The sequence below is a fragment of the Candidatus Eremiobacteraceae bacterium genome (assembly GCA_035314825.1).
GTDB lineage: Bacteria > Vulcanimicrobiota > Vulcanimicrobiia > Eremiobacterales > Eremiobacteraceae > JAFAHD01.
In genome coordinates this window covers 1-96,517 of record DATFYX010000011.1, presented here as the reverse complement: position 1 = coordinate 96,517, position 96,517 = coordinate 1, and the positions used below count along the sequence as shown (strand labels likewise).

General features: G+C 64.7%; 104 protein-coding genes. 65 read left to right on the top strand and 39 right to left on the bottom strand.

Going from position 1 to position 96,517, the window contains the following annotated elements; genetic code table 11:
- The 6 genes from VKF82_02995 to VKF82_02970 form a co-directional block, all read left to right on the top strand.
- Positions 1 to 1,015, top strand: a 1,015-nt coding sequence (locus VKF82_02995; GenBank protein ID HME81024.1) for a hypothetical protein, incomplete at its 5' end; no start/stop codon positions are given.
- Between the two features lie 45 nt (positions 1,016 to 1,060).
- A complete protein-coding gene (locus VKF82_02990) occupies positions 1,061 to 1,522 on the top strand; it encodes an NBR1-Ig-like domain-containing protein (GenBank protein ID HME81023.1) in 462 nt (153 codons plus the stop codon).
- 39 nt (positions 1,523 to 1,561) lie between these two features.
- Positions 1,562 to 2,452, top strand: coding sequence for an NAD(P)-dependent oxidoreductase (locus tag VKF82_02985; GenBank protein ID HME81022.1), 891 nt, complete (start codon positions 1,562 to 1,564; stop codon positions 2,450 to 2,452).
- Positions 2,453 to 3,493 (top strand): alcohol dehydrogenase catalytic domain-containing protein, encoded by a 1,041-nt coding sequence (locus VKF82_02980; protein HME81021.1) that lies wholly within the window; start codon positions 2,453 to 2,455, stop codon positions 3,491 to 3,493.
- Between the two features lie 3 nt (positions 3,494 to 3,496).
- Positions 3,497 to 4,054, top strand: a complete 558-nt coding sequence (locus VKF82_02975) for a DUF4760 domain-containing protein (GenBank protein ID HME81020.1) — start codon at positions 3,497 to 3,499, stop codon at positions 4,052 to 4,054.
- 74 nt (positions 4,055 to 4,128) lie between these two features.
- On the top strand, positions 4,129 to 4,671 hold the full coding sequence (locus tag VKF82_02970; GenBank protein ID HME81019.1) for a Uma2 family endonuclease: 543 nt from the start codon (positions 4,129 to 4,131) through the stop codon (positions 4,669 to 4,671).
- On the opposite strand, the gene VKF82_02965 is transcribed toward VKF82_02970, so the two are convergent.
- A complete protein-coding gene (locus VKF82_02965; GenBank protein HME81018.1) occupies positions 4,622 to 5,065 on the bottom strand; it encodes an AraC family transcriptional regulator in 444 nt (147 codons plus the stop codon). The genes VKF82_02970 and VKF82_02965 overlap by 50 nt on opposite strands.
- Before the next feature lie 71 nt (positions 5,066 to 5,136).
- On the opposite strand from VKF82_02965, the gene VKF82_02960 reads away from it, so the two are divergent.
- Positions 5,137 to 6,042 (top strand): Dyp-type peroxidase, encoded by a 906-nt coding sequence (locus VKF82_02960; protein ID HME81017.1) that lies wholly within the window; start codon positions 5,137 to 5,139, stop codon positions 6,040 to 6,042.
- On the opposite strand, the gene VKF82_02955 is transcribed toward VKF82_02960, so the two are convergent.
- The gene (locus VKF82_02955) at positions 6,035 to 6,859 is read right to left on the bottom strand and encodes a M48 family metalloprotease (GenBank protein HME81016.1); all 825 of its coding nucleotides are present in this window, start codon (positions 6,857 to 6,859) and stop codon (positions 6,035 to 6,037) included. The two genes, VKF82_02960 and VKF82_02955, sit on opposite strands and share 8 nt — an antisense overlap.
- Before the next feature lie 153 nt (positions 6,860 to 7,012).
- Between VKF82_02955 and VKF82_02950 the strand changes: the two genes are divergently transcribed.
- From VKF82_02950 to VKF82_02930, 5 genes are all read left to right on the top strand, one after another.
- Positions 7,013 to 7,378 (top strand): hypothetical protein, encoded by a 366-nt coding sequence (locus VKF82_02950; GenBank protein ID HME81015.1) that lies wholly within the window; start codon positions 7,013 to 7,015, stop codon positions 7,376 to 7,378.
- Positions 7,379 to 7,387: 9 nt separating this feature from the next.
- Positions 7,388 to 7,942 (top strand): hypothetical protein, encoded by a 555-nt coding sequence (locus VKF82_02945; protein ID HME81014.1) that lies wholly within the window; start codon positions 7,388 to 7,390, stop codon positions 7,940 to 7,942.
- Positions 7,943 to 7,956: 14 nt separating this feature from the next.
- Entirely contained in the window at positions 7,957 to 8,529 is a 573-nt protein-coding gene (locus VKF82_02940; protein HME81013.1) for an HdeD family acid-resistance protein, read from the top strand.
- A gap of 97 nt (positions 8,530 to 8,626) precedes the next feature.
- Complete coding sequence (locus tag VKF82_02935; protein ID HME81012.1) at positions 8,627 to 9,283, top strand: hypothetical protein; 657 nt, start codon at positions 8,627 to 8,629, stop codon at positions 9,281 to 9,283.
- 20 nt (positions 9,284 to 9,303) lie between these two features.
- Positions 9,304 to 9,585 carry a DUF6582 domain-containing protein gene (locus tag VKF82_02930; GenBank protein ID HME81011.1) on the top strand — a complete coding sequence of 94 codons (282 nt, stop codon included), beginning with the start codon at positions 9,304 to 9,306 and terminating at the stop codon, positions 9,583 to 9,585.
- Positions 9,586 to 9,588: 3 nt separating this feature from the next.
- Here the strand turns inward: VKF82_02930 and VKF82_02925 are convergent, their stop codons facing one another.
- Positions 9,589 to 10,320, bottom strand: a complete 732-nt coding sequence (locus VKF82_02925) for a hypothetical protein (GenBank protein ID HME81010.1) — start codon at positions 10,318 to 10,320, stop codon at positions 9,589 to 9,591.
- A gap of 113 nt (positions 10,321 to 10,433) precedes the next feature.
- Here VKF82_02925 and VKF82_02920 point away from each other — a divergent pair, with 113 nt between their 5' ends.
- Genes VKF82_02920 through VKF82_02905 form a run of 4 tightly spaced genes read left to right on the top strand, consistent with a single transcriptional unit; the run spans position 10,434 to position 13,478 of the window.
- Positions 10,434 to 11,519, top strand: coding sequence for a zinc-binding dehydrogenase (locus VKF82_02920; protein ID HME81009.1), 1,086 nt, complete (start codon positions 10,434 to 10,436; stop codon positions 11,517 to 11,519).
- Positions 11,516 to 11,971, top strand: a complete 456-nt coding sequence (locus tag VKF82_02915) for a cupin domain-containing protein (protein ID HME81008.1) — start codon at positions 11,516 to 11,518, stop codon at positions 11,969 to 11,971. Before VKF82_02920 ends, VKF82_02915 begins: the two co-directional genes overlap by 4 nt.
- Positions 11,972 to 11,974: 3 nt before the next feature.
- A complete protein-coding gene (locus tag VKF82_02910) occupies positions 11,975 to 12,988 on the top strand; it encodes a methionine synthase (protein HME81007.1) in 1,014 nt (337 codons plus the stop codon).
- Between the two features lie 28 nt (positions 12,989 to 13,016).
- Complete coding sequence (locus VKF82_02905) at positions 13,017 to 13,478, top strand: hypothetical protein (protein HME81006.1); 462 nt, start codon at positions 13,017 to 13,019, stop codon at positions 13,476 to 13,478.
- A gap of 5 nt (positions 13,479 to 13,483) precedes the next feature.
- On the opposite strand, the gene VKF82_02900 is transcribed toward VKF82_02905, so the two are convergent.
- Both VKF82_02900 and VKF82_02895 read right to left on the bottom strand, forming a co-directional pair.
- The gene (locus VKF82_02900) at positions 13,484 to 16,618 is read right to left on the bottom strand and encodes an ATP-dependent DNA helicase (GenBank protein ID HME81005.1); all 3,135 of its coding nucleotides are present in this window, start codon (positions 16,616 to 16,618) and stop codon (positions 13,484 to 13,486) included.
- Complete coding sequence (locus tag VKF82_02895) at positions 16,615 to 19,674, bottom strand: UvrD-helicase domain-containing protein (GenBank protein ID HME81004.1); 3,060 nt, start codon at positions 19,672 to 19,674, stop codon at positions 16,615 to 16,617. Before VKF82_02895 ends, VKF82_02900 begins: the two co-directional genes overlap by 4 nt.
- Positions 19,675 to 19,712: 38 nt before the next feature.
- Here VKF82_02895 and VKF82_02890 point away from each other — a divergent pair, with 38 nt between their 5' ends.
- Together VKF82_02890 and VKF82_02885 are read left to right on the top strand one after the other, a co-directional pair.
- Complete coding sequence (locus VKF82_02890) at positions 19,713 to 20,573, top strand: hypothetical protein (protein ID HME81003.1); 861 nt, start codon at positions 19,713 to 19,715, stop codon at positions 20,571 to 20,573.
- 116 nt (positions 20,574 to 20,689) lie between these two features.
- Positions 20,690 to 21,415: a hypothetical protein gene (locus VKF82_02885; protein ID HME81002.1), complete on the top strand. Its 726-nt coding sequence runs from the start codon at positions 20,690 to 20,692 to the stop codon at positions 21,413 to 21,415.
- 87 nt (positions 21,416 to 21,502) lie between these two features.
- Here VKF82_02885 and VKF82_02880 read toward each other — a convergent pair whose 3' ends face one another.
- The 4 genes from VKF82_02880 to VKF82_02865 form a co-directional block, all read right to left on the bottom strand.
- Entirely contained in the window at positions 21,503 to 21,961 is a 459-nt protein-coding gene (locus VKF82_02880) for a phage tail protein (protein HME81001.1), read from the bottom strand.
- 5 nt (positions 21,962 to 21,966) lie between these two features.
- Positions 21,967 to 22,512 (bottom strand): hypothetical protein, encoded by a 546-nt coding sequence (locus tag VKF82_02875; protein ID HME81000.1) that lies wholly within the window; start codon positions 22,510 to 22,512, stop codon positions 21,967 to 21,969.
- 49 nt (positions 22,513 to 22,561) lie between these two features.
- Positions 22,562 to 23,236, bottom strand: a complete 675-nt coding sequence (locus tag VKF82_02870; GenBank protein HME80999.1) for a response regulator transcription factor — start codon at positions 23,234 to 23,236, stop codon at positions 22,562 to 22,564.
- Between the two features lie 113 nt (positions 23,237 to 23,349).
- Positions 23,350 to 23,541 (bottom strand): hypothetical protein, encoded by a 192-nt coding sequence (locus VKF82_02865; protein HME80998.1) that lies wholly within the window; start codon positions 23,539 to 23,541, stop codon positions 23,350 to 23,352.
- Between the two features lie 163 nt (positions 23,542 to 23,704).
- Here VKF82_02865 and VKF82_02860 point away from each other — a divergent pair, with 163 nt between their 5' ends.
- Complete coding sequence (locus tag VKF82_02860; protein HME80997.1) at positions 23,705 to 24,295, top strand: DUF4760 domain-containing protein; 591 nt, start codon at positions 23,705 to 23,707, stop codon at positions 24,293 to 24,295.
- Positions 24,296 to 24,426: 131 nt separating this feature from the next.
- Positions 24,427 to 24,741 carry a hypothetical protein gene (locus tag VKF82_02855; GenBank protein ID HME80996.1) on the top strand — a complete coding sequence of 105 codons (315 nt, stop codon included), beginning with the start codon at positions 24,427 to 24,429 and terminating at the stop codon, positions 24,739 to 24,741.
- A gap of 20 nt (positions 24,742 to 24,761) precedes the next feature.
- Here VKF82_02855 and VKF82_02850 read toward each other — a convergent pair whose 3' ends face one another.
- Positions 24,762 to 25,490, bottom strand: a complete 729-nt coding sequence (locus tag VKF82_02850; protein ID HME80995.1) for a hypothetical protein — start codon at positions 25,488 to 25,490, stop codon at positions 24,762 to 24,764.
- A gap of 155 nt (positions 25,491 to 25,645) precedes the next feature.
- On the opposite strand from VKF82_02850, the gene VKF82_02845 reads away from it, so the two are divergent.
- From VKF82_02845 to VKF82_02835, 3 genes are all read left to right on the top strand, one after another.
- Positions 25,646 to 27,571, top strand: coding sequence for a fibronectin type III domain-containing protein (locus tag VKF82_02845; GenBank protein ID HME80994.1), 1,926 nt, complete (start codon positions 25,646 to 25,648; stop codon positions 27,569 to 27,571).
- Positions 27,572 to 27,628: 57 nt separating this feature from the next.
- Positions 27,629 to 28,645, top strand: a complete 1,017-nt coding sequence (locus VKF82_02840; GenBank protein ID HME80993.1) for a DUF2249 domain-containing protein — start codon at positions 27,629 to 27,631, stop codon at positions 28,643 to 28,645.
- Between the two features lie 107 nt (positions 28,646 to 28,752).
- Positions 28,753 to 28,983, top strand: a complete 231-nt coding sequence (locus VKF82_02835) for a hypothetical protein (protein HME80992.1) — start codon at positions 28,753 to 28,755, stop codon at positions 28,981 to 28,983.
- Here the strand turns inward: VKF82_02835 and VKF82_02830 are convergent.
- Both VKF82_02830 and VKF82_02825 read right to left on the bottom strand, forming a co-directional pair.
- Positions 28,973 to 29,707 carry a rhomboid family intramembrane serine protease gene (locus VKF82_02830; protein ID HME80991.1) on the bottom strand — a complete coding sequence of 245 codons (735 nt, stop codon included), beginning with the start codon at positions 29,705 to 29,707 and terminating at the stop codon, positions 28,973 to 28,975. The genes VKF82_02835 and VKF82_02830 overlap by 11 nt on opposite strands.
- A gap of 4 nt (positions 29,708 to 29,711) precedes the next feature.
- A complete protein-coding gene (locus VKF82_02825) occupies positions 29,712 to 30,854 on the bottom strand; it encodes a M20/M25/M40 family metallo-hydrolase (GenBank protein ID HME80990.1) in 1,143 nt (380 codons plus the stop codon).
- 50 nt (positions 30,855 to 30,904) lie between these two features.
- Here VKF82_02825 and VKF82_02820 point away from each other — a divergent pair, with 50 nt between their 5' ends.
- On the top strand, positions 30,905 to 31,906 hold the full coding sequence (locus VKF82_02820; protein ID HME80989.1) for an alpha/beta hydrolase-fold protein: 1,002 nt from the start codon (positions 30,905 to 30,907) through the stop codon (positions 31,904 to 31,906).
- Positions 31,907 to 31,961: 55 nt separating this feature from the next.
- Positions 31,962 to 32,282, top strand: coding sequence for a hypothetical protein (locus VKF82_02815; GenBank protein HME80988.1), 321 nt, complete (start codon positions 31,962 to 31,964; stop codon positions 32,280 to 32,282).
- Here the strand turns inward: VKF82_02815 and VKF82_02810 are convergent.
- The 3 genes from VKF82_02810 to VKF82_02800 all read right to left on the bottom strand — a co-directional run bounded on the left by VKF82_02810 (position 32,279) and on the right by VKF82_02800 (position 35,537).
- Complete coding sequence (locus tag VKF82_02810; protein ID HME80987.1) at positions 32,279 to 32,956, bottom strand: hypothetical protein; 678 nt, start codon at positions 32,954 to 32,956, stop codon at positions 32,279 to 32,281. The genes VKF82_02815 and VKF82_02810 overlap by 4 nt on opposite strands.
- Positions 32,957 to 32,980: 24 nt before the next feature.
- Positions 32,981 to 33,697 carry a hypothetical protein gene (locus VKF82_02805; GenBank protein ID HME80986.1) on the bottom strand — a complete coding sequence of 239 codons (717 nt, stop codon included), beginning with the start codon at positions 33,695 to 33,697 and terminating at the stop codon, positions 32,981 to 32,983.
- Positions 33,698 to 33,764: 67 nt separating this feature from the next.
- A complete protein-coding gene (locus tag VKF82_02800; protein HME80985.1) occupies positions 33,765 to 35,537 on the bottom strand; it encodes a DUF885 domain-containing protein in 1,773 nt (590 codons plus the stop codon).
- Here VKF82_02800 and VKF82_02795 point away from each other — a divergent pair.
- From VKF82_02795 to VKF82_02780, 4 genes are all read left to right on the top strand, one after another.
- A complete protein-coding gene (locus VKF82_02795) occupies positions 35,518 to 36,066 on the top strand; it encodes an HhH-GPD-type base excision DNA repair protein (GenBank protein HME80984.1) in 549 nt (182 codons plus the stop codon). The genes VKF82_02800 and VKF82_02795 overlap by 20 nt on opposite strands.
- A gap of 141 nt (positions 36,067 to 36,207) precedes the next feature.
- A complete protein-coding gene (locus VKF82_02790) occupies positions 36,208 to 36,720 on the top strand; it encodes a hypothetical protein (protein ID HME80983.1) in 513 nt (170 codons plus the stop codon).
- Between the two features lie 22 nt (positions 36,721 to 36,742).
- Positions 36,743 to 37,288 (top strand): type VI secretion system tube protein Hcp, encoded by a 546-nt coding sequence (locus VKF82_02785; protein ID HME80982.1) that lies wholly within the window; start codon positions 36,743 to 36,745, stop codon positions 37,286 to 37,288.
- 503 nt (positions 37,289 to 37,791) lie between these two features.
- Complete coding sequence (locus VKF82_02780; GenBank protein ID HME80981.1) at positions 37,792 to 38,139, top strand: hypothetical protein; 348 nt, start codon at positions 37,792 to 37,794, stop codon at positions 38,137 to 38,139.
- Between the two features lie 111 nt (positions 38,140 to 38,250).
- Here VKF82_02780 and VKF82_02775 read toward each other — a convergent pair whose 3' ends face one another.
- Positions 38,251 to 39,345: a hypothetical protein gene (locus VKF82_02775; GenBank protein ID HME80980.1), complete on the bottom strand. Its 1,095-nt coding sequence runs from the start codon at positions 39,343 to 39,345 to the stop codon at positions 38,251 to 38,253.
- 309 nt (positions 39,346 to 39,654) lie between these two features.
- Here VKF82_02775 and VKF82_02770 point away from each other — a divergent pair, with 309 nt between their 5' ends.
- The 3 genes from VKF82_02770 to VKF82_02760 are packed head-to-tail and all read left to right on the top strand — an operon-like array spanning position 39,655 to position 42,230.
- Entirely contained in the window at positions 39,655 to 40,680 is a 1,026-nt protein-coding gene (locus VKF82_02770) for a PQQ-dependent sugar dehydrogenase (protein HME80979.1), read from the top strand.
- The gene (locus VKF82_02765) at positions 40,673 to 41,797 is read left to right on the top strand and encodes a PQQ-dependent sugar dehydrogenase (protein HME80978.1); all 1,125 of its coding nucleotides are present in this window, start codon (positions 40,673 to 40,675) and stop codon (positions 41,795 to 41,797) included. The genes VKF82_02770 and VKF82_02765 overlap by 8 nt, the downstream gene beginning before the upstream one ends.
- Before the next feature lie 7 nt (positions 41,798 to 41,804).
- Positions 41,805 to 42,230: a DUF5069 domain-containing protein gene (locus VKF82_02760; GenBank protein ID HME80977.1), complete on the top strand. Its 426-nt coding sequence runs from the start codon at positions 41,805 to 41,807 to the stop codon at positions 42,228 to 42,230.
- A 2-nt stretch (positions 42,231 to 42,232) separates the two neighbouring features.
- Here VKF82_02760 and VKF82_02755 read toward each other — a convergent pair whose 3' ends face one another.
- The 3 genes from VKF82_02755 to VKF82_02745 all read right to left on the bottom strand — a co-directional run bounded on the left by VKF82_02755 (position 42,233) and on the right by VKF82_02745 (position 45,493).
- Positions 42,233 to 42,592 (bottom strand): hypothetical protein, encoded by a 360-nt coding sequence (locus VKF82_02755; GenBank protein HME80976.1) that lies wholly within the window; start codon positions 42,590 to 42,592, stop codon positions 42,233 to 42,235.
- 134 nt (positions 42,593 to 42,726) lie between these two features.
- Positions 42,727 to 43,953, bottom strand: coding sequence for a DUF1501 domain-containing protein (locus tag VKF82_02750; protein ID HME80975.1), 1,227 nt, complete (start codon positions 43,951 to 43,953; stop codon positions 42,727 to 42,729).
- A 10-nt stretch (positions 43,954 to 43,963) separates the two neighbouring features.
- Positions 43,964 to 45,493: a DUF1800 domain-containing protein gene (locus VKF82_02745; protein HME80974.1), complete on the bottom strand. Its 1,530-nt coding sequence runs from the start codon at positions 45,491 to 45,493 to the stop codon at positions 43,964 to 43,966.
- 119 nt (positions 45,494 to 45,612) lie between these two features.
- Here VKF82_02745 and VKF82_02740 point away from each other — a divergent pair, with 119 nt between their 5' ends.
- Positions 45,613 to 47,400 (top strand): DUF885 domain-containing protein, encoded by a 1,788-nt coding sequence (locus tag VKF82_02740; GenBank protein HME80973.1) that lies wholly within the window; start codon positions 45,613 to 45,615, stop codon positions 47,398 to 47,400.
- On the opposite strand, the gene VKF82_02735 is transcribed toward VKF82_02740, so the two are convergent.
- The 3 genes from VKF82_02735 to VKF82_02725 form a co-directional block, all read right to left on the bottom strand.
- A complete protein-coding gene (locus VKF82_02735; GenBank protein HME80972.1) occupies positions 47,401 to 50,577 on the bottom strand; it encodes an efflux RND transporter permease subunit in 3,177 nt (1,058 codons plus the stop codon).
- Positions 50,577 to 51,863, bottom strand: coding sequence for an efflux RND transporter periplasmic adaptor subunit (locus VKF82_02730; protein HME80971.1), 1,287 nt, complete (start codon positions 51,861 to 51,863; stop codon positions 50,577 to 50,579). The genes VKF82_02735 and VKF82_02730 overlap by 1 nt, the downstream gene beginning before the upstream one ends.
- A gap of 63 nt (positions 51,864 to 51,926) precedes the next feature.
- Positions 51,927 to 53,504 carry an NAD(P)/FAD-dependent oxidoreductase gene (locus tag VKF82_02725; protein ID HME80970.1) on the bottom strand — a complete coding sequence of 526 codons (1,578 nt, stop codon included), beginning with the start codon at positions 53,502 to 53,504 and terminating at the stop codon, positions 51,927 to 51,929.
- A 75-nt stretch (positions 53,505 to 53,579) separates the two neighbouring features.
- Here VKF82_02725 and VKF82_02720 point away from each other — a divergent pair, with 75 nt between their 5' ends.
- Entirely contained in the window at positions 53,580 to 53,930 is a 351-nt protein-coding gene (locus VKF82_02720; protein ID HME80969.1) for a DUF1232 domain-containing protein, read from the top strand.
- A gap of 130 nt (positions 53,931 to 54,060) precedes the next feature.
- On the opposite strand, the gene VKF82_02715 is transcribed toward VKF82_02720, so the two are convergent.
- Positions 54,061 to 54,675: a hypothetical protein gene (locus VKF82_02715; protein ID HME80968.1), complete on the bottom strand. Its 615-nt coding sequence runs from the start codon at positions 54,673 to 54,675 to the stop codon at positions 54,061 to 54,063.
- Between the two features lie 175 nt (positions 54,676 to 54,850).
- Positions 54,851 to 56,641 carry a DUF255 domain-containing protein gene (locus VKF82_02710; GenBank protein HME80967.1) on the bottom strand — a complete coding sequence of 597 codons (1,791 nt, stop codon included), beginning with the start codon at positions 56,639 to 56,641 and terminating at the stop codon, positions 54,851 to 54,853.
- 89 nt (positions 56,642 to 56,730) lie between these two features.
- Between VKF82_02710 and pxpB the strand changes: the two genes are divergently transcribed.
- The 15 genes from pxpB (at position 56,731) to VKF82_02635 (ending at position 69,787) form a co-directional block, all read left to right on the top strand.
- Positions 56,731 to 57,408 (top strand): 5-oxoprolinase subunit PxpB, encoded by a 678-nt coding sequence (gene pxpB, locus VKF82_02705; GenBank protein HME80966.1) that lies wholly within the window; start codon positions 56,731 to 56,733, stop codon positions 57,406 to 57,408.
- Entirely contained in the window at positions 57,405 to 58,403 is a 999-nt protein-coding gene (locus VKF82_02700; protein ID HME80965.1) for a biotin-dependent carboxyltransferase family protein, read from the top strand. Before pxpB ends, VKF82_02700 begins: the two co-directional genes overlap by 4 nt.
- Before the next feature lie 8 nt (positions 58,404 to 58,411).
- Positions 58,412 to 59,134 (top strand): 5-oxoprolinase subunit PxpA, encoded by a 723-nt coding sequence (locus tag VKF82_02695; GenBank protein ID HME80964.1) that lies wholly within the window; start codon positions 58,412 to 58,414, stop codon positions 59,132 to 59,134.
- Positions 59,131 to 59,622, top strand: coding sequence for a hypothetical protein (locus VKF82_02690; GenBank protein HME80963.1), 492 nt, complete (start codon positions 59,131 to 59,133; stop codon positions 59,620 to 59,622). Before VKF82_02695 ends, VKF82_02690 begins: the two co-directional genes overlap by 4 nt.
- A complete protein-coding gene (locus tag VKF82_02685; protein HME80962.1) occupies positions 59,619 to 60,095 on the top strand; it encodes an isoprenylcysteine carboxylmethyltransferase family protein in 477 nt (158 codons plus the stop codon). Before VKF82_02690 ends, VKF82_02685 begins: the two co-directional genes overlap by 4 nt.
- 18 nt (positions 60,096 to 60,113) lie before the next feature.
- On the top strand, positions 60,114 to 60,701 hold the full coding sequence (locus tag VKF82_02680) for a hypothetical protein (protein ID HME80961.1): 588 nt from the start codon (positions 60,114 to 60,116) through the stop codon (positions 60,699 to 60,701).
- Positions 60,702 to 60,825: 124 nt separating this feature from the next.
- On the top strand, positions 60,826 to 62,175 hold the full coding sequence (gene nusA / locus VKF82_02675; GenBank protein HME80960.1) for a transcription termination factor NusA: 1,350 nt from the start codon (positions 60,826 to 60,828) through the stop codon (positions 62,173 to 62,175).
- A gap of 290 nt (positions 62,176 to 62,465) precedes the next feature.
- A complete protein-coding gene (gene infB / locus VKF82_02670) occupies positions 62,466 to 65,039 on the top strand; it encodes a translation initiation factor IF-2 (protein HME80959.1) in 2,574 nt (857 codons plus the stop codon).
- Positions 65,039 to 65,572 carry a hypothetical protein gene (locus VKF82_02665; protein HME80958.1) on the top strand — a complete coding sequence of 178 codons (534 nt, stop codon included), beginning with the start codon at positions 65,039 to 65,041 and terminating at the stop codon, positions 65,570 to 65,572. The genes infB and VKF82_02665 overlap by 1 nt, the downstream gene beginning before the upstream one ends.
- A 111-nt stretch (positions 65,573 to 65,683) precedes the next feature.
- Positions 65,684 to 66,064: a 30S ribosome-binding factor RbfA gene (rbfA, locus tag VKF82_02660; GenBank protein HME80957.1), complete on the top strand. Its 381-nt coding sequence runs from the start codon at positions 65,684 to 65,686 to the stop codon at positions 66,062 to 66,064.
- The gene (locus tag VKF82_02655) at positions 66,036 to 67,043 is read left to right on the top strand and encodes a bifunctional oligoribonuclease/PAP phosphatase NrnA (GenBank protein HME80956.1); all 1,008 of its coding nucleotides are present in this window, start codon (positions 66,036 to 66,038) and stop codon (positions 67,041 to 67,043) included. Before rbfA ends, VKF82_02655 begins: the two co-directional genes overlap by 29 nt.
- A gap of 1 nt (position 67,044) precedes the next feature.
- Positions 67,045 to 67,929, top strand: coding sequence for a tRNA pseudouridine(55) synthase TruB (gene truB, locus VKF82_02650; GenBank protein HME80955.1), 885 nt, complete (start codon positions 67,045 to 67,047; stop codon positions 67,927 to 67,929).
- 16 nt (positions 67,930 to 67,945) lie between these two features.
- Complete coding sequence (locus VKF82_02645) at positions 67,946 to 68,374, top strand: hypothetical protein (GenBank protein HME80954.1); 429 nt, start codon at positions 67,946 to 67,948, stop codon at positions 68,372 to 68,374.
- A 30-nt stretch (positions 68,375 to 68,404) separates the two neighbouring features.
- The gene (gene ribF, locus VKF82_02640) at positions 68,405 to 69,316 is read left to right on the top strand and encodes a riboflavin biosynthesis protein RibF (GenBank protein ID HME80953.1); all 912 of its coding nucleotides are present in this window, start codon (positions 68,405 to 68,407) and stop codon (positions 69,314 to 69,316) included.
- A gap of 39 nt (positions 69,317 to 69,355) precedes the next feature.
- Positions 69,356 to 69,787: a hypothetical protein gene (locus VKF82_02635; protein HME80952.1), complete on the top strand. Its 432-nt coding sequence runs from the start codon at positions 69,356 to 69,358 to the stop codon at positions 69,785 to 69,787.
- Between the two features lie 19 nt (positions 69,788 to 69,806).
- Here the strand turns inward: VKF82_02635 and VKF82_02630 are convergent, their stop codons facing one another.
- Complete coding sequence (locus VKF82_02630; GenBank protein ID HME80951.1) at positions 69,807 to 70,478, bottom strand: isoprenylcysteine carboxylmethyltransferase family protein; 672 nt, start codon at positions 70,476 to 70,478, stop codon at positions 69,807 to 69,809.
- Positions 70,475 to 72,415, bottom strand: a complete 1,941-nt coding sequence (locus VKF82_02625; GenBank protein ID HME80950.1) for a S9 family peptidase — start codon at positions 72,413 to 72,415, stop codon at positions 70,475 to 70,477. The genes VKF82_02630 and VKF82_02625 overlap by 4 nt, the downstream gene beginning before the upstream one ends.
- Before the next feature lie 54 nt (positions 72,416 to 72,469).
- Here VKF82_02625 and VKF82_02620 point away from each other — a divergent pair, with 54 nt between their 5' ends.
- Positions 72,470 to 73,063 carry a pyridoxamine 5'-phosphate oxidase family protein gene (locus tag VKF82_02620; protein ID HME80949.1) on the top strand — a complete coding sequence of 198 codons (594 nt, stop codon included), beginning with the start codon at positions 72,470 to 72,472 and terminating at the stop codon, positions 73,061 to 73,063.
- Positions 73,064 to 73,071: 8 nt separating this feature from the next.
- On the opposite strand, the gene VKF82_02615 is transcribed toward VKF82_02620, so the two are convergent.
- Genes VKF82_02615 through VKF82_02605 form a run of 3 tightly spaced genes read right to left on the bottom strand, consistent with a single transcriptional unit; the run spans position 73,072 to position 74,933 of the window.
- Complete coding sequence (locus tag VKF82_02615) at positions 73,072 to 73,734, bottom strand: hypothetical protein (GenBank protein HME80948.1); 663 nt, start codon at positions 73,732 to 73,734, stop codon at positions 73,072 to 73,074.
- Positions 73,731 to 74,090, bottom strand: a complete 360-nt coding sequence (locus VKF82_02610) for a DUF1622 domain-containing protein (GenBank protein HME80947.1) — start codon at positions 74,088 to 74,090, stop codon at positions 73,731 to 73,733. Before VKF82_02610 ends, VKF82_02615 begins: the two co-directional genes overlap by 4 nt.
- 36 nt (positions 74,091 to 74,126) lie before the next feature.
- Entirely contained in the window at positions 74,127 to 74,933 is an 807-nt protein-coding gene (locus tag VKF82_02605; protein ID HME80946.1) for a hypothetical protein, read from the bottom strand.
- A gap of 160 nt (positions 74,934 to 75,093) precedes the next feature.
- On the opposite strand from VKF82_02605, the gene VKF82_02600 reads away from it, so the two are divergent.
- From VKF82_02600 to VKF82_02580, 5 genes are read left to right on the top strand one after another with little or no spacing between them, the layout of a single operon-like run.
- Positions 75,094 to 75,612, top strand: coding sequence for an OsmC family protein (locus tag VKF82_02600; protein HME80945.1), 519 nt, complete (start codon positions 75,094 to 75,096; stop codon positions 75,610 to 75,612).
- 10 nt (positions 75,613 to 75,622) lie between these two features.
- A complete protein-coding gene (locus tag VKF82_02595; GenBank protein HME80944.1) occupies positions 75,623 to 75,895 on the top strand; it encodes a DUF4242 domain-containing protein in 273 nt (90 codons plus the stop codon).
- A 6-nt stretch (positions 75,896 to 75,901) separates the two neighbouring features.
- The gene (locus VKF82_02590) at positions 75,902 to 77,860 is read left to right on the top strand and encodes an adenylate/guanylate cyclase domain-containing protein (protein ID HME80943.1); all 1,959 of its coding nucleotides are present in this window, start codon (positions 75,902 to 75,904) and stop codon (positions 77,858 to 77,860) included.
- A gap of 25 nt (positions 77,861 to 77,885) precedes the next feature.
- Positions 77,886 to 78,872 carry an aldo/keto reductase gene (locus VKF82_02585; protein HME80942.1) on the top strand — a complete coding sequence of 329 codons (987 nt, stop codon included), beginning with the start codon at positions 77,886 to 77,888 and terminating at the stop codon, positions 78,870 to 78,872.
- Between the two features lie 41 nt (positions 78,873 to 78,913).
- Positions 78,914 to 79,288, top strand: a complete 375-nt coding sequence (locus tag VKF82_02580; protein ID HME80941.1) for a DUF202 domain-containing protein — start codon at positions 78,914 to 78,916, stop codon at positions 79,286 to 79,288.
- A gap of 22 nt (positions 79,289 to 79,310) precedes the next feature.
- On the opposite strand, the gene VKF82_02575 is transcribed toward VKF82_02580, so the two are convergent.
- Positions 79,311 to 80,120 (bottom strand): hypothetical protein, encoded by an 810-nt coding sequence (locus VKF82_02575; GenBank protein HME80940.1) that lies wholly within the window; start codon positions 80,118 to 80,120, stop codon positions 79,311 to 79,313.
- 84 nt (positions 80,121 to 80,204) lie between these two features.
- Here VKF82_02575 and VKF82_02570 point away from each other — a divergent pair, with 84 nt between their 5' ends.
- The 3 genes from VKF82_02570 to VKF82_02560 all read left to right on the top strand — a co-directional run bounded on the left by VKF82_02570 (position 80,205) and on the right by VKF82_02560 (position 81,680).
- On the top strand, positions 80,205 to 80,414 hold the full coding sequence (locus tag VKF82_02570; protein ID HME80939.1) for a hypothetical protein: 210 nt from the start codon (positions 80,205 to 80,207) through the stop codon (positions 80,412 to 80,414).
- A gap of 96 nt (positions 80,415 to 80,510) precedes the next feature.
- Positions 80,511 to 80,891, top strand: a complete 381-nt coding sequence (locus VKF82_02565; protein ID HME80938.1) for a phage baseplate assembly protein V — start codon at positions 80,511 to 80,513, stop codon at positions 80,889 to 80,891.
- Between the two features lie 3 nt (positions 80,892 to 80,894).
- On the top strand, positions 80,895 to 81,680 hold the full coding sequence (locus VKF82_02560) for a M23 family metallopeptidase (protein HME80937.1): 786 nt from the start codon (positions 80,895 to 80,897) through the stop codon (positions 81,678 to 81,680).
- A gap of 2 nt (positions 81,681 to 81,682) precedes the next feature.
- Here the strand turns inward: VKF82_02560 and VKF82_02555 are convergent, their stop codons facing one another.
- Genes VKF82_02555 through VKF82_02545 form a run of 3 tightly spaced genes read right to left on the bottom strand, consistent with a single transcriptional unit; the run spans position 81,683 to position 83,660 of the window.
- A complete protein-coding gene (locus VKF82_02555; GenBank protein ID HME80936.1) occupies positions 81,683 to 82,057 on the bottom strand; it encodes a DoxX family protein in 375 nt (124 codons plus the stop codon).
- A gap of 8 nt (positions 82,058 to 82,065) precedes the next feature.
- Positions 82,066 to 83,100 (bottom strand): patatin-like phospholipase family protein, encoded by a 1,035-nt coding sequence (locus tag VKF82_02550; GenBank protein ID HME80935.1) that lies wholly within the window; start codon positions 83,098 to 83,100, stop codon positions 82,066 to 82,068.
- Between the two features lie 26 nt (positions 83,101 to 83,126).
- Entirely contained in the window at positions 83,127 to 83,660 is a 534-nt protein-coding gene (locus VKF82_02545; GenBank protein HME80934.1) for a cytochrome c, read from the bottom strand.
- Positions 83,661 to 83,781: 121 nt separating this feature from the next.
- Here VKF82_02545 and VKF82_02540 point away from each other — a divergent pair, with 121 nt between their 5' ends.
- Complete coding sequence (locus VKF82_02540) at positions 83,782 to 84,462, top strand: isoprenylcysteine carboxylmethyltransferase family protein (GenBank protein ID HME80933.1); 681 nt, start codon at positions 83,782 to 83,784, stop codon at positions 84,460 to 84,462.
- A gap of 13 nt (positions 84,463 to 84,475) precedes the next feature.
- Here the strand turns inward: VKF82_02540 and VKF82_02535 are convergent, their stop codons facing one another.
- From VKF82_02535 to VKF82_02525, 3 genes are read right to left on the bottom strand one after another with little or no spacing between them, the layout of a single operon-like run.
- On the bottom strand, positions 84,476 to 85,300 hold the full coding sequence (locus VKF82_02535) for a methyltransferase domain-containing protein (protein HME80932.1): 825 nt from the start codon (positions 85,298 to 85,300) through the stop codon (positions 84,476 to 84,478).
- Positions 85,301 to 85,304: 4 nt separating this feature from the next.
- A complete protein-coding gene (locus VKF82_02530) occupies positions 85,305 to 85,943 on the bottom strand; it encodes a dienelactone hydrolase family protein (GenBank protein HME80931.1) in 639 nt (212 codons plus the stop codon).
- A 56-nt stretch (positions 85,944 to 85,999) separates the two neighbouring features.
- Positions 86,000 to 87,622, bottom strand: a complete 1,623-nt coding sequence (locus tag VKF82_02525; protein ID HME80930.1) for a hypothetical protein — start codon at positions 87,620 to 87,622, stop codon at positions 86,000 to 86,002.
- A 139-nt stretch (positions 87,623 to 87,761) separates the two neighbouring features.
- Here VKF82_02525 and VKF82_02520 point away from each other — a divergent pair, with 139 nt between their 5' ends.
- Together VKF82_02520 and VKF82_02515 are read left to right on the top strand one after the other, a co-directional pair.
- Entirely contained in the window at positions 87,762 to 88,370 is a 609-nt protein-coding gene (locus VKF82_02520) for a DUF1345 domain-containing protein (GenBank protein HME80929.1), read from the top strand.
- Positions 88,371 to 88,398: 28 nt separating this feature from the next.
- Entirely contained in the window at positions 88,399 to 89,337 is a 939-nt protein-coding gene (locus VKF82_02515; GenBank protein HME80928.1) for a hypothetical protein, read from the top strand.
- 9 nt (positions 89,338 to 89,346) lie between these two features.
- Here VKF82_02515 and VKF82_02510 read toward each other — a convergent pair whose 3' ends face one another.
- Positions 89,347 to 90,027: a hypothetical protein gene (locus tag VKF82_02510; GenBank protein HME80927.1), complete on the bottom strand. Its 681-nt coding sequence runs from the start codon at positions 90,025 to 90,027 to the stop codon at positions 89,347 to 89,349.
- Between the two features lie 4 nt (positions 90,028 to 90,031).
- On the bottom strand, positions 90,032 to 90,619 hold the full coding sequence (locus VKF82_02505) for an NPCBM/NEW2 domain-containing protein (protein HME80926.1): 588 nt from the start codon (positions 90,617 to 90,619) through the stop codon (positions 90,032 to 90,034).
- Between the two features lie 354 nt (positions 90,620 to 90,973).
- On the opposite strand from VKF82_02505, the gene VKF82_02500 reads away from it, so the two are divergent.
- The 3 genes from VKF82_02500 to VKF82_02490 all read left to right on the top strand — a co-directional run bounded on the left by VKF82_02500 (position 90,974) and on the right by VKF82_02490 (position 92,991).
- Positions 90,974 to 91,357 carry a hypothetical protein gene (locus VKF82_02500; protein HME80925.1) on the top strand — a complete coding sequence of 128 codons (384 nt, stop codon included), beginning with the start codon at positions 90,974 to 90,976 and terminating at the stop codon, positions 91,355 to 91,357.
- Between the two features lie 325 nt (positions 91,358 to 91,682).
- The gene (locus tag VKF82_02495) at positions 91,683 to 92,096 is read left to right on the top strand and encodes a hypothetical protein (protein ID HME80924.1); all 414 of its coding nucleotides are present in this window, start codon (positions 91,683 to 91,685) and stop codon (positions 92,094 to 92,096) included.
- 658 nt (positions 92,097 to 92,754) lie between these two features.
- Positions 92,755 to 92,991: a DUF1059 domain-containing protein gene (locus VKF82_02490; protein HME80923.1), complete on the top strand. Its 237-nt coding sequence runs from the start codon at positions 92,755 to 92,757 to the stop codon at positions 92,989 to 92,991.
- A gap of 166 nt (positions 92,992 to 93,157) precedes the next feature.
- Here the strand turns inward: VKF82_02490 and VKF82_02485 are convergent, their stop codons facing one another.
- The gene (locus VKF82_02485) at positions 93,158 to 93,874 is read right to left on the bottom strand and encodes a DUF899 domain-containing protein (GenBank protein ID HME80922.1); all 717 of its coding nucleotides are present in this window, start codon (positions 93,872 to 93,874) and stop codon (positions 93,158 to 93,160) included.
- 256 nt (positions 93,875 to 94,130) lie between these two features.
- On the opposite strand from VKF82_02485, the gene VKF82_02480 reads away from it, so the two are divergent.
- The coding region (locus VKF82_02480) for an adenylate/guanylate cyclase domain-containing protein (protein HME80921.1) at positions 94,131 to 96,517 on the top strand (2,387 nt) is incomplete at its 3' end.

Below are 96,517 nucleotides of genomic sequence, written 5' to 3'. Positions count from 1 at the left end.
GATGACGACCGGATGCACAGCAGGCTGTGGCGCAGGAGCCTCGAGCGCAAACCCGCAGCCGAATGCGTCGCTTGCTCCGATCGTATCGTCCGCGCAGATCTGGTTCCACCCGTTGCCGCCGTCCGCCACGAACTATCCCGGGCCATTGCCCAACCACGGGTCGACGGATTTTCCACAGCTGTTCCAGCCAAACGCGCCGTGGGCCAACGTCGAATCGCACACCAAGGTGTTGGGGATCTACGTCTATTGGGTCCTCACCGCGAGCCAGTCAGACCTGCAACAGACCATCGCATTCGTCAACGCCCACCATATGGGGATCGAGCTCGAAGCGCCGGCGCTCCAGGCGACGGCAGCGTGCGGCGAGGGGGTCGAAGGCTTCGTGGGGGGCGGCCAGACGGTCCAGGCCGTCACGCTCTCGTACCTCCAGCGCCTCCAGGCGGTCGGCGCGAACGTGCAATACATCAAGGTCGACGAGCCATATTTCTTCGGCAGCGTCGCTACCGAGCCGGGCACGTGCCAGTGGCCGGTCTCGCAAGTGGCCTCCGAAGTCAGCGCTTACGTGCATCTCGTGCACACGATATTTCCGAACGCCGCCGTCGGGGACGTCGAACCGGTCACCGCGGGCTTTTACTCGCCCGATGTCGTGACCGCCCTCGGACAATGGCATAGCACGTACAGCACGATCAACGGTGCGCCGTTCCCCTTCTACATCGCGGACCTGGACTTCAACAACCCGACGTGGCAGACGCTCGCGAAATCGCTGGAGACCCAGACCAAACAGGCCGGCATGAAATTCGGCATCATCTACATCGGAGATTATCAGGACACGTCGGATGCGCAGTGGGCGGGCAAGGTCGTGGCGCGATTTGAGGCCTACCAGGGCCAGGACGGCGGGCAGCCGGATTTCGTGCTCTTCCAATCCTGGGAGCCGCACCCGCTATTTTGCCTGCCGGAAAGCGATCCGAACACGTTCACCGGCGCCGTCAACGCCTACGTCAGGGCGACCGGAATGTGACGGCCGTCCGGCCTAAGGCGCGGTGCCTATGGGCATCTAGGGGACATGGGCTCACCACAGGCAGCGCCGCAGCCGCGCTCGGTCCGCTGGCTTCAAACGTCGCTCGTCATCGCCGTCATGGCATTCGCAGGCATCACCGCTCGCGCCGGTACGGGCGGCCCGGACGCGCAGTTCGTGAAGCAAAGCGTGCCTCCGATCGCCGCCAACGGCGTGCCGATCGCCGTCGTGGTGGAATTTTCGAACACAGGCGACATCCCGTGGGATCGTGATGTCGCTCTTGTCTGCGAGCAGGGAGATTCGTGCCCCTGGACTCCCAAGTCCGTTCCGCTGCAAAGCAAGAGCAGCACGAACGCCCTGGTGATCCAACCAGGTCAGACCTTCTCTCGGGTCTTCACCGTGATCACGCCTGCTAAGGCCGGTATCTACGCGTTCTCCTGGCACCTGACCATTGACGGTGTGCCGTTCGGCCAAGCATCTCCGCCGATCCAGATACGCGTGGTGCAATAGCGCCAGGAGCTTGCCCAGCACGCGGCCCATTCTAGCCGCATGAAGAACATCGGACTGGTCGGCGCCGGCGCGATGGGCGAGCCGATGGGCGCCTCGCTGCTCCGCGCGGGCTTTAGCCTGCGCGTGTGCCCGCACCGCTCGCGCGAACGCGTCGAGCGGCTTATCAAAGCAGGCGCTATCGAGGAGAAGGACCCCGCCGACGTCGCTGCCGGCAGTGAGCTCGTCATCACCATGGTGCCCGACAGCCCGCAGGTGGAAGAGGCGCTCTTCGGCGAGCGCGGCGTCGTCGCCGGGATGGAGCGCGGCGGTTATGTGATCGACATGTCGACCATCTCGCCCGTCGCGTCGCGCCGATTCCACGAGCGTTTGCGCGAGCGCAGCATCCGCATGCTCGACGCGCCCGTATCGGGCGGGCCGACGCGCGCCGCAACCGGTGAGCTCACGATCATGGCGGGCGGCGACGAGCAGACCTTCAAAGCGTGCGAGCCGGTGCTGCGCGCGCTGGGCAACCCGACGCTGGTCGGACCGGCGGGCATGGGCGAGACATTCAAACTCGTCAACCAGATCATCATCTCGGTCGTCATGCTGGCCGACGTCGAGGCGCTCGTCTTCGCCAAGAAGTCCGGTGCCGATATCGACCTCTTGCGCCAAGTGATCGGCACCGCGACCGGCTCGAACTACATACTTGACAAATGGCTGCCCAACACGTGGTTCAAGGGCAGCCATGAAGGCGGCTTCGCGCTCGACCTGCTGCGCAAGGATCTCAACGCCGCGCTCGATGCAGCAAAGCAGATGCAGGTGCCGATGATCGCTTCCGCGCTGGCCAGCCAGCTCTACCTGCAAGCCTCGGCCGAAGGCAACGGCAAGCTCGACTACAGCGTCGTGTCCGAATCGTACGAACGCGCCGCTGGGGTGCGCGTCGTCAAGTAGATGCGACAAGCGCAGCTCACCGCGCCCAAGACGTTGGAGTGGCGCGAAGCGCCAAGCCCGCAGCCCGGTCCGGGCGAGCTGCTGGTGCGCGTGCGTGCCGCGCTGACCTGCGGCACGGATCTGAAGACGTATAGGCGCGGACATCCGAAACTGCGATTCGGTCCGTTCGGCCACGAGGCCTCAGGCGACGTGATCGCCGTCGGCCGCGACGTCAAAGAGTTCAAGCCGGGCGACGCCATCATGTGGGTGCAGACGGCGCCGTGCGGCGAGTGCGATGCATGCCGCAACGGGTCGGAGAACCTGTGCGAGCATCTTCTCGATGACATCGCGCTCGGCGCGTACGCGGACTATATCGTATTGCCGCGCAAGATCGTGCGCCGCAACGTCTTCAAGAAGCCGATCGGGCTCAGCTACATCGAGGCGGCGTTCTTGGAACCGCTGTCCTGCATCGTCCACGGCTGGAACGTGTTGCGCCGCGCCAACGCGCAGCGTCCCGTGCCGCACAGCGTCGCCATCATCGGCGCGGGCACGATCGGCTTGCTGCACTTGCTGTATGCCAAGCACGCCGGCATCCGCGCAACGGTCATCGCGCGCAGTCCCCAACGGCTTGAACTGGCGCGCTCGCTCGGCGCACACGAGACGCTCGACGCGAGCAAACAGGAAAGCGAGCTCGCCCAGGCGCGTTTCGCTGCCGTGATCGAATGCGCCGGCACGGTGGAGACCTGGCGCCAGGCGCTGGCGCTCACCCGGCCGGGAGGGCGCACGTTGTTCTTCTCGGGCTTACCGTCGGGCACCGAAGTGCCGCTGGACGCGACGCGCATCCATTATGAAGAGCTGACCTGTCTGGGCACGTTCCACTTCACGCCTGACGACGTGCGCGAGGCGCGCGATCTCTTGATCGCCGGACGGATACCGGTGCGCCCACTGGTGTCCGCCATCGTGCCGCTCTCGAATCTCTCGGACATCTTCGAACGACTCGACCGGCGCCAGGGATACAAGTACGCGCTGATCCCCGAGCCCGCCGCCGCGGAATGGGTGTAGCGGGTGGAGATCTGGAGTCTCGTAGCCTCGCTCGGAACGTTTCTCGTGATCGCGGCGACCGCCATCGCCGCCATCGTGCAGTTGCGTCACATGCGCGGCAGCAACCAGATCACGGTGTTCTCCAAACTCGAAGAGATGTGGGACGACAAGGAGTTCAGGACGCAGCGCAGGCTCGTCGCGGACGAGCTCGACCAGCGCTTACGCGATCCACAATTTCGCAAGGAGTTGGAGGCCGACGCGTCTCCGGATGAGTTCGTTCGCGCCGTCATCGACGTCGCGAACTTCTTCGAAGGCATGGCGATCTACGCCAAGACAGGCCTCGCGGATACCGATATCGTGTGCGACTTCTGGTCCGCGATCATCGTCGGCAGCTGGCATCGGCTGGCGCCGGCGATCGCTATCATGCGCCGCACGGCTGGGCCGCTGGCGTACGAGAATTTCCAGTACTTGGCGGTGGTCGCACAGCGCTACATGGACACGCATCCGCACGGCACGGTGCCGCCCGAAGGCCGCGCACCGGTGCCTGACGTCTGGCTCGCCGAAGACCACCCCAAAATGTAGTCCCGCGCTCTTGAGCGCGGGTGCATGCTTGACCGCATCGGACTAGCACGTGATATAATTCGCGTGCGATCAACATGCCGCGAGAAATCACGTTGCCGGAGGCCAAGCCGGCGCTCGAATGGGTCAACGGCCGGGTTCTCCAAAAGGTGAGCCCGAAGCGTCAACACGCGATCGCGCAGGGACGCTTCTACACCGCGCTCGACGAGTGGGCATCAAAGGGCGGCCTCGGAATCGTGGGCACGGAATGGCGTTTCCGGGTGCAGCCGCCCGGCGAACAGCGCCGCCCGCTCGTGCCGGACGTCGCCTACCTTTCGTATGCGCGGCTGCCTTTCGAAACGCAACAGGTCACCGATGAGCCTAAGGTCGCGCCCGACGCCGTTGTAGAAGTGCTTTCCCCCCGCGACCGCCGCGCCGACGTCGAGGAGAAGACGCGGGTGTATCTCGCGGCCGGCACTGAGGTGATATTCCTCGTCGATCCGAAGCGCAAGCTCGCGCGGGTTCGCGACCGACACGAAGAGCGCACTGTCAAGGAAGACGGCGTCATCACCCACGACTCGCTTTCGGGCTTCAAACTCGAAGCGCGCCGCCTTTTCTCAGTTCCGCCTCCTGCGGCTTAGCCCAGACGCTCTTTTCAGCGGACGGAAATAAGATCGCGAGAGTCGCAGGAGCAGCCGGCGCAATCCGGGTAGCACGGCGATACGTCGAAGGCGTGACGCCGACGAGCCGGGCGAATATCTCGCTGAAGTGGCTTTGGCTTGAAAACCCGAGTTGCGCCGCGACCGAGGCGATGGTCTGACTAGTCGCCGCGAGCAGTTCCTTGGCTCGCTCGATGCGCCGCATCGTGATGTACTGGTATGGCGCCATGCCATATTCGCTCTTGAAGATATGCGAGAAATGCGTGACGCTCAGTCCGACCAAGCACGCCAGATCGGTCAGGCAGATGTCGCGATCCAAGCCTTGCTCGACGTAGTCGAGCACGGTGTCAAAGCGGGAGAACTCATCATCCGTCATGTGTGCGAGTCCCACAGCAGCTTAGTTGTCCAAAGGATGAGCAGCACTTCCCCTCCCGCGGCGGGACGGCATTGACAAGCGTCCCGCAGATGGGCATCTTCTCGCTGGGCGATCCGTCGCACAGCTTTACGGAGTTCGCGCTGGTTCACGGCGCGCGCGCGAGCGACGCAGTCGCGGCCATCGCCGGGTTGCACGACCCGCGCAAGACGACCGAAGGCGTCAATCTGGTCGCAGGGTTTCGCCCCGAGCTGTGGCGGGCAGCCGCGCCGGTGGACGCTCCGGCGGATGCGGCTTCATTCGAGCGCGCGCTGGTCGGCCGGGACGGCTATACGATGCCGGCCACGCAGGCGGACGTGTTCATCTGGGTCGCCGGCGCTGCATACGACAACGTGTTCGACGTCGCCGGGAGCATCGTCGAGCGCGTGAGATCCGTGGCAACGCCGATACGGGAATTGACCGGCTGGACCTACCAGCATAACCGCGATCTCACCGGTTTCCAGGACGGCACCGAGAACCCGACGCTCGAGGACGCCCCCGGCGTCGCGCTCATCGACGACGGCCTGCCGGGCGCCGGCGGCAGCATCTTGCTCTTCCAGCAATGGAAGCACAACGCCGGCGCGTGGCACGCGCTTGCCACCGAAGCCCAAGAGCGGGTCATCGGGCGCACCAAGCCCGACAGCATCGAACTGGACAAGGCCCACATGCCGGCGGACTCGCACGTCACGCGCACGACGCTCGAAGAAGAAGGCGAAGAGCTCAAGATCTTCCGCCGCAATACGCCGTACGGCGGCGTCGCGGATCATGGGACCGTCTTCGTCGGCTTTTCCAAACAGCAGTATCGCCTGCAACGGATGCTCGAGCGTATGGCCGGCATCCCTGACGGAGTGCGCGATGCGCTCACGCGCTTTTCGACCCCGCTCACCGGCGCGTATTACTTCGTTCCGGCGCTCTCGAGCCTGGTCCGCTTCGTTACCTGACGAACTGCTCGGCTTCGTCCTTGGGCAGTTTGAGCTTCGTCGCGGAGGTCGGGTCGGAGTTGAAGTTGGCGAACGTGCCGGGTTCCTGTTTGAAATGCTGTTCGAGCGCGTTCACCCGATCGGTGTTGTCCGGATGGTCGGAGAGCACTTCGGGCGGCGATTTCATGTTGGAGTTCTGGAAGTCTTGGAACAGCCATACCAATCCCCAGGGGTCGTAGCCGGCGGCCGCACACGTGTCCGAACCGGTGATATCGGCGGCTTCTTCGACGCCGCGCGAATAGTGCAGCTCATCGAGTGCGCCGATCGCCGATGCGGCCAGCGCCGTGCGCCAATTGGGCACCAGAATGGTGGCCGCCACTTCGCGGATGCGGATCTGCTGGTTGCGCTGCATCTGCTTGATCGAATCGTGATGCAGCAGGTGCGAGGTCTCGTGGCACAGCGTTCCCTCGAGCTCCTCCTTGTTCTTCACGAAATAGAACAGCGAATCGACGACGTACACGTTGCCGCCGGGCGTCGCGAACGCGTTCGGCTGCGAGTCATGCACGATATAGAAGTGTATCGGATAAGGATAGCCGGGCTGGACGACGCGCGTGATCGCCTTGGCCATCGGCGCGAGCGTGTCATACAACGGCGATGATTTGACGATCTCGCGCTGCGACTTGAGCTGGTCCCAGACCTGTTGACCCATCTGCGTCTCTTCGTCGCCGGAAGATGCCGGCGCGACCGACGGCGAGCCTTCGGGTGCGGGCGCAGGAGCGCCGCACGAGGCAAGCGCCAGCACCAGCAAGACGGATGCAAAACGGATTCCGTGTTTCATGCTCACGACGACACCAACCTCAGGGCGCGAACGGCTATACGAATCCTGTCGTATCAGGCACTGAACAGGACCGGGCGCTGGCCTTCGCAGCAGAAACGGTATAGCCCTGCGCGGCACGCGCTTGCTACGCTTGCGTTACGGAGGTACTGTCCCATGACGACTCATCAGAAGCTCAATCTCGACTACCTGCGCGGGGAAGCGCGAGGCATCCACAAGGGCATCGTCCTGGCGCTCAAAGTGCAGGGCGGCGAACGTCAAAAACTCTTTGAAAAAGCCGTGGCGAACGCGCAACAGCTCCGCGCGAACGTCGAAGAAGCCGCGGCCGCGCACGAGGCCAAACGCAAGGAGCACCTCAAGAAGGCATCCGTGCAACTTGCGGCGCTCATCGCGCTGCGGGGAGCAAACCTCAAGGACAAGACCAAGCAGATCCGCGACGCGGCGAACGGCGCGCTCGAACACATCACCGAAGCGATCGCCTTGGCGCGCAAACACGCCGCCAAGCCGGCGTCCAAGAAGTAGGAGGGCGACATGCGAGACGTGATAGCCGTCGTGTTCGACAAGCACGACGACGCGTACACCGGCCTGCACGACCTGTGGCGGATGGATGAGGAGGGCGAAGTGACGGTCCATAAGGCCGGGGTCGCCCTACGCAACTCGTACGGCGACGTCGTCGTCGAGACGTCGGACGGCGATCCGCCGCTTGGAACCGCGATCGGCCTCGCTGCGGGCGCGCTGCTTGGGATGCTCGCCGGACCAGCCGGCGCGGCGGTCGGCGCAGCCGGCGGTGCGGCGATCGGCGCCGCGACCGGCGGGCTGGTGGGACTGGGCGTCGACGCCTCCAAAGCCGACACCGCGGACCAGGCAGTCCAGGAGACGGGCACGGTGCTGCGCAAGGGCCAACACGCGGTGATGGCCGACGTCGACGAAGAGACGTATGCGCCGATCGACGCGCGCATGAAGCTCATCGGCGGCAAGGTCTATCGGCGCGATAAGGCCGAGGTCGCCGCCGACAAATGGAACGAACTGGATCCGTACTTGATCCCGTACGACTACGACCCGGTCGTGGCAGCGGACGCGGTCTAAGAAAAGGAGCAATTATGTTACAAACGATCACAGGCTATTGGTGGCTATTCTTGTTGCGCGGACTGGCGGCGATCGTCGTCGGCGTCATCGCATTCATTCAGCCGGGCGCGACGCTGATGGCGCTCGTCATCGTGCTTGGCGCCTATTCATTTGTGGTAGGCGTGCTGGCGCTGACCGCGGGGGCGACCGGCGTCGGAGGCGATCGCTGGTGGGCGCTGCTGCTTGAGGGCATCCTCGGCATCGTCGTCGCGTTTCTCATATGGTTCTGGCCGGTCACCAGCACGATGGCCTTCGTCTACTTCGTGGCCGCATGGTTCATCGTGATGGGAATCGTGCAGATCGCCGGCGGCATACGGCTGCGCGATATCATCGACAACGAGTGGCTGTACATCCTGGGCGGAATCATCTCGATCGCGTTCGGGGTGTGGGTGTTCCGCACGCCCGTGCAGGGCACCGAAGCGACGGGCTATCTGTTCGGCTTCTACTTCCTGCTCTACGGCATCGTGCAGGTCGTCCTCGCCTTCAAGCTGCGCTCGTTAGTGGGCTCGGTGCAGAAAGCCGTCAAGTCCGCAACCTCCAGTACATAGCATACCAAACATCCACATGTAGTAGCGCGTTTTCCAAAACGCGCTACTACGTTTTAGCGACAGGCCAAGCCGTCGCGTGGCCAGAAACGCTTCGCCCGTGACGACGCAGACGATTCCCGAAGGGCGGACAGAGCCGCGCTGGCCCGCGATTCTCGCGGTTCTCGTGGTGTTCGCTTTAGCGAACTTGCTGCCAAGCCATTACCAATTCGGGCCGAAATGGTTCACGTGGGGTGCGGTGATCCTCATCTTGGCGGTGATGGTCGTGGTGACCATCATGCCCAGGAGCGTTCTCTGGCATCGCATCGAGCGGGCGGTCGTGCTGACGTTCGGCGTGATCATCTGCGGCATGAATATCGCCGCCGTGCTCAGGCTCGTCGGCGACATGATCTCCCACAAGCACAATTACAGCAGCGTCATGTTGCTCGAGTCGGCGACCGTGATCTGGACCGTGAACATCCTGCTCTTTGCCCTGCTGTATTGGGAACTCGACCGTGCCGGTCCCGAAGCGCGCGCAGCGGGCGAGGCGGGCAGCCCGGATTTCCGTTTCCCGGAATCAGAAGAGGCGGCACCTGGCTGGCAGCCCCACTTCGGCGACTATCTGTTTCTCGCGTTCGCGACGTCGACATCGTTCATGGCGCCCGACTACTCGCGGCCTGCAAGCCGCCGCGCGAAGGGGCTGCTGATGCTGCAGTCCGGAATCTCGCTCACCACGCTGTTTCTCATCGCATCCCGCGCGATCGCCACGCTATCGTAAACCGGAAAGAGGTCATGGTCATGAACACCACGTGGGAACCACATGAGAAGCACGGGCGGCTCACAGAGCAAAGCGACTTGCCCGACAACGTTTTCGCGTTCCCGAAACAGCGCAAAGAGCCGTTGACCGACGCGGCGCACGTGCGCGACGCCATGGCGCGCATGGATCAAGTAGAAGGCGTCTCAGACGCCGACCGCGATCTCGCGTTCGCCAACATCCAAAAGGCTGCCGAGTACTACGGCATCAAGCTGAAAGAATCGTCGTGGCGTGACGTCGGGATTCACCCGCGTGAACATTCGTAGGAGCTAGGTCCGATCGACCGGACCGAAGGTGCGCACCGTTTCGTAGAGCTCGTTGGGGTCGCCCGTTTGGCCGATAGGCCCGATGGCCTCAAGAGCCGCCGCGGATCCGCGGAAGGCGGCCAAATCTTCTTTGTGTTCCCAGCGATGCATGACATAGCTGTGCATCCCATCATCTGCGCCGAGCACCGCCGCGCCGACGAATCCGGCTGGCCGCGTCCGTTCGATGAGGTTCAGCGCTTCCGCGGCCTTCGCGCCGGACAGCTCGAGTTTCTCGAGAGCTAACAGCGTGTGCGAGCCGGGGGTGATCGTCGCATCACCGGTCGTCGCGATGACACGGCACAGCGACAGATCGCGCTTTTCCACGGCTTCGCGATGTTCGCGCTCGAGATGATGCGCATCCCACGCATGCTGTAGTTTGGCGTAGTCGCCATGTCCGCTCAACCACACGAGTGTCGCGACGCGGCGCTCGTGTCGCGAGACGAAGACGGCAGCTGCCTGCACGGTGACCTCTTTGCCCAGCAGCTCGACGAGCGTCTCGCTCGCCGCAACGGCAGAGGGCGCCCGATCGGCGCGCACATGGACGAGGTCGACCGCCGTCCACTGCGTGGGCCCGGCGACGACGGGGACAGAAGGTCCGCCCGAGCGGTGGTCGACCGGCGTGTGCGCGCGCGTCTTGCGGCTTCCGGCTGAGGAGAAGAGCTCTGAGTGCGCATGCTTCTTATGATGATCGCTCATAACCGCAACTGCTTCAATCAAGGGAATCCGACACCCTAGGAGATTAAGGCCGTCCCAGCGCGCGCACGCTAGGTGGAATCGAGCAGGGCGAGCTCGAAGCCACGAACCTCCAAATGCTGCCGACATCCACCAAAGCTGCCGTCTACGAACGCGGCGGCGGGATCGCCCTGCGCGACGTCGATCTCGCACCTCCTGCCAAAGGCGAGCTGCTGGTGCGCGTCACCGCGTGCGGCATCTGTCCGGGCGAGGTGATGGGCTGGTACAACGATCGCAAGGCGCCGTTCGTGCTCGGCCACGAGCCGGTGGCGGTCATCGAAGCATGCGGCGCAGGCGCCGCGCCGCACACCAACGGCACAGCATCGAAGAAGAACGGCGCCCAGCCGTTCAAGCCCGGCGAGCGCGTCTTCGTCCACCACCACGCGCCGTGCATGACCTGTCGGCGCTGCAAACGCAAGGATTACGTGCAGTGCGAGACCTGGCGCAACACGAGGCTTCGCCCCGGCGCGATGGCGCAATACGCGCTTGTCCCCGCCGAAAGCGTGCGCGCCGACGTCCTGCGCATTCCCGACTCGCTCGACGACGATCTGGCCACCATGGTCGAACCGCTCGCCACGGTCGTCAAGTCGGTGCGCCGCTCGCGCATGCGCGCCGGCGACCGGGTGCTGGTCATCGGGCTGGGCGTCATGGGCATGCTGCACGTCGCGCTCGCGCGCTTCCGCGGCGCCGAACTGATCATGGGTGCCGATCGCGTTGACTCGCGCCTCGAAGCCGCGCGCCAGCACGGCGCGCACCACGCGTTCGACGTCAAGCAAGCGCCGCTGCACGAGCAAGTCGCGGCGGCGACCGACGGCGAGGGTGCGGACATCGTCATCGTCGGACCCGGTTCGGTCGAAGCGATGCAGTCGGCCGCGCAGTGCGTCGCCCCCGGCGGGACCATCGTGCTCTTCACGCCGACGCAAGCGACCGAATACTGGCCTCTGCCCGTGCACGATTTCTATTTCAAGGACGTCAGCGTCGTCGCAAGCTACTCAGCCGGGCCCGACGACACGCGCGAGGCGTTGACGCTGCTGACCGACGGCCTGCCCGTGCGCTCGCTCGTCACGCACCGCTTTGGTCTCGATTCCATCGCCGAGGCGTACAAGCTCGTCGCGGCCGGCCAAGACGCGCTCAAAGTCATCGTCTATCCGGGGCGGCCGTGAAGCACGCATTTCGAAAAGGCGACTTCTCGTGGGAAGGCGTGTCGATCGCAGGCTATAAGGCGAGCGGCGAACGCGACGGTGAAGGGTTCCGCGGCGTCACGCGCCACGTCATCTCAGGCACCGAAGGCGAACCCTCGCAATTCCAGGTCCGTTATTTCGAAGTCGAACCTGGCGGCCACACGCGCCTCGAGCGCCACGAACACATCCACTCGGTGACCGTGATCCGCGGACGGGGCTACGCGGTGGTCGGCGACGAGGTCCACACGCTCGACAACCTCGACCACGTCTACGTCGCGCCGATGACGCTGCATCAGTTCGTCAATGCGGGCGACACGCCGTTCGGCTTCTTGTGCATCGTCGACGCGCGGCGCGATCGCGCGCAGCCCGCCACGGCGGACGATTTCGCGCATCTGGAGGCCAACGCCGCCACCGCCGGCAAGGCGCGCGTCTAAGACGTGGAGATCCGTTCGACCATCGCCGGCAGCCTGCCCAAGCCGCACTGGCTCGCCGAATCTGAAAAGCTCTGGCCCAACTGGCGGCTCGACGGAGCGGAGCTGGCCGAGGCCAAACGCGACGCGACCCGCATCGCGCTGTTCGAACAGGACCGCGCCGGAATCACCTACGTCACCGACGGCGAGCAATCGCGCCAGCACTTCGTGCACGGCTTTCTTGCGCATATCGAGGGGGTCGATTTCGCCAAGATGGAGCGGCGCGCCATCCGCGCCGGCCGCTACCTGGCCGATCTTCCGACCGTCACGGGACCGGTGCGTCGCGCGGGTCCGGTGCATCTTGACGAGGCGACGTTCGCGCGCCGCCATACGCGGCGCAGACTCAAGGTCACCCTGCCGGGACCGATGACGATCGTCGACACCGTCTACGATGCGCACTACCGCGACCGGCAGGCGCTGGCGATGGCGTTTGCCGAGCTCATCCGCGAGGAGATCGAGAGCCTGGAGTCGGTCGGGGTGTACGAGGTGCAGCTTGACGAGCCGGCGCTGAATGCGTACTTAGACGAGGCGCAACTCTGGGGCATGGAGGCGATCGACGCCGCGGTCCGCGACGCGCAGTGCCGCACCGCCGTGCATGTATGCTACGGCTACGGCATCGCGGCCAATATCGAATGGAAGCAGTCGCTCGGATCGACGTGGGATCAGTACGAGCAGCTGCTGCCGCTGCTTTGCAAGACCAAGATCGATGAGATATCGATCGAGCTTGCGGGTTCGCACGTGCCGCCCCGTGTGCTCGCGTCGGTGAGCGGCAAGGACATCGCGGTCGGCGTCATCGACGTCGCGACCGATCGCGTTGAGACGCCCGAAGACGTCGTCGCCACCATCAACGTGGCGCGCGGCTATCTGCCGGACGAGCGCATCATCGCCTCGACCAATTGCGGCATGGCGCCGATGCGCCGCGACATCGCATACGCGAAGCTGCAGGCGCTGGGCGCGGGCGTCGCCCTTGCCAACTCCTAACCACCCCCCGCGCCCATGGAGCGGTCGAATGTATTCGACCGCCGCTCTCGTCCTGGCGCTACTTGGCTACCCGCCGACCACCACGTCCGGCGTGCTGCCCGATCTCGCCATCGGCTTCAATCCGCCGGAAGGTCCGGGTTATGTGGTCGCTTCCAGCTGCGTGCCCGGCGAACCGCTCGTCAAATTCTTGCTCGTCGTGACCAACGTCGGCAGCCTCAACAGCCAGCCGATCGATGAGAGCACGGCCGTGACGGTCGTCGACGAAGACGACCCGTCGTGGTCGACCGGCGCGCCGCTCGGCGCCATCGCCGCCGGCCACAACCAGGCGCTGCTGCTCACCCTGCCCGCGAGGGCCGGCATCAGCGGCGAACACGACTTCAAGATCTCGGTGAACATGAGACCGTGGTTCGACGAATACTCGTTCGCCAACAACACCACGGAGCTCCACGTGCGGATCCCGCGCGGGCTGTGTCCTACGGTGAGCCGCTGACGGCCTCAATGGTATGCATCGCACGGCGCCGCGCGATACGCGCACGTGAAGCACCAGCGGCCGGGCTTGGCTTCGGTGCTCCCGGCGCGCAGCCCGGCCGCGACGGTCTCGATGCGCGCGCGCACCGCGTCGGCGGACGGCACGTCGAGCGCTTCGAGCGCGAACGCGCCATCGCTGAACCTGCCCACGACGCACGCCGCGTCCTCGATCCTGTAAGCGCGCCGCGCCGCCTCGCGATAGATGCCGAGCTGCAGTGCGTATTCAGATATTGCCGTCTCGCCGGTCTTGTAGTCGAGCACCGCTTGGCGGCCCGTCGGATCGCGCGCGATCAGGTCGATATAACCCTCGATCACCGCGTCGCCGAACTGCATGACGAACGGCGCCTCCGCACGCTCGATGCGCCACGCCGCGAGCGTGGTGGTCGCCAGGCGCGCGTCGTCGATCGCCCGCTGGAAATCGCGTACCGCGATGCTCAGCCCGAGCTCCGACGCCGCATCGGTCACGTACGATTCCGGCGTGCCGATGGAGCCTCCCGCGAGGCGCGCGCGTGCCCAGCGTTCCAGCGCGCGATGGACCAGCCGGCCGCGATCGGACGCCAGCAGCGTGCCCTCTTCGCGGCCGTCTACGGCGATCACCTCAAGCAGCGAATCGTCCGACGGCATGTGGCCGACGCGCCGCAGATCCGGCAGATGCAGGATGGCCGCATAGGTGACGCTACGCGGGCAGCGCTCGTACGCGTGCAGCGTCGAGAACGAGAGGCGCGGCAGCGCATTGCCCGCCACCGCGGCGAATGGAGCGGCCGGATTTATTCGACCGTGCGCTCGGGAAACGGCTGGAGCGGTCGAGTTTACTCGACCGAGCTGGACGCCGTCCTCCGTCCCCGGCTCGTCGACCGGCCATCCGCGCGCCTGCACCCACGATTCGACCTCAGCGACGAATCCGTGCGGCTTGCCCAAAGGAGAGGACTTGCTATACTTGCTGCCGCCAAACACGTGGAGCTCGTCGCGGGCGCGCGTAAGCGCGACGTAGAAAAGCCGGCGCTCCTCCGCATCGCGCGCGCTCTCCCCTAACTCATCCTTGTGCGGCGCAATGCCCTCGTCATCCGGCTGCAGCTTAGCGGCGACCGCGTGGAACGTCTTCACGCCGTTTGCGCCTTCGGTGCTGACGAGCGCGCCCGTCTCCGAATCGAGCCAGATCATCGGCGTCTGCGTATTTTGAGGCCACACGTCGATGACGAACACGATCGGCCACTCAAGACCCTTGGCTGCGTGGATAGTCATGATTGAGACCGCGTCGGTCGCCGGCGGGTCGGCTTCGCGGTCGTCGAAATCGATGCGCGTCAGTTCGTGGATGTAGCGCACGAAATCGCGGGCTTGCGCTTCTCGATTGCGATCGACGAAGGCCGAGGCGAGCCGCGCGAGCTTGCGCAGATTGGCTACGGCTTGATCATCGCCAGCCCGTTCGTAGGCGTCCACGACGCCCGTCAGCTCGAAGATCTTCGGGAATGCTATGCGCAGCGACGCCGCCGCGTAGGGCTCGACCGCATCCACGAGCTCGCGCAGGCGCGAAAGCCGCCGCCGGCTGTCGTCGTCCAGCGCGTCAGGGAGCGGCTCCACCAGCGCGCGGCGCGAGAAAGCCGTAGTATCGCGTTCGAGATCGTGCGCCAGCGTGGTCATCGCCGCATCGGAAAGACCGCACGAGGACGACTCGCACAGCCGTGCCACGGCCTGTCCATCGAGCGGATCCGCCAAGACGGTCAGCCAGGCAAGCGCGTCCCTGACCTCGTTAGTCTCGTAGAACCCCGCGCCGCCGAGCAGGCGGAACGGGATGTGGTGCGCGACGAGTTCGGCGGTGAACGGCTGGATCTGCGTCTTGTTGCGCGTGAGGATGGCGATGTCGTCCGGCTTGACGCCGCCGCGCGCCAACATCGCGGCGATCCGCCGCGCGACGGCCGTCGCCTGGGCGCGCCGGTTCGCGTCCGCGTTTGGCCGGGGCATTTTGTCGGTGGCCCAGCGGCTGGCAACGTGGACGTTCGGACGACCCGCCGCGCCCCGGTGCGCTCGCAACGGCGCCTCATCGGGGGTTTGTCGCGCGATCACAGCGTGGGCGAGGTCGAGGATCTCTTGTTGAGAGCGCCTGTTCTCCGATAGCGCGTAGCGCCGGCTGCCTTCGATGCCGGCGAACTTCGTGATATTCTCGGGCGTCGCGCCGATGAAACTGAAAATGCTCTGGCGAGGATCGCCGACCACCGTCACCCGTTCGAGGCCATCGCCGAAGAGCGTCTTCAGGAAGCGCCACTGCGCGTCGTTGGTGTCCTGGAACTCGTCGACGATGCAGTGCAAGAAGCGCCCGCGCAGCTCATCGCGCAGCCTCGGCTCGTCTGCGATGCCGCGCCGCGCCAACCGCAGCAGGTCCGCGTACGTCAGCGCAAAGCGGCGTTGCAGCCGTTCGTCGTAACGCCGCACGATCGCCCCGACCGCGCGAACGCGCGCGCGCGCCTCCTCCGACTCACGCACCAGATCATCATCTGTCGTACTGGCCTCGACCGTTTTTGAGACCGCTCCCCCTTTGGTGCGTTTGCGGATCGAACGATAGGGGATCTCCGCGATCAAGTCGGCCTCGCGCAACGCGCGTCGCTCGAACCCCTCGATGTCGAAGTCGCGCTCCTTGAGCCACTGCGCGATGGCGAACAGCCCGGCACGGAGCTCGTCGCGGCGCGCTGAGCGCAAGGGCAGCGCAGCGGCATCCACATTGTCGCCGTAGATGACGTCGTCCATCGCCTCGCGGAATTCGAGCCGCGCATCGACGTCTTCGATCACCGTGCTGTCGGGCGACACGCCAAGATCGTAGGCGTGCTCCATCAACACGCTCGACGCGAAGGCGTGGAACGTCGAGCAGTGCGGCGGCTCGACCGCCGGGCCAAGCCGCTCCAGTGTGCGTCGCCGCAGCTCGGCCGCCGCCTTGCGCGCGAACGTCAGTAAGAGGATGTTCTTGGCCGCGCACAGCCCGTGTTCGTGCAGATATGCCACGCGGTTGACGATCGTGTGCGTCTTGCCGGTGCCCGCGCCCGCGTCGACGATCGCCGGCGCGTCGAGCGGATGCTCGAGCACGCGCTGCTGCTCGCGAGAGACCTGGCTCACGACGCCACGTTCCCCGGACCCGGGCAGGTCTGCGTGTAGCCGCAAAAGCGGCACGTGCTCGGGTCGCGCGCGGTCGCGAATTCCCAGAGCCGGCCATCGGCGCACGCCGCGGCCGCGCCCACGGCGAGCTCGCGCTGCGCGGCACTCACCTCGGCGTCAGTGAGGAAGGCGTTCTGGTCGCCTGCAAGGGGCACATCGACGATCCGAATCGTGTCGGTCACAAGCCCTTCGCCATCGCCCTCGCCGCGGAAGTAGATGAACTCGACCAACGAGACCTGCGCCTGATACAGGCGTTGCGCCCCAGGGATATACAGCAGCAGTTGCAGATTGAGCCCATCGGGCGCGTCGCCTGCGACTTGTTCGCCGGCCCAGATCTTTGCGAGCGACTGGCGCACGGCTAACGCAAGGCGGCCGATGATTCTCCCGCTCTTGTAGTCGCGGATCGCGAGCGTGCCGTCGGCCAGACGATCGATGCGATCGGCCTGGCCGGTGAACCGAACGCCGTCGATGCTCGCTTCGAGGCGCTGCTCGCAGGCCAGCACCTCGAACGGAGCCGAAGCGGACTGGCGAGCCAGCAGGCGCACATAGTCAGCGACGTATTGGCGAGCGATGGCAAGCTGATAGCGCATGAATCCGGAATCCAGCGCAATGCCGGCCTCGGCGGCGATGTCGCGCGCCGACGTCTCTGCCAGCTGTAGCAGAATCGCTCGCCAATGATGGGAGCGAGCTTCAAGATCCTCGCTTGAGTCGAAGACGCGCTCGTGCGCGTGGAAGGCCGCGAGGCTGCGGTGAAGCAGCCGTCCGAGCAGCGTACCCTCCTCATCGCTGTCCGATGACAAGCGCAGCACCTCCTGATAGAAGAAGCGCCGCGGGCAGGTCAAGAAGGTTCCGACCCCGGTCGGTGAGAGGTGGTCAAGCACGTGCTTGATCTTCGTGGCGGTGGACTTTTCAAAGCCGCCGTCGCTTGTCGCGCCATGCTCGCGAAGAGCGCGACCTTCGATCCGCTCGGCCGCACCCTGCGCGATCGCGTGTGCGAACGGCGAAAGCGGCAGTTCGATGTCGTCGGCGTCGGCTTCCGCCGCGGTGACCAGCACGTTCGTCCGCGCGCGCGTCAGCGCGACGTACCACAACGAGCACTCTTCCTGGTACGCTTCCTCGGGAGATGACACGGACGTCGGCGCCGTGGCGTGAAGCGCGCGCAGCGATGCGGCCGAGAGCAGCGCATGGCCGCGCGCGCGCTGCGGCAACACGCCGTCGACCGCTTGCGGCACGATGACCTCGTCGAACTCAAGTCCCTTAGCCGCGTGGATCGACATGACGCGTACGCCCGCACTGTCGACCGGCGGCGTCTGCGTCGGGTCCGACAGCAGCCCGGCGATCTCTTCGATGCTCTCGACGAACTGCATCGGAGGGATGCAGCCGTCGCGCAGTGCGAACGACATCATCTGCATGTCGCGCGCCGCGTCGACCAACGACCCCAAACGCGCAGGTGAAGATCGGGCATCCCAACCGGGCGGCGGCATCTCGCCCGTCCGTACCGGCCACAGCAGGTCGAACTCGCGCGCGATGGTCGCGACGAGCGTCGCAGCATCAGCGTCTTTGGCGCGCGCGGCGCCCTCGACGGCGCGCCAATGCCGCAAGAAATCCTCGAACGTCACGCGCCCCGCAGGCGGATTGTTGCGCAGCGCGACAAACGCGTTCTTCACGTGCGCTCGCCGCGCCGCGTCGAAGGCGAGGCGCACGGTCACGGCCCGGAAACCGATGAGCGGGTTGGTCAGCAAGCGCGTCCACTGGTCGAAATCGTCCAGATGCTGGCTCACGCGGATCGCGCTCAGCACCGCCGCGATGACCGGATCTTCCAAAAAGCCTGCCGATGGGCGCGCCGCCACGGGGATGCCGCGCGCATCGAGCTGGCCGACGATGAGGCTTTGGTACGGCTCGCTGACGCGCAGCAGCACCGCGATCTCGTTCGGCGGCGTGCCCGCGCGCATGCGGCGTTCGATCTCGTCGCACACCAGCGTCATCTCATCATCCGGCATCGGCGCGCGAAGCAGCGTCACGCTGCCGGGTCGCGACTCGTCCTCGGCGCGCGTCAGCGACTCAGGCTTCAGACCCGGCGTCGCGTTCGCGACATCCAAGATTGCCTGCGCGGAGCGCCGGTTGAGCGACAGCTTCAGCTCCTCGCAGGCGAACGTGGCGCGCACCGTCTCGATGTTGCTCGGCGTGGCGCCCCGAAACCGATAGATCGACTGGTTGAAGTCGCCGACGAAACAGATCTCCGGTACGGGCGAGCGCTGGTCGCGCGTCGGCCCCGCCAAGATCTCGAGCAGGCGCAGCTGCAGCGCGTCGCTGTCTTGGAACTCGTCGACCAGGATATGGCGAAAGCCGCCGCGCGCGCGCAGCCACGCCGACGCCGGGCTGTCCGGCAGCGCCAGCGCGTCGAGCGCGTCTTTGACGAGATCGCGAAAATCCGAAAGCCCCAAGCGCGTGCGCTCGGCATCCAATTCGCGGTACAACGCCGCGATGTCGATCAAGCGGCCGTCGCGGCGCGCGATCGACTCGACATCAGATGGCGTCAGCCCCTGGCCTTTGAGCTGCGCGATGAGGTTGAGCGCGTCAGAAGCGAAGGCAGGACTCTCGCGCACCTCGGCGTCGAACGAACGCAGCGGTACCCGGCCGGCGACGCGCTTCCATAAGAGCCGCTCTTTGATCGGCGTGAGCAGGTTGCGCTCGCGAAAGCGCGGCCCGTCTCCATCGAGCAAGCGAGCGCAGAAGCTGTGAAACGTACGCACGAACAGCTCGCTGACGGCCAGCTCCTCGCCCGTGCGCTCGCGCAGGCGCTGCACGATGCGCTCGAGCATCTGCGCGGCGGCGCGGCGCGAGAACGTCAGCACCAGGATGTCGCCGGGGTCGACGCCGTCGTCCACGACGAGCGCGGCGAAGCGGCGGGCAAGCGTCTCGGTCTTGCCCGTGCCCGGGCCGGCGAACACCAGCGCATGGCTGCCGCGGTGCCGGATGACGGCCAGCTGCTCGGAGGTCGGTTCGAAACGCTGCATGCGCTCCTATCATTTGCGTCGAAAGCGAACATATCATCGTGAGACGATACATCGCATCCGCCTGCCTGTCCGCACTGGTCCTCGCGGCCGCCGCGCTGGCCCTTGCCGCTCCCTCGCCGGCGCCATCCGCGTCGCCGACGCCGGTCGAAATAGAAGAGCTGTCGGCGGATCAGATCATGATCAACGCCGAGAAAGCGACCCGCGCCCACCTTCACCCGCCGTTCATCACCTATCAGATGCATGAGATCTTCGACCATCACTGGCAGCGCGAACAGGACGACTATCGCGTGTGGTACCGCGCCGACGGCAAGGGCCTCATGCAGAACATCAGCCAGGACCGGGCCGGGCGCGCCGAGACGTACTTCGGCTATCCGTTCCCATCTGCGCCCGACGCGGACATCCTTCTCTATGCGACGCCCGACCCGCAGCTCACGCCTCCCCCCACGAGCACGCCGGGGCCGCTCGCGTCGGGTGCGACCGCGCCGCCGGTGCTCAGCGTGCAGCCGGTGGTCGGCGATCGCTACTATTCGGTCAAGCTCGTCGCGATCGAAGTGTATGATGGAAAGCCGGTCTTCCATCTGGGCATGCACGCGCTGCGCGATGAGCGCGCCCACCCGTGGAAAGATCTTTGGGTCGACACTACGACTTTTGACGTATGGCGCGGCCACTTGCACGCCTCGGGTTCCAAGGGACCGGGCAATGGAACGCTTGACGGCTACGTCGAGTTCCAAAAGGTCGGCGACTATTGGCTGATCGCGCACGCTGTGGGCGACGGCGAGGTCCACGTCGGCCCCTTCGGGGACAGCGGACACTACGAATACACGTTCTCGGATTACGGGTTCCCGGCTAGCGTTCCGGACTGGTATTTCGACGCCAAAGCGTTCAAGCATCACCACTAATGCGACATACGAAGAGCAGGTAAGGGCTGGGAAAACCCAGGGAGAACGCCGCTTTCAGCGAAGCCGAGTATCCTAAGGTACGTCTTACACCCCATGGAAATTAAGGAGACCAACTAGTGAAACGTTTCGCACTTTCAACATTTATGGTGCTGGCGATTGCCGCGCTTTCGACTGCCGCAGCGCTCGCAGCGCCCCCGAATATATCCGGCCAATGGACCGTCGAGCAGACCGGTAAGAACGGCAGCTCGACCGCCACGATCACCCTGACCCAATCGGGCAACACGGTCGTCGGCACGAACGCCGCCAACGGCGGTGCGTTCAACGGCATGTTCGTATCCGATGAGAAGTTGAACGTCAAGTGGAAGATCGCCACCGGTCCGAATTCCGGCGCGGGTTGGGCCACGGTCTACGTTACTCCCAACGGTCACAGCTTCAACGGCTCGTGGGGCTACAACGGCGCCAAAGAGAATGGCAGTTTCGTCGGCAACAAGATCCTGCCGCCGGTCAAGATCACCTCGGCCGGTACGTGGAATATGACCGTCGCGACCGGTCCCAGCCTGTTCCAGGGCCCGATGACCTGCACGGAGTCTGGCGTGACGTCCATCTGCCAGGTCAGCGGCCTCACGCTCAACGGCAAGTGGCGCACGGAAGATAAGAATAAGGTCCGCTACACCTGGACGAGCAAGTCACAGACCGGCTGGTTCTCGTTCTGGTTCAACAATGACGGTCAGAGCTTCAATGGCGTCTGGGGCTATGGCCCAGCCTTGATGGCTAACCAGAATCCGTCGCCGACGATCGGCCGCGTCGTCGGACAGCGCCAGGGACCGCCAGCCCGCCAATAAGGGCGAACGCGTTCAAGAGCGCGCACCACAGATGGAGCGGTCGAGTTCACTCGACCGCTCTTCTCTTTTGACTTCGAGCGGTCAAATTTATTCGACCGGCCAGACGACTTGCGTATCCCGCTCCCAGCCCTCGTTCTCAAGCTTGATATGCTCGATCGCAACCGCGTTAGCGTCCGCATCAAGATCGGGCAGAGCCTGGAATTCAGACACCCAACAGCGATAGATCTTATAGGAGAGCACTCGCTGCCCTGACTCGTTGAAAAGATCCAAGATGATGTCTTTGCGAAAACCGCCAGCGGCCGCGCCGCCTGGGCCATTCACCAGATTCGCCCATTGTTCGAACGCGGTGTCGCTCGTGATGCCGCGCTCGAGGGTGATCGGCTCGTACTTGGTCCGGCCAGGCAGTTCGCGCGTCACGCCTTGGTCGCCGCCTTCCCTGTGCCCGACGACCTCGGTCATGCGGAGCAGCGCGCTCACCTTGCTCACGCCGGCGACGTACCGTCCATCCCACATCACGCGGAACTTGAAGTTCTCAAGTGGGTCCATGGTGTTCACTCCGCTTCGCGGCACGACGCCGTATCGTGCGGTTGACCGGTTCGGTCATCGAACTGCTTGGTCCAGCAACGGCCGAGCAGCGAACAATAGCAGATCGACATGTTGACGCGGGATGCAGCGGCGAGCAAGAGCTGCGTCGCTTGGGCACCTTCGACTTGGACCAGCGTGACGTGCTCGTTTGCCGGGACGACGGTGCCGGTCTCAAGCGAGGACACCGTCGAACGCGTCTCGTGATCCTTATGCGATCGTGTCGCCTCCGCGACGATTGGATCCACGATCGTGTTGAGCGACGGAACGCGCTTGCCGTCCAGCGTGATACCGACGGAACGGATCAGCGCAGGCCCGATGCCGTCATTTCGAAGCTCGACGACGAGATGGGATGTGTCGCGCGTCACCGCAAATGATAGATACGGCCACACGGTGGCGGAGAATTGCGCGGAGATGACATGCGTCTGATAGACGACTGCGGCTGACGTGAGGGCGCTGATGAGCAGCGCGCTGACCGCGATGATCGTGTCGTAGCGGATAGCCTTGTCCAGCATATCAGCAGGTTAGCGCTGGCCGGGGCGGCTCCCTAGCCGGGCCGCCCGATCACGGTTTGTCGATCGTATATCCGACGCCGCGCACGGTCCGTATCGGCGCGCCGCCACCCGCCGCATCGAGCTTACGTCGCAGCATCTTGACGTAGACCTCGAGGATGTTGCTGTTGCCCTCGTGCTCGGCGCCCCACAGCCGGTCCAAGATGGCGCCTTTGGCCAGCACGATGCCCGCGTTCTCCGTCAGGTAGAGCAGCAGCCGGTGCTCGGTCTTGGTCAGCCGGATGACGTGGCCGCGAAGCGCGGCTTGGGGGCGCAGCACGTCGATCGAGAGATCGCCGACCGTGACCACGCGCGGCCGCAGCTGCAAGATCGGCCGGCGCAGCAACGCGTGCACGCGCGCGAGCAACTCGGGGAACGCGAACGGCTTGGGCAAGTAGTCGTCGGCCCCGCTGTTGAGTCCGGCCACGCGATCGCCGGCGGCGTCGCGCGCGGTCAGCATGAGGATCGGCGTGGTGACGCCTTGCTTGCGCGCTTCGCTGCAGACGGAGAAGCCGTCGCGCTCGGGCAGCAGCACGTCGAGGATTGCCAGCTGATAGTCGTTACCGCACAGCTCGTGCAAACCGGCGTCGCCGTCGAGAGCCGTCGTCACCGAGAACTTCTGAGCCTCCAGGGCGCGTCGCAACGAATCTGAGAGACTGGGGTCGTCTTCCACGAGTAAGAGTCGCATGGTGACCACCACGATATCTTCGTTGAAGCTGAAAATCGCGCACCGCGCGGACTCGCGTTGCGCCGCTTTTCAGTCGTGCTTCGCCGTGATCGCCGTGTTTCGCCGTGCCCGTGTTAGCTGTTTGGTTCGACGTCTTCGAGCTCGCCGTCCTCGAAGGCGAATGACCCGTTCGGGAACTTGACCAGAAATGGCATGTAGGGGCTGTTGCTCATGCTCTCGAGGATGCCGATCGCGCCCGGCTCGACTTTGCCGCCTGACCCCAGATCGATCCCTTTGAGGACGCGTACCGGCTTGCCGAGTTCCATGAGGCAGAAGGGTTCGCCCCGACAGGCCCCCCAACCCCTAGCTCACGCACGCCCCTGGAGCGGTCAAATGTATTCGACCGTCCATCGACGGCGATATGGAGCGGCCCACGCAAGCGTTCTTGGAGCGGTCGAATTTATTCGACCGCGCATGGGGGTACCGGATTTGTCGCTAGAGCTCCTCAGCACGTTGGCTTCGCTGCTCACCGTCCTCATCGTCGGCGCGACCGCCATCGCGGCGCTCGGACAGTTGCGCCACTTGCGCGCTGGAAACCAGATCAATGCCGTCCTGGCCATCGGTGACAAGTTCACGGAATCGAGGTTCGAACAGGCGCGCAGCTTGGTCAACTCAAGGACCGCCGAGGCCATGAACGACCCTCAGTTTCGCGCGTTTGTCATCGCGCGGGCGCAGCGCAAGCCGCTGCCCGTCATCGCAGCCGAAATGCGAGCGATCCTCGACGCCACCAATCTCACCGGCAACCTGTTCGAAGAGATCGGTAATCTCGTCAAGAACGGCATCGTCGACGAGACCCTGATCCTGGACGTATATTGCACGCAGGTCGTGGGGACGTGGCGCCGGCTCGAATCGTACATCGCGTTGAGCCGCGACGCGTCGAACGACATCGGTTTGTGGGATAACTTCGAATATCTCACGGTTCGCGCGCGCGCCTTTCTCGCCGCGCATCCGACGACGTACCCCAAGGGCGTGCCGCGCATCCAGCTCACGAATCCCTGGCATGATGAGCTGAAGACCTGACGGCTATGCAGCGGTCGAGTTTACTCGACCGTCGAATCCATTCGACCGTCACAAGGTGGCGCCGCCGCGTGCAAGGAACGCGCCGCCCACCCGCGTCACCGCTCATCCTAAAATGCTAGGAGAACGTTCTAATGAAGGTCGCAATTCGCATTGTCATCGGATCGGCCGCACTCATCGCCGCTTTGACCAGCGCGCTCGCCTCCTCGGCGCTGGCGGCAAGCAGCGCCCCGAGCGCTGCCCTCATGGCACCGATTGAGACCGCCTTTGACGCTCTCAACACGACGAACGAGGCGATGTGGAACAGCGCCTACACAATTCACGCTCCTGCAGAACGGAAAACCATTCACCGAGACCGGGATTTGGACGATGACGTTGATGCGGACAGGCACAACATGGAAGATCCATGGCTGAGGCTGGGGCACGACGTCGTAGAAGTGACCCCGTAGCGGTCGAATCTATTCGACCGTCAGTTATCGCAGGCGTGCGCCGGATCTGACGGCGTCGGCGACGGCGTCGGCACCGGCACGTTGAACTCGAAATCGCTGAACGTCTGGGTGCCCTTGGCGCGGATGTGGTGCAGCGCCACATCCGAAGCCTGGGATGTCACGATATTGTGCCCGTCGACCGTGCTATACGTCTGCGCGAGCGAGATGTAGTCTTTCATGTTCTCACGATAGCGCCACTCGACGTGATCGATCGTGCCCTCAAGGCCCAGCAGCACGTCGACATAGGCGATCTCGCCTTCGATCTTCGGCACCATGTGCAGCGCGTAACCATCCGACTTGGGTGCCACCGTGATATCGTAACACCGCAGCCAGCGGCTGGCATCCCCGAACGCGCCCTGGAACTTGGTGATGCCCTTCAGATAGAAGGGCGTGTGCGGATAATCGAAGGTCGTGTAGCCGGGCGCGGACACGTATGCATGGCCGTCGAGAACCGGATGCAGATACGGAAAGCTCACCTGGCGCAGATCCAGATGGGCGGTCGCCTTGTACGAATGCAACCCGGGATTCCGGTCGATCACCTTGTCGACGATCGAATCGACATTTGCCGCGGCAGACGCATAGGCTGGCGGCGGCGAGGCTTGGCCGGCGGCTCGCGCGATGCCCACGCCAAGAACCGCCGCCACCCCGAAGGCGAGCGCTGCGGCCGGCATCGCCGGGTTCGATGAACGCCAGAGCGGACGTGCGGTCATATGGTTGCTTCTTTTCCCCTTGCTATAACGTCTTACCCGCAGGGGTCGTTCGGCTCTCATCGACTTTTCAGTGCTCGAGCGCACGCTCGCCGGCCGGACAAGGAGCCCGCTCGGAGCGGCCCTAACGTCGGTCCATCTCGGTCGCGAGGGCAAAGTTGAGCGCACACGCCAAGCGGTATCCGCCACATGCGCCGCGTTACGCGCCGGTCGTAGGCAAACGCGGCGAGTTCACATTAGTCGAGCGGCGTCGACGCGAGTACGTCGGCCAGGCTGCGGCCAGGCCGCTGCCGGCATCTGTGCTCAAGGCCCGCCAAGTCGCGCGGACTCCTTGGATCGCGCGCGCCGGCGCGTCGGCGATCCTCGCCTCGACCTCGCTGGCACTCGCGTACTCGCTTTTTCTCGCGCTCGCGACCCCAAGCGTTGAGCCGATCGCCGCGCAACGCTCGGCCACGCCTTCGCGCCAGCGCGTCGCCACGCGCACGTTCACCCACCGGCCGCGGATCGCAGCCGCTGCGCACGCCCCCGAGCGCCCGGTGAGTGCACATGCGATCGCATCTCGAGCGCTCGCTATCGCACGTGCCCCCGCGCCTAAGCAGAAGAAGCTCATCATCGCGCAGCCAAGCGCGACGCAGATCGCGCCTCCGCATCCGTTCGAAGCGACCGGAAGCGGGCTCTCCCTTGAAGCCCAGCCCTGGCAGCTCACCGCCGACGGTACGTGGCGGACCGAAGTCGTCGCCTATTTCGCCGACACCTCGGGATCGAAAGAGCCGCGCCTGCGAGCCGACGTCGACTTCGAAGCCGGCTCTGCGGAGGTCGTCGGTCTCGATCCGTGGATTCACCAGACGCCCGCCGCAACGGTGACGACGCAGGCCGCGCATCCGATCGATGTGAGCGCGACTGCAGTCGAACCGTCGTCCGGCAGCGCGACGCTGACCCTGCCGCCGCCGCCCACCGACGTGTCGTCGTTTGCCGGAGTCGCGCGGGCGGTGGGTCCGCACCTCGTCGCGGTGGGCTGGACGCCCTTGGCACAGACCACCGGCGTGCGCGGCTATCGCGTGTACCGTCGCGCGGCGGACGCCGGTCAACAGGCGCTCGTCGCTCTGCTCTCGGCCGGCGGCCATTCCTGGCGCGACGCTCACGCGCAAGCGAACGCCAGCTACGAATACACGATCGTCGCGGATCTGCCCGGAGGCCCCGCGCGTGCGCAGACGCAAACCGTCGACACTCCCGGCCCCATGCCCGAGAGCAGCATCGACGCGATCGCCGGCAAAGGCATGTTCTTTTTCTTCTCGCCCGACACGAACGACTCGCACTCGTACGAGCTGTTCGATCCTGACACCGTCGTCGCCCAAGCGGTCAAAGCCGGCGTCTCCGACATCGAGCTGCGTCTTTCGCGCGGCACGTTCGAAGAAGCCGCAAATCCGCACGTGCGCGCGTGGCTCGATCGTTTCATCGACGGCGCGGCCGGCGCCGGCATCAAGCTGATCGCCTGGTCGGTGCCGCGGCGCAACGCCGCAGATGACGTCGCCGAATCGATCGCCATGGCGAGCTATCGAACGCCGGCCGGCAACGGCTTCGCCGGACTTTCGCTCGATCTCGAGCCGGGCGACAACTACATGGGCCACGGCGCTGCGGCGCGCGAGCGCATCGCCGACTATATGGAGATGGCGCGCCAAGCCGTCGGGCCGGACTATCTGCTCATCGCCACCGTGATCTCGCCGCGCCTCACGCACTTCACCAATGACGAATATCCGTACTCGCGCATCGCGCGCTACGCCAGCGTGATGCAGCCCATGGAGTACTGGCACCACTTCCGCACATCGCACGAGTACGCGCAGGCCGACGTGACCGGCAACTGCGCGGATGCGGTCTCCCTCACCCGCTCGCTCGCAGGGCGTCACGTTCCGGTCAACGTCGCCGGCCAGAGCACCGATCTGGGACGCACCGGTTCGCCCACGCCTGCCGAGTTGCACTGGTGCCTGGGCGCAGCCCAAGCCGCCGGCGCCATCGGCGAGATGTTCTTCGACTACCGGGGCACGTCGCCGGACCAATGGGCGGCCATCGAATCCTACCGCTGGTAGCCGTCCCAAAGCCGGGATTTTCGCACCCCGGTGCGAACCGTTCGGCCAGGTGAAGGTATGAGCAGTTCCACCCAACCTGAACCGGTTGAACGCATCGATTTACGACCGTTCCCCACATGGGAGCGCCATGACCGCATGCTCATGGCCTTCGATCGCCTTGCCCCGAATCAATCCGTCGACTTCATCAACGACCACGAGCCGAAGGCGCTGCGCGTGACGGTTGAAGCCGATCGCGAAGGCATCCTGTTGTGGGACTCGCGCAACGCGGGCGACGGCCGGTGGATGATCCGGCTTACGCGCCTGCCCGAGCCCAACATCGGCAGCGATCCGCCGCGCATCGCCTTTCTGCGCCGCTGCACGATGTTCAAGTCCGCGACCGCCGAGACGCTGCGCGAGATCGATCGCGTCGCCAAAGAACGCACCTATCACGACCGCATGGTGATCGTCGCCGAAGGCACGAGCTGGAACGAATTCGGCCTCGTGCGCCGCGGCGTCGTCGAAGTGACGCGCGCGACCGATGAAGACCGCGAGATCGTGCTCTACGACGTGCCGCCGTACGGCGGATTCAACGAAGCGGCGGTCTTCGACGAAGGAACCGCCGAAGTGACGGTCATCGCGCGCGGCGACGTCGACGTGCTCGAGGTCCCCGCGCAGTTCATGCGCCAGCTCATCACCCGCAGCCCGGAAGTGGCGACCGGCTGCGCGAGATTCTTCGCGCAACGCCAGCGCCGCCTGGCCAGCGCTGCGGGTAACCTTGCGTTCGGGCGCGTGCTCACGCGCATCGCGCGCGTGCTGCTCGATTACTCTTCGCACGGGCAGGGCATGGCCAAGGGCATCAGCGGCGTCGAGCGCATCACGCAGTCGGATCTTGCGGCCCGCGTCGGCACCGTCCGCGACATGGGCAGCCGCGCGCTCTCGCACCTTGAAGACATGGGCGCCATCGAGCTGCGCCGCGGCCGCGTCGTGATGCTCAACCGCGCCAAGCTCGAGGAGATCGTGCGCACCGGCAGGGTCGGCTCGGATGACAAAACCGCGGACGACGGGGCCCCGAGCGACGGAGCCGCGGGCGGCTAGCTCCGATGCCGCCGCAAGGTGAAGGCGGGGCGCCGTGGAGGTTTAGCACCGCCGGGTGTCTGACGGGCGGCCTCTTGGGGATAGGGCTGAGCTTTTTCGGCGTACTTGTGGCATTCTTCGAATTCGGCCAACCCGGCGCCGTTCATCAATCGTATCGCATCCACGTCGGCATAACGGTTGCGATTATCGACATACTAATACTCGCGCTCGCCTACCTCAGCATCATGGTGTGGGCGCCCCGCACCAAGTCCGCGGATTTCGTTCGCACCTTCGCGCTGACCGCGGCCGTCATCGCGCTCGGCGGCATCACCGTATGCTCGGGCGCGTTCACTTCTTGAACAGATCCTCGGGCTTGTCGATCTTGCTCACCTTGCGTTGCCAGGCGCGCATGCGCTGGCGCTGACGCCAGCGATCGAACCGCTCGCGCAGGCCCGGACCACCCCCGCCCCCGCGCGGCCCGAACGAGATGCCGCGCGTGAACACCCATGCGAAGAGCGAGCTCAAGCCGATCGCGACCGCCGCGTTGAGGGGCCCGCCGTAGGCGTGGTTGTTGAGCACGAGATCGAGCGCAATGCTGATGACGCCGAGCCAGCGCGCCTCGACCGGCAGCACGAAATAGATGTAGACCTTCGCATGCGGGTTGAGAGCGCCATATGCCACGCCCAAGCCGGCGAACGTGCCCGTCATGCCGATGAAGACGCCTTCGGGCGATCCCAGGAAGGTCAGCGCCAGCACGGACAGCCCGGAGATGATGCCGAGCATGAAATAGAAGCCGAGAAAACGCAACGAGCCCCATGCGCGCTCCAGCGTGCCGCCGAAGAAGAAGATCACAATGCCGTGGAAGAGCAGATCAAGAAAGCTGCCGTGCACGAACGGATAGGTGACCATCTGCCAGAACTGCACGTGCGCGAGCCACGCGGGCGAGATGAACCACGCGAGCCAGGTGATGATCTCGGTCTGCAGTCCGAATGACTGCGCCACGAAGAACACGGCCATAACGACGAGCATCGCGTAGACGGCAGGCGTGTCGGAACCGGTCCACGAGCTGTACGGAGAACGCATCGCGTCAGGCCGCGCGCGAGGTGAGCGCCTGCAGCACGATCTCGGCGCAGGCGTAGAAGTCGCCGAGATCCAGCCATTCGTTGACCGTGTGGATCTCGCGCATGCCGGTGCCCAGGATCACGGCCGGCATGCCCTTGGCGTTGAAGACGTTGGCGTCCGAGCCGCCGCCGATGGTGACCGTTTCCATGGGCTTGCTCAGGGCGCGCGCCGCATCGAGCACGAGTTTCACCAGCGGCGTGCTCGCAGCGACGTCCATGCGCACGTACTCGCGCTCGCAGCGCTCCTCGAGCCAGGCGCGCGTCGTCGTGCCGTCGATCGTGACGGTCGCGGCGGCGGCCGCGTCCTGCAGGCTGCGCCGGATGGCGGATGTGACAGAATCGAGCTTCGCATCGTCGTGCGAGCGCGCTTCGCCGGCGATGACGCAGCGGTCAGGCACGACGTTGACCGCCCCGCCGCCGTACGTGATGATGACGTTGCTGGTCGTCTGCGCGTCGATGCGTCCGAGCGGCATGGCCGTGATCGCCTGCGCGGCCACGCGCACCGCGGAAAGCCCGAGCTCCGGCGCCATGCCGGCGTGCGCTGCCACTCCGTGCACCGTGAATTCGAAGCGATCCGCCGATGGCGCCTTCACCACCAACTCGGCGGGCGACGGTGCGTCGAGCACCAGCGCTTCACGCGCGCGCAAGCCGGCCAAGTCGAGCTGCTTGGCGCCCAACAGGCCGATCTCTTCACAGATGGTGAAGGCGACTTCGACGTCGCCGTGCGGCAGACCGCGATCGCGCAGCGTGCGCAGCACCTCGACGATCACCGCGACGCCGCTCTTGTCGTCGCCGCCTAAGATGGTCGTGCCGTCTGAGCGGATGCGCCCGTCCTCGCGCAGCGGTTTGACGCCGCGGCCGGGCGGCACCGTGTCCATATGCGAGTTGAGCAGCAGCGGCGCGGCGTCAGGACGCGTGCCCGGCAGGCGCGCGATCACGTTGCCCGTCGCGCCGCCGACGCTGGCGCCGGCGTCGTCGACACGCACCTCGGCGCCGATCTCGCGCAATGCGTTGGCGAGCAGCGCCGCGACCTTGTCCTCTTCTTTGGAAAGGCTGTCCGTGCGCATCAGCTCCATGACGAAGCTCGTCATGCGTTCCCGGTCGATCATGTCATCCTTTTCGGCAGGCCCGCACCGCGTTGGCGCGCAAGACGCTCGCTATGTCAAAGCGACGAGGAAGAATCGAAGTTCTCAAACACGTTTCGCGCGTCCTCCAGGGCAACGCGTCGGGCGACCCATACGAACGCGACCTGCCGTGTTATCTGCCGCCCGACTACGATGGCGGCAGCGCGCGGTATCCGGTCATCTATTTCCTGGCCGGATTCACCGGCTCGGGCCGCATGCTGCTTAACGTCAGCGCGTTCGACGAAGCGATCGACGCGCGCCTCGATCGGCTCATCGGCTCGGGCGCGATGCCGCCCATCATCCTCGCCATGCCGGACTGCATGACGCGTTTCGGCGGCAGCCAGTACACCAATTCGTCGGCCACCGGCCGCTACGAGGATTACCTCGTCGAGGAACTGGTGCCGTTCGTGGACCAACAGCTGCGCACGCTGCCCGGCCGCGATCATCGCGGCGTGACCGGCAAGTCGAGCGGCGGCTACGGCGCGCTGCGTCTTGCGATGCGCCACCCCGATGTGTTCGGCGCGCTCGGCTCGCACGCCGGCGACGCGTACTTCGATTACTGCTACTTCCTGGATTTCCCCAAGTTCGTGCTCGGCATCCAGAAATACGGGGGTACCGTCGAGTCGTTCTACCAGCGCTTCACCGACCTGCCCAAGAAGAGCGAGGCGTTCGACGTGCTCAACATCCTCGCGATGGCTGCGTGCTACTCGCCCAACCCGGATGCACCGCTGGGCATCGATGTGCCCGTGGATCTGCATACCGGGGAAGTGCGCGACGCTGTGTGGCAGCGGTGGCTGGACAACGATCCCGTGCGCATGGCGCCCGAACATGCGGATGCGCTGCGCTCCATGAAGACCATCTTCATCGACGCCGGCCTGCGCGACGAATTCCAGCTGCAGCTTGGGGCGCGCGTCCTGTGCAAGCGCCTCGACGGGCTGGGCGTGCGCTATACGTACGAGGAGTTCGACGACGGCCATATGGGCATCGTGTATCGCTACGACCGCTCTTTGGTCCAGCTTTCAAAGGCCCTGGCGTAAGGAGTCCGACGGGTCCGCGTCGAATAGCGTCCGTCCTCCAAAAAGGACGTGATGTGTGGAACCCGACATTTATATCGATACGTTTTTCGGCTGCCTGAACGACCAATTGCCCCAAGCCAAGATCCGCCCAGACCGCCGCAGCGCGGCCTATAAGAACCTGGTCGTGTCCGCCAATATGGTGGACGAGCTTCTCGAGATCCAGCTCAAGAACGGCTCCGGCGAGCCCATCCGCCGCCAATACGATCCCTCAAAGGCTCGCTCTTCCGAGCAGGCCGCGAACTATTTCGTGGACGAATTGCGCCGCGCGACCGGCCAGGAGCCCATCCTGCGTCCGCAGCTGCGGCACTTCGGGCGGCGCCCCCAGCAAAAGGTCTAGATCTCGAAGCTGTCCGACGCGCGCGTGAAATGCAGGTCTTCGATCAGCTCGATCGCGCCTTCCGGATGCATCTCCATCCGGTGCTGCATGACGTCGCCGCTGATCGGCACGAGCAGCCCTGAATCGTAGACCACTGTTCCCTGGATCGTGATGGTCGAGATCGAATTGGCGACCTTGAGGTGCTGGAGCAGATCGAGCGTGACGCGGCGTCCGTTCGCGCTCCTGACCGAGTAGGTCGTCCCCGAATCTCCGGTCCAATGCGAGCCCGGTTCCAAGCTTCGGTCGGCGGCGAAACGCACGCCGAAAAAACGCAGCAACGTGAGCGAGGCATCGCTGAGCGACTCTTCCGGGAAGTGCACGCCGTCCTGCGGTCCGACGTTGCCGTCGAATTCCGCCGGATAGCCGCGCGAGCGCATCGTCTCGAGCACGCGCACGCCCAGGAGCGGATCCGCGTCGGCCATGACGTCGATCTCGACGGTGCCGTCGTCGGTGAATGCGGCGCTGGGCCGCTCGACCGTGTTATAGCGCTCGATGTGCGCCTGATTGCGCTGTAGGATCGATATCGTATAGACCACCGCGCGCAGCGGCGCTTGCGTGGCCGCCGGTGCCGCTGAGGCAGGCGATGCGTCTGCCAGCGCCGCCGATGCAAACAGTGCGAGCAGTCCGATCGTCACGGTCCCTATCCGGCGGCGATCCGGTCACTTGGCCGGCACGTCGCGGCTGTCCGACGAGCGATCGAAGCGCATCGACACGTCGTCTCTGGTCTCACCCGAGACGGACAAGCGCGAGATCACCTGGTGCAAGTCGCCGCTCATCGGCACGAGCAGCGAGGGCTTCAACGTGACGGTCCCATCGGTCGTGACGGTCGCGTTCTGCGTGGCGATCTTGATCGTCTGCTTCTCCGCCAGGGTGACGACTGCGCCGTCGACCTTGGTGACCTTGTAGTTCGTCTTGACGGAGACGCCGCCGCGCTCCTCATTGACATCCCACGTCGCATCGGGCGCGATCTTGTCCGCCGGCACGAACTGCGTGCCGAAGTATTGCAGCAGCGCGCGCGTCACGGGTTTGATCGAGTCGGGTGGGAAGTTGACGGAGCCGTCCGGCAGGACCGAGCCGCTGTACTTGGCGGGCGTGCCGGTCTTATTCATGATCTCGGTGACGTCGACTGCGAGCGCGTCGCCGATCACGCCGGTGATGTCGACCGTCACGGTGCCGCTATCCGCGACGACGTTCGACTGCGACGAGTACCCGGAATAGTGCTCGCCGCCGCTATACGTGCGGTCGCTGAAGGACACTTTATAGGTGACCTCTCGCAGCGGCCCAGCGGGCGCGGCGGGCGCCGGGGTGGCGCTCGGAGCGGGCGCGGCAGCGAATGCGAAAATGGTCACCGCGCTGATCAATATTGGTGCCAGCATGCATCCTCCTTTCCTGTGGAGCGGTCGAATTCATTCGACCGCGCACGCGCCTTTCGAGAGCGACCCTCTACGGCGATGCGTTCAGCAGCGCCTCGATGAAACGCGGCTCGACCGAGCCCATGCCCAACAGGCTCTTATTGAAGGCGGCGACGCTGCCCGGGTGAGCGAACCGCGCCTGGCTGATCGCGTCGAGTCCGACGAAGTAGCTCGATAACTGATCGTGCGAAAGCTCCAGGCGATGCCACTTCGTCTGGGCCTCCGCAGGTTCCTGAAAGGCCTGCGCGAGCAAGCGCATGCACTGTTGTTCGCTTAGATCGCCTGCATGGTATTCGGCGTCGATGATCGCGTTGGCGTACTCGCGCAAGCGCCATTTCAATTGGAACAACCGCAGCGCAACATCGCCGCCGCCGTACCCCGCGTCGAGCATCATGCCTTCGCCGTACACCGCCCAGCCTTCGACGAACGAACCGTTTGGCCACACGCGGCGCACGAGGGAAGGCGTCAGGGCGTTGTAGCGGTACTGCACGTAATGGCCCGGGATCGCTTCGTGGATCGAAAGGATGCGCATCTCGTAGTCGTTGTTCTCTCGCAGATACGAGGCGACGCGCTGGGCTGACCACGACGCCGGGATCTCATCGATATAGTAGTAGGATCCGGCCAGCGGCGTGAACGGGCCGGGCGGATCCAGCCCGGCGCCCGTGACGCCTGCTAAGAACTCAGGGGTCGGTGCGACGTGCAGCGTGTCTGGCACGGGCAGCGGCACGACCGGGTCGCGTTCCAAGAACGACTGGATGCCGGCGAGATCGCTCTTGGCCGTCGCCAGCACCGCGTCGCGCGCCGGATGATGATCCGCTAGCTTGTCGAGCACCGGCCTCACGATCGCGTCGATCTGCGCGTCTTCGGTGGACTCAAGCGGCGGCTCTTCATGCAGCAGTTTGTGGTACAGCGGCGTGGCGAGCCGCAGCATCTCTCTTCGCGTGCGGTCGAAGTCAGCGCGGGCGCGGGCGACCAGCACGTCGCGCGGCGTATCCGTGCCGTCGACCAGCCGCAGCTCCTCGTCGAACACCGCGGCGCCGACGCGCGGGTTGGCGTCGGCCTGCCCGAGCAGCGGGCCCGCGAGGAACGTCTGGAAATCCTTGAGGCTCGCGATCGCGGCCGGCAGATCGGCTTCGAGCATCGCTTGGGTCTGCGCCGATGCGGACTTGGCCAGCGCCGGCAGGTCGCGGCTGTACAGATCGATGTTGCCCTGGTTCTGCTGCACGGCAAGCTCGGCGGCGACGCGGGTGGGATGCGACAGCGACGCCTCGGCCGCGCGCACGAGATCCGGGATGGAACGGATGCGCGTCGCGACGCTTTGCAGGCGTTGCTCCAACGGCGCGTAGTCGCGGCTCGTGAGCTCGTAGACGGCATCGCCGATCGCCCCTGTATAGATGGAAGGATCCGTCTCGTACGGGCGGATCGTCTTTGCCTCAAGCTGATCGGCGTCGATCTGGTCGAGCAGCGCGCGCAGATCCGCGCGCTCGCCAAGCGTCAACTTGGCGCTGTCGAGCCCTGCGAACTGGGTGCGCCAAGCGGCCTCCCACGCATCGGTATCGGCGCGGCCGCTGGGCGAGTAGTCGGGCAGTTTGTCATCATAGGTATGCACGCCGATGCTGTCGGCGAAGAGCGGATCGCGAGCTTCGGATTCAGCGACATACCGTTCGACAAGTTTTTGAAACGCATCGGAACCCGTCTGCGCGGCGCGCGTCGCTGTGGAGAATGGCGCACACGCGGCCACGACGAGCATGACGCACAGCGCACCGCGCACAAAGGCGCCGCGCGTGACGGGAGAACGGCTCATGGCGGACAAAGTGCGCCGCACCATGGCAAAGTCCTTGTATCCGTTCACGCCCAACGATGCCGCGAATGAGCTGCTCGCCAAAGACGGCACGGCGCTGCTGATCGGGTTGTGCCTCGAACAGCAAGTGCGCACCGAGAAGGCGATGAGCGGTCCATACGAGCTGCGTCGCCGGCTCGGCACGATCGACGCGAAGAAGATCGCGGCGATACCGCCGGCGCGCCTCGACAAAGTGTTCCGCGAAAGCCCCGCGATCCATCGCTATCCCGGCATGATGGCCAAGCGCGTGCGCGCGCTGTGCGCGACGATCGCAAAGGAGTACGGCGGCAAAGGCGCGCGCGTGTGGGAAGGCACGACTGACGCGGAGCAGGTCTACGAGCGCATGCTCGCGCTGCCTGGGTTCGGCAAGGCCAAGGCGACGGCGGCAGTGCGTATCCTCGGCCAATTCGGCGGCGTGAAGCTCCCCGGCTGGCGCAAGTACTCGTGCGACGCCGACATGCCGTGGGTCATCAAGAACGGCAAACGCGCCTAACGATCTAAGCAGGCGAAATGGAGCGGTCGAATTTATTCGACCGTGCAGCCAAGCAAGCGCTTAAACGGGTTATCCTTGGCGACCCTCGAACGGCGCGTCCGCAACTCTCGTACGATCGCACAATCCGAAAGGACGCATCGCATGTCATCGCTTCGCATTCTCGCGTTCTCAGCTCTGCTCGCGCTGGTCGGCACTGCCTCGGTGTGCGCAGCTCCGACACCCGCGCCGGGCGGCGCCAATCAGGTCGACGCGATCTCCGGGAAGGTCGGCGACACGCTGTGGAACGGCGTGCTGCGCTTCAAAGTCGTCGAAGTCCGCGACGCCACCCCGGCCGATCATCCTGAGTCAGTGGTGCCTGGACCGACGCAGAAGGTCATGGTCGTCACCGCCATCATCCGCAATGGCACGCCGAGCTCGTGGGGTGAACTCGTCAGCTACACGCTGGCCGACAAGGATGACATCTCGTTTGAGATCCCGGGCCATTTTTTCACGCCGGTGGCGCTGAACATCCAGCAAGGCGCGTCCGTGAAACAGACGGCGCTTTTCCCGGTCGACAAGACCTACGTGCCGACCAAGTTGATCTTCCAGTGCAATTCATGCGCCAAGGGCAAGTTCAAACCGTTTCGCGTGACGATCCCGGCCCCCGCGTCGTAATAGACGGTAAAGGACGTCTCACATGCGCTTCCGCACGTTTACAGCTTCGCTCGCGCTGATGTCGCTGGCGATCATCGAGCCGGCACTCCCGGCCACGGCCCCGCCATCAATGTCGCCGTCGAAATCGTTGAACGTCGACAAGCTGCAGCCGGTCAACGCCTGCGAACCCGGTCCTGGGTCGGGCGACATGCTCGTCCTACCAGGCCAGCCGGGGATACCGTTGATTTCTGTGGTCGTCGATCCGGCCGTGACGTCGTCGATGAACTCGATGACGGGCCTGCCGGGCGGCAGGCGCCAGCGCGGCGAGATCACGCTAACCAAAGCGGCGGATAGCGCGTCGCCGAAGCTCTTCAGCCTGGCGTCGACAAATGAGTCGCTGCCGACGGTCAAACTGACGCTGCGCAAAGCCGGCGGCCCATCGAGTAGCTCCATCGTCTATACGCTCTCACAAGCAGCCGTCAAGGATATGGAGATCACCCGTTCGGGTCCGTCTGCGCCGGCCACCGAGAGGATCGTTCTCACCTATGAGTCGGTCGCATGGTGCTCGACGCACCTGTCAGAGAAATAGGACGCGCGAAGGTCAGCCGCCGGCCGCGCTCCAAAACGCGCGCAGCGCGTCGTTCACCGGGCCGCCCATGGAGCACCCGGCTAGCACCGCGCTTTGGATGCCTTTGCCGCGCAGGGAGCCGGAAAGACGTCGCGCCCAATCGTCTAGAGATGGCTGAGGGGTGAGAGGCTCGTTTCCAAATCCTGGAAGATCCGGAGCCAGCACCGGTCCCTCGGGCCCGAGGGCCAAGACCTGAGCTTGCCACATCCGGGCGTCCAGGGGCCAAGCGCGCAACAGCACCAAAGGCGGGCGGCCTGCCATCAATCTACCCTCCGGAACTCGGTCCCGCCACACGGGCAGGGCTCGATCTCAAAGGACAAGGCGTACTCGGTCACCACCCGGTCGCAGGTCGTGCAGCGGTAGGTCCCAGGACCGGCGAGCTGGCCGACCGTGAACGTCTGTTCGTCCATGAAAAAGGGGTTCCGGGGCCGACACAAATTTACCGCTGCCCTAGTCATACCGGCATGACCAACGTGGACGAGCTGCTTCATAGCCTGCTCGAGGGTCCATTGAACCCCACCCCCGAGTCATGGAACAATTTCGGCGATCATGGCGACGGCTGCATGCGTTGCCCGCTCTTCAAGAGCGACAATATGTGCGCCGCGTGCTGCGAACATTTCACGATGGACCTGTTCACCGGCAACGGCGTCGAGAGCGCCTTCGATGACGCGTACACCCGCTTCCGCCTGACCGCGCGCCGCGAAGTCAACAAGGCCGCGTTCCGCACGATCGCCACCTATGCGTGCCGGCGCTGCCCCAACAATCCGATGCGCGGTTCCGCAGAACCCGAGCGTCGCGCGCACACCGACTAGAGCGTCCCAACCCCTCCGGGAAAGGCGAAGGGACGGGTCATGGCCCCGTCCCTTTCCTTGTTCCCTTGTAGCGGTCGAATCTATTCGACCGTCGAATTTATTCGACCGTCCTTATTTGACCACGTGCCAGTCCATGATCACCGCTTGCGAACCGTTCGCATAGGTGATCAGGCCGTCGCCGAAGCGGTCGACCGAGAAGGTCGCAAGCGTCGTGCCGCCGCTGGAGATCGTGCCGTTGATGGCGATCGTCGGACCTGAGCCTGAGCTCGTGACCACGATCGTGTCGCCGTTGGCGAGCGTGCCGTTGAGCGCGACGTTGAGCAGGTTGTCGTTGGCGTCGAACTCGACCGAACCGGAGATCGAGCCTGCGCCGGTCTGCGTGCCGCCGCTGACCGAGAACGGCGGGTTCGCCGGGATGCTCAGGCTGCCGAGCGCACCTTTGTAGAACGTCTTGTTGCGCATGCCCGCGAACGTGACGTCGTTGGACGGATCGACCGTCGCGGTGGTGTTCTGCAGCAGCGCCGCCTCGCCGAACGACTCGTTGATGCTCGGCACGCCGATGTTCTCGATGCGCGCCGAGTTGCCGGCGATCGTCCAGGTGGTGGCGTTCTGCGGCGCGACCGTCAGCTGGTGCCCGTCTTGCTCTTCAGGCGAGCTCTCGGTGCCGATGGTCAGCGCGCTGGTCACGACGGCCGAGAAGTTCCCCGGGCTGCCGGTGACCGAGTAGTTGGCCACGCGCGTCGAGAGCAGCAGGCCGGAGTTGTTGTAGTTCTTGATCGTGCGTGTGATGTTCTCGGTCGACGGATTCGGGATCTTCACGTCCGAGAGCGAGTCGCGGCGCAGCTGCGTGCAGGCGTTGTCGAAGAAGAGCTGCACGTCGTAGGTCGTCTCGGTCGGGCTGATGACCGTCACCGTCTTGATGACGCCGTTGTTGCACGCCGTGGCCGGCTGGACCGACATCGGCGCTTTCTGGGTGGACAGCACGACGCCGACCGAGCCGGAGAAGAGCGAGCTGTCCAGACCGGCGCGACCGATCTCGGACATCGCCGAGTTGGCCCCCGTTTGCGCGGCTTCTTGTTGGCTCATCTGGGTTTGGGTTCCGCCGCTGCCGTTCGACGGATTGGAGAACGGGCTGCCCGCGCCGCCGCCGGAACAACCAGCGAGGGTGATGGCCGCCACGATTGCGAAGATGATACGCGTTCGCATGGTAGAGAGACCCTTTCTTGGCGAAATGCCGGGATCGAAGCTGTCGGATGCCCCCTCCAACTGCTCTCAGCTTACTCACAAGAGTTCCCCAGCACATGAGCCGCGTGTAAGGGCCCAATGAAGCGCGAATTAGATGCATCAAACCCAAATGTAGTAGCGCGTTCCTTGAACGCGCTAGCCATGTCTCTCACCATCGCCTCATTTCTGGCGGCCTGCACGTCCTCGTCGATGCCAGGTCCAATGACGCCTGTCGGTCCCACCCAGGCACCCTCACCCTCCGGCTCGCCAACATCCGGCCCGGCCCCGCCGATGGCACTGAATCTGCTCCCGGGCTTCAAGATCACGATGGTGGCGGAAAACGTGCCGGGCGCGCGTTTCATGACCGTCGCGCCCAACGGCGACCTGATCATCTCGGAAACCGGCAACGGCCAGGTCGTAGCGATCAAGGCGGGCGCGCCATACGACGCGCCTCCGACCGTGCTTGCCAGTGGGCTACAGCGGCCCCACGGGCTCGGTTTTCACGGCAACGATCTTTATATCGCGACCTGGACCGGCTTCAGCGTGATCAAGAACTATCCGGCCGGCACCACGACCCAGACGCTGTATAACGGCCTGCCGCAAAACGGCGATCACAACAACCGCTCGCTGGCGATCGCTCCCGACGGAAGCATCTTCGAATCGTCGGGTTCGGATACGAACCTCGGCAACGAGGGCTCGCAGATCTTGGCGACGATCATCCACGCCAACGGCGACGGCTCGAACCCGCAGATCTACGCGACCGGCGTGCGCAACGGCAGCGGCCTCGCGTTCGATCAGAGCGGACAACTGTGGATGGTCGTCAATCAGCGCGACGATCTCCCTCCGAACCACACCGATCTTCCGGTTGACGAATTCGATAAGGTCGTCGCCGGCGGTAACTACGGGTGGCCGCAGTGCTATCCGGACCTGACCGGCGCGCGCCAGATCAACCCCGACCTCGCGACGCCTGCGCCCAACTGCAACGGACAGCTGCCGACGACGCAGCCGCTGCAGGCGCATTCCGCGCCGCTCGGCATCGTGTTCTATTACGGCTCGATGTTCCCGGCCACATATAAGGGCGGCGCGTTCGTCGCGTTCCACGGGTCGTGGGATCGCTCGCCGCCAACCGGGTACAAGGTCGTCTTCGTGCCGTTCGCCGGCGGCGTGCCCGGTGCGCCGATGGATTTCGTCTCGGGCTGGCTGACGCCGGGCAACTCGGTCACCGGCCGTCCCGTCGGGCTGGCGGTCGGACCAGATGGTTCGCTGTACATCAGCGACGACTCAAATGGGTATATCTATCGCGTCACCTATGGTTAAGAGCAGAAATGGAGCGGTCGAATTCATTCGACCGCTCATCGCGTTCCTCGCCCTTTGCGTCGCCCTCGCCGGTTGCACCGCACGCGCGGCGGTGCCTGTCGGTCAACTCCACGTTCCGCTCGGATTCACCATCTCGATCGTGTCGAGCAGGGTGCCCACCGCGCGCTTCCTGGCGGTCGCACCGAACGGCGATGTCGTCGTGTCCGAGCTAGGACGCGACCGTGTCGTCGCGATTTCTCCCGGAATGGCACCCGACGCAGAACCTAAAGTGGTGATCAGCGGGCTGCCGGTCGCCCATGGCCTTGTATTTCACGGCGACGATCTCTACGTGGCGTCGTGGTCGGGTGTGACCAAGTTGCACTATCCTCCAGCCGAAGGGGCGCCGCACGAGACGCTGTTCTCGAACATGCCCGAAGGCGGAGTGCACAATCACCGCGCCATCGCGATCGCCGCCGACGGCACGATCTTCGTCTCGAGCGGCTCGACGTGCAACGTCTGCGCCGAAACCGACCCGCGCTTTGCGACCGTCCTGCGCTACGACGCGGAGGGCGGCAACGGCCGCATCTATGCGTTTGGCTTGCGCAACGCGTCGGGCCTCGCGTTCGACGACGCCGGCAGATTGTGGGCCGTTGTCAACGGGCGCGATAACATCGGCGACGACCTGCCGCCCGACGAAGTGGACCAGATCGTGGACGGTGGGAACTACGGCTGGCCCTACTGCTATGCCGGCGACGGTGATCGCGTACCCAATCCCGAGTATAAGGATCCGACCAAGTGCGTGGGCACGCAGCCGTCCGCGCTGAATCTCCAGGCGCACTCCGCGCCGCTGCAGATCGCGTTCTACCACGGCTCGCAGTTTCCGGCGCGTTATCGCGGGGCGCTGTTCGTCGCCTACCACGGCTCCTGGGACCGCTCGGTGAAGACCGGATACAAAGTGGTAGCCGTCTTCTTCAAGAACGGCCGGCCCGATCACGTCGAAGATTTCGCGACTGGTTGGCTCAGCGAGAACCAGAGCGTCAGCGGACGCCCGGTGGGCGTGGCGGTCGGCCAGGACGGATCGCTCTACGTCAGCGACGATCTGAGCGGCTCGATCTACCGCATCACCTACAAAGGATAGACGAAGCATGGATCTGACCAAGGAAATTCCGCGCAGTCCGAACGACCGGCTGCTTGGCATCCCCATGTTGCCGCGCACGATCGACAAAGCGCGCGCCGCGCTGGCCGGAACGCTCGGCGAGTATGTCTACGGATACGAAAGCAGCTTCGATAAGTCGCTGCTCGACTTTCTCGGCCTCACACCCGAGCAGTTTCTCGACGGTGTCCGCTCGTCGCCCGACGACGCCGCGATGCTGCGCTGGCTGCAAAGCCGGGTGCCGGACCTGACGCCTGCACGCATCGACACGTTCGCGAAGGTGTTCACCAACGACGGTGACGACGATGCCGAGCGCGCGCGCTTCGCCGAGCGACGGGCGAAGCTGCCGCCGCAGGTTCAAGCCAAAGTCAAAGGTTGGGTGGACCTGCTCGACGTGAGCGAAGGCCGCATCACCTAGACCTAGAGCGGCGAGCTCGTCGCCGTAGGGTGCGCCTGTTCGTAGGCGACCGCTTGCTGCAGCTCTGACTCCGCATTGGTGAGAAACTCGAGCGCCTTTACGCGGTGGCCGTCGTAATCGTTCGGATCCTTGCTGAGCATGTCGACCAAGCGCACGACGTGTTTGTACGCGCTGTCGATCTCGCTCGCCCGCTGATGCGGGACGTGCGGGCGCGGCGAGGCGCCTGACGGGAGCGGTTTCGGCGCCATCGGCGCACAGCCGCCCGACGGCGTGTTCGAGCTCGTGTCGGCGGCGGCGATGCCGGCCACGGTGAGAGCCGCACCGGCAATCCCGGCTGCGGCGAGAAAATGCTTGCGTTCCATGACTCGATGTCTCCCTTTCGTAACGCGGGTTGAACGCTCACGTCGTGCCCCTTGAAACTTTCGAGTTGGTTGTCCGGGCCGATGGGGCGACCGGCCCGGACAGCTTTGTGGCGGCGAAGCCGAAAAAGGCGCCGCTACACGACGGTCAGCGTGTCGAACTGCGAGCCCAGGATCGGCGCGGAGCCGATGCCCAGCCAGCGCTCGAGCACGGTTGCGTACACCTGGCGGAAGTCGGTGTGCCACTTGAGGTTGCCGTAGTCCAGATCGGTGAGGCTCGGGTGGTCGCCGTAGATGCCGCCCTTGGCGTTGCCGCCGATGAGGAACATCGGCGCCGCCGTGCCGTGGTCGGTGCCGCGATTGGCGTTCTCGCCCACGCGGCGGCCGAACTCGGAGAACGTCATCGTTAGCACCGTGCCGTCCGCGTTGTGCGCGGCCAGGTCCTGATAGAACGCGGCCATGCCGGTCGCGAACTGATCGAGCAGGCGGTCTTGCTGCACGCGCTGGCCGACGTGCGTGTCGAAACTGCCCAGAGAGATGTAGAAGACCTTCGTGCCGACGTTCGCCGCCACCACGCCGGCGATGAGGTTCAAACCCGCCGCGAACGGCGTCTTCGGATAATCGACCGCCGGCTTGTAGCCCGACACCAGGTGCGGCAGTTCGTTGGCCGCCGCGTGCGCGTGCGTCTCGACGTCCTGTACCAGCTGCAGATACGGGCTTTGGAACGGATACTTGTAACCGTCGCCGCCCAGGATCTTGTCGGCCTGCGCCTGTTCGTCGCGCGTGCCGTTGAACTTGAACGCGCGCGCATCGGAGATCGTCGGCACGTCCGTGCGCTCGGCGACCATCACTTTGGGCAACACCGGGCCCACCGCGACGCCCGCGAACAAGTTGGGCGTCTGCCCCTTGCCCTCGGCATCCAGATAGCGTCCGGCCCAACCGGTGTCGACGTACTTCTCCGGCGCGGCGGTCTGCCAGATCTCGGTCGAGCGGAAGTGCGACAGATTGGGATTGGGATAGTGCACGCCTTGCAGAATCGCCACGCGCTGCTGGTCGTAGAGCGCCTTGAGCGGGGCGAGCGAAGGATTGAGTCCCATCATGCTGTCGAGCTTGACGATCTGCTCCTGCGGGATGTTGATCGTCGGGCGCATGCGATAGTAGGTCGGATCCCCGTACGGCACCACCGTGTTGAGCCCGTCGTTGCCGCCCTGCAGGTTGACGACGACCAGCGTGCGCGCCGACCCGGAAGAGGCAGCAGGCGACTCCACCGCCGCCCTCGCCGCCCGCGCGAAGATCGAGTCGATCGAGAGGAAGCCGGCGAAGCCGCCGACGCTTTGGACCAGGAATTGCCGTCTGTTGGTCATCGCTAGCTCCTCAGGCGAGTTGGAAGGTCGGCAGCGCGAACGCGAGGCTCATCGCACCGCGGACCTTTTCGTCGATGTTCTCCATCGACAGCGCCGTCTTGTCGCCGGCAGCATCGGTGGAAAGGTAGTTCAGAATGGTCAGGCGCTGCTGCGGCGTGACGTCGGCCTGGACCGACATCCACAACACGCGATCGGCCACCTGACCGGGATCGGCCGAGTTGATGCCCGCGATCCACTGCGTCGGGTCGGCGACGTTCGCCGCCATCTTGTACGCGGCGGCCGGATTGTCGACCATCATCATCGTCATGTCGCCGCCGGCCGGCGCAGCGGCAGCGGCGGGATTGCCCTTGGCCAGCGCCAGCTGGTTGAGATAGTTGACGCGCGCGAGCAGCGTGCCGGTGTTCAACCACATCGCTCCGCCCGGCCAGCCGGCCACATTGGGCGGGCGCATCACGGTCTGGCCCATGCGGTCCATGGCACCCAAGGCAAGCGGCTCGACCATCGTGGCGCCGAGCATCTTGTGCGCGCCGATGACCAGTTCGATCGGGCTCTTGATGAGCGCGCGGTACGCGCGGTCGGAGTAGAAGATGTTCGATCGCAGGATCAGCGACATCAGCCTGGCGACGTCGTAACCGTTCGCGCGGAAGCGCACGGCCAACGCGTCGACCAGCCCCGGCTCGGGATTGTCGTAGATGAAGTTGCGCGCGAATTTGTGCGCCATGTACTGCGGCGTGGCGCCTTGCGCCATGATGATGTCGACGATGTCGTCGCCCATCAAATCCCCGGTGCGGCCCAAGAACGTCTTGGTGCCGTTGTCGTGGAGCCGCGGCACGAACATGACCGCGTCGTTCTGCTTGCGCAGGACCGTCCAGCCGGTGAACGCGCGCGCGCTTTCGCGCACGTCCTGTTCGCTGTAATTGCCGACGCCCAGGGTGAATAGCTCCATGAGCTCGCGCGCGTAGTTCTCGTTGGGATGTTGCGCGCGGTTCTGCGCGTTGTTGAGGTACAGCAGCATGGCGCCGTCTTTGGAGATCTCGTGCGTCAGCTCGGCGTAGTTGCCCAGCGCGTAGCGCGCGAAAAGATTGTACTGGTCGACCATCTGTTGGGGCGTGATGCCGTCTTGCGCCAGGCCGCTGGTGAAATGGTTGCTCCAGAAATACACCATGCGCTCGCGCAAGGGATTGGGCGTCTGCAGCAGCCGGTTGACGTACCACAGTTGGGTGGCGAGGTACGCGCGCTGGCGCTGGCGCTTGTCGGCGGTCGGGCCGAAGTCGAAGGAGATGTCGCCATCGGGTTGCGTCGGCAGCGAGTCGGGCTGGATGCGCACGAGCCGGTCGACCGATGCATTCATGCCGGCGGATGCGGCCGCGGCGATCTCGGACGGCGATCCGCCGAAACCCGCGCGCCGCAGCAGGTGGGCTGCAAGCCGCGCGTCCCACGGGCCCTTATAGGGCGCCAATGCCCCGTCGAAGTCGGTCAAGGCGCCGGCCGGCCGGAATTCGTCGCCGGTGCCGGTCAATTGGTCTACGCTTGAGCTCATGCGCGCATACTCCGCCAACCGCAAAGGAGCGGTTCTCTTGGGCTTCAGTATACGACAGCGCCCGTGAGGAGGGCTTGAAGCGGGCATGAGAGTTGCGTGAGAGCCCGAAATATCGGGCCATGAAACGGACCATCATATACCTGGTGGCGTGCGCGGTATTCGCGGCGCCCGGCGCTTGGCCGGTTCCTTGCTCAGCGGACCCGGCCTCGACCAGCCTGCAATGGCTCGCGCACGATATGACCTACCAATGGGCTAAGCTCCATCCGATCGTGGCCACCCAGCTCGGCATTACCGGCTACGACGGCATGCTCGACACACCGTCGGCGGCGCAAGACCAGCGCGACCTCGCGCTCATCAGGACCTGGCAAGGTCGCTTGGCTGCTATCTCGACCTCGGGAGAACCGCTCAACGTCCGCGATGATTCGACGCTGTTGCGCGCGCAGCTGACCGGCATGGAGCGCCAATACACCGTGTATCGCACGGACACCAAAGACTACGCAGCACCCGGCAACGCGATCACGGACATCATCTTCACGCAGTTCCAGCGCCTGCCCGTCGCCGGGCGTGAGAACGCGACCACAGCCGACGTGCACGCGGCATGGCTCGACATCATCGCGCGTCTCGCCAAGGCGCCCGCGTACGTCGCTGCCGGTGAATCCCTCGTCACGCATCCTGGTCACCTTCAAGGCGTCGTCGGCTCAGACGAACTTGCAGGCGCGCCCGATTTCTTCAACGGCTCCCTCACCGATGCGGCAAAGGCGCAGCTGCCCGCGTCGGACTTCGAGAAATTCACAGCCGCGCGCGACGCGGCGCTAACCGCGATAGCCGACGAGAAAGCGTACATCGACGCGCACGAGGCAGCCTGGCCCGAGAACTTCGCCATCGGCCGCCACGCGTATGAGGCGATGCTGCGCGACGAGCAGCTGGTGCCGTTCAACGCGACGACGATCGAATCGATGGGCATGGACGAGCTCGCGCACGGCTGGGCGGTCACCTATTGGCTCTACAACGTGGCGGCAGTGCGCGGCGTCTCCATCGGACCGTCCACCGGCGGCGGCCTCGCGCCGGGCGGAGCGGCGCTGATCCCGTACTATCGCAAGCAGATCGCATATCTCCAGCGGTTCGTGACGCAGCATCGCGTCGTGAACGTGCCGCAGTGGCTCGGCACCATCGACGTCGTCGAGACGCCGAAATTCTTGCAGCCGGTTTCGCCCGGCGCCTCGATGCAGTCACCGCGCCTGCTCTCACCCGAGACCAAAGGTTTCTATTTCATCACGCCGCCGGTCTCGCTGACCGAAGCCGCTGCGCGCCTCGACGCCAACGAGGACTTCGACCGCGATCGTATTCTCTCGACCGCGGCACACGAAGTGATGCCCGGCCACTTCTTGCAGATGTCGATCGCGCGGCGCAATCCCGATTTCGTGCGCAAGATACAAGGCAGCGGTTCGTTCGCCGAAGGCTGGGCGTACTACGGCGAGGAGATGTTCGTCTGGCTCGGGCTGTACGGCGACGACCTGGACGGCCGTCTCGACGTCGCGCAGTGGGAACGCGTGCGCGGCGCTCGCGCGATCGTGGACGCCAAGCTCGCAAGCGGCGAGATGACCGAACCCCAGGCCGCTGCATATTTTGCCGAACAGACCGGCTTCACGCCGGCTGCGGCCAAAGAGGCGGTCGACGGGATCGCGCTGTTCCCGGGCTACGTCATCTCGTACACGGTCGGCCGCCAGCAGATCCAGCTGCTCGAGCATCAGTACTTCGCGGCGATGGGCTCACGCGGCTCGCTCGAGGATTTCCACGACCGGCTGCTGTGCTACGGCACGACGCCGCTCTCGATCGTCGCGCCCGAACTGCTGGCCGACTTGAGCAAGCCGCTGTCACAGGTCCGCGCCGCCGCCGGCGCCCGATAATTACTCTGCGACCGCCGGCTCGCCGTGCCGCGCGCGCCAGCGCTCTTCAGCGCCCGCGATGATGATGTAGAGCAGCGGGATCAGGAACAGGTTGAGCAGGGTCGACAGCAGCATGCCGCCGACCACCGCGGTCCCGATCGAATGCCGGCCATTCGAGCCGGCGCCGCTCGCGAACACGAGCGGCATGATGCCGAAGATGAACGCGAACGACGTCATGAGGATCGGGCGCAACCGGGTCATCGCTGCTTGCACGGCGGCTTGCGCGACCGGCATGCCTTGCTTGCGCAGCAAGTTGCCGAATTGCACGATCAGAATAGCGTTCTTGCTCGCAAGTCCAACCAGCATCACGAGTCCGATCTGACAGAAGACGTCGTTTTGCACGTCATTGCCGGACGAGAGCACGTGAAGCTGCGTGAGCTCGTGGCGCACCCAAACGGCGCCCAGCGCGCCGAGGATCGCCAGCGGCACGGCTAAGATGATGATGAGCGGATCGACGAGGCTCTCGTACTGAGCCGCAAGCACCAAGAACACGAAGACGACCGCCAGCCCGAAGAGGATCAGCGTGGTACTTCCGGCTTCCACCTGATCGAGCGACGTGCCCGTCCATTCGTAGCCCATGCCGGGCGGCAGCGTCGCGGCCGTGACTTTTTGCATCTCTGCAAGCGCCTGGCCTGAGGACACGCCTGGCTTGGGCTGACCGTTGAATTCCATCGAGCGATAGAGATTGTAGTGCGTGATGTTCGGGGCGCCAAGCGTGCGCTCGGTGGTCGTGAACGCGGAAAGCGGGATCATCGCACCATTCGTATTGCGGACATACATCCGGCTCAAATCGTCTATATGCGCCCGGAACGGCGCGTCGGCTTGGACGTATACGCGATAGGACCTATTGAGATAGTTGAAGTCGTTGACGTAGTCCGAGCCGAGCATGGTCTGGAGCGTGTCGAAGACGTCGCCGAGGTTGACGTGCAGCGCCTGCGCGGCGTTGCGGTCGATGTTCACCTGCACTTGCGGGCTGTCATCGCGGAAGGTCGTGAACACCGTGCTGAGAGCCGGGTCGACGTTGGCGTGATATTCCATCAGGCCCGCGGTCTGCGCGAGCGCGGGGATGCCAAGCCCGGTCTTGTCTTCGACTTGGAGGTCGAAACCGCCGATGTTGCCGGCGCCCTGGATGGGCGGGAATTGGAAGGCGCCGACGAACGCGCCGGTGACGCCGAACAGCTCGCCGCCGACTTTGGCGACCGTCGCTTCTGCCGACTGGTCGGGACGTTTTCGTTCCGACCAGGGCTTGAGCAGCGCGAACGCGATGCCGTTGTTCGACCCGTAGTTGAAACCGGAGTTGGTGAAGCCGACGCCGGCGACGCTGAAGATATTGGTGACGTCTTTGTCTGACGACACGATCCCCTGCACCTGCGCCATGACCTTGGTCATGTATTGCAGCGACACGCCCGGCGGCGCTTGTGCGATCATGACGAAGAACCCCTGGTCTTCGTTCGGCACGAAGCCGCTCGGCACGATCTGGAACATCAGCACCGTCGCTCCCAGCAAGACGGCGAACGTGACGAGCACAGCGGTGCGGTGGGCGAGCACCTTTGGAAGCAGCCGCCGGTAGCCCTCACGGATGCTGTTGATGAAGCCGCCGACCGCCTGCATGAACCAGTTGTGTCTGGGTGCTTCGCCCTCGAGCATGATCGAGGCGAGCGCGGGCGCGAGCGTCAACGCGGTGAACGCCGATATGCTGATCGTCGACGCGATCGTCAGCGCGAACTGCTTGTACAGCTCGCCGGTGACGCCCGGGAAGAAGGCCACCGGGATGAACACCGCGAGCAGGACGAGCGAGGTCGCGATCACGGCACTGGTGATCTCGGCCATCGCGAGCGGCGCCGCCGTTTTCGCGTCCATCTTGTGATCGTGCATGTAACGCACGATGTTCTCGATGACCACGATGGCGTCGTCGACCACCAGCGCCGTGGCGAGCGTGAGTCCGAAGAGCGTCAGCGTGTTGATCGAGAAACCGAACGCCTTGAGCAGCGCGAAGGTGCCGACAAGGGATACCGGGATCGTGATCGCCGGGATCAACGTCGCGCGCCAGTCCTGAAGGAATAAGAAGATGACCAGGACGACGAGGGCGATCGCCAGGCCCAGCGTCGTCAACACCTCTTTGATGGACTCTTGCACGAAGACCGAGGTGTCGAACGCGATCTCGTAGTGCACGCCGGGCGGGAACGACTTCGAAAGCCGATCGAGCGCGTCTCGGACGCCCTTCGAGAGGCTGAGCGTGTTGGCGTCGTTGAGCTGCAGCACGCCCATACCGACGGTGGCGGTCTTGCCGTTGAAGGCCAAGTTGGTCGAGTAGTCTTGGGCGCCGAGGTCGACTCGACCGACGTCGCTGACGTGGACGAGATAGTTCGGACCTGCCTTGACGACGATGTTGGCGAACTCGGCCGGCGAGGTCAGACGCCCCGCCACGCGCACGTTGTATTCATACGCCTGGCCCGTCGGTGCCGGCGGCTGGCCGACCGCGCCCGCGGCGACCTGGACGTTCTGCTGCGAGAGCGCGTTGGTGACGTCGTCGGCCGTCAGATCGTACGCCTGCAGTTTCGCAGGGTCGAGCCACAGGCGCATCGCGTACTTGCGTTCGCCGAAGATGATGACTTGGCCGACACCCTTGACGCGCTGGAGCTCCTGGGTGATGAAACGGTCCGCATAATTGCTCAGGAAGAGCGTATCGTACTTCGGATTGTCCGAAACCAGCGCGATCGCCATAGCGAACGAGGACGAGTTCTTGGTGACGGTGACGCCCGTCTGCTTGACTTGCGCCGGCAAGACGCCTTGTGCGACGTTGACGCGCGTCTGGACGTCTTGGAGGGCTTTGTCGACATCACGGCCCAGGAAGAACGTCGCATTGATCGTGCTCGTGCCGTTGTCGGCGCTGGAGGACGAGATGTAGCGGAGGCCTTCGGCGCCGTTGATCTGTTGTTCGAGCGGGTTGGTGACGGACTGCTCCACCGCTTGCGCATTGGCGCCGATGTACACGGATTGCACCGTGATCGCCGGCGGCGCGATCGCCGGGAACTGGGCGATAGGCAGCGTCGGAATGGCGATCGCCCCGGCGAGCAAGATGACGGCGGCACAGACCCCGGCCAGGATCGGCCGCGAGATGAAGATGTTGCCCGACATCAGTGTTTCGCTGCGCTAGGTGGGGGAGCGGCGCCCGGCGGCGGCAAGACCTGCACCGGCGTTCCCGGCTGCAAGAGCGCGGAGTGGTTGAGGATCGCCTGTACGCCGGGCTTGAGCCCTGGACCGGTCACTTCGACCTGCTGATCGTTCTGGATCCCTACCTCGAGAGCGACTTCCTTCGCCTTGCCGTCCTCGATGATGAACATCGAGTACCCCGCCGGCGTCTGGTAGACGGCGGCACGCGGAGCCAACAGCACCCCGCTCTTATGCGCCTGCGAATACTGGACGTTGGCGACCATGCCGCCGCGCAAGGCAAGATCGGTGTTTGCGAGCGGGATGCGCGCCATGTAGACCGACGTGCCTGGATCCGCCGACGCGTTGAGATAGCGCACCGCGCCTTGCCACGTGCGTCCGCTCAATCCGTTGACCGTGATGGTGACCGGTGTGCCGACGCGGACGTAGCCGAGATCGCTACCGGCGATGCTGGTGTCGACGTAGACGGGATCGAGTTGCGAGACTTGCATCAAGACGGTGCCCGGCGCCGCGAGCGAGCCTGGATCGACGTTGCGTGCGGTCACCACGCCGTCGAACGGCGCGCTGACGCGTGTCTGCTCGAGCTGGTGCTGGACCGCCGCTAACGATGCCTCTTGCGCGGCGAGCTGAGCGTTCGCGGCGCTGTTGCCCGACGCCAGACTGGCGTTCTGCGCGGCCACCTGCGCGGATCGCAGCGCGGCTTGTGCCGCCGCCGCAGCGTTGACGGAGTCATCAAGCGCGGACTTCGAGACGTAGCCTTTGGTGAACAGCTGCTGATTGCGCTGCAGGTCGCGCGCAGCGGTATCGTACGCCACCTGCGCGGAATGGAGCTGGGCTTGCGCAGTGGACGAGCCGCCCAGCGTGGTGGCTTGGAGCTCAGCGAGGTTGGCTGCCTGCTGCGCCGCCTGCGCGCGCAGCGTGGTGTCGTCGATCTGCACGAGCAATTGGCCTTGGTGCACGTGCTGGCCGATCTGGGCGTTCACCGCGAGCACGTTGCCCGACGCGACCGACGACAGATCGCCGACCTGCTTGGCGACGACCGTGCCCGTCACGCTTGCGTACTGCGAGATGTCGCCGCGCACGATCGGCGCAGCGGCCACCGGGAACGCGAACCCTCCGGCGCCGCCGCCGGGCGGCCCTTGCTGTCGCGCGCACGCGCTCGTCAGCAGCGCGCCGGCGCTTGCGAAGGTGAGGGCGAAGAGGATAATAGAGGGCCGCGCCGCCCCACGCGGCGTTTGATTCAACGTGTGCATGCTTGGCCGCCCCTATACTGCATGCGGGCGCAGAGGCCTGCTATCTCAACAGGTAGGCACGCTCTAGGCGTGCAGCATCTCGCGCGCGGCGTTCCAACCAGCGGCACCCATGACGCCGCCGCCCGGGTGCGCCGCTGCCCCGCACAGGAACAGCCCGCGGATCGGGGTCCGGTAGCCGGCAAAGCCCGGCACCGGCCGGAACATGAACAGCTGGTGCAGCGCCATCGAGCCCTGGAATATGTTGCCGCCGGTCAGATTGAAGGTGCGCTCGAGGTCCACCGGGCTGAGCACCTGTCGCGCGAGCACTGATGACTTGAAGCCCGGCGCGTGGCGCTCGACGATGTCGAAGCAGCGATCGGCGAACTCGTTCTTTGTCTCATCGTCCCAGCCGCCTTCCTTGAGATGGTAGGGCGCGTACTGGATGAACATCGACATGACGTGTTTGCCGGCCGGCGCGAGCGAGTCGTCCAACGATGACGGGAACTGGCACTCGACGACCGGTTCCTTCGAGGGATAGCCGTACTTGGCGTCGTCGAAGGCGCGCTCGATGAAGTCCTGCGACGGGCACAGATGCACGGTGCCGTGATGCTGAGGCCCGGACGCCGTGCCCGGCAGCACGGTGAAATTCGGCAGCGATGACAAGGCAGCGTTGATCTTCAACGACGCGCTGCTGTAGTCGATGCGCTTGACCGCTGCCAGGAAATCCGGCGGCAGCAGCGACTCGTCGAGCAGCTTGGTGAAGGTGATGTTGCAATCGACGTTGCTCGCGACGTGGCGCGCGTGGAACTCGTCGCCGTTGCGCAGCGCCACCCCGGTCACCGCGCCGTCGCGTACGACGATCTTGGCGACCTCGGCTTCGGTGCGGATGTCCACGCCCAGGTCCTTGGCGGCGCCGGCGAGCGCTTGGGTCAGGCCGCCCATGCCGCCTCTGACATATGCCCAGACGCCGCGCTTGCCGTTGGTCTCGCCCATGACGTGATGGAAGAGCACGTAGGCCGTGCCCGGCATCGAGGGCGATGCGAACGATCCGATGATCGCGTCGGTCGCAAGCGTGCCTTTGAGCTGCTCGTCTTCGAACCAGCGGTCGAGGATCGGGCGCGCGGGGCCGGTCAGCACTTCGATCGCCTCGCCCAGACCCGGTCCGAGCTTGCTGAGGCTGCGTCCGAGCGGCGCCATCTTGAGCAGATCGCCCAAGCCCGGCTTGGCGACGTTGGGCGGCGTTTGGATCAGCGTCGGCTCGATGACCGAAGCGACGCGCTCGAGCATCTGCTCGTAGCGCGGGTACGCCTGAGCGTCTTTTTCGCTGAACTTGGCGATCTCGCGCAGGTTCGAATCGTTATCGGAGCCCAACATCAAGTAGCGGCCGTCCAACGTGGGCGAGAACGACGCCGGATGGCGCTCGATCAGATCGAAACCGTAGTCGCGCAGGCGCAGATCGCGCGCGATCTCCGGACGGAACAGGCTGTTGACGTAGGCCGCGGTCGAGAACTTGAAGCCGGGAAAGGTCTCCTCGGTGACGCATGCGCCGCCCACGATGTAGCGCCGCTCGAGCACGAGCACCTTACGTCCCGCCCGCGCGAGGTAACAGGCCGTGACCAGGCCGTTGTGGCCGCCCCCGATGATGATGGCGTCGTACTTCAATCCCTCAACCCCTCGACCGTCCCGAAACATTCCCAGAGCGATAGGGTATAATGCCCTCGGAGGACTCCTATAGCCATGGCTCTGTCTCTCGTCTCCGCGGCGCGCTGGGCGCTGCAATTCCCCAAAACGGCGCTGCTCGCGTCCCGCTTATTTCTCGACACGCGCGTTTCCCCGCTGCTCAAAGTGGCGGCGGCGATCGCGGCGGTCGTCGTGATCTCGCCCGTCGATTTGTTCGGCGATTTCCCCATCATCGGCCAGCTCGACGACATCGCGCTGCTCATGCTGCTGGTGACGCTGTTCGTCAAGCTGTGCCCGGCGAATATCGTTCGGGAACACCAATCGGCGACCGGCACCGACCCGGCGGCGAGCTCGTGGCGCCCGCCTTCGGATCCCGGCCGGATAAAGAACGTCACCCCGCGCTCTTGAGCGCGGGCGTCTTTGTAGTAGCGCGTTCTCTGAACGCGCAACATCTCCGCGCACGAAAAGCGACGCGCTACTACAATTGTAGTAGCGCGCTAAGTCGTAATAGCGCGTTCTTTTGAACGCGCCCTTTCGTCTAGGCTAGCCGCTCGAACACAAACACGCGCCGCGTCTTGCTCTGCCCGCGATACGATTCGACGAAGCGATAGCCGTTGTCGCGCGCCAGGTTGAGCGCCGCCTCGATTTTCGACGCGCTTGCCGCCGGCAATTCGAGCGCCATGTAGTGCTGGTCGTTTTTCGGGTGGCTATTGACGCCGGCAGTGGCCCGCTCGACGAGCCGGTTGATCGCCCGCAGCAGCCCGGCCGCGATTGGCTCGCCCGCCACGAAAAGCTTGCTACCCAAGGCTTCGATGGGCAAACTGCCGGCCGAGGGGTCCACCAGGCACAGGTGGCGCTTATCTTTGGGCCTGACGATCGAGAACTTGTGGTCCCGATAGACGATATCGATGGCCTGGCCGCCGTCGGGCAGCGCCAGGCGGTCTTTTTCGGTGATCCTGGCATCGGTCGCTAGGCCATCGTTGAGCTCGGACAGTTCTTCTGCTAAGAGATTCTGCACGACGCGCCACGCGTTGTCCGCGCGCTCGGTGTTGGTGCGCTGCTCGCGGCCGCCGTCCTCGTATTCGCGTAGACGTTCGCGGATCGCGCCGCGAATATCAGTGACGTCGACATCGATTCGCAACTCTTGCAGCACGCGCGCAGCCTCCGAAAAACAGTTGTCTGAAAGAACAGCACAACCGAGTTCTAGGAATGTACGTCGGTTGTGCGAGACTGACGAAGCGCCGTGGTTCTGCTACGCGCTTGGAGTTCTCCTCGTCATCTCGAAACAGAACTCGAAAAAAAATTCATTAACCGCGGGACGAAGATCTTCAAGACGCGGGCGAGTCCGCTCGGCGCACGGCGGCCAAAACTTCCTCGGCCTCCTTCGCGCTCGCGAAGCATACCGCACCGCGACACACGATTGCCCGTGGCGCGTCGGTCTCGCCGGCATCGAGAGCGCTCGCGCGCGCCCGATCGCGCGGATCGATCGCGTTGAGGCGCAGCGGCGGCGCTGCGACGGCGAGCAAGCGGTCCCGCAGCGCGTTCATCGCGGCGGAGCCGTGCTCGCCCACCAGCTTGATGTCGAACGGCGGCTCTAACGCGTCGAGCACCGCGCCCGCGTAGGACGCGCCGAACACTCCCATGCGAGCGTACGTCGCGGTGAAGCGCTCGAGCACGGTGCGCGCCCGCTCCGCCAAGGCTTCCTCGCCCGTGAAGGCGCTCAGCGCTATCAGCACCCGCGCCATGAGCGCGTTTTCGGGCATCGGCGCGACGGGCTCCGACACGCGGCCAGGCTCGGCGGCATCGGGCAGCCGGTCGAGATACGCCCCCGCAGACTGGTCGTAGAGCGGGTCGCTTGCGCGGACCAGGGACAGGGCGCGTTCGAGCCAGCGGATCTCGCCGGTGGCTTGGAAGGCCGCAAGCGCAGCCCATGCGCTCCACGCCTGATCGCCGAGCAAGCCGCGCACGTGCGCCGTGCCGTCCGAATAGCGGGTCATCAGACCGTCGACGAGCATGCTCGACCACAGCATCTCGAGGATCTCGACGCCGCGCCCGATCCACGCGCCGGCATCCTCGCCCTGCGCCGACAGCAGCGGGCCGGCGCAGATCAGCGCATGCGCGGCCTCGGCGTTCCACGACGTATAAATCGTCCCATCGACATATGGAGCGGTCGAATTCATTCGACCGTCCTTATCGAGCTGATAATACGTCTCATCAGCATCCTGGCTGCCGCCATAGCCGCGCCGGTCGGCGCTCCACAGGGTCGCGTCCAAGTAGCGTTTGGTGTCGACCGCGACCCGCCCGAGCGCCGCGTCGCCGAAGAGCGCGCTTGCGCGCGCGCAGGCGAGCAGCAGGCCGCCCAAGTCTTCGAGCATCTTCTCGAAATGCGGAACGCCAAAATCGCGTGTGGTCGAATAGCGGAAGAAGCCGCCTTCGACGTGGTCGTACATGCCGCCGCCCGCCATCGCCCGCAGTGACATCTGCACCATCGTCTGCACGCGCCCGTCCGGGTGGCGGCTGTAGAAGTCCAAGAGGAATTGCAGCACGTCCGCCTGCGGGAACTTCGGCTCGGTGCCGAAGCCGCCGAACTCGTCATCGAACGCCTCGGACGCCGCGGCGACGATCGCTGCCGGCGCGCCGGCGTCCAGCTGGCCCGCTGGCGCTGTAGGCGTGTGGGTTCGCTTGGCGCGCACCTCGGCGATGCGCCGCGCGAATTCGAGCCGGTTGGCCGGCTCGGCATAGAGATCGGAGACCTGCTGGAGGAACGGCAGCATGGCCTCAGGCGGTATGTACGTGCCTCCGCGGAGAATCTCGCCTTCGGGCGTGAGGATCACCGTGGTGGGCCAGCCGCCCATGTTATAGCGCGCATTGATATCGGGGCGTTGGTCGTTGTCGACCCGGATAGGCACATACCGGTCGTTGATGAGGTCGATCACCGCAGGATCGGAATACGAGGTCTCGTCCATCACGTGGCACCAGTGGCACCACACGGCCGAGATCGCCAACAACACAGGTTTGTGTTCGGCCTGCGCGTGAGCGAACGAATCGGGTCCCCATTGCTGCCAGTTGATCTCGGCGGCGCGATTGGGGCGGGGGGAGAAATGGAGTTTGGCGGCCATGGTCGCACCCGCTTCGCCGTTGTAGCGGTCGAAATCATTCGACCGTCCGCAACCCATGGAGCGGTCGAATTTATTCGACCGCGCACGACGTGAGGATCGAACCCGCCGGCGACTCCGCGGTGATCGCCATCCTCGGCGACGTCATCGACCTCGCCACGGTGCGCCGGGTCTGGTCGGTCGCGGCGCTGGCGCGCGAACGCTTCGGCGACGCCGCGCTCGACGTGGTCGGCGCGTACGCCTCGGTGCTCGTGCGTTTCGATCCGGCGCGGCTCGACCTCGCCATCGCGCTGGCGTGCCTGCGCGGCTGCGCGCAAGAAGGCGAAGAGCGCATCGTGCTCACGCCCAGACGCATCCGCGTGGGAGTGTGCTTCGGCGAGGACCACGGCGTGGATCTGCAAGACACAGCCGCCGAGGTCGGCACGAGCGCGAAAGAATACGTCAGGACGCTGTGCGCCGCGCAGTTCCACGTCGCGTTTCTCGGCTTCATCGCCGGCTTTCCGTATCTGCTCGGCTTGCCGCCCGAGCTCGGCGCGCCGCGACGGCCGGCGCCGCGCGACCGTGTGCCCGCGGGCAGCGTCGCAGTGGCCGGCACGCAGTGCGGCATCTACCCCACGGCATCGCCGGGCGGCTGGCGGCTCATCGGCACCACCAGCGCGGCGATCTTCGATCCGGCGCACGAGCCGCCCGCGTTGTTCGCGCCGGGCGACGAGGTGAGATTCGCCGCAGTCTCGCGCGTCGGTGACGCGGTCGCAGAGGTGGCGTGGTGACTTCGCAGCGCGCGCTGCGCGTGCTTGCGCCCGGGGCGCTCTCGACGGTGCAAGATCTGGGTCGCCGCGACGTGGCGCGCTTCGGCGTGTCGCCGTCAGGCGCCGCTGATTGGTACAGCGCGAGCGCCGCGAACCTGCTGGTCGGCAATCCGACGGGCGCCGCGCTCATCGAAACCACGCTGACGGGCGCGGAGTTCGAGCTGCAATGCGACGCCGCGATCGCGGTGACCGGCGCGGTCGCCTCTCTGCTGATCGACGGCGTGCCGGCGGCGCGCTGGCAGGCGCAGGAAGTGCGCGACGGCGCGAAGATCGAGATCGGCGCAGCAGAACGCGGCGCGCGTTCGTACCTGGCTGTCGATGGCGGCATCGAGGTGCCGCTTGTCTTAGGGAGCGCTTCGACGGATCTGGGCGCGGGCTTCGGGGGCTATCGCGGCCGGGCGCTGCGCACCGGCGACATCCTTAGCGTAGTAGCTCGTTCCCTGGACCCGCCCAGCGCGGCTTCGACCCCGCTGTGCTATGCGCCCGAGACGATCCCAGACTGGGATCCCTCGACGATCGTGCGCGTCTTGCCTGGGCCGCACCGAGCATCGCTCTCCGACGCCGCGTGGCACGAGCTGTTCGCGCGCTCGTACGGCGTCTCGAGCCGGTCCACACGCCAAGGCCTGCAGCTCGAGGGCGAGGCGCTTGCGCTCGACCGCCCGACCGACGTGATCTCGGCGGGTGCGTATGCCGGGTGCGTGCAAATCACCAGCGCCGGACTGCCGGTCATGCTGCTCGCAGAACACCAGACGACGGGCGGCTACGCGACGGCTGCGTGCACGATCGCAGCAGACGTTCCGCGCGCCGGACAGCTGCGGCCCGGCGACCGCGTGCGGTTCACCTTGGTGTCGCGCATCGATGCGGTGCACGCGCTCGCAGCGCTGCATCGCAACCTCGCATCGGCGTCGCCGGATCCGCCGGCGCAGCTCGGCGCCGGTTTCTACGAAGGGTTGTAGGACGCAGCGTGACCATCGATCTCAACTGCGATATCGGTGAATCCTACGGCGCGTGGCGCATGGGCGACGACCTCGCATTGCTCGACGTCGTATCCTCGGCCAACGTCGCGTGCGGATTCCATGCCGGCGATCCGACAACCATCGACGCCACCGTCCGCGCGGCTGCCGAACGCCAGGTGGCGATCGGCGCGCATCCGTCGTATCCGGATCTCGCCGGATTCGGGCGGCGCAGCATGGACCTCAAACCCGGCGACGTCGAGTCGGGCGTGCTCTATCAGATCGGCGCGCTCGCGGCCTTCGCCGTAGCGGCCGGCGTGCCGCTGCACCACGTCAAGCCCCACGGCGCTCTATATAATGATGCATTCGCCAACAAGCCGCTCGCCGAAGCGATCGCGCAAGCGGTCGCGCGCTTCGACAAGAACCTCGTGCTTGTCGGCCTGCCGAAGTCAGCCTTGCTCGCGGCCGGCCGCGCCGCCGGCCTGCCGACCGCGGCCGAGGGCTTTTGCGACCGCACCTACGAGCCCGACGGCACGCTGCGCTCGCGCACCAAAGACGGCGCGCTGATCACCGACCCCGCCAAGGCCGCCAAACAAGCCCTCGCCCTTGCCGCCGGCGGCCAGGTGCAGACGCTTTGCATCCATAGCGACACGCCGGGTGCGTCGGCAATCGCGTTCGCGGTGCGGGCGGCGTTGCGCGACGCCCGTTTCGATATCGCGCCGCTGCACCCATGAGCACGCCAGAGCGCCTCGAGGCGATCCTGCAAAACGTCGCGGAGCGCTTCGCGGACGTCGAAGTGCTCAAGACCGCAGTGCGCCGCGAAGGCCGCGCGTACGCGCTCTCGGTGATTATCGACCGCGAGGGCGGCGTCGACACGGCGCTATGCGAGCGCATCACCCGCTTCATCGACCAAGGCGTCGAAGCGGAGAAGTTCGACGCGGCCCTCGGGCCTTATACCATCGAAGTCGGGTCGGCTGGTCTCGACCGTCCGCTGCTCGCCCCCGCGCACTATCGGCGCTTCATCGGCCGCGACGCGCGCATCATCACCAGCTCGCGCGTCCACAACCGCGTCGAGTTCACCGGAAAGATCGAGGCGGCTGACGAAGACAAAGTCACGCTCGCAGATCGATACGCCGGCCGCGTAGACGTGCCGTATGCGGCCATCAAGCGCGCCAATCTGGTGTACGATATCGCCGGCGACCTGAAACGCCACAAGACATGAGCAGCTCGATCGCACGACAAGACAACGCCGGCGTCCGCTTCCCGCCGCCGTTCATATACCTTCTAGGCCTGCTGCTCGCATGGCCGCTCGAACGATTCGTGCCGCTGCACCTTCCGCTCGGGCTCGTGCGCTGGCCGCTCGCGGCGCTGTTGCTCCTCGGATGGCTCGCGCTGTGGTTCATGGCGCTGCCGATGTTCAGGAAAGCGCACACGCCGATCAGCCCGGTTCAGCCCACCACGGCGCTGATGACCACAGGGATCTACGGCCGCACCAGAAACCCGCTGTACCTCGGTCTTGCGCTGTTCTATCTCATGATCACCGTCGTCGCCCAATCGGGCTGGATGCTCGTGTTGTTCGTCCCGGTCATGCTCATCATCCGGTTTGCGGTGATCGCGGCGGAAGAGCGTTACCTCGATCGCCGTTTTGGGCAAGAATATCTCGATTACAAAAAACGCGTGCCTCGCTGGCTTTGACATAGAAGGATGCATGCCATGACCGATCGCCATCTGCTCGCCGGCCGCGCGCTTGCGCTGATCTCATGCGCATGCGCGACCATCTGGTCATCCTCATCCGGCGCGCTCGCCGCTCGAGCCGTCATCCCGGCCGGGTCGGCGATCCAGGCGACCTTGAACCTTTCGCTCAATACGAAGTCCGCCTACGTGGGCCAGCCGATCTCGATGAACGTGCAATCGCCCTATCCGTCAAACGGCGCAGGCTTGCAAGGCGCGATCATCTACGGACATGTGGCGCAGGTGCAAAAAGCGGGCCAAGGACGCAACCCCCAACTCGAGCTGGTGGTCGACCACATCAAATCGTACGGCTCCTCTTCACAGATCCCGATCTCCGCCTACATCGACAAGATCGCGCCGAAGCAAGGGCCGAATTATCTGACCGGTGCCGCCGGCGCCGCCGTCGGGATGCTGTTGGGCAACTGGATCGGCAAGACGATCGGCACCAATGCGGGAGGCGCTGTCGGTTTGGCCGCGGGGTTCATGCTCGCGTCCAACAACAAAAAAGATATCAACGTGTCTGGCGGGTCGGAAGTGACCGTGCATCTGACGCAAGCGCTGTCGCTCTAGCGGCCCGGTGGGCCACGCCCCGGCCTTGCGCCGGGACGCCGTTTATGGTAGTATACGAACGTATTCTCCGTGAGGAGTGGGACAGCCCACTCCTTTCGTTTCTCCCAAGGGCTCCACACACACTATGGCACCACGCAAGACCGTGAAAAAGGCGGCCACCTCGGGCAACGGCATAGCCGTCGCCGCGCCCGCCCAACCGAACCAAGAACTGATCGACGCGCTCCACGAGCTCGAGCGCGACCGCGGGCTGTCCTTTGCCGTGCTCATTGACGCGCTCGAAGCGGCCCTCGTCTCGGCGTACAAGCGCAACTTCGCGCGCGAGGCAGAGGCGCACGGCAATCCGGTCGTCATCGTCGACCGCGAGGACGGCTCGTACCGCGTGTTCGCGCGGCGCGCCGTCGTCGACGAAGTCGTCGATCCGCTCATCGAGATCAGCGCGGCCGACGCCGGCGAGAAGTATAAGGTCGGCGACAACTTCGACATCGAAGTGACGCCCAAAGAGTTCGGACGCATCGCGGCGCAGACCGCCAAGCAGGTCATCGTGCAGCGCATCCGCGAGGCGGAGCGCGATCTGGTCTTCGACGAGTACAACGACAAGATCGATCACATGATCAGCGGCACCGTGCTGCGCTACGAGCAGCGCAACATGTTCATCGATCTCGGCAAGGCCGAGGCGATCCTGCCGCTCTCCGAGCAAGTGCCGCACGAGTCGTTCCGCATCGGCTCGCGCGTGCGCGTCTACGTGATGGAAGCGCGCAAGACCAACAAGGGACCGCAGATCGTCGTGTCGCGCACCCACCCCGACGTCGTGCGCCGGCTGTTCGAGACTGAGATCCCGGAAGTCGCACAGGGACTGGTCGAGATCAAGGACATCGCGCGCGAGCCTGGCTCGCGTTCGAAGGTGTCGGTCTGGACCGACGAAGAGGACATCGACGCGGTCGGCGCTTGCCTTGGGCCGCGCAGCTCGCGCATCAACAACATCAGCGACGAGCTCCACGGCGAGAAGATCGACGTCATCCAATGGGCCGCCGACACCGCCACGTACATCGCCAACGCGCTGCAGCCGGCCAAAGTCATCCAGGTCCACCTGAGCGAACGCCAGCATCTGGCCGAAGTGGTCGTGCCCGACCACCAGCTCTCGCTGGCGATCGGCAAGGAAGGCCAGAACGTGCGGCTTGCCGCGCGGCTCACCGGTTGGCGCATCGACATCCACAATGAAGAGCAGTGGACCAAGGTGATGTCGCAGCGCGTCGAAGAGGAGAAAGAGCTCGAAGAGGTCGCGGCGATGGCCGAAGCGGCCGCGCAAGAGTCTGGCGTCGACTTGACGCCCGAGCTGCTCGCCCAAGACGAGGATCTGATCCGGCGCCTGCAAGAGCTGCAACGCGGTGACGAAGAGCCCGCGGAAGCCGAACAGGCCGCTGACGCAACGGAGGACGCCGCCGACGACGCCGAAAAGACTGGCGCGGCCGAATGACGATGGAGCTTCCGAGCGCGTACCGATCCGGCAGTGCGTCGGATGCCGCGTGCGCTCGGACAAGCACACGCTGCTGCGCTTCGTGCGCGCCGCGGACGGGCAATGGGAGCCTGATCCGGCCGCTCGACGCGAGGGCAGGGGCGCATACCTGTGCTCGGCGCAGTGCGTCGAGCGCGTGAAGAAGAACAAACGATACAAGGGCATAGCTACAGTGCCCACAGATGTAGTAGCGCGCTCGTTTGAACGCGCACACGAAAGGAAATAGATAGGCCGCAGCGGCGGCCGAACGCATGGCTGGAGTCCGAGTACACGAGCTCGCTAAAGAGCTGAATCTTTCAAGTCAGGAGACGATCGCGCTTCTGGGCAAGGTCGGCATTGCCGCCTCGACTCACATGAGCCTGATCGACGAGCACCGCGCGCGCATCGTCAAAGGCGTGCTCACGGGCAACCTCGCCGAAGAGGCTAAGCGCGTCAAGACTGCGCCCAAGAAAGCCGCGCCTGCCGCCACCGGCAACGGCGCCGCTGCTGCACAGGCGGCCGAGCCCGCCCCCTCAGCGCAGGCCGCAGCCCCGAGCGCGCCGCAGGTCGAAGCTCCGGCAAAGCCGGTCACCCCGGTCATCGCTGAAGAGCCGATCGCGCGTCTTCGCGTGGTGCCCGCGCCTCAGAAGGCGCCGCGACCCGCGCCGCGCCCGCCCGCGCCGCCCAAAGTCGTGCCCGCCGCATCTGCCGATCCGACCGCACCGATTCCTACGACGCGTCCGGCCATCGCGGCCAGCACGGCAGCGCCGCCCCGCCCGCCGCAACCACTGCGCCCTGGCGGACCGATCCGTCCAGGCGCACCCGGCATGGGCCGCGGCCCCATGGGTCCGCGCCCCGGATTCATCAATAGACCCGGCACGGGGGGCCGGCCCGCCGGCCCGCCAGGCCGCGGCGCGGTCGCACCCGGCCCGATGCCCAGCGCGCCGCCGAGCGGCGGGCGCAAGAAATCGCGCGAGGAGCTCGAGCGCGATCGCAAGGAGCGCGAGCGCGAAGCGCTGCTCAAAAAACAACAGCCGCGTTCGCGCGCTGCACAGGTCGGCACAGCAGTCACCGAACCGGAAGTCCTCAAGGATCTTGCGATTCCCGATCTCATCACGGTCCAGCAGCTCGCTGCGGCGATGGAGACGCCTGCCGGCCAGGTCATCGCGCAGCTCATCCGCATGGGCACGATGGCGACCATCAATCAGCACATCACGCCCGACGTCGCCGGACAAGTCGCGCGCCGCTTCGGTTTCAATACGATCGTCAAAGAGGTCGGTGAAGAAGCCGCCCCCGAGATCGTCGTCGAGGCCGATCCGCCGGGCTCGCTCACCACGCGGCCGCCGGTCGTCACCGTGCTCGGCCACGTCGACCACGGCAAGACGTCGCTGCTCGACGCCATCCGCTCCACCAAAGTTGCGGCGGGCGAAGCGGGCGGCATCACGCAGCGCATCGGCGCGTACACCGTCGAGACCGGCGACCGCAAGGTCACCTTCATCGACACGCCCGGCCACGAAGCGTTCACCGAGATGCGCGCGCGCGGCGCCAAGGTCACCGACGTCGCGATTCTTGTGGTCGCGGCCGACGACGGCGTCATGCCGCAGACCATCGAAGCGATGAACCACGCCAAAGCGGCCGGCGTGCCGATCGTCGTCGCCATCAATAAGATGGATAGGCCCGACGCCAATCCCGATCGCGTGAAGCAGCAGCTCTCGGAGCTGGGGCTTGCGCCGGAAGAATATGGCGGCCAGACGCAGTTCATCCCCGTCTCGGCCAAGCAGAAGACCGGCATCGACGAGCTGCTCGAGATGGTGCTGCTCAACGCCGACCTGCTCGACCTCAAGGCCAACAAGAGCCGTCGCGCGCAAGGCGTGATCATCGAGGCGCGCCTCGATCGCACACGCGGTCCGGTCGCCACGGTGCTCGTCAAGAACGGCACGCTGCGCGTCGGCGACATCGTCGTCGTCGGCTCTACGTGGGGCCGCGTGCGCGCGCTCTTCGACGACAAGCTCGAGCCGATCAAGCGCGCAGGTCCGGCGATCGCCGCCGAGATCATGGGTCTGTCCGACGTTCCCGCGGCTGGCGACGTCATGGAAGTCGTCTCCGACGAACGCGACGCGCGCGAGCTCGCCGCCAAGCGCTCGCAGCGCAAGCGCGAACAGCGCATGGCCACCGCCAAGCGCACGGTCACGCTCGACGGCTTCTTGGCGCAGGCCAAAGAAGGCGGCATCAAAGAGCTCAACCTCATCATCAAGGCCGACGCGCAAGGCTCGGTCGAGGCGCTCAAATCGCAGCTCGACGGCTTGGCCAACGACGAAGTGCGCACGCGCGTCATCCACACCGGTGTCGGCGGCATCAACGAGTCCGACGTCATGCTCGCGAGCGCGTCGAACGCGATCATCATCGGCTTCAACATCCGGCCGGACGCGACGATCTCGCGCAAGGCCGAACAAGAAGGCGTGGACATCCGCCTGTACGAGGTCATCTACAACGCGATCGACGACGTCAAGGCCGCCATCGCGGGCATGCTCAAACCGCAGACGCGCGAGGTCGTGCTCGGCCAGGTAGAAGTGCGCAAGCTCTTCAAGGTGTCCAAGGTCGGCACGATCGCGGGCGCCTACGTCAAGTCGGGCAAGATCACGCGCGACTCGGGCGTGCGCGTGCTGCGCGACAGCGTCGTGGTCTACGAGGGCAAGCTCGCCTCGCTCAAGCGCTTCAAGGACGACGTCCGCGAGGTCAGCGAGGGTTACGAGCTCGGCTTGTCGATCGAGAACTTCAACGACATCAAAGAAGGCGACGTCATCGAGGCGTTCACGACCGAGCAGGTTGCGGCCGCAACGGCGTAATGGACAACGACGTCGTCGAGCAAGCGCACGAGATCTATTTCAACGTCATCGTCGCCCACGGAGATGCAGACGACCCATGGTCGCCGGAGCAGCGCGCCGAGCTGCGCCGGGCGCTGCAGCTGCTCGAGCCGTTCGAGGAATCCGGCGAGCTCGGGCCCGACGGCGTGCAGCTGATGGCGTCGCTGTGCCTGGAGCTCGGCAATGACGAGCGCGAAGAGCACCTGCTGCGCCAAGGACTGGACCGCTACGCGAGCGCGGCCGGGTTGCACGGCGACCTCGGCGCGGCGCTTGCCAATCTCGAGCGCTGGCCGTCTGCCGTCGCGCACCTCGCGGCTGCGGTCGTGCTGGGCGTGGATGAACCCGACGAGCAATGGGCGGCCGCTTGCTCGCAGCTGATCGACACGCTCATCGAGTGCGGCGACCAGGAGCGGGCGGAGGCGATCCGCGTGTGGGCGCTGGCGTCGGCGCAAGATGACAAGGGGCGCGCGTGGCTCGAGGACGACGACGAAGACGACGAGCCCGAACCCGAATAGCTTAACGTATGGAGCGGTCGAGTTTACTCGACCGTGGACGAGATAGATATGGTGCGGCCGAATTCATTCGACCGCACTAGACGACCGAACAGTTGTGTGGGATAAAGCACTGTGAGCGAGCCGAGAAGCAAGCGCCTTGAACGTATCGAGCACGAGATCGTGCGCGAGGTCAGTGAATTGTTGCACAAGGAGCTGAAAGATCCACGCGTCGGTTTTGTCACGATCACCGGTGCCAAGATCAGTCCGGATCTGAGCAGCGCGCGCGTCTACGCAAGCCCGATGGGCGACAAGCGCGCCACCAGCCAGACGATGCGCGGCCTTGCCTCCGCGTCGGGCTTCTTGAGCGTCGAGCTCGGCAAACGCTTGGGCATGCGGCGCACGCCGACGATCCATTTCGAACGCGACGATTCGATCGAACGCGGCGTCAAGCTGACCAACATCATCGATGAGGTACAACGAGCCGATGAAGCTCGAGCCAAACACGAAGAGTGATGGCCGCGCCGCCGGCGCAGGCGATATCGTAGATACCCTCGACGCGCTGCGGTCGCACCGCCAGTTCGTCATGTGCGCCCACGAGAACCCGGATTGCGACGTGCTCGCGAGCGGATTCGCGCTCGGCATCGCGCTCAAGCGCCTCGGCAAAGACGTCAAGTATTTCCTGGACGACGAAGTTCCGCGCAACCTGACGTTTCTGCCCGAGTCAGGGCTTACGCAGCGCACCTTCGACGGCGTCGCCGACGACGCGATCTTCATTTTTTTCGACATGAGCGACCAAGCCCGCGCAGGCAAAGCGCTGGCCTGGGTGCCGGCTGATCGCATCGTCAACGTCGACCACCATCTCTCGAATACGCGCTTCGGTCGTTGGAACTACGTGCGCGAGCACGAGGCGGCAACAGGCGTGCTCGTGCTGCAGCTCATCGTCGGTTTGGGCGTCCAGGTCACGAGCGACATCGCCGAGTGTCTGCTGTCCGCGGTGCTCTCGGACACCGGCTGTTTCATGTATTCCAACGCGACGCCGCGCACGCTGCGCGTCGGAGCTGCGCTCATCGAGGCGGGTGCCGACAAAGACCGCATCACGGAGCAGCTCTATCAGATGCGCACGTTCGCGGCGCAGAAGCTGCTCGGTCGCACGCTGGACGCGGCCGTGCTCACCGACGATGGCATCTGCTATTCGGTGGTCACGCAAGCGATGCTCGCCGATATCGGCGCGGACAACGAGGATCTCGAAGAGGTGGTCGGGGCGCTGCGTGCCGTCGACCGCTGCCAAGTCGCCGCGCTGCTCAAAGAGCAGGCCGACAACTCGTATCGCCTGAGCCTGCGTTCGCGCGGCCGCGTCAACGTCATGGCTATCGCCAAGAGGCTCGGAGGCGGCGGACACTTCCGCGCCGCGGGCGCGCCGCTGGCCGGACCGGCCGACGCCGCGCTGGCACGCGTGCTCGAAGCGATCCGCGCCGAGATGGCGGTGCGCTGACCTGAAGGCCGAGTCTGCCTTCGGGTTCGTCAACGCGCTCAAGCCGCCGGGAATGACGTCGACCTCGTTCGGCAGTTGGGTCAAGCGCATCTACGGCGGCGCTGCGGTCGGTCATTGGGGCACGCTCGATCCCGCGGCAAGCGGCGTGCTTGTCCTTGCCATCGGTCACGCCACGCGCCTTTTGCCGCTGGTGACGCCTTCGGACAAGCGCTACGCGTTCGAACTCGTGCTCGGCACGTCGACCGATACCGCGGATGCGACCGGCCGCATTCTCGAGACGGCCGCGGTGCCCGGCGATTGGGCGCAGCGCCTGCCCGCGATCGCCGCGCAGCTCATCGGACCGCTCGAGCAAGTGCCGCCCATGTTCTCGGCGGTCAAAGTCGCCGGCCGTCCGCTATACGTGAGCGCGCGCCGCGGCGAGCAGATCGCGCGCACCGCTCGCCCGACCCGCGTTTTGTCGTTGCGCGTCGCGCAGACCGGCGAGCGATCCGCGCGCATGGTCGTCGAATGCGAGGCCGGGCTGTACGTGCGCTCGCTGTGCGAAGAGATCGGCAATCGGCTCGGCACGTCCGCGCACATGGGAACGCTAGTGCGCACGGCGGCCGGCCCCTTCTCGATCGACACCGCTTCGCTGCCCACCGATATCGCCGAGCACCCCCAAGCTTGCCTCCTCGATCCGCTGAGCGTGCTGGCATTGCATAGAGTCGAACTCGACGCACCGCGGGCGCTGCGTTTCATGAACGGCAATGCTGTCGCGCCGGCGAGTGACCAGGGCGTTGAGCGCGACTCGCAGACAACCGTCCTCGTGCTTCACGGGAATCGCTGCATCGGAGTGGGAAGCCTCGCTGTCGGCGGCGAGCTTTCGCCGCGCCGCGTTTTCGATTGAAAGGACCGGCCTGATCGTGCGCACACTTCTCGCGGGGCTCATCGCGGCCGTCATCTGCGTGGCGAGCGCGTTGCCGAGCGGTGCCGCTCCGACGCCTCCGCAAACGGTGGCCGGCGGCATACTCCCGGTCGGTCAGAACCTGCACTATTACTGTCACTGGACCCAACGCTTTGGCGGCGGTATTGCCTGGACCGGCGATCTCAAGTTCAGCGTCAACGCCGACGGGATCGTCAACGGCACGTACCGCAGCAATTCGGTCAGGCCCGACCCGTTCTACGGCAAGATCGTCACCGTCACCGGTGGCGTCACCGGCACCAACATCCGTTTGAGCTTCGGTATCGTGCCGAACATATCGGTGCGCGGCACCGTCGCGAACAATGCCATCACGGGCGCGACTCAGTACAATGGCGGCACGCTCGAATTTGTGGCTGACCCGTCTCACTGAAGGCGCACCGCGGAGAGACGGCCTGACGGCATGCAGATCGTCCGCAGCCTAGACGCGTATCACGCAGACGCCGATCTTCTCCTGACGATCGGCGTCTTCGACGGCGTGCACATCGGCCACCGTGCGGTGCTCGATCACTTGCGCGCGCAGCGCGCGCCCGGCGTGCGCTCCGCGGCGCTCACCTTCGAAAGCCACCCGCTCGTCTTTTTGCATCCCGGTCACGCGCCCAAAGCGCTGACGAGTGTCGATGAGAAGATCAACCTGCTCGACGGCTGCGGCCTCGACGTGCTGTTTCTGCTGCCGTTCGACGAGCGCATCCAGCAGCTCGACGCGCAGGCGTTCCTCGAAGACGTGCTGATCCGGCAGCTTCGCACACGGCTGCTCGTCGTCGGCGATAACTGGCGCTTCGGCAAGGAGCGCACCGGCGATGTGACGCTTGCCAAAGCGGTGCTCGCGCCGGCGGGCTGCGCGTTCGAAGTCCAGTCGCTGCTGCTGCGCGACGGCCAGCGGGTTTCGAGCTCGCGCATCCGCGAGCTGATCGAGCAGCGTCAGTTCGTGCAAGCCGACGAATTGCTCGGCTCGCCGTTCACGTTGCACGGCATCGTCCGAGGGGGAGAGGGCCGTGGACACGTGCTCGGATTTCCGACCGCGAACCTCGAATTGCCGCCCGCGAAGCTCGTGCCGCCGCCCGGCGTCTACGCCGCCACCGCGCGCCATGATGGTGTGGATTTCGCCGCGGTCGTGAGCATCGGCGATAAACCGACGTTTGGCGGCCACGACATGGCGGTCGAGGCGTACCTGCTCGATTTCGACAAGAGCATCTACGGCGAACAGCTCGCGCTGCGTGGCTGGCGCTTCCTGCGCAAGCAGCAGCGCTTCCCCGACGCCGCAGCGCTCGTCGCGCAGATGAAGCGCGACGTTCACGCCTCGCGCCAAACATGATGGAGCGGTCGAATTCATTCGACCGCACGAGGGGAGATCATGAAGACATCCGCATCACTCAAATTAGCAGCCGCGCTCGCTCTTCTCGTCCAGTTCGGCGCCTCGACGGCTTCGGCGGACACAACGTCCAGCGCACCGCCGACGATGGCCCCTCCGCAGAAATACACATGCACGATCGATCCGCAATACGGCCGTGGCCGTCAATGGACCGGCAGCCTCGCCATTTCAATCGATCCAGCGGGCAACGTCACCGGCAAGTACAAATCGACTTCGACGATCCCCGACCCGTTCTACAGCGAGAACATCAAAGTGACCGGACACGAGAAGGGCAAGCAGATGGAGCTGGTCTTCCACATGGTCCAGCCCGCGACGTTCAAGATCGAAGGGCAGTTCTTCGGCTCCAACTACAACGGCACTGCGACCAACCAGAACGCGAACACGTTCAACTTCCTGGCGCAACGCCTGCATTAGATCTTACATCAGACGCTCATCACCAGATGAACGGTATCAGCCGGTGCTTTACTTTGGCTTGATACTCCACATAGCCGGGCAAGTTCTCGGCCAGGAACGCTTCTTCGTCGAACAGCCTCCACAAGAGCACGGGCAGAATCGCCGCGAGGACGAGCAGCCCCCACCATGAACCGAGCGCGATCGGGAAGCCTGCGAGCAGGATCACGCCCGCGGCATACATGGGATGGCGCACGATCGCGTATGGACCCGTCGTGACGACCTTCTGATCCGGCGCTACCTCGATGATGGCGGACGAGAACGAGTTCTCTTTGAACACGAGAAACGTGAGGAACCAACCGAGCGCGACAAGACAATCTCCGGCAATGGCGGCGGCCGCCGACATGTGCGACCAGCCGAAGCGATGATCGAGCGCCGGCACGACGAGCAGGCCCACAAACCCGGCAAAAGCGATCGACATGATGATCTTTTGGCTGGTCTCGTTCTCCGCAGCCGGCCCTCCGCTCATCCGGCGTTCCAAAAGCGCCGGGTCCTTCCTGACGAGATAAATGCCGACGGCAACCGACGTGAAGAAGTAAACAGCTAAGAATGTCCACGCCTGCCAGTAGTGAAGCGTCCACGCGGGGATGAAGATAAGTGCGGCCATCCCGAGCATGACGACGACGAGCGCGCCGAAGGGCTGCCGCCGTTTCACACGAGGTGGCGGTCGAACCAGTCGAGGATCGCTTCCAGACCAGCGACGCGCTGGCGCGGCGGCCCGCCGCGCGACAAACCGTGGTCGGCCTCGGGAAAACGCATCAGTTCGACCTTCTTGCCGGCCTGATACAGCGCGCTGAAGAGCTGCTCCGCCTGCTCGATCGGGCAGCGATAGTCCCGTTCGCCGTGGATGAGCAGCAGCGGCGTCGTGATGTCGCCGGCGAACGTGAGCGGGGAGTTGCGGCGATAGATGTCGGGGATCTGCGCCGGCGTGCCGCCCATCTCGACGTTGAGCATGCGCCCGACCTCGGACGTGCCCCACAAACTCTCGAGATTGATCGCGGCGCGCATCGCCACCGCGGCCGCGAAGCGCTTCGAATGCGAGATCGTCCACGCGGTGAGGTAGCCGCCATACGACCCGCCGGCGACGCCGAGCCTGCGTTCGTCGGTGCCGCCTTGGATGACCAGCGCATCGAGCGCGGCGATGCAGTCGGCCAACGCCGGCCCACCCCACTTGCCGAGGATCGCGGCGGCGAACGGTTCGCCGTAGCCTTGGCTGCCGCGCGGATTGCAATACAGCACGTCGTAGCCGCGCGCGGCCAGCAACTGGAACTCGAAGAAGAAGGCCTCGCCGTAGGCGAAGTGCGGGCCGCCGTGGATCTGCAGGATGCACGGCCGCGGCGCGGGCACATCGGACGGCAGATGCCATGCGTCGATCGTGCCCGACGGCGTGTCCACCGCCAGACGCACGGCTTCGCGCACACCGGCGTCATCGCACCACGCTTTGGTCTCGAAGGTGAGCCGGCGCAGCGCACCGCTGGCCGAGATGTCGTATAGTTCAGGTGGCGTCGATGGCGTCGAAGCGCAGCACACGAAACCGCCGGCGTATGGCGCGAACATCGAGACCGACATCGTGGACGGAGTCGCGGTGCGCACGCGCAGATTTCGTTCGACGACGAACACCCGCGTGGCGCCGCCCTGCGTGCCGAGCACCGCGATGCTGCCATCGGGCAAGAAACGTGGCGCGAACGGCGCGCCGGCGGTCCCGGTGTCGGTGGTCGTCCAGTCGCCGCAGGTCCAATCCTCAGACGGCGTGAGGCACACCGCTTCGCCGACGCCGGGATCGGCCGCGAAGAGTCGCTGGTTCAACAGACCGACCCAGCCGCGCGGATCGTCGCTGCCGATGCACACGATGCGCTCGCCGTCTGACGACCAGACGGGCAGCTGCACGTCGCCCCGCAGCGAGAGCAGTTTGCGCGGCGCGCCCTGATCCTTCACGGATGCGAACCACAACTCGCGCATCAGGACGCCGTCCGCGTCGGCGCCATGCTCCCCGGTGAACGCGATCCGCGTTCCGTCGGGCGACCACGCGGGCGCCGCCACGAAACCGGTCGCATCGGTCAGCGGCCGCGGCGCACCGCCGCCGGCAAGATCCATCAGCCAGATCTGCGGATACGAATCGTGGTAGCCGATGCCGTCGGCGCGGTAGCGTTGGCGCGTGATGCGCCGCCAACCGCGCGATTCGACGTCGCGCTTGCCTTGCCCGGAGACGGCGACGGCCGCGATGAAGCGGCCATCGGGCGACACGGAGAATTCACCGATCGAGCCGTCGATCGCCGGCAGCGGATATGCCTCGCCGCCGGCCAGCTCGATGCACCACAGCTGCATCGCGCCGCTGCGATCGCTCAGGAAGAAGAGCTTCGAGCCATCGGCCGACCACGCGGGCGATGCGTCGCGCGCGACGCCGCGCGTCAGCACGGTCACCGCCGAGGATTTGAGATCGACGAAACGCACGCTGCCGCGGTAGGCGTTCGCGGCCTCGTCCGCCACGGTCCGCACGTAGGCCACGCGCTGGCCGCTCGGGTCGAGCGCGCAACCGCTGACCACGGGCAACGTGAGCAGATGCCCCGGCGTGAGGCGGCCCGGTGCTGTCATGTCAAAAGGCTATTGGTAAGGTCGCAGGGCCTTCCTGCACGAATCCGCGCACACATGTATCACGACGGCAACCGCTTCTTTCAGGACCGCTTCGACACGCGCAGGCTCGCCGACCGCCTCGAGGAGCGCCTCGTGCTTGACGCGATCGACGAGGAGGACAAGCGCTTCATCGAAGCGCGCGACATGTTCTTTCTCGCGACGGTCGACGATGCGGGGCTGCCGAACTGCTCGTACAAGGGCGGAGATCCCGGCTTCGTGCGCGTCGTCGACGAGCGTACCATCGCATTCCCGAACTACGACGGCAACGGCATGTATCTCTCGATGGGCAACCTGCGCCGCAACCCCAACGTCGGCATGCTGTTCATCGACTGGCAAGAGCCGACACGCCTGCGCCTCAACGGCGAGGCGCGCATCGAGCTCGACGACCCGCTGCTCGCCGCCTATCCGGAAGCGCAGTTCATCGTGCGCGTCGCGGTGCGCGAGCTGTTCCCGAACTGCGGGCGCTACATCCACACCATGAAGCTGGTCGAACGCTCCCGCTTCGTGCCGCACGCCGACACCGCAACACCCATTCCGGATTGGAAGCGGCGCGATTTCGCCAAAGATGTGCTCGCGGCGCACGATCCGGCCAATGCGAAGCAGACGTAGTCGCCCGACTACTTCAGGATATTGATGGCGCGCGCAGCGACGACCACGATCGTCACCAGCGAGATCGAGCTTTGCAGCATCATAAGGATCTTGCCCCGCGGCGTGAGGGGCAGCGTGTCGGTCGGACTGAACGCAGTTGACGTATTGAACGCCAGCGAGAAATAGTCGACGAACGTCGGGGACCAATCAGGCGTTGCGCTCCGGGGATTGGCGACCTGGGTGAATAGATAGTCGCTCTCGCCCCCTTGTCCGTGCTCGCGCGCATCCGGTCCGCCCCGATCTGTCAGCCAGTATACCAGCGCGAACAGAACGACGTTCGCCACCCACGCGGCGACTGACGACGTCAGCAGCGTGATCGGGGCGATGGCGTTCGGTTCGAAAAGCATCGTGTACACGAGTCGCGTCACGGTGATCACGTTTGTGACGATGCCGAAGAGCGCGGCGGCGAGCAGCGCGATCCGCTCGATGCGCAGCCATCGGGATGCATGGCCGGAGAATTCCACGCCGGCCAACGGCACGAGCATGACCGCGCCTAAGGCGTATGGCATCCACCTCGGCATCACGGCCAAACGCGCCGGCAGCAGCGCGAGCAGCACCAACACGAAAATCACGGCGAGCGCGGCTGGCCAGCGCGACTCGAAGCGCGCGGTCATCCCCGGCGAACCGGTCACGATTGAGACGGTGCGGCCGTTATCTGCGGCGTGATATCCTCGGTCTCTTTGCCGAGCGTGAACGTGATGAGGATGCGGATCGCGACGATCGCGGCCAACTGGCCGATCTCGGTCCACGAGGGCGACACGCCCGTGCGCAGGATGTCGCTTGCGATGAGGAAGTCGAGCGCGAGGGAGAGCCATCGGCCGAAGCGCCAGCGGATCGCAGTGATGCCTTGGTGCACCTGGCGGAAGTGGACGAAGGCGACCGCCGAACGGATCAGCGCTTCAATCGTCGCCAGCCCGATGATGACTGTCGCGCACGCATCGGTGAGATTGGCGATGAAAAGCGTCGCCCGTGCGATGGTGTCTTCCACGCCCGCTAGGTTAAGCCAGGGCCTGCGGAAATCTTCCTAACGCGTCCAGACGGCGTCGACGACGTCGTGCGCGATGACGCGATTCCGGCTGTCCGCGAGGTCGTTGTTCGCACCGATCGCCAGTACGTCGCCGCCACCGTCCACCGCGACCGCGAGGCCCGGAGACCAATGCGTGCCGTCAAGCGAATACTGCGGCTCTTCGCTTGAGTCGTGGCCGATGTACGCGATCATGCCGTCGCCCGCGACCAGGCCATGCAGGCAGACGCCGGGCCTGATCGTCTTCGCGCTTGACGAATCGACGATGAACAGCCGGGCCCGCGGCTCGGCCGAATAGACGTGCGCATCCGTGCGATAGTACATCGGGCACGTCTGATCGTCGCCGGCGAGGGCCAGGCGGCTGTCCGATACGAACCCGGCCATCTCGTGCGTGTCGACGCTGATATGGACTCTCGTGTCGCGCAGCGTGGCCGCGGGCTGATCCAACTTGAACACCGCGACCGTGCCGTTGCCGTCGGCCTTCAGGCACGCGACGTAGACGCCATGCGGCGAGATCGCTAACGGTTCGCAGCGTCGTACGCCGGAGAACATGGCCTGTCTCGAGACGTGCACGCTGGGCCGATCTCGCGCGACGAGTTCGCCGGCCAGTGTCGGGCGCTGCACGACAAGACCGTCGTGGCGCACCTCGATATTCAGGCGGCCATCCGGGTGGTCCGAAGGGTGCATGATGTACAGCGTGCCAGCGATGGGCGGGGCGGCGGTGGCGGCCACGGCCGTAGGTCGCACGCCGCAGCCTGTGCATAGCAGGCATGCGAACATGCAGATCGCCCCCAAGGTCATCTTCATGCGTTGCTGCTTTTCTTCTTGGACCGCCGAGGCGTTCCTCGCCCCCGCCCCAGAGTGTGACGATTGCGCACAGCCCGCAGCGCTCCGTGAGGGTGAACTCCGTCCACAAGGTGAAAACCGCGAGCCAGATCCATACCGCAAAACCGAGGACGGAGCATCGATGGACGCAACAACACTGCGCGACATCCAAGGGCCGATCAAGGACAGATATCGCGCGGAGCCGGGGGCGGCCCTCATCAAACTGCGCGCGCAGGGCCGGGTCGACGATCCCGAAGGCCTCAGCTGCTCGGTGGAGACCGGCCGCGCGCTGGTCAAGGCCGGGCTCCATCCGGCGACCGGAGGCGACGGCTCGCTTGCGTGCTCGGGCGACATGCTGCTCCAGGCGCTTGTCGCGTGCGCGGGGGTCACGTTGCGGGCCGTCGCGACGTCGACCGGGATACCGTTGAGCGGCGGCGAGATCGTCGCCGAGGGAGATCTCGACTTTCGCGGCACGCTGGGCGTCGATAGAGATGCGCCCGTCGGCTTCCAGAAGATAGTGATGCGCTTTGCGCTCGAAGGGGATCTGAGCGCGGAACAACTCGCGACCTTGCAGAAGCTCACCGAACGTTACTGCGTCGTGTATCAGACGCTCGCCGGCGGCGTCAAGCCGCAGACCGAATTCAACCGCAGGAAAGGATGAACACAGATCGATGCCACGCTACGTAGTCGAACGAACGTTCAAAGATGGTCTGACCATTCCGACGACCGATGACGGCGCCAAAGCCTGCCGCTCCGTCGTCCAGAACAACGAGGTCGTCGGCGTCACCTGGGTGCACTCGTACGTGTCGAAGGATCACAAGAAGACGTATTGCATCTACGACGGTCCGGACGAGAAGGCCATCAGGCTGGCGGCCGAACGCAACGGCCTGCCTGTCGACTCGATCTCACAAGTCAGCGTCCTCGATCCATATTTCTACCACTAGGAATAGATGAACAGCTCCGGGCCTTTGCCCTCAGGCACGGTCACGTTTGTATTTACCGACGTTGAAGGCAGCAGCCAGCGCTGGGAAACGCATCGCGAGACGATGAAGGCCGCCGTTGCGCATCACGATGCGCTGATGCGTGCGACGATCGAGAAGCATCGGGGCTACGTCTTCAAGACCGTCGGCGACGCGTTCTGCGCCGCCTTTCACACCCCGCTCGACGCAGTGAAAGCCGCACTCGAGGCGCAGCGCGCTCTCGCGGATGCGGACTTCTCGGCCGTTGATGGGCTGCGCGTCCGCATCGGCATCCACACCGGCCACGCCGACGAGCGCGACGGAGACTACTTCGGTCCAATGGTCAATCGCGTCGCGAGACTCATGTCCGTCGGCCACGGCGGGCAGACGCTCGTGTCTGCTGCGACGCGCGAGCTCATCCACCACGACCTTCCGGACACCGCGACGCTGACGAACCTCGGCTCTCACCGCTTCCGGGACCTCACGCACACCGAACAAGTCTGGCAACTGAGCGCCGCCGACCTCTTGAACGAGTTCCCGCCGCTCAAGTCGCTCGATGCGTTGCCGAACAACTTGCCGATCCAGCCGACGAGTTTCCGGGGCCGCGAGCACGACCTCAAAGAGGTCAAGTCCCTGCTCGACAGACACGCGTTGCTGACCCTGTCCGGCGCGGGTGGCGTCGGCAAGACGCGGCTCGCGGTGCAAGCAGGCGCACAGCTCCTCGACCGCTACGCCGACGGGGTGTGGCTTGCAGAGCTCGCGCCCATCAGCGATCCGGCCCTGGTCTCAAGCGTGATCGCCAAAGTGTTGAGCGCGAGCAAGCCGGAGGGGTATGGTGTCGACGGGCCGATTCCGCAATGGCTCAAACGCAAGCAGCTGTTGCTGATCATCGACACGTGCGAGCACCTCTTGGAGGCGGTTGCCGCATTGGCCGATGCGATCTGCCGGTCGTGCCCCGACGTACGTATCTTGGCCACGTCGCGCCAGGCGCTCGGTATCGTCGGCGAGGCGTTATATCGGCTGCCTTCGCTTGCAGTGCCCGAACCGGTCACCCGGCTACGGACCGAAGAAGCGCTGCGATACGGCGCGATCGCGCTGTTCATCGACAGAGCCTCGTTCGCCGACACGCGCTTCGAGCTCACCGACGACAACGCGACTGCCGTCGCCGAGATCTGCCGGCGCCTCGATGGCATTCCGCTCGCCATCGAGCTCGCCGCGGCGCGCGTGAAAGTGCTGAGCGTTCCCAACCTCGCGCAACGCTTGAACGAGCGCTTCCGGGTCCTGACCGGCGGCAGCCGCACAGCCTTGCCTCGTCAAAAGACGCTGAGCGCGCTCATCGACTGGAGCTACGATCTGCTTTCACCGCAAGAGCGGACGCTGTTCGGCCGGCTGGCCACGTTCGCCGGCACTTTCACGCTCGATGCCGCCGCCGCCGTGTGTGCGGGTGACGGCATCGACGACGCGAACATGCTCGATCTAGTGTCGTCGCTGGTGGACAAATCACTCGTGGTCGCGGATACGGGCGGCGATCTGGAGCGCTACCGGCTGCTGGAATCGATGCGCGAATACGGGTTGGAGAAGCAGACGGCGAGCGGCGAGCGCGAGAGCCTTGCGCGCCGCTATGCCGAATTTTTCCTCGGCGTCGCACGAGAGGCCGAGACGAAGCTCGACACGATCCCGTTGAACGAGTGGCTTGCGCACCTCGATCCCGAGCTCGAGAACTTCCGCGCAGTCTTGGAGTGGTCGCTCGATAAGGGTCGCGACGCGGCGCTCGGCGGCGCGCTGGCCGGCGCGCTGGAGATGTTCTGGTGGCACGGCGGACTCGAGGCCGAGGGGCGGCGGTGGATCGGGGCGGCGCTGCGCCAGGTCGGCACCGGGGAGAACCCGGCGGTCGAGGCTCGGTTGCGTCAGGCCATGGCCGTTCTCACCTCTCGGTTCCTTTACTCGTAGGCCCCTTCTTCACGGAGATACGCAGATGAAAGAGCGCACCCTCGGTCTCAACGGCCCCGTCGTGTCGGCGATCGGTCTCGGCTGCATGGGCATGTCGGAGTTCTACGGCCCGACCGACGACGAAGAATCGATCGCGACCATCCATCATGCCATCGAGCTCGGCTGCAGCTTCCTCGACACGGCCGACATGTACGGACCGTTCAAGAACGAGATCCTGGTCGGCAAAGCGATCGCCGGCAAACGCGACAAGGTCTTCCTCGCCACCAAGTTCGGCAACGAACGAGGGGAAGACGGCTCGTTCCTCGGCGTCAACGGTAAGCCCGGCTACGTTCGAAAATCATGCGAGGATTCTCTCAAGCGTCTCAAAGTGGACACGATCGACTTGTACTATCAACATCGCGTCGACAAGACGGTGCCGATCGAAGAGACGGTGGGCGCCATGGCCTCACTGGTGAAGGAGGGCAAGGTCCGCTACTTGGGCCTGAGCGAGGCCGCGCCGGCGACGATGCGCCGCGCGTACAAGACGCACCCGATCACCGCGCTGCAGACCGAGTACTCGCTGTTCGCGCGCGACGTGGAGAGCGAGATACTGCCGGCGTGCCGCGAGCTCGGCATCGGATTCGTCGCCTATAGTCCTCTCGGGCGCGGCCTGCTCACCGGCGCGATCACCGACCCCACCAAGCTCGCCGACGGCGACGGCCGCAAGACCGAGCGCTTCCCGAGGTTCCAAGCCGGCAACTTCAAGCACAATCTCGAGCTTGTCGACGTGCTCAAGAAGATCGCGACGGCGAAGGGCATCACGCCGGCGCAACTCGCACTGGCGTGGCTCTTGCACCAAGGGCAGGACATCGTGCCCATCCCGGGCACGCGGCGTCGCACCCGCCTCGACGAGAACTGCGCCGCGGTCGACGTCGTGCTATCGAAAGAAGATATTGAACGCATCGACGAGGTCGCGCGTCCTGGCGCATTCGCCGGCCAGCGCTATGCGGACATGAGCACTGTCGACGCCTGAGGCCGAAGGTTCGCATTGCGGCGCGCAGAATTGCGCGGGTCATGAGCATAGACCAAAACGCGCACGTGCGCGACTATCTCGCCAACGAGCGCACCTATCTGGCGTTCGTGCGCACGGCGCTGTCGCTGATCTCCCTGGGGATCTCGGTCAACCGCTTCTCGCTCTATCTGATCGAGAAGAATGTGATCTCGATGGCGACCACCACCGGCCACACGTTGCGCAGCGCCGAGCAATTGGGCACCGGCATGGTGCTGATCGGAATATTGGTGCTGATCTGGGGCACGGTTCATTTCGGCCTGACCTATCGCGGCATCGAGCAGCAGAACTATCGCCCCGGCCAGGGACACGTATGGATCCTCAGCGGCATCATATTGATGGCGTCGCTCCTCGGCGCTGCGCTCCTCTTCGTCCGCTGAGCCGATCCTAAGCCCGGGGCCGCTACATCTTCATATTCATCTGCGGGCCGGCTTGCATCAGTTGGATGTGATTGATGATGCCGCGCCAGGCGTCCGTCCCGACGCCGAGGTGGCTGCGAAACGGGTACTGTAGTTCGAACAGCAACACGAGGATCGAGACCACGACGATTGTCACGGCTGCCGTCATCAGCATGTGCGCCCGCGGGTTGGCCAAGCCGAACAGCCAGCAGAAACAGACCACGCAGGTCGCGCCGATCAGCAGCACGAGCCATTCGAACCCTTCGACACCCGAGGTGTTGGACTCAAGCCTCCGAGACCGGTCGTCGTGGACCGCGGCGAGCTGCTGCATGGTCAGCGTCTGCGCGTTGGACTCTCGCGGATTGGCCGGTACGAACGAGCCGGCCGCGCCGATCGCATCCATGAGGATGATGTCGCCGTCTGGTTCGAATTCACCCTTGCGCATCAGCGGCCATTCGCCGTTCACCATCAGGTTCGCGTAGTCGAGCATATCGCGGCGCACGCTGGTGCGCTCCGCCGGCGGGAGGCCCACCGCCGTGTGCCACGCGTCGCCGGCTGCAGACGCCTCGACCGCGACGAGATCGCGCGCATCCGCGAAGTGCTGCCACACGACGACGGTGAGGAAACCGAGCACCACCGCGTAGAGCGTTCCGACGACGGAGATGATGAACCCGCCGACCTCGTTATGCCGGACGAAGCCGCTTCCGCCGAAATGCCGGTGCACGTAGAGCTGTCCGCCGCACGCGAACAGCAGCCCCATGGCGGCCGCGACGAGGAGCAAGATCACCGGGGGAATGCTATAAAGGAAGCTCATGATGTGAACCATTCGTCGGTCAGCGGCATGTTCCGGTTGGACGTCGCGACTCCATCCCAAGACACCCGAAAGGTGGAGAATATCATGACAGCAACTGTACTGGCAATCCTGCTCACGCTCTCAAGCCCCGCCGCGGTTCAGACGCCGCCGACCGACGCCGCTATCCTCCCGGTCAAAGCGGTCACAACGGTCACGACGATCACGACCCGGCCGCAGCCGGGCCTCGACGTGCACATCGCCCCGATCGACATCGCCGGCGACTTCCAGGCCAAGATGCTCGAGCTCAGCGGCTAGACCCCGCTGTAGTAGCGCGTTCTTTGAACGCGCACGGCACTATGTAGTCCCGCGCTCTTGAGCGCGGGACCTTTCTTGCGCCCGACGCCCGCCAAGATGTTGGACGCTGCATGTGAGCGAACGTCACTCATACAAGCGAGTAGGAGGTACATTGGGATGCTACTATCAATCCCGCGCTCCCTTGCGATTGCATTCTCCTCCGCCCTCATGGTGTTCGCCACCCCAGTGCCTCAGGTGCAGATGATGTCCGCTCAACATGTGTGCGGCGTCTACCGCGGTGTCGTCGAAAACGCAAGCGACCCCATGCACAAAGGAAGGGTCCAGTTGCGCGTGCCGCAGGCCAACGTCGACGGACTGTGGGCTTTACCTGGCCAGTCGGGTGCACCGCCGGCGGTCGGAGCGCAGGTGTGGGTGATGTTCGAAGGCGGCAACTCACAGTATCCCGTCTGGTTCGGAGCGCCGCCGCCCGGAGCGTAAAGAATGCCGGACGCAGTCTTCTGGTTGGTGTTGGGATGTCAGTTCATCGCGCTTTGGCTAAGCCGGCCGTACATGACTTTTCGGTTGGTGCCTTGGCTGGTCGGCGGCTCGTTTGGAGTTTCACTCCTGCTATTCTTGTCCCTAACCGTGCTTCAGGCCAACGCGCTACCGGTGCAGATAACAGCGCTCGCCGGCTGTATCGCGCTTGTGGTGATACCCCGGCTCATAACAGTGGCGGCGCGGCGCAGAATGGCCGACGTCGAGAACGTGCTGACGCTGCAACTGCCGTTCACCGGGCGATGGCGCGTAGCGGCTGCCGGTCCGGATCCACTGCTCAATCACCATCTCGTCGCAAGTGATCAGCAGTTCGCGTGTGATTTCGTTTCGCTCGACGGGTCGTTTGGCCGACCGATCCTCGCGCCCGCCGACGGCGCCGTCATCATGACCAGCGACGGGATGCCCGATCGAGCGCCATCGCCGAACGCAGACGATCCAAGCGTCGCGGGCAGGCCGTTCGGCAACTACGTCGTCATCCGCGTCGGCGACGCCTACGTGATCTTGTGCCACCTCAAAGAGGGTTCGATTTCGGTCAGGGCTGGCCAGCAGGTCGGCGCTGGCGAGCAGGTGGCTCAATGCGGCAACAGCGGCCGGTCGACCGGAGCGCACTTGCACATCCACGCTCAGAAGACGCCCGAGCCGGCCCCCTTCAAAGCTCAAGGAGTTCCAATCGCATTCCGCGATGGCGATGCGGTCCGCGTCGTCATCACGGGTGACGTGTTGACCGGTTAGTCCTACCTTCGCACCGGGATGAATGCCCACAATCGTCTCTCGCGCAATAGGATTCCCGCCCACACCAACACGCCCATGATGATCGGGAAAAGCACTTCGAAGAGAGGCGAGCCCGCGCGCAGTTGGATGGCGGTCGCGCCCCCGAGGTAGCCGGTGAGCAGGACCGCGCCCAACACCGCGGTGCGGGGAATCGCATAGATGAGAACGCACGCGATCTCGAGGATTCCGACGCCGGCAGAAAGGTTCATCGGAAAATCGAGCCGCCCCATCGCGTCGACGACCGGCCCCGGCTGCATGATATGCGCCACGGCGTCGAAGAGAAGAAACAACACGGAGAGCACCGTCAAGACTCGCCCCGTCCACACGATCGGCTTCATATCCCCTCCTACCTGACCTTTGGCCGGGCAAGGACCCGCTCGGCGTCGCGTTTGCCTTGCTCGATCGCGGCGTCGATGCGGTCTTGCTTATCGAAGTCGAGCACGGATAACCCAAGCGAAATCTCCGGACTGATCACTTGGATCGCGACGTAGCGCCTGTCCGGCGCGCGCTTGTCCGCAACCGCCTCATTGACCGCCGCCGCAAGCCGCAGATCGCGTTCGATCATCCGCTGCTGCATGATGTCGTGGCTGACCAGCGCGACGTCGGCGATGGACGAGAACTGCCAGTTGGGCGGACGCAGGTCGGGCCGGTCCATGTAGATGATGGTGACGTCGTCAGCGCCGGCGTGGATCGCCTGGCTGATCGGCGCGTTGCCCGTGACGCCGCCATCGACATACTGGCACGCGCCGCACGCCGCGTCCGAGATCGTGACCGGCGGGAGCGCGACAGGGATCGCGGACGACGCCCGGATCGCATCGAGGTAGTTCGACTCCGTCATCGCGTGGCTGAACGGTTCGCGATCCGCGAAGAACTTCGCGTCCTGCGCGGCGCCCGCGCCCACGAAATGATAGAACGCTTCCGGCCGTCCCTCGGTCAGGTTGGTCGCGGCCACCACGAATGTTCGTTTGAGCGACGTGAACGAGGTGTACGAGCCCAGCGCCGCTATGATAGGGTGCCAGTCCAACGCCCCAAGCACGTGCATGAAGGCCGACGGCGGACCGACTCGTGGATAATCCTGAGCCAGCTGCACGAGCGTGGCCGGCCGGCGCGATAAAGGGTCCTCGGAAAACTGCCGCAGATCGGACACGACTTTGACGAGCGCTTCGATCTCAGGCGCTGGGCGTAGCACGTCGAGCGAAGCGATCGATCTCCACGCCTGCTCGAGCTTATCCGCCTCGTCCTGCGCGACCAGCGCGCCGTTCATCGCGCCGATCGACGTGCCGCAGATGATGTCGAACGGCTCGTGCTGGAGCAGCGATAAGGCGGCACCCGTCTCGTATGCGCCGCGGGCGCCTCCGCCGCTGAGAATGAGTGCCCTCATGACGGCCAGCCCCTTCTCGCCTCAGGTCACAAAAGTCTTGCGGCTTGGCTCGGCAGCTTTTTCCACGCCGTCTGCGCTTTAGGCGGCAGCGAGTCCATATGCTTGAGAAACGTCGCAAGCTGCCAGATCTGGGTCTCGGTGAGCGACTTGCCGAAGGCTGGCATGCCGGTGAGGCGGATCCCATGGTCGATCTTCCAATACGTCTCGCCTTCGGGATCGTCTTCGACGCCGTGCTTGCCGAACTGCGGCGCGTGCTGATACAGTCCGGCGGCGATGTTCGAAGCCGCGCCGTCCGAGGCGCCATGGCACACCATGCAGTTATCGGCGTACAACTTCACGCCGGCCTCCAGGTTGGTCTCATCCAAAGGCACCGGATCGGGTTGCTTCGGGGCCTCGCGGGCGACGGTCGCGCGCAGCGACGTGCGCGCAGCCCAGCGCTCGAGCTTGCTGGGTTTGGCGTCCGCGTTGGCGGGCATGAGACCCAAGAGCACGGCTACGTAGGCGGCTGCGAGACCGATGACGAGGACTCCACACGCACCCAGCGCGACATATCGGATCATTGGGCGTCCCTTCCAAGCCATGACGACTGGCCCGGCATCATGGTAACTGATGCGCCTTGGAAAAGAGCGTGTGCCGCGATGAGAGCCAGGTTAGAGCCGCCAAGAAGTGAAGCGATCGCGCATGGATCCGACCCTGTACCTGCGGGCCCTAGGCGGACTGGCGAGCCTGGTCGTCATTCTCGCGGCATCTATTTTTATTCCGGCAGGCACGCTCCATTACCGGCAGGCGTGGGTGTTCTGCGCCGTGTTCTCCTCGTGCGTGCTGGCGATCACCGTCTACCTGATGCGCAAAGACCCCAAGCTCTTGGAGCGGCGCATGAACGCGGGTCCTGCTGCAGAGAAAGAGACGAGGCAGAAGATCATCCAGTTCTTCGCGTCGCTGTCGTTCATCTCGATCTTCGTCGTGTCAGGACTCGACCATCGCTTCGGATGGTCCGCGGTGCCGGTATCGGTGGTCGCGTTAGGTGACATCCTCGTCGCGCTCGGCTTCTACCTGGTGTTCCTCGTGCTGCGCGAGAACACGTTTGCCGCGGGGAACATCCAGGTCGTTCCGGATCAGCAGGTCATCGCGACCGGCCCATATGCGCTGGTGCGCCATCCGATGTACGGCGGCGCACTCGTCATGCTGCTCGGCATCCCCCTGGCGCTCGGATCGTGGTGGGGGTTGCTCACGATCATCCCCATGGTGCTGGTGCTTGTGTTGCGGGTGCTCGATGAAGAAAGGCTCTTGGCAAGCGACTTGCCGGGCTATCCCGAATATCGGAATCGGGTGAAATACCGCCTCGTGCCGTTGATCTGGTGACCGCGACCAAGCGTCAAGAGGCCGAGGGTACCCGAGCGCTCACGACTGGGACCATCCAGACCGCGTAGCCGAGCGGATCCATGATATTGGCGATCATCTGGTTGAAGTACGCCAGCGCCGACTCGCGCGTGAGCGGCGAGTACTCGGCGACAGCGTCGGCGTATCCATCGCGCCATGCTTCAAAGATCGACGCAACCGTGCCGCGCTCCACCCGAACCGTATCGACCACGATGTAATCCACCGTGATGTCCTCGAGCTTCATCGCGGCGAGGATGCCATACGAGTCGCGCCCGATGAACAGATCGGTTCCGGTCGCGGCGCCGAAGCTTCGCGGGACCACGTGCCAAAAATCGCTCGGGTCGAGAGCTCCGCGTTGGAAGTGGAGCATCCCGTAATCCTCGGGAATAAGATGAAGGTAGCCGCCTGGGTGGGTGACCCGTGCGAGTTCGGCGATGACGCGGTCGGGGTGCGGAATCGAGTGCAGCACATGGCGGCACACCGTCAGGTCGAAGCTATGGTCCGGTGCGCGCAGCTCGTACACGCTTTGGTGTTCGAACGACAATCGCGGCGCAAGACGGGCGTAGCGCGTCCGGGCTAGCTCCAGGTGGTGGTCGATGATGTCCACGCCGAGCACCTGCGCTTGGGGGAACAACTCCGCGAGCCGTGAGGAGATCTCACCCGTGCCGCAACCGGCATCGAGGATGTGCGCATTTGGCGGCAGCGCATAGCGCTGGTACAAGACGACTTCCTGAGGCCAGATCGCGCGCGCTTGGGCGTCCAGATTGCGCACCATCGATTCGTCGGCCATCTGCTTGCCCTGCGGGTTGAGGTCGTCCATCGGGTTAATTCGAAAAATACGCCTTGAGCGCTTCCGCCGTTCGCTTCAAGCCATCCTCGTAGTCCTTGGCATTGTAGTTCGCCCCGCCTTTGACGAAGTCGTGATCCGCGTCGGGGTAGATCGTCAGTTCGAATGACTTGCCGGCCGCTTGTGCTGCAGCTTGCAGCGCGCTATCGTAGGCCGCCGTGCAACAACCGTTCTGATAATTGTCTTTTCCCCCGGCGAGCACGACCACGGGCGTTTGCAATCTGCTCGCAAAGCCCGGCACATTGCGGATGAAGGAGTTTGCCGGAAACCACACCACGACGCCGGCCACTTGGTCGCCCCATTGCGTGCCGTAGTACAGCGACTCGCCGCCGCCTAAAGAGAATCCGACCAACGCGACCTTGCCAGGCAGGGCGTGCGGCATCGCCAGCGCTTCCTGGATCGCTGTTCTCACACCGGCGCCGTGCGTGCCCTCTTCGGCGTTACCATCGACCAGCACGACGTCGTATCCAAGCTGCGCGATGTCGCGGGCGACATCCGTGTAGTGCGCGGGGCCGGACATGCCCGAGGACAAGACGACGACGCGTCCCTTGCCCTGTGGCGGAGGAAACTCTTGCTGTGCGAGCGCGGCCGAAGCGCTGGTGGCCAAACAGACCATGCTGGCAATTGCAACGACGCGAGAGGAAACGGTCATGGGTCGACTCCCTTGGGGTTTCATGGAGCGCTCGAGCGCTCGAGCGCGGCGGCGTCGCCGAGATTGCTATTGCCCTCGAGGAACTTGACGCTGCTGAGCTCAGCCGCATGCGGTCCGGCGTAGCGCAGGATGTAGAGCCCATTTCGGACGTCCACGACGTAGATGAGACCATCCTTGATGATCGGATAGCTCCACATGATCGTTTTGGTCGGGCCGCGGCCCAGCGCCGGGTCCTCGGTCGCCACGGTCCTGAGCGCGTCAGGGAAGAAGGCGCCCGCGCGTACTGGGTGGGCAGCATCGCTGATGTCGGTCACCTGCAAGCCGCCCGAATGCCACGCGACGATGGCCAGATCGCGCAAGACGGTCGGATTGTGAGAGGAGTAGCTGGTGAATTGCTCCGTTGCCGCGTCGTCGTACGGACCGCCGCAGAACGACCGTTCGTCTTGCGGGATCTTGAACTCGCCGACGATCTTCGGGTGCGCCTGATCGGAGACGTCGATGAGGCGCTCCCAGCCCCACGGGCAGCCGAATTTGGGATCCGTGAACGTTCCGTACACCTCGTCGGTCGTCAGCACGAGCTGCCGCCCCGGCACCTTCACCGCGGAATGGCCATTCGCGCACGCCTTCTTGCAGTTGTCGGGCACCGCGTGCGGATCGGCCGGCGTTTGTCCCCAGATGGGGCGATTCAAAGGTGATGTGATGAGGTCGTCATTGAGCGAGAGCACCTTGTCCGGCGACGTATCTTTCGCGACAGCCGCCGTGTTCAAGATGAGGAATTGGCCGGCTTCCATCGAGAGAAACGCCCGAGTGCCGTCGACCGAGACGCTCATCGAGTGGACGAAGAGATTGCAATCGTACGGACCGCACGTATCGCGCGATGCCAGAGGATAGTCGGCTTGGTCCGTGCCTGGATAGAGGTTGTTCCAATTCCCTTCGGCGATCTCGACCACGCGCCCGCTCTGACTCGCTTTGCTGATATCCGCGACGATCAAGTTCGGCGAAGACGGATCTTTCGAGATCGTCGGCGTCGAGAGATAGAGCAGCGCCCTGTTCTTGTCGCCGGGGTCGACCCACAAGAACATCTCGTGCGGCTTGACCTGTTTGCCGGCCTGTGACGTCGGTACGTAACGCGAGATGAAACGAGGTTGCTGCGGGTCGGTCAGGTCGAAAAACGCGATGTCGAACGGGAACTGCGCGTCGCTGCCGCTTTGACAGGCATGGATCAGGTGGCTGCAGCGGAAGTCCATGACGAGCAGCAGCTTCTTGCCGGGCCAGACCCGCAGTTCGCGGGTGGTGACTCCGATATTGCCCGCATACGGCTTGCCGATCTCACCGACGACCTTCGGGTGCGCGGGGTCCACGATGTCGACGATGAGGACGCCGGGGTGCGGGTGAGGGCAATTGTCTCCGGACGGTGTGCCGGTGGCGCCGACGCAGATCGACGAGCTGTCCGTACGATTGCCGACGTACACGTAGTGGTCGTAGATGGCCAGCGCGGCGTTCATGCCGCGGTTGAAGAGCGGATCGTGCCCGACGAGCGTGACGTTGGATTCGGATGCCGTCGCGAACACTTCTGGCGCGGCACGATCAGCCATGGCGAGGCACAAGACCAAGGTGAGCACCGTTGCGAAAATGCGCGCCATCGTTGGGCGTTTGCGGAGGTACAGCACCGCCTCCTTCATGAAGCGACCCGACATGCAGCAACAACCGGCCGACGTGGCAGTCTTGGCGAGAACTCCCATACAGCGCGTACTCTGGAGTCTAAGCGACGCGCAGCGGTTGATGATCGCTCTTGTCATCGGACTCCTGATCGCCGCGTTAGTGCTTCGAACGGGATGGGAGTACACATTCCTGTGCGCGTATGTCGCTTTTACGGCATGCTATCTCGGGCTGCTCTTGCCCACGATGCTGAGCGGCGACCCGGCGTTGATCGAGGCGAGGGCGTCGCGCTCGCCTGTGAGCGAAAGGCGGTTGTTCGTCGTCGTGGTGGTGATCGCGTTCGTCAGCAACGCCGTCATCGGCGTGCTGTTGACATCCGTCGGTCACCGCGCCCACGGCGATGCGCAGCGCCTGCTCTGGCTCAGCGTCGCGGCGGTCGGACTATCGTGGACGCTGCTGCTAGCGAGCTTCTCCGTCTACTACGCGCGAGCGTACTTCCAAGGCTCTACCACTGGTGGGAGCCGCGGCGGCTTTCAATTCGTGGGGACGGCCGCGCCGGCTGCCGTCGATTTCTTGTACGTGGCCGCCACGATCGCGCTGTCCTACGCGATGAGCGACGTCACGGCCACGAGCTCCGCCATGAGGCGCATCGTCATGCTGCACAGCTTCGTCTCGTTTCTCTTCTATTCGACTGTGGTCTCCATCGGGCTCAACGCACTTCTGACTTCATAAAGATCGAGCATTGAAGCGAATAGCGCCCTTGGTATATGCGGCACTGGTGCTGCTCTTCGCGGGAACGAGCGCCGCCGCAGATCCGACGCCCGTGCCCTCGCTTGCTGCAAGCCCGGTGCCCAAAGACTTTGATCCATGCGGCGGTCCGCTCGAACTCCTGAATAAGATCGGCAGCGGAACCGCGTGCGTCTTCGTCCGGGGCGAAGCTGCGGTCACCGCTCAATATGGAAGCGCGAACATGCCCGCCACCACGCAGCTCAACTTCATGGCCAACACGCTCGATCTCTCAGAGTATGCGCACGGCTTCGCCTACCCAGCCTCGGTGATGTACGTCGGCATCACTCCCAGGGCGCAGATAGCGATCACTCTGCCATCGTTTGTCCAGATCAATTCCGGAAATCTAGGAACGCTCGCCGCCGGCGCAACCGATATGCAATTCGATTACAAGCAGATCGTCTATGTCAAGGTTCCTGAGCTCGACGTGGTCGCGGTTGATCTCGCGTACAAGGCGCCGACCGGATCGCCGGTGCTGCGGGGACCGGGGCCGGAATACACCATCGACCCTCTGGTCAACGTGACGCTGCCGCACAATTTTGGTCTTACGATCGCGGTACCAGTGAACAATGTCACTGTGAGTTGTTCAACATGCTCGAGCGCTTCGCGCGGTTGGAGTTTGTCGCCGCAGCTGACGCCGAGCTGGGAGTCGCCCGGTGGGACCCTGCTCTCGGTGTCTGTCCAGCATGACTTCAACCCGAGCACGACACCGGTCTCGTTCAGCGCCGGGCAGCTGATCGGGAGGCACTTCGAGTTTGCCGTGACCTATGGCGGCTTTCAGCGCACGTCGTCGCAAGCAGGGCCGTTCTTAGGCCTCGTGAGTGCGGCCAACATGGCATACCCGAGATTGCTCTCGCTAAGCGCGAACTATCTATTCGGCCGCAGTAGTCTGCCGGCTGCGCTCCAACAATGATGCGTAGGCCTATATCTCGCTTTCGCCCGTGTTCTTCGGCAGCGGCACGGTCACGCAGCGCACGTTGATCGTCTCGCGATCATTCGTCGTCGGTACGAGCCTCCAGCTCCAAGTGTAGTTCTCTGGGACGGTTAGTGTGCCGCAGATGCCTTGGGCTGGAGCTGGGAGTTTGGTGGTCAAAGCAAAAGAGCTGGTGCCGACGGGGGATTTGCAAGCATTCGTCGGCGTGGTATGAGCGCCGTGTAGCGTTACAAAACCGACGCTGCCCGTCGACAGATAATATGTGCGTTTCTGGATGTTGACGACGAGCCGAACCGCGGTGTCTGCGGAACCCGTTCCGGTTCCGCAACTCCCATCGTTCACGTTATCGGTGGTGTGGGCGTGTCCCTGATATTCCACGTCCCAAGGCTCGTTCACGACGGATGGTGTGTAGCCCGTGATCGTCAAACCAGTTGCGCGCACACGTTCTTGCACTATCCCACCCGGTCCGTAGACGGTGCCCGAATAGGTACCGTGATATGACAACACGTGGCCCCAGGCTCGCTGGACCGGGTCTATCAACGGCGCGAGCCTCGGCGTGGCTAACGGCACGACTGCCGGCGTCGGCGCCGGGCGGGCGAGAGATGTTCCGAAGACGACAACGAGCGCGCACGCGAAGCCGCAGAACATCGTCCAGTTTCTCTTGCTCATGGGGTTATTGACCGCTGACTGGTTGCAATTCCGGATTGACGATGTCGAGATTGGTGCCGCCACCGGTGCCTTTGAAGGTGATCGCAATCGTTAGTGAATTGACACCTGTTAGGTCGATATCGACGCTCGGGGTCGGATTCGGTTTCCCAAACACCGATTGGATCGAAGCGCTGCCCAGTGCCTTGCCGTCACCGGTGAAATCGACCGTGATAAGCGGGTAGATACCCGGTATGTCTTGCGTGTCGTCCAGGCCGATCATCGCAGTCAACTTTGTGAACTTGTGATTGAGCGCCCACGTCGCGGTAATGGTTTCATCCTTGACCGCGTGAAAGAGCAGGCTCTTGTCATATTCTTGCCCATTGACCTGGGTGGGCCGATCCCACTGGTTGGCTTGGGTACCTGTGTTTGTGATAATCGTCTCGTGGCTGTTCACGCGGATCCCGTCGTAATAACCGCCCTTGGGATTGCCCTTCAATCCGGACGGCTTGAAAGGTAGGTCGGAAAGATAGACGACATCTGCGGCTTGCGCGATTGCCGTTATCGAGATTGCCACGAATGCGAACACCGCGAGTACCGAAAGTATGGTTCTCATGCCATTCTCCCCTTGATGCAGACGGCGTTCGGTCTTCGATCGTGACGGTCCCGCGGGGACTTGCGGCTCGTGCGGGTTCTTGAAGCGCCTTATTTTTCAAGCGCTCGCAGGGTCGCGAAGATCTGCTCTAGTTGTGGAGGGTCGAACTAATGTTCCAGTCTTGAAAACGCGACGCGTGGCCAATTCGCTTCGAACGTCGGCCACTCGAGCGTAAATGGCGAATTCCTTCACCGTGGCTTCACACGGAGCGTATAGCGTGAGTATCGCAGGTTAGGCGGGTTGCGCGATATTGGCAGGCGTTTTGGAGCCGAGTCGGCAACCGCCGATGACGAATGAAACAAAGGAGTCAAGTCGATGAGTGAAGGCAGCGCCAAGGAAGCGCTCGATCAGGCACGCGAGCACGCTCAGGCTTTCAACAAGAAACTGCAAAGCTTCGCGGCTGAGGATCTCGAGCAGACCCGTGTCGATATGGCAAACGCGCAAGCGGAGGCACAAAAGATCGCCAACAACATCAAGACGTTGGCAGAGCATCAGCATGCTGAGACGAAAATCCACCTGAAAGAAGCGCAGACCGCGTTTGAAGAGACGGCAAAACGCGCGAAAGATTCTGCCGACGCCCGCGGGGCCGATCTGAAGGCAAAGGTTCGCGAGGCGCAAGATCGAGCCAAAGCGGGTGTTGAACACCTGACCGCGGCGGTTCGCGCGCAGGGCGCGGCCCACGCGAACCCTCCAAAATGATCGCCGTGTGCACGCGGTAAGAAGCGCCCTAATCGTCTTTCTCGCCCTGGGAATGGCCGTCGTCGCGGTGACCGGATCAACAGGCGCCGCGACGACAAGCCCGGCTTCTCCTGGCTTGCCGCTTGCCCAACCGTCCGGGAATCTGACCGCGCCCGACGTCGTCGCCCGCGTAGTCGCTACACGGCAGGGCCTTAACTCCTTTTCAGTCCCGATTCATTTCAATCTTGTCGTACACAAAGGGGTCAGCGTCTCCGCGCAACTCGACGCAGTCCGCTACTTCCAAAGCCCGGACAAAGACATGCTGGTCATGCAGTCGATGCCTCCAATGGCTAGGAAGTTTCGTAACATCTACACCGGTGTCGGGACGCCTGAGACATGGCTCGCACAGTACGATGTCACATTCGCCGAAGATCAGGTCTCGAATTCGCAAAGCTACAAGCTAAAGGGCGTGCCGAAAGGCACGAGCAGCGTCGGCATCTCGTACGTGCTCTTGGATGTAGCCAGCGACACGTTCGCCCCGACTTCAGCGCACGTGTTCTACAGCAACGGAGGCACGGTCGCGCTGCAATTCGAGAACGAAGCGGTGAACGGAATCTACCGGCTGCCCGCGCTTGAGACCATCGACATCGCATTTCCCGACTACAAAGTACACGCGGTTGCGCACTACGGCGCATACGAGATCAATGCGCCCATACCAGAATCGATCTGGCAATCAAGTCCTCAGCCGCTGCCGACGTGATGGGCTGGCTGCTCAGGCCCTAAGGGCGCGGGATAGTCTGCAGCATGAGCAGAGTGGCCGACTGCTGGGACATCTGAGCTTCGGAACATCCTAGCAAGCGCACTGCCTCGGCGCTTCGGCGCCGGCGGCGTCATCGCGACCATCGGCGGTAGGTTCGGCGGCTGGCCTTCTTTGTGCTCAATGGAAAGCCAGAGTTCGCCTACGCGATTTCGAATCAGCTGAAGCATAAATATCGAATCGCCGCTCCTCAAGCGCTGACGCCCGATAAGCATTCCGTGCGCGTTGACTCCGTGTATGACGGTGGCGGAATCGGTGAGGGCGCGACCGTGCGGACGAGACCTTCGATGTCGGCGAGGACACGGGGACGCCCGTCTTGGAGGATTATCTCGACAAGATGCCTTTCTCGTACAGAGGAACCTTGCACAAGCTTCTCGTCGTGCTCCAACCAGACAAGCTCAGCGAAGAGGACAAGCAGCGGCTCCTTGCCGAGCTGGCGCGAGCGTCCATGGTAGTTCACTAGCGGTAACGGGCTGAAAACGAATGGACCGTCACGCTTTGGGAGGATTCATGCGGAGGGATGGGGGGAAGAAGGTTAGCACACGACCGTTGACGGGTACACTTGGTCAGGAGCTGTTCTTGTGTCGAGGAGGTGCCGGAAATGAAGACGATGACATGTAGAGAACTCGGCGGAGCGTGTGATCAAGAGCTGTCAGCCAACTCATGGGACGAAATGGTCCAGACCATGACGAAGCACGTGATAGCGAAGCACCCTGACGTGGCCAAACAAATGGAAAAGATGCACAACGAGGACCCTAGCAAATGGGGCAAGGAGATGAAGCCGAAGTGGGACGCGGCTCCCGAAGTTCGATCTAGCGCCGCCAATTCCACCCGCTAGACCGGGGAACGAAACAAGAAAACGCGCAGCCCCTTTGACTAAGAGGCTATGCGTTTTTCCTGTGGCCCGAAAACTTGCGGGGGATGGATTCGCGCACCTCGCAGCCAGCGGGAGCCAACAATCCCCGCATGCTTCACTTTCCGCAAAGCACTCGGCGGCGCAATTGTTACGATTGCGCTGCTGTTAACACCTCGACCCACTTCGGGTCAGGCGGGGCTGCGGCGTCGTAGTTGTCGTGCCAGTTCCACCACTTGTAGGGCGGGGTCTGGGGGTAGCCCTCTGGCGAGTCCTCCCAAGTCTCCTGACGGCCGAACGGCGTGATGTCGAGGTAGCTCCAGGTGGTCCCCATCGCCTCGTCGCCGCGGGCGTTGATGAAGTAAGTGCGGAATGCCCGCTCGCCGTCGCGGAAGAACACGTTGTGGCCGTGCCATTCATCGACGCCGAAGTCCGTGTCGAAGCTGTCGGTCATAGTATACCAGGGCATCTCCCAGCCCATCCGCGCCTTTACGCGCGCGATGTCCGCCTGTGGCGCGCGTGAGGCGTAGGCGAGGGTGGTGTCGCGGGCATTCAGATGGGCCAGCTGGGCGACCTGGTCCGCGCCCAGGGAGCAGCCGCGGCAAGCGTGCTCGGGCCACCCGAACACCCCAGGTTCGAAGAAGGCGCGATAGACGATCAACTGGCGGCGGCCCTCGAACAGATCGAGCAGGCTTACCTTGCCCTTGGGTCCGTCGAATTCGTACTTCTTCTCGATGGCAACCCACGGCATCCGCCGACGCTGGGCGGCCAACGCGTCACGGGCGCGGGTCAATTCCTTCTCTTTCACGAGCAGTTGCTGGCGCGCAGCCTCCCACTCCTGTGGTGACACTACTGGGGGTGTCTTCATTGCGAGATCTCCATCTTCCGATTCAGGTCCAAACTCATGCGTTAGGGGTGCGAGCGCCGTGCGACCTTCGCGTGGGCCGCATCCGCGACCTCGGTCCAAATGTGGTCGCGGATCGATATCGGCCAGTAGCGCGAGAATAAGGCCCTCCCTCATGGTGGAGAGAGCGAGCTACCAGTGCATTTGCGGAGAGTTTAAGAGGCTGATAGCGGATATGACAGACTAGGTTCCCGCGAGTAGCCAGCCGAAGTAGACCTCGATGCAACCCGAGCGTGGAGCTGAGGCCAAAGCTGAGGGTCCCGTTACTTTGCCTACGGGTACGGTCACGTTCTTATTCTCCGACGTAGAAGGTTCCACGCAGCGTTGGGAAGCGCACCGCGAGGCTATGAAGGCTGCTGTTGCGCGTCATGAGCAGCTCATGCGGGCCGCAATCGAGCAACATGGCGGCTACATCTTCAAGAGCATGGGCGATGCATTCTGCGTCGCCTTTCCCACCCCACCGCAAGCCCTTCGGGCCGCGGTCGACGCTCAGCGCGCCGTCGCCAGAGAAGACTTTTCAAGCGTTGACGGCCTGCGCATACGCATGGGCCTCCACACAGGCTATGCGGAGGAGCGCAACGCCGACTACTTCGGTCCGGCCGTCAACCGCGCGGCGAGGCTCATGTCTATCGGCCACGGCGGCCAGGTGCTCCTATCAAGTTCCACTCGTGGACTGGCCCATAGCGATCTTCCCGAAGGCGTGTCGCTCGTCGATCTCGGCTCGCACCGGCTCAAGGATCTTACCGAAGCAGAACAAGTGTGGCAGCTGACGATTGAAGGTCTGTCCGCAAGCTTTGCGCCGCTTAAGTCACTCGATACGATTCCGAACAATCTCCCCATTCAACCGACAAGTTTTCGCGGCCGCGAGCACGATCTCGAGAAAGTGAAGGGCCTGCTAGGTCAGCACAAGTTGTTGACGTTGTTCGGCTCAGGCGGTGTCGGCAAGACGCGGCTGGCGTTGCAGGTCGGAGCAGAGGTGCTCGACCAGTATCCGGATGGGGTCTGGTTGGCGGACTTTGCCCCCATCACAGACCCGGAGCTTGTCTCGAGCATCATCGCAAAAGAATTGGGCATGACCCAGGTGGAGGGCCGCCGAGTTGACGAGTCCATTGTGCAATGGCTCAAACGCAAGAAAATGCTGCTCGTGCTCGATAACTGTGAACACGTCTTGGAGACTGTCGCGGCTATCGCCAACTCGATCCTGCGTGCTTGCCCCGATGTGCGGATGCTCGCCACCTCGCGTCAGGCGCTTGGCGTCAGCGGTGAGCAGGTTCTGCGGCTTCCCTCGCTGGACGTGCCGCACAAGATCGTCGACCTCACGCCCGAAGCGGTGATAGAATTTGGGGCCGTAGCCCTGTTCGTCGATCGCGCTCGGTCGGTAGACGCCTCCTTTACGCTCACGAGTGACACAGCGCCCATCGTCGCCGACATATGCCGGCGCCTCGATGGTATTCCGCTGGCCATCGAGCTTGCTGCCGCGCGCGTGAAAGTGCTCAGCATTCCGAACCTCGCGCAACGGCTCAACGAACGGTTCAAAATCCTCACAAGTGGGAGCCGTAGTGCGCTGCCGCGCCAGAAGACTTTGAGCGCACTTATCGACTGGAGCTACGACCTGCTTAGTCCGCCGGAGCAGATGCTGTTCACGAGGGCGGCGATCTTTGCCGGTGGCTTCAGCCTTGATGCGGCGACGGCGGTGTGCGGCGGTGAAGGCCTCGATGAGATCGAGGTTTTGGATGTGCTCTCATCGCTGACCGACAAGTCGTTGGTCGTGGCCGACACCTCAGGAGAGCAAGAACGCTACCACTTGCTTGAATCTACTCGCGCCTACGCCCTTGACAAGCTTATCGCCGCAGGGGAGCGCGACCGGCTGGCGCGCGCGCACTGCGAGTACTTTCGCGATAAGGCGGAGGAAGCCGACAAACGCTTGGGAGTAGGCTCGACTGCGGCATGGTTTGCGGATGTGCAACTGGAGCTGGACAACTATCGTGCTGCGCTTGAGTGGGCGCTTTCTCAGGGAAATGATGGGGTGGTGGGCGCTGCCATCGCCGGTGCTCTTCAGTACTTCTGGCGGCGAGGGGGCCTTGCCGTCGAGGGCCGCTACTGGGTTGAATCTGCGCTCAAGCGCCTGAACGCCTCTGAAAACCCGAAGGTTTCAGCGAGGTTGTGGCTCGCGCTCGCGGGGCTTCACTCGGCCCGGCGTACCTGCGAAGCCGCTGAGCAAGCGGTTACTCTTTACGAATCTGTCGGCGACGGTCACGGCGCGGCCCGCGCGCTTAGCAGCCTTGCCTATGGCCTTTCCCAGATGGGCCGCATTGACGAGTCGGACGAGACCAGCAAACGAGCAATCGCGGCACTGCGCGAGTACGGGGATAAGCAAGGTGTGGCGGGTTGCCTAAGGCAGCAAGCGAGTAACACGGCATATCGAGGTGCAATCGCCGAAGCGCGCGATTTGTATGCGCAGGCGCTGGCGCTCTATAAGGCGCTTGGGAACGAAAGCGGAGCTGCGGTCGTCCTTGCAAATCTCGCGGAACTTGAGTTTAAGAACGGGCACCCGGAAGAGGCCCTGCGCGCGGTGAGCGAATCGCTTGAGATGGATCCGCGTCGCGG

Bases quoted from the DNA above. Each gene is read 5' to 3' on its own strand.
- VKF82_02735 (HME80972.1), bottom strand. From the start codon at position 50,577: ATGTCGGGCAACATCTTCATCTCGCGGCCGATCCTGGCCGGGGTCTGT.
- VKF82_02950 (HME81015.1), top strand. From the start codon at position 7,013: ATGACGACTCATCAGAAGCTCAATCTCGACTACCTGCGCGGGGAAGCG.
- VKF82_02765 (HME80978.1), top strand. From the start codon at position 40,673: ATGGTTAAGAGCAGAAATGGAGCGGTCGAATTCATTCGACCGCTCATC.
- VKF82_02780 (HME80981.1), top strand. From the start codon at position 37,792: ATGACCAACGTGGACGAGCTGCTTCATAGCCTGCTCGAGGGTCCATTG.
- nusA (HME80960.1), top strand. From the start codon at position 60,826: ATGGCACCACGCAAGACCGTGAAAAAGGCGGCCACCTCGGGCAACGGC.
- VKF82_02505 (HME80926.1), bottom strand. From the start codon at position 90,619: ATGAGAACCATACTTTCGGTACTCGCGGTGTTCGCATTCGTGGCAATC.
- VKF82_02585 (HME80942.1), top strand. From the start codon at position 77,886: ATGAAAGAGCGCACCCTCGGTCTCAACGGCCCCGTCGTGTCGGCGATC.
- VKF82_02855 (HME80996.1), top strand. From the start codon at position 24,427: ATGAAGGTCGCAATTCGCATTGTCATCGGATCGGCCGCACTCATCGCC.
- VKF82_02840 (HME80993.1), top strand. From the start codon at position 27,629: ATGAGCAGTTCCACCCAACCTGAACCGGTTGAACGCATCGATTTACGA.
- VKF82_02590 (HME80943.1), top strand. From the start codon at position 75,902: ATGAACAGCTCCGGGCCTTTGCCCTCAGGCACGGTCACGTTTGTATTT.
- VKF82_02955 (HME81016.1), bottom strand. From the start codon at position 6,859: ATGAAACACGGAATCCGTTTTGCATCCGTCTTGCTGGTGCTGGCGCTT.
- VKF82_02555 (HME80936.1), bottom strand. From the start codon at position 82,057: ATGAAGCCGATCGTGTGGACGGGGCGAGTCTTGACGGTGCTCTCCGTG.
- VKF82_02580 (HME80941.1), top strand. From the start codon at position 78,914: ATGAGCATAGACCAAAACGCGCACGTGCGCGACTATCTCGCCAACGAG.
- VKF82_02490 (HME80923.1), top strand. From the start codon at position 92,755: ATGAAGACGATGACATGTAGAGAACTCGGCGGAGCGTGTGATCAAGAG.
- VKF82_02540 (HME80933.1), top strand. From the start codon at position 83,782: ATGGATCCGACCCTGTACCTGCGGGCCCTAGGCGGACTGGCGAGCCTG.
- VKF82_02625 (HME80950.1), bottom strand. From the start codon at position 72,415: ATGACAGCACCGGGCCGCCTCACGCCGGGGCATCTGCTCACGTTGCCC.
- VKF82_02755 (HME80976.1), bottom strand. From the start codon at position 42,592: ATGGAACGCAAGCATTTTCTCGCCGCAGCCGGGATTGCCGGTGCGGCT.
- VKF82_02620 (HME80949.1), top strand. From the start codon at position 72,470: ATGTATCACGACGGCAACCGCTTCTTTCAGGACCGCTTCGACACGCGC.
- VKF82_02500 (HME80925.1), top strand. From the start codon at position 90,974: ATGAGTGAAGGCAGCGCCAAGGAAGCGCTCGATCAGGCACGCGAGCAC.
- VKF82_02550 (HME80935.1), bottom strand. From the start codon at position 83,100: ATGAGGGCACTCATTCTCAGCGGCGGAGGCGCCCGCGGCGCATACGAG.
- VKF82_02820 (HME80989.1), top strand. From the start codon at position 30,905: ATGTCAAAGCGACGAGGAAGAATCGAAGTTCTCAAACACGTTTCGCGC.
- VKF82_02750 (HME80975.1), bottom strand. From the start codon at position 43,953: ATGACCAACAGACGGCAATTCCTGGTCCAAAGCGTCGGCGGCTTCGCC.
- VKF82_02830 (HME80991.1), bottom strand. From the start codon at position 29,707: ATGCGTTCTCCGTACAGCTCGTGGACCGGTTCCGACACGCCTGCCGTC.
- VKF82_02850 (HME80995.1), bottom strand. From the start codon at position 25,490: ATGACCGCACGTCCGCTCTGGCGTTCATCGAACCCGGCGATGCCGGCC.
- VKF82_02565 (HME80938.1), top strand. From the start codon at position 80,511: ATGTTGGACGCTGCATGTGAGCGAACGTCACTCATACAAGCGAGTAGG.
- VKF82_02990 (HME81023.1), top strand. From the start codon at position 1,061: ATGGGCTCACCACAGGCAGCGCCGCAGCCGCGCTCGGTCCGCTGGCTT.
- VKF82_02575 (HME80940.1), bottom strand. From the start codon at position 80,120: ATGAGCTTCCTTTATAGCATTCCCCCGGTGATCTTGCTCCTCGTCGCG.
- VKF82_02545 (HME80934.1), bottom strand. From the start codon at position 83,660: ATGATCCGATATGTCGCGCTGGGTGCGTGTGGAGTCCTCGTCATCGGT.
- VKF82_02920 (HME81009.1), top strand. From the start codon at position 10,434: ATGCTGCCGACATCCACCAAAGCTGCCGTCTACGAACGCGGCGGCGGG.
- VKF82_02720 (HME80969.1), top strand. From the start codon at position 53,580: ATGGCTCTGTCTCTCGTCTCCGCGGCGCGCTGGGCGCTGCAATTCCCC.
- VKF82_02730 (HME80971.1), bottom strand. From the start codon at position 51,863: ATGCACACGTTGAATCAAACGCCGCGTGGGGCGGCGCGGCCCTCTATT.
- VKF82_02570 (HME80939.1), top strand. From the start codon at position 80,205: ATGACAGCAACTGTACTGGCAATCCTGCTCACGCTCTCAAGCCCCGCC.
- VKF82_02970 (HME81019.1), top strand. From the start codon at position 4,129: ATGCCGCGAGAAATCACGTTGCCGGAGGCCAAGCCGGCGCTCGAATGG.
- ribF (HME80953.1), top strand. From the start codon at position 68,405: ATGCAGATCGTCCGCAGCCTAGACGCGTATCACGCAGACGCCGATCTT.
- VKF82_02485 (HME80922.1), bottom strand. From the start codon at position 93,874: ATGAAGACACCCCCAGTAGTGTCACCACAGGAGTGGGAGGCTGCGCGC.
- VKF82_02875 (HME81000.1), bottom strand. From the start codon at position 22,512: ATGCTGGACAAGGCTATCCGCTACGACACGATCATCGCGGTCAGCGCG.
- VKF82_02690 (HME80963.1), top strand. From the start codon at position 59,131: ATGAGCACGCCAGAGCGCCTCGAGGCGATCCTGCAAAACGTCGCGGAG.
- VKF82_02745 (HME80974.1), bottom strand. From the start codon at position 45,493: ATGAGCTCAAGCGTAGACCAATTGACCGGCACCGGCGACGAATTCCGG.
- VKF82_02800 (HME80985.1), bottom strand. From the start codon at position 35,537: ATGAGCCGTTCTCCCGTCACGCGCGGCGCCTTTGTGCGCGGTGCGCTG.
- VKF82_02930 (HME81011.1), top strand. From the start codon at position 9,304: ATGAACACCACGTGGGAACCACATGAGAAGCACGGGCGGCTCACAGAG.
- VKF82_02940 (HME81013.1), top strand. From the start codon at position 7,957: ATGTTACAAACGATCACAGGCTATTGGTGGCTATTCTTGTTGCGCGGA.
- VKF82_02495 (HME80924.1), top strand. From the start codon at position 91,683: ATGGCTAGGAAGTTTCGTAACATCTACACCGGTGTCGGGACGCCTGAG.
- VKF82_02805 (HME80986.1), bottom strand. From the start codon at position 33,697: ATGCTGGCACCAATATTGATCAGCGCGGTGACCATTTTCGCATTCGCT.
- infB (HME80959.1), top strand. From the start codon at position 62,466: ATGGCTGGAGTCCGAGTACACGAGCTCGCTAAAGAGCTGAATCTTTCA.
- VKF82_02605 (HME80946.1), bottom strand. From the start codon at position 74,933: ATGAAGATGACCTTGGGGGCGATCTGCATGTTCGCATGCCTGCTATGC.
- VKF82_02595 (HME80944.1), top strand. From the start codon at position 75,623: ATGCCACGCTACGTAGTCGAACGAACGTTCAAAGATGGTCTGACCATT.
- VKF82_02895 (HME81004.1), bottom strand. From the start codon at position 19,674: ATGCAGCGTTTCGAACCGACCTCCGAGCAGCTGGCCGTCATCCGGCAC.
- VKF82_02980 (HME81021.1), top strand. From the start codon at position 2,453: ATGCGACAAGCGCAGCTCACCGCGCCCAAGACGTTGGAGTGGCGCGAA.
- VKF82_02560 (HME80937.1), top strand. From the start codon at position 80,895: ATGCCGGACGCAGTCTTCTGGTTGGTGTTGGGATGTCAGTTCATCGCG.
- VKF82_02535 (HME80932.1), bottom strand. From the start codon at position 85,300: ATGGACGACCTCAACCCGCAGGGCAAGCAGATGGCCGACGAATCGATG.
- VKF82_02925 (HME81010.1), bottom strand. From the start codon at position 10,320: ATGAGCGATCATCATAAGAAGCATGCGCACTCAGAGCTCTTCTCCTCA.
- VKF82_02985 (HME81022.1), top strand. From the start codon at position 1,562: ATGAAGAACATCGGACTGGTCGGCGCCGGCGCGATGGGCGAGCCGATG.
- VKF82_02880 (HME81001.1), bottom strand. From the start codon at position 21,961: ATGGACCCACTTGAGAACTTCAAGTTCCGCGTGATGTGGGATGGACGG.
- VKF82_02655 (HME80956.1), top strand. From the start codon at position 66,036: ATGAAGCTCGAGCCAAACACGAAGAGTGATGGCCGCGCCGCCGGCGCA.
- VKF82_02740 (HME80973.1), top strand. From the start codon at position 45,613: ATGAAACGGACCATCATATACCTGGTGGCGTGCGCGGTATTCGCGGCG.
- VKF82_02945 (HME81014.1), top strand. From the start codon at position 7,388: ATGCGAGACGTGATAGCCGTCGTGTTCGACAAGCACGACGACGCGTAC.
- VKF82_02775 (HME80980.1), bottom strand. From the start codon at position 39,345: ATGCGAACGCGTATCATCTTCGCAATCGTGGCGGCCATCACCCTCGCT.
- VKF82_02825 (HME80990.1), bottom strand. From the start codon at position 30,854: ATGATCGACCGGGAACGCATGACGAGCTTCGTCATGGAGCTGATGCGC.
- VKF82_02665 (HME80958.1), top strand. From the start codon at position 65,039: ATGGACAACGACGTCGTCGAGCAAGCGCACGAGATCTATTTCAACGTC.
- VKF82_02790 (HME80983.1), top strand. From the start codon at position 36,208: ATGTCATCGCTTCGCATTCTCGCGTTCTCAGCTCTGCTCGCGCTGGTC.
- VKF82_02530 (HME80931.1), bottom strand. From the start codon at position 85,943: ATGGTCTGTTTGGCCACCAGCGCTTCGGCCGCGCTCGCACAGCAAGAG.
- VKF82_02965 (HME81018.1), bottom strand. From the start codon at position 5,065: ATGACGGATGATGAGTTCTCCCGCTTTGACACCGTGCTCGACTACGTC.
- VKF82_02685 (HME80962.1), top strand. From the start codon at position 59,619: ATGAGCAGCTCGATCGCACGACAAGACAACGCCGGCGTCCGCTTCCCG.
- VKF82_02710 (HME80967.1), bottom strand. From the start codon at position 56,641: ATGGCCGCCAAACTCCATTTCTCCCCCCGCCCCAATCGCGCCGCCGAG.
- VKF82_02635 (HME80952.1), top strand. From the start codon at position 69,356: ATGAAGACATCCGCATCACTCAAATTAGCAGCCGCGCTCGCTCTTCTC.
- VKF82_02905 (HME81006.1), top strand. From the start codon at position 13,017: ATGTATTCGACCGCCGCTCTCGTCCTGGCGCTACTTGGCTACCCGCCG.
- VKF82_02865 (HME80998.1), bottom strand. From the start codon at position 23,541: ATGGAACTCGGCAAGCCGGTACGCGTCCTCAAAGGGATCGATCTGGGG.
- VKF82_02520 (HME80929.1), top strand. From the start codon at position 87,762: ATGATCGCTCTTGTCATCGGACTCCTGATCGCCGCGTTAGTGCTTCGA.
- VKF82_02760 (HME80977.1), top strand. From the start codon at position 41,805: ATGGATCTGACCAAGGAAATTCCGCGCAGTCCGAACGACCGGCTGCTT.
- VKF82_02525 (HME80930.1), bottom strand. From the start codon at position 87,622: ATGGCGCGCATTTTCGCAACGGTGCTCACCTTGGTCTTGTGCCTCGCC.
- VKF82_02770 (HME80979.1), top strand. From the start codon at position 39,655: ATGGCACTGAATCTGCTCCCGGGCTTCAAGATCACGATGGTGGCGGAA.
- VKF82_02600 (HME80945.1), top strand. From the start codon at position 75,094: ATGGACGCAACAACACTGCGCGACATCCAAGGGCCGATCAAGGACAGA.
- VKF82_02870 (HME80999.1), bottom strand. From the start codon at position 23,236: ATGCGACTCTTACTCGTGGAAGACGACCCCAGTCTCTCAGATTCGTTG.
- VKF82_02680 (HME80961.1), top strand. From the start codon at position 60,114: ATGACCGATCGCCATCTGCTCGCCGGCCGCGCGCTTGCGCTGATCTCA.
- VKF82_02785 (HME80982.1), top strand. From the start codon at position 36,743: ATGCGCTTCCGCACGTTTACAGCTTCGCTCGCGCTGATGTCGCTGGCG.
- VKF82_02510 (HME80927.1), bottom strand. From the start codon at position 90,027: ATGAGCAAGAGAAACTGGACGATGTTCTGCGGCTTCGCGTGCGCGCTC.